The sequence below is a fragment of the Vibrio cionasavignyae genome (assembly GCF_050337155.1).
In the GTDB taxonomy this organism is placed as follows: domain Bacteria; phylum Pseudomonadota; class Gammaproteobacteria; order Enterobacterales; family Vibrionaceae; genus Vibrio; species Vibrio nomapromontoriensis.
In genome coordinates this window covers 112,308-199,872 of sequence record NZ_JAKJSR010000017.1, presented here as the reverse complement: position 1 = coordinate 199,872, position 87,565 = coordinate 112,308, and the positions used below count along the sequence as shown (strand labels likewise).

General features: G+C 44.1%; 81 protein-coding genes, 2 tRNA genes, 1 rRNA gene, 1 other RNA gene and 2 riboswitches (1 of these 87 running past the window's edge). Of the genes, 56 read left to right on the top strand and 29 right to left on the bottom strand.

All coding sequences use genetic code 11. The features are described 5' to 3' along the window. Nucleotides 1-68: 68 nt before the first annotated feature. The 4 genes from rrf to L4D74_RS14350 all read left to right on the top strand — a co-directional run bounded on the left by rrf (nucleotide 69) and on the right by L4D74_RS14350 (nucleotide 1,373). A 5S ribosomal RNA gene (gene rrf / locus L4D74_RS14365) occupies nucleotides 69-184 on the top strand. A gap of 40 nt (nucleotides 185-224) precedes the next feature. Beyond that, nucleotides 225-301 (top strand) — tRNA-Asp (locus L4D74_RS14360). Between the two features lie 36 nt (nucleotides 302-337). After that, nucleotides 338-414: transfer RNA gene (locus L4D74_RS14355), tRNA-Trp, on the top strand. 650 nt (nucleotides 415-1,064) lie between these two features. Beyond that, entirely contained in the window at nucleotides 1,065-1,373 is a 309-nt protein-coding gene (locus L4D74_RS14350) for a hypothetical protein (protein ID WP_428752771.1), read from the top strand. 32 nt (nucleotides 1,374-1,405) lie between these two features. Here L4D74_RS14350 and L4D74_RS14345 read toward each other — a convergent pair whose 3' ends face one another. The 3 genes from L4D74_RS14345 to rdgC all read right to left on the bottom strand — a co-directional run bounded on the left by L4D74_RS14345 (nucleotide 1,406) and on the right by rdgC (nucleotide 4,093). Beyond that, the gene (locus tag L4D74_RS14345; RefSeq protein ID WP_265676108.1) at nucleotides 1,406-1,660 is read right to left on the bottom strand and encodes a YfhL family 4Fe-4S dicluster ferredoxin; all 255 of its coding nucleotides are present in this window, start codon (nucleotides 1,658-1,660) and stop codon (nucleotides 1,406-1,408) included. 1 nt (nucleotide 1,661) lies between these two features. Then, complete coding sequence (gene trhP / locus L4D74_RS14340; RefSeq protein ID WP_428752769.1) at nucleotides 1,662-3,047, bottom strand: prephenate-dependent tRNA uridine(34) hydroxylase TrhP; 1,386 nt, start codon at nucleotides 3,045-3,047, stop codon at nucleotides 1,662-1,664. A gap of 137 nt (nucleotides 3,048-3,184) precedes the next feature. Beyond that, nucleotides 3,185-4,093: a recombination-associated protein RdgC gene (gene rdgC, locus L4D74_RS14335; RefSeq protein ID WP_428752768.1), complete on the bottom strand. Its 909-nt coding sequence runs from the start codon at nucleotides 4,091-4,093 to the stop codon at nucleotides 3,185-3,187. Between the two features lie 194 nt (nucleotides 4,094-4,287). Between rdgC and phoB the strand changes: the two genes are divergently transcribed. The 3 genes from phoB to L4D74_RS14320 are packed head-to-tail and all read left to right on the top strand — an operon-like array spanning nucleotide 4,288 to nucleotide 7,260. Further along, nucleotides 4,288-4,977: a phosphate regulon transcriptional regulator PhoB gene (phoB, locus tag L4D74_RS14330; protein ID WP_042500693.1), complete on the top strand. Its 690-nt coding sequence runs from the start codon at nucleotides 4,288-4,290 to the stop codon at nucleotides 4,975-4,977. 19 nt (nucleotides 4,978-4,996) lie between these two features. Further along, on the top strand, nucleotides 4,997-6,295 hold the full coding sequence (gene phoR, locus L4D74_RS14325) for a phosphate regulon sensor histidine kinase PhoR (RefSeq protein WP_428752767.1): 1,299 nt from the start codon (nucleotides 4,997-4,999) through the stop codon (nucleotides 6,293-6,295). Next, on the top strand, nucleotides 6,295-7,260 hold the full coding sequence (locus tag L4D74_RS14320) for a PstS family phosphate ABC transporter substrate-binding protein (RefSeq protein ID WP_428752765.1): 966 nt from the start codon (nucleotides 6,295-6,297) through the stop codon (nucleotides 7,258-7,260). The genes phoR and L4D74_RS14320 overlap by 1 nt, the downstream gene beginning before the upstream one ends. 21 nt (nucleotides 7,261-7,281) lie before the next feature. Here the strand turns inward: L4D74_RS14320 and ppx are convergent, their stop codons facing one another. Both ppx and ppk1 read right to left on the bottom strand, forming a co-directional pair. After that, entirely contained in the window at nucleotides 7,282-8,787 is a 1,506-nt protein-coding gene (gene ppx / locus L4D74_RS14315; protein WP_428752764.1) for an exopolyphosphatase, read from the bottom strand. 13 nt (nucleotides 8,788-8,800) lie between these two features. Next, complete coding sequence (gene ppk1, locus L4D74_RS14310) at nucleotides 8,801-10,873, bottom strand: polyphosphate kinase 1 (RefSeq protein WP_428752762.1); 2,073 nt, start codon at nucleotides 10,871-10,873, stop codon at nucleotides 8,801-8,803. A 205-nt stretch (nucleotides 10,874-11,078) separates the two neighbouring features. Between ppk1 and L4D74_RS14305 the strand changes: the two genes are divergently transcribed. From L4D74_RS14305 to phoU, 4 genes are read left to right on the top strand one after another with little or no spacing between them, the layout of a single operon-like run. Beyond that, the gene (locus L4D74_RS14305; protein WP_428752760.1) at nucleotides 11,079-13,310 is read left to right on the top strand and encodes an ABC transporter permease subunit; all 2,232 of its coding nucleotides are present in this window, start codon (nucleotides 11,079-11,081) and stop codon (nucleotides 13,308-13,310) included. 20 nt (nucleotides 13,311-13,330) lie between these two features. Continuing rightward, nucleotides 13,331-14,977, top strand: a complete 1,647-nt coding sequence (gene pstA / locus L4D74_RS14300) for a phosphate ABC transporter permease PstA (protein ID WP_428752759.1) — start codon at nucleotides 13,331-13,333, stop codon at nucleotides 14,975-14,977. Nucleotides 14,978-14,979: 2 nt separating this feature from the next. Then, nucleotides 14,980-15,798, top strand: a complete 819-nt coding sequence (gene pstB, locus L4D74_RS14295) for a phosphate ABC transporter ATP-binding protein PstB (protein ID WP_428752758.1) — start codon at nucleotides 14,980-14,982, stop codon at nucleotides 15,796-15,798. A gap of 15 nt (nucleotides 15,799-15,813) precedes the next feature. Next, nucleotides 15,814-16,515, top strand: coding sequence for a phosphate signaling complex protein PhoU (gene phoU, locus L4D74_RS14290; RefSeq protein WP_265676098.1), 702 nt, complete (start codon nucleotides 15,814-15,816; stop codon nucleotides 16,513-16,515). Nucleotides 16,516-16,587: 72 nt separating this feature from the next. On the opposite strand, the gene L4D74_RS14285 is transcribed toward phoU, so the two are convergent. The 4 genes from L4D74_RS14285 to L4D74_RS14270 form a co-directional block, all read right to left on the bottom strand. After that, a complete protein-coding gene (locus L4D74_RS14285; protein WP_428752757.1) occupies nucleotides 16,588-17,070 on the bottom strand; it encodes a hypothetical protein in 483 nt (160 codons plus the stop codon). A 174-nt stretch (nucleotides 17,071-17,244) separates the two neighbouring features. Then, entirely contained in the window at nucleotides 17,245-18,195 is a 951-nt protein-coding gene (locus L4D74_RS14280; RefSeq protein WP_428752756.1) for a LysR family transcriptional regulator, read from the bottom strand. Nucleotides 18,196-18,261: 66 nt separating this feature from the next. Then, nucleotides 18,262-19,023 carry a copper homeostasis protein CutC gene (locus tag L4D74_RS14275; protein ID WP_428752783.1) on the bottom strand — a complete coding sequence of 254 codons (762 nt, stop codon included), beginning with the start codon at nucleotides 19,021-19,023 and terminating at the stop codon, nucleotides 18,262-18,264. A gap of 230 nt (nucleotides 19,024-19,253) precedes the next feature. Further along, a complete protein-coding gene (locus tag L4D74_RS14270; protein WP_250618263.1) occupies nucleotides 19,254-19,862 on the bottom strand; it encodes a peroxiredoxin C in 609 nt (202 codons plus the stop codon). Nucleotides 19,863-20,049: 187 nt separating this feature from the next. On the opposite strand from L4D74_RS14270, the gene L4D74_RS14265 reads away from it, so the two are divergent. Then, nucleotides 20,050-20,955 (top strand): hydrogen peroxide-inducible genes activator, encoded by a 906-nt coding sequence (locus L4D74_RS14265; protein ID WP_428752754.1) that lies wholly within the window; start codon nucleotides 20,050-20,052, stop codon nucleotides 20,953-20,955. Nucleotides 20,956-21,107: 152 nt separating this feature from the next. On the opposite strand, the gene L4D74_RS14260 is transcribed toward L4D74_RS14265, so the two are convergent. Then, complete coding sequence (locus L4D74_RS14260) at nucleotides 21,108-21,575, bottom strand: CBS domain-containing protein (protein ID WP_428752753.1); 468 nt, start codon at nucleotides 21,573-21,575, stop codon at nucleotides 21,108-21,110. A gap of 258 nt (nucleotides 21,576-21,833) precedes the next feature. Between L4D74_RS14260 and queA the strand changes: the two genes are divergently transcribed. The 5 genes from queA to secF all read left to right on the top strand — a co-directional run bounded on the left by queA (nucleotide 21,834) and on the right by secF (nucleotide 27,525). Next, nucleotides 21,834-22,886: a tRNA preQ1(34) S-adenosylmethionine ribosyltransferase-isomerase QueA gene (gene queA, locus L4D74_RS14255; protein ID WP_428752752.1), complete on the top strand. Its 1,053-nt coding sequence runs from the start codon at nucleotides 21,834-21,836 to the stop codon at nucleotides 22,884-22,886. A gap of 169 nt (nucleotides 22,887-23,055) precedes the next feature. Further along, nucleotides 23,056-24,189 (top strand): tRNA guanosine(34) transglycosylase Tgt, encoded by a 1,134-nt coding sequence (tgt, locus tag L4D74_RS14250; protein WP_428752751.1) that lies wholly within the window; start codon nucleotides 23,056-23,058, stop codon nucleotides 24,187-24,189. 170 nt (nucleotides 24,190-24,359) lie between these two features. Then, on the top strand, nucleotides 24,360-24,689 hold the full coding sequence (yajC, locus tag L4D74_RS14245) for a preprotein translocase subunit YajC (RefSeq protein WP_265676090.1): 330 nt from the start codon (nucleotides 24,360-24,362) through the stop codon (nucleotides 24,687-24,689). A gap of 22 nt (nucleotides 24,690-24,711) precedes the next feature. Then, complete coding sequence (gene secD / locus L4D74_RS14240) at nucleotides 24,712-26,568, top strand: protein translocase subunit SecD (protein WP_428752750.1); 1,857 nt, start codon at nucleotides 24,712-24,714, stop codon at nucleotides 26,566-26,568. Between the two features lie 9 nt (nucleotides 26,569-26,577). Further along, a complete protein-coding gene (secF, locus tag L4D74_RS14235) occupies nucleotides 26,578-27,525 on the top strand; it encodes a protein translocase subunit SecF (protein WP_428752749.1) in 948 nt (315 codons plus the stop codon). A 195-nt stretch (nucleotides 27,526-27,720) separates the two neighbouring features. Here the strand turns inward: secF and suhB are convergent, their stop codons facing one another. Continuing rightward, the gene (gene suhB / locus L4D74_RS14230; protein ID WP_265676087.1) at nucleotides 27,721-28,524 is read right to left on the bottom strand and encodes an inositol-1-monophosphatase; all 804 of its coding nucleotides are present in this window, start codon (nucleotides 28,522-28,524) and stop codon (nucleotides 27,721-27,723) included. A gap of 177 nt (nucleotides 28,525-28,701) precedes the next feature. Between suhB and trmJ the strand changes: the two genes are divergently transcribed. The 21 genes from trmJ to L4D74_RS14125 all read left to right on the top strand — a co-directional run bounded on the left by trmJ (nucleotide 28,702) and on the right by L4D74_RS14125 (nucleotide 47,407). Next, on the top strand, nucleotides 28,702-29,433 hold the full coding sequence (trmJ, locus tag L4D74_RS14225) for a tRNA (cytosine(32)/uridine(32)-2'-O)-methyltransferase TrmJ (RefSeq protein WP_428752747.1): 732 nt from the start codon (nucleotides 28,702-28,704) through the stop codon (nucleotides 29,431-29,433). Between the two features lie 112 nt (nucleotides 29,434-29,545). Further along, on the top strand, nucleotides 29,546-30,052 hold the full coding sequence (gene iscR, locus L4D74_RS14220; protein WP_265676085.1) for a Fe-S cluster assembly transcriptional regulator IscR: 507 nt from the start codon (nucleotides 29,546-29,548) through the stop codon (nucleotides 30,050-30,052). A gap of 29 nt (nucleotides 30,053-30,081) precedes the next feature. Then, nucleotides 30,082-31,296: an IscS subfamily cysteine desulfurase gene (locus L4D74_RS14215; RefSeq protein WP_428752746.1), complete on the top strand. Its 1,215-nt coding sequence runs from the start codon at nucleotides 30,082-30,084 to the stop codon at nucleotides 31,294-31,296. 33 nt (nucleotides 31,297-31,329) lie between these two features. Next, nucleotides 31,330-31,710: a Fe-S cluster assembly scaffold IscU gene (gene iscU, locus L4D74_RS14210; RefSeq protein ID WP_265676083.1), complete on the top strand. Its 381-nt coding sequence runs from the start codon at nucleotides 31,330-31,332 to the stop codon at nucleotides 31,708-31,710. Nucleotides 31,711-31,766: 56 nt separating this feature from the next. Continuing rightward, nucleotides 31,767-32,090: an iron-sulfur cluster assembly protein IscA gene (gene iscA, locus L4D74_RS14205; protein WP_265676082.1), complete on the top strand. Its 324-nt coding sequence runs from the start codon at nucleotides 31,767-31,769 to the stop codon at nucleotides 32,088-32,090. A 49-nt stretch (nucleotides 32,091-32,139) separates the two neighbouring features. Further along, the gene (hscB, locus tag L4D74_RS14200; protein ID WP_428752744.1) at nucleotides 32,140-32,655 is read left to right on the top strand and encodes a co-chaperone HscB; all 516 of its coding nucleotides are present in this window, start codon (nucleotides 32,140-32,142) and stop codon (nucleotides 32,653-32,655) included. A 23-nt stretch (nucleotides 32,656-32,678) separates the two neighbouring features. Continuing rightward, nucleotides 32,679-34,529 carry a Fe-S protein assembly chaperone HscA gene (gene hscA, locus L4D74_RS14195; protein WP_428752743.1) on the top strand — a complete coding sequence of 617 codons (1,851 nt, stop codon included), beginning with the start codon at nucleotides 32,679-32,681 and terminating at the stop codon, nucleotides 34,527-34,529. A 19-nt stretch (nucleotides 34,530-34,548) separates the two neighbouring features. Next, nucleotides 34,549-34,887 (top strand): ISC system 2Fe-2S type ferredoxin, encoded by a 339-nt coding sequence (gene fdx / locus L4D74_RS14190; RefSeq protein ID WP_428752741.1) that lies wholly within the window; start codon nucleotides 34,549-34,551, stop codon nucleotides 34,885-34,887. Between the two features lie 21 nt (nucleotides 34,888-34,908). Further along, complete coding sequence (gene iscX, locus L4D74_RS14185) at nucleotides 34,909-35,109, top strand: Fe-S cluster assembly protein IscX (protein WP_428752739.1); 201 nt, start codon at nucleotides 34,909-34,911, stop codon at nucleotides 35,107-35,109. A 176-nt stretch (nucleotides 35,110-35,285) separates the two neighbouring features. Then, the gene (gene pepB / locus L4D74_RS14180; protein ID WP_428752738.1) at nucleotides 35,286-36,581 is read left to right on the top strand and encodes an aminopeptidase PepB; all 1,296 of its coding nucleotides are present in this window, start codon (nucleotides 35,286-35,288) and stop codon (nucleotides 36,579-36,581) included. Between the two features lie 63 nt (nucleotides 36,582-36,644). Beyond that, nucleotides 36,645-37,070, top strand: coding sequence for a nucleoside-diphosphate kinase (ndk, locus tag L4D74_RS14175; RefSeq protein ID WP_428752737.1), 426 nt, complete (start codon nucleotides 36,645-36,647; stop codon nucleotides 37,068-37,070). A 185-nt stretch (nucleotides 37,071-37,255) separates the two neighbouring features. Next, on the top strand, nucleotides 37,256-38,380 hold the full coding sequence (gene rlmN / locus L4D74_RS14170; RefSeq protein WP_428752735.1) for a dual-specificity RNA methyltransferase RlmN: 1,125 nt from the start codon (nucleotides 37,256-37,258) through the stop codon (nucleotides 38,378-38,380). Between the two features lie 495 nt (nucleotides 38,381-38,875). Beyond that, nucleotides 38,876-39,841 (top strand): cytoskeleton protein RodZ, encoded by a 966-nt coding sequence (gene rodZ / locus L4D74_RS14165; RefSeq protein ID WP_428752733.1) that lies wholly within the window; start codon nucleotides 38,876-38,878, stop codon nucleotides 39,839-39,841. 8 nt (nucleotides 39,842-39,849) lie between these two features. Beyond that, nucleotides 39,850-40,974, top strand: coding sequence for a flavodoxin-dependent (E)-4-hydroxy-3-methylbut-2-enyl-diphosphate synthase (ispG, locus tag L4D74_RS14160; RefSeq protein ID WP_265676074.1), 1,125 nt, complete (start codon nucleotides 39,850-39,852; stop codon nucleotides 40,972-40,974). 24 nt (nucleotides 40,975-40,998) lie between these two features. After that, nucleotides 40,999-42,267 carry a histidine--tRNA ligase gene (gene hisS, locus L4D74_RS14155; RefSeq protein ID WP_428752732.1) on the top strand — a complete coding sequence of 423 codons (1,269 nt, stop codon included), beginning with the start codon at nucleotides 40,999-41,001 and terminating at the stop codon, nucleotides 42,265-42,267. A gap of 85 nt (nucleotides 42,268-42,352) precedes the next feature. After that, nucleotides 42,353-42,967 (top strand): YfgM family protein, encoded by a 615-nt coding sequence (locus L4D74_RS14150; protein WP_428752731.1) that lies wholly within the window; start codon nucleotides 42,353-42,355, stop codon nucleotides 42,965-42,967. A 10-nt stretch (nucleotides 42,968-42,977) separates the two neighbouring features. Further along, entirely contained in the window at nucleotides 42,978-44,135 is a 1,158-nt protein-coding gene (gene bamB, locus L4D74_RS14145) for an outer membrane protein assembly factor BamB (RefSeq protein WP_428752730.1), read from the top strand. A 170-nt stretch (nucleotides 44,136-44,305) separates the two neighbouring features. Then, entirely contained in the window at nucleotides 44,306-45,793 is a 1,488-nt protein-coding gene (gene der, locus L4D74_RS14140; RefSeq protein ID WP_265676070.1) for a ribosome biogenesis GTPase Der, read from the top strand. A 69-nt stretch (nucleotides 45,794-45,862) separates the two neighbouring features. Beyond that, a complete protein-coding gene (locus L4D74_RS14135; protein WP_428752728.1) occupies nucleotides 45,863-46,726 on the top strand; it encodes an alanyl-tRNA editing protein in 864 nt (287 codons plus the stop codon). Nucleotides 46,727-46,974: 248 nt separating this feature from the next. Next, nucleotides 46,975-47,133 (top strand): hypothetical protein, encoded by a 159-nt coding sequence (locus L4D74_RS14130; RefSeq protein ID WP_428752726.1) that lies wholly within the window; start codon nucleotides 46,975-46,977, stop codon nucleotides 47,131-47,133. A gap of 37 nt (nucleotides 47,134-47,170) precedes the next feature. After that, the gene (locus L4D74_RS14125; RefSeq protein WP_428752724.1) at nucleotides 47,171-47,407 is read left to right on the top strand and encodes a zinc ribbon domain-containing protein; all 237 of its coding nucleotides are present in this window, start codon (nucleotides 47,171-47,173) and stop codon (nucleotides 47,405-47,407) included. 82 nt (nucleotides 47,408-47,489) lie between these two features. Here the strand turns inward: L4D74_RS14125 and xseA are convergent, their stop codons facing one another. After that, nucleotides 47,490-48,827: an exodeoxyribonuclease VII large subunit gene (gene xseA, locus L4D74_RS14120; RefSeq protein WP_428752722.1), complete on the bottom strand. Its 1,338-nt coding sequence runs from the start codon at nucleotides 48,825-48,827 to the stop codon at nucleotides 47,490-47,492. Between the two features lie 243 nt (nucleotides 48,828-49,070). On the opposite strand from xseA, the gene guaB reads away from it, so the two are divergent. The 3 genes from guaB (at nucleotide 49,071) to L4D74_RS14105 (ending at nucleotide 53,172) form a co-directional block, all read left to right on the top strand. Beyond that, nucleotides 49,071-50,534, top strand: coding sequence for an IMP dehydrogenase (gene guaB / locus L4D74_RS14115; RefSeq protein ID WP_428752721.1), 1,464 nt, complete (start codon nucleotides 49,071-49,073; stop codon nucleotides 50,532-50,534). 116 nt (nucleotides 50,535-50,650) lie between these two features. Further along, nucleotides 50,651-52,204, top strand: coding sequence for a glutamine-hydrolyzing GMP synthase (guaA, locus tag L4D74_RS14110; RefSeq protein WP_428752720.1), 1,554 nt, complete (start codon nucleotides 50,651-50,653; stop codon nucleotides 52,202-52,204). Nucleotides 52,205-52,518: 314 nt separating this feature from the next. Then, a complete protein-coding gene (locus tag L4D74_RS14105) occupies nucleotides 52,519-53,172 on the top strand; it encodes an acetate uptake transporter (RefSeq protein WP_428752782.1) in 654 nt (217 codons plus the stop codon). Between the two features lie 106 nt (nucleotides 53,173-53,278). On the opposite strand, the gene L4D74_RS14100 is transcribed toward L4D74_RS14105, so the two are convergent. The 6 genes from L4D74_RS14100 to thiD all read right to left on the bottom strand — a co-directional run bounded on the left by L4D74_RS14100 (nucleotide 53,279) and on the right by thiD (nucleotide 59,293). After that, on the bottom strand, nucleotides 53,279-54,829 hold the full coding sequence (locus tag L4D74_RS14100) for an alanine/glycine:cation symporter family protein (protein ID WP_428752718.1): 1,551 nt from the start codon (nucleotides 54,827-54,829) through the stop codon (nucleotides 53,279-53,281). 332 nt (nucleotides 54,830-55,161) lie between these two features. Further along, nucleotides 55,162-55,824, bottom strand: coding sequence for a thiaminase II (tenA, locus tag L4D74_RS14095; RefSeq protein ID WP_428752716.1), 663 nt, complete (start codon nucleotides 55,822-55,824; stop codon nucleotides 55,162-55,164). Nucleotides 55,825-55,930: 106 nt separating this feature from the next. After that, entirely contained in the window at nucleotides 55,931-56,878 is a 948-nt protein-coding gene (locus L4D74_RS14090) for an ABC transporter substrate-binding protein (RefSeq protein WP_428752715.1), read from the bottom strand. 18 nt (nucleotides 56,879-56,896) lie between these two features. Next, complete coding sequence (locus tag L4D74_RS14085; RefSeq protein ID WP_428752713.1) at nucleotides 56,897-57,724, bottom strand: ABC transporter permease; 828 nt, start codon at nucleotides 57,722-57,724, stop codon at nucleotides 56,897-56,899. Beyond that, a complete protein-coding gene (locus L4D74_RS14080; RefSeq protein WP_428752712.1) occupies nucleotides 57,708-58,460 on the bottom strand; it encodes an ABC transporter ATP-binding protein in 753 nt (250 codons plus the stop codon). The genes L4D74_RS14085 and L4D74_RS14080 overlap by 17 nt, the downstream gene beginning before the upstream one ends. Before the next feature lie 14 nt (nucleotides 58,461-58,474). Further along, nucleotides 58,475-59,293 (bottom strand): bifunctional hydroxymethylpyrimidine kinase/phosphomethylpyrimidine kinase, encoded by an 819-nt coding sequence (gene thiD, locus L4D74_RS14075; protein WP_428752710.1) that lies wholly within the window; start codon nucleotides 59,291-59,293, stop codon nucleotides 58,475-58,477. Between the two features lie 63 nt (nucleotides 59,294-59,356). Next, nucleotides 59,357-59,456: riboswitch (TPP riboswitch) on the bottom strand. 327 nt (nucleotides 59,457-59,783) lie between these two features. On the opposite strand from thiD, the gene L4D74_RS14070 reads away from it, so the two are divergent. The 3 genes from L4D74_RS14070 (at nucleotide 59,784) to L4D74_RS14060 (ending at nucleotide 65,206) form a co-directional block, all read left to right on the top strand. Next, nucleotides 59,784-62,309 (top strand): glycosyl hydrolase family 18 protein, encoded by a 2,526-nt coding sequence (locus tag L4D74_RS14070; RefSeq protein WP_428752708.1) that lies wholly within the window; start codon nucleotides 59,784-59,786, stop codon nucleotides 62,307-62,309. A gap of 253 nt (nucleotides 62,310-62,562) precedes the next feature. Next, a complete protein-coding gene (locus tag L4D74_RS14065; RefSeq protein WP_428752706.1) occupies nucleotides 62,563-63,372 on the top strand; it encodes a phosphate/phosphite/phosphonate ABC transporter substrate-binding protein in 810 nt (269 codons plus the stop codon). Between the two features lie 46 nt (nucleotides 63,373-63,418). After that, complete coding sequence (locus L4D74_RS14060) at nucleotides 63,419-65,206, top strand: HAMP domain-containing hybrid sensor histidine kinase/response regulator (protein ID WP_428752705.1); 1,788 nt, start codon at nucleotides 63,419-63,421, stop codon at nucleotides 65,204-65,206. A 72-nt stretch (nucleotides 65,207-65,278) separates the two neighbouring features. Here L4D74_RS14060 and ribB read toward each other — a convergent pair whose 3' ends face one another. Beyond that, complete coding sequence (gene ribB / locus L4D74_RS14055) at nucleotides 65,279-65,941, bottom strand: 3,4-dihydroxy-2-butanone-4-phosphate synthase (protein ID WP_428752703.1); 663 nt, start codon at nucleotides 65,939-65,941, stop codon at nucleotides 65,279-65,281. A gap of 195 nt (nucleotides 65,942-66,136) precedes the next feature. Next, nucleotides 66,137-66,286: riboswitch (FMN riboswitch) on the bottom strand. 409 nt (nucleotides 66,287-66,695) lie between these two features. Here ribB and L4D74_RS14050 point away from each other — a divergent pair. Next, nucleotides 66,696-67,220 (top strand): GNAT family N-acetyltransferase, encoded by a 525-nt coding sequence (locus L4D74_RS14050; protein ID WP_428752702.1) that lies wholly within the window; start codon nucleotides 66,696-66,698, stop codon nucleotides 67,218-67,220. Here L4D74_RS14050 and L4D74_RS14045 read toward each other — a convergent pair. Continuing rightward, the gene (locus tag L4D74_RS14045; RefSeq protein WP_428752700.1) at nucleotides 67,217-67,822 is read right to left on the bottom strand and encodes a DedA family protein; all 606 of its coding nucleotides are present in this window, start codon (nucleotides 67,820-67,822) and stop codon (nucleotides 67,217-67,219) included. The two genes, L4D74_RS14050 and L4D74_RS14045, sit on opposite strands and share 4 nt — an antisense overlap. A gap of 111 nt (nucleotides 67,823-67,933) precedes the next feature. Beyond that, nucleotides 67,934-70,144: an endo-1,4-beta-xylanase gene (locus tag L4D74_RS14040; protein WP_428752698.1), complete on the bottom strand. Its 2,211-nt coding sequence runs from the start codon at nucleotides 70,142-70,144 to the stop codon at nucleotides 67,934-67,936. 375 nt (nucleotides 70,145-70,519) lie between these two features. Between L4D74_RS14040 and L4D74_RS14035 the strand changes: the two genes are divergently transcribed. Then, nucleotides 70,520-70,945 (top strand): phosphate-starvation-inducible protein PsiE, encoded by a 426-nt coding sequence (locus tag L4D74_RS14035; RefSeq protein ID WP_428752696.1) that lies wholly within the window; start codon nucleotides 70,520-70,522, stop codon nucleotides 70,943-70,945. 293 nt (nucleotides 70,946-71,238) lie between these two features. Here the strand turns inward: L4D74_RS14035 and L4D74_RS14030 are convergent, their stop codons facing one another. The 4 genes from L4D74_RS14030 to smpB all read right to left on the bottom strand — a co-directional run bounded on the left by L4D74_RS14030 (nucleotide 71,239) and on the right by smpB (nucleotide 74,021). Beyond that, nucleotides 71,239-72,540 carry a type II toxin-antitoxin system HipA family toxin gene (locus tag L4D74_RS14030; RefSeq protein WP_428752695.1) on the bottom strand — a complete coding sequence of 434 codons (1,302 nt, stop codon included), beginning with the start codon at nucleotides 72,538-72,540 and terminating at the stop codon, nucleotides 71,239-71,241. Beyond that, nucleotides 72,540-72,788, bottom strand: coding sequence for a type II toxin-antitoxin system antitoxin HipB (gene hipB, locus L4D74_RS14025; RefSeq protein WP_065740598.1), 249 nt, complete (start codon nucleotides 72,786-72,788; stop codon nucleotides 72,540-72,542). Before hipB ends, L4D74_RS14030 begins: the two co-directional genes overlap by 1 nt. A gap of 312 nt (nucleotides 72,789-73,100) precedes the next feature. After that, nucleotides 73,101-73,467, bottom strand: a transfer-messenger RNA (tmRNA) gene (ssrA, locus tag L4D74_RS14020). A gap of 68 nt (nucleotides 73,468-73,535) precedes the next feature. Then, nucleotides 73,536-74,021, bottom strand: coding sequence for an SsrA-binding protein SmpB (smpB, locus tag L4D74_RS14015; RefSeq protein WP_265674491.1), 486 nt, complete (start codon nucleotides 74,019-74,021; stop codon nucleotides 73,536-73,538). A 175-nt stretch (nucleotides 74,022-74,196) separates the two neighbouring features. Between smpB and L4D74_RS14010 the strand changes: the two genes are divergently transcribed. Together L4D74_RS14010 and L4D74_RS14005 are read left to right on the top strand one after the other, a co-directional pair. Continuing rightward, entirely contained in the window at nucleotides 74,197-74,625 is a 429-nt protein-coding gene (locus tag L4D74_RS14010) for an SRPBCC family protein (RefSeq protein ID WP_428752693.1), read from the top strand. A 1-nt stretch (nucleotide 74,626) separates the two neighbouring features. Continuing rightward, nucleotides 74,627-74,935, top strand: coding sequence for an RnfH family protein (locus L4D74_RS14005; protein WP_428752691.1), 309 nt, complete (start codon nucleotides 74,627-74,629; stop codon nucleotides 74,933-74,935). Between the two features lie 52 nt (nucleotides 74,936-74,987). On the opposite strand, the gene bamE is transcribed toward L4D74_RS14005, so the two are convergent. The 3 genes from bamE to nadK all read right to left on the bottom strand — a co-directional run bounded on the left by bamE (nucleotide 74,988) and on the right by nadK (nucleotide 78,231). After that, on the bottom strand, nucleotides 74,988-75,347 hold the full coding sequence (bamE, locus tag L4D74_RS14000; RefSeq protein WP_428752689.1) for an outer membrane protein assembly factor BamE: 360 nt from the start codon (nucleotides 75,345-75,347) through the stop codon (nucleotides 74,988-74,990). Between the two features lie 158 nt (nucleotides 75,348-75,505). Continuing rightward, on the bottom strand, nucleotides 75,506-77,170 hold the full coding sequence (recN, locus tag L4D74_RS13995; RefSeq protein ID WP_428752687.1) for a DNA repair protein RecN: 1,665 nt from the start codon (nucleotides 77,168-77,170) through the stop codon (nucleotides 75,506-75,508). A 176-nt stretch (nucleotides 77,171-77,346) separates the two neighbouring features. Next, nucleotides 77,347-78,231, bottom strand: coding sequence for an NAD(+) kinase (gene nadK / locus L4D74_RS13990; protein WP_250618310.1), 885 nt, complete (start codon nucleotides 78,229-78,231; stop codon nucleotides 77,347-77,349). A 151-nt stretch (nucleotides 78,232-78,382) separates the two neighbouring features. On the opposite strand from nadK, the gene grpE reads away from it, so the two are divergent. The 4 genes from grpE to dnaJ all read left to right on the top strand — a co-directional run bounded on the left by grpE (nucleotide 78,383) and on the right by dnaJ (nucleotide 84,194). Beyond that, a complete protein-coding gene (gene grpE, locus L4D74_RS13985; protein ID WP_428752685.1) occupies nucleotides 78,383-78,985 on the top strand; it encodes a nucleotide exchange factor GrpE in 603 nt (200 codons plus the stop codon). Nucleotides 78,986-79,260: 275 nt separating this feature from the next. After that, on the top strand, nucleotides 79,261-80,535 hold the full coding sequence (locus L4D74_RS13980) for a dicarboxylate/amino acid:cation symporter (protein WP_428752684.1): 1,275 nt from the start codon (nucleotides 79,261-79,263) through the stop codon (nucleotides 80,533-80,535). 275 nt (nucleotides 80,536-80,810) lie between these two features. Next, nucleotides 80,811-82,718, top strand: a complete 1,908-nt coding sequence (gene dnaK, locus L4D74_RS13975; RefSeq protein ID WP_428752682.1) for a molecular chaperone DnaK — start codon at nucleotides 80,811-80,813, stop codon at nucleotides 82,716-82,718. A 339-nt stretch (nucleotides 82,719-83,057) separates the two neighbouring features. Next, the gene (gene dnaJ / locus L4D74_RS13970) at nucleotides 83,058-84,194 is read left to right on the top strand and encodes a molecular chaperone DnaJ (protein WP_250618314.1); all 1,137 of its coding nucleotides are present in this window, start codon (nucleotides 83,058-83,060) and stop codon (nucleotides 84,192-84,194) included. A 162-nt stretch (nucleotides 84,195-84,356) separates the two neighbouring features. Here dnaJ and L4D74_RS13965 read toward each other — a convergent pair whose 3' ends face one another. Continuing rightward, entirely contained in the window at nucleotides 84,357-84,776 is a 420-nt protein-coding gene (locus tag L4D74_RS13965) for a type IV pilin protein (RefSeq protein WP_428752679.1), read from the bottom strand. A 114-nt stretch (nucleotides 84,777-84,890) separates the two neighbouring features. On the opposite strand from L4D74_RS13965, the gene L4D74_RS13960 reads away from it, so the two are divergent. The 4 genes in view from L4D74_RS13960 to L4D74_RS13945 are tightly spaced (each overlapping or abutting the next) and all read left to right on the top strand, a layout consistent with a single transcriptional unit that may run on beyond the window. After that, the gene (locus tag L4D74_RS13960) at nucleotides 84,891-85,403 is read left to right on the top strand and encodes a GspH/FimT family pseudopilin (RefSeq protein WP_428752678.1); all 513 of its coding nucleotides are present in this window, start codon (nucleotides 84,891-84,893) and stop codon (nucleotides 85,401-85,403) included. Further along, on the top strand, nucleotides 85,400-86,008 hold the full coding sequence (locus tag L4D74_RS13955; RefSeq protein ID WP_428752676.1) for a PilW family protein: 609 nt from the start codon (nucleotides 85,400-85,402) through the stop codon (nucleotides 86,006-86,008). The genes L4D74_RS13960 and L4D74_RS13955 overlap by 4 nt, the downstream gene beginning before the upstream one ends. Next, a complete protein-coding gene (locus tag L4D74_RS13950; protein ID WP_428752674.1) occupies nucleotides 86,005-87,282 on the top strand; it encodes a hypothetical protein in 1,278 nt (425 codons plus the stop codon). Before L4D74_RS13955 ends, L4D74_RS13950 begins: the two co-directional genes overlap by 4 nt. Continuing rightward, nucleotides 87,272-87,565, top strand: the 5' portion of a protein-coding gene (locus L4D74_RS13945) for a type IV pilus modification PilV family protein (protein WP_428752672.1). It continues 120 nt past the right edge of the window; only the first 294 of its 414 coding nucleotides appear in the window; its start codon is at nucleotides 87,272-87,274; its stop codon lies off the right edge, out of view. The genes L4D74_RS13950 and L4D74_RS13945 overlap by 11 nt, the downstream gene beginning before the upstream one ends.

The following is an 87,565-nucleotide window of genomic DNA, read 5'->3' as shown; positions in this document are numbered from 1 at the left end:
TTATTAAGCTTTCCAGATTAATTTTGCCTTYAGCTTTTWATAAAAGCTGAAAGTAAAAGAAGAATTTGCTTGGCGACCATAGCGTTGCGGACCCACCTGATCCCATGCCGAACTCAGAAGTGAAACGCAGTAGCGCCGATGGTAGTGTGGGGTTTCCCCATGTGAGAGTAGGACATCGCCAGGCTTTAATTTATGGACACTTGCAATAGCGAGTAAGCCACTGCGGAGTGGTAGTTCAGTTGGTTAGAATACCGGCCTGTCACGCCGGGGGTCGCGGGTTCGAGTCCCGTCCACTCCGCCACTTATTTAGACAAAGTTAAGTCTTAAAAACAACTACAGGGGTGTAGCTCCAATTGGCAGAGCAGCGGATTCCAAATCCGCGTGTTGGGAGTTCGAATCTCTCCACCCCTGCCATATCTAAAGGCTCTGACTTAGGTCAGGGCCTTTTTCGTTTTCGCTTTTTCAAAGCGATGTGTTGGGAGCTGGATCGCCAGCCCGGTCAAATCTCCGGAATGCCGGCTCAGTCCACCCCTGCCATACCCAAAGGCTCTGACTTCGGTCGGGGCCTTTTTCATTTTTTCGTTACTAAAACTACGTGTTGAGGGTATTGGGCACCAGTCCTAAAGAGTCGTGCTTGGTTGAAATTTTCGCATTCTTTCGCCTCTAAACGTTAGTCTTCGCAGGTTGTTTACTTTTCAAAAACCGAGGTAGCGATAGGTACCCCTTTTTTATGGTTGATATCGCTCTTGTGCCTTGCTGTTCTTAGCTTTGCGTGTTTTGTAAGTTTCTGATAAATATATTTATTTTTAAATGTGTGCCATTTATTACAAATGCAAATTTGACCCTGACGAACTCCTTCCTAGTTTATCTTTATAGATAGTTGTCACAAATAAATGAATGTCAGTCCTCTCATATTTGGGACTGGAGAAGTGACTTTTGCTTGACTATATTATCAGTAATTCAGTGGATTAGTTGTTTGTTATTAGCCTCTCTGTCGTGGTTTTGGCTACTCTGCTGCTTTTCTTTGGTGCAAGCCTTTAAGAGTTTGGGTAAGGAATACCGTTATGACTATGATTTCAGCACGGCAGTTTTCCCGTTGGCTGAGGGAGAGGTTTTCTTCTGAAAAAGAGGGAGTAATCTTGACTAGAGAGGACATTAATCAGCTTTCTGGTCGTCAAGGGTTCACATTAGGATTTATCAATGATATTCACTATGAATTGATGCAGCATGGTATCGCTTTTGTTACTGATACCAGCCGGGAGAAGTTCTATTTAATCCCTGTTAATTCTGCCGAAAATTGGCGTAAGAAGCTTGAAATGCAATACGAAAAAGAGTTGTACTGTAATGTGTTTCCCATTGAAAAATCGGGATAAAAAAAAGCCTCCAGCAAATGGAGGCTTTTTCTTTAGGCCATGCCTTGGATAATGACAAACTTTTCTAGCAGTTCATCTTCTGTTTCCACATTATTTGGATCTGTAATTATGCAGTTAGTTATCGGGCAAACCGATTGACATGTAGGTTTATCGTAATGCCCTTTACATTCAGTACATAGTGCGGGATCAATTTCATAAATTTCCGCTCCCATCGCTATTGCTTCATTAGGACATTCTGGGTCACACATGTCGCAGTTAATGCATTTTCCTGTAATTAACAGAGCCATATTATTTGCCTGTAGGGTTACGAGTATCCTGACCAGCATTTAGATTACGCATAAGTAATGCGAAATCTAGTTCCATATCCTCAGGAACTGGAATGAAGACAAAGTGACCGTTACCTTTAGCATCGTCGATAACTTCTGATTTACGGTTCTCCATGACTTCTAGGTTAAAAACAACGTTCCCTTGAGGGGTCATGATCTCTAAGCTGTCGCCGACGATAAACTTGTTCTTAACTTCAACTTCCGCTAAAGCTCCACGACGCTTGCCAGTAAACTCACCGACGAATTGCTGAGCGTCTGAAACAGAATATCCGTAGTCGTAGTTTTGATAACTATCATGAGTATGGCGACGCAAGAAGCCCTCTGTATAACCACGATGCGCAAGACTCTCTAGTGTGCCCAATAATGTTTCATCAAATGGCTTACCAGCGACGGCATCATCAATCGCTTTACGATAGACCTGAGCTGTTCTCGCGCAGTAATAAAATGACTTCGTACGTCCTTCAATTTTTAGTGAATGAACACCCATTTTGGTCAATCGCTCGACATGTTGAATAGCACGAAGATCTTTTGAGTTCATGATATAGGTACCATGCTCATCTTCGAAGGCGGCCATTTTTTCTTCTGGACGGTGGCTTTCTGAAAGTAGAACGACTTCGTCAGTTGGCTTACCTAGGCCTAGAGTATTATCGGGACGCTCATCTTGAACTTCGATTGCACTCGGAGTATTCGGATCGAATTCTTCGACAATTTGACCTGCGTCGTTTTCTTTGCCTTTTTCAACATTGTACTCCCAGCGACAAGCGTTAGTACAAGTCCCTTGGTTTGGATCGCGCTTGTTGATATAGCCAGATAGCAGACAACGACCAGAGTACGCCATGCAAAGTGCGCCATGAACAAATACTTCAAGCTCTGTTTCAGGACAGTGTTCACGAATCTCTTCGATCTCTTCAAGCGATAATTCGCGCGAGACGATGACACGCTCTACGCCGTTTGCGGCCCAAAACTTAACGGTTGCCCAGTTTACGGCGTTTGCTTGCACGGATAAGTGAATCGCCATATCCGGGAATGCTTCACGTACCATCATGATTAGACCAGGGTCTGACATGATAAGTGCGTCAGGCCCCATTTCAACAACAGGCTTTAAATCGCGAATAAAGGTTTTTAACTTAGAGTTATGCGGTTGAATATTACATACCACATAAAATTGCTTACCTAACTCATGGGCTTCATTAATACCTATCTGTAGGTTCTCATGGTTAAATTCATTATTACGAACACGAAGGCTATAACGAGGCTGACCTGCATAAACGGCGTCTGCACCATATGCGAATGCATAACGCATATTCTTAAGGCTGCCGGCGGGTGACAAGAGTTCTGGAGTAAACATTGCTAAAATCTCTATTCTGATTATAAGTCAGGGAAGTACCACCTGATGGTACTAAGGGGCGCAAATTCTACGCTAAAATTGTAGCTATTCCAAGTGTAGAAATAGGCCCGGAAGTACCGGGCATTGATTCGAAAGGGTTATTGTTGTGGTAAGCCGCCAAATGCTTTGTATAAGTCGGGTAAGAACGTACTAAACTCGCCACATAATAAAGAAAAATCGGCGTCGATTCTTGCTGCGGCATCTTCTCTAGGGATGTCTTCGTTTTGGTCTTTGAGTTCGTCACTAAACTTCAAGCGCTTAATGCTGCCATCGTCAGCAAAAATAAACTCAATACGCTCTTGCCAGTTGAGAGCTAACTTGGTGACAAACTTATTGGCTTCAATGTGTCCAAGAATCTCATCACTGGATAGCTCCTGCTTTTTACAGCGGATGATACCGCCGTCTTCTAGTACTGATTTAAGTTCAGCTTCATCAAGCATATTGAAGCCTGCTGGAGTACTTGCCGTTTTTACCCATTCCGTCAGCGTATTTTCTATTGGCTGCTCTGGGAATGCAGGGATAACAGGGAGGCTGCCCATGGTTTTACGAAGCAGCGCAATCACATCTTCTGCTTTTTTAAAGCTGCTTGAGTCAACAATAATGAAGCCATCTTTCGGCATGATAACCATATAGGTGAGATTGCTTCGGCTAAATGCACGCGGCAGTAAATCAATAATAATGTCTTCTTTAAGGTCATCTTTTTCTTTTTTCTTAAGTGGACGACCTTCTTGCGTTTCTAGTAAGTCTACCTTGTTATTCAGTGATTCTTTGATCACTGATGCAGGTAACATTTTTTCTTCTTTCTTAGCGCAAAGCAAAATACGGTCTTCAGATACATGAGTCATCATGTCGCCATGTTTGCCCAGTGCAGTAACCCAGCCAAACTTTTGTTTGTCTTGACTGCCACATGGCGTGAAACGAAACTCTTCAAGCTGCTGTTCTAGCTTATCAGCGTTAAACTCAAGTTCCTTATTGAAACGATAGACCAAACAGTTTTTAAACCACATATTACTCTCACATTAATAATTGAACGCTGCACATCATAGGCAATTTTGACCAGAATGTCCTAGCCTAAATATTGATTCTGACAATGGGATTTGTGCGAAACTTATATGAAAAATTGTTTTCAATGGTCACAAAAGTGTCATAATAATTACTGATAATGCATGCAGTTGATTAGATTCCATAAGGTTACGCCGTTATGTCTAGAAGAATCCTGGTTGTTGAGGATGAAGCACCTATTCGAGAGATGTTGTGCTTTGTATTGGAGCAAAAAGGCTATCAAGCCGTAGAAGCAGAAGATTACGATACAGCAGTCAACAAGTTGGCTGAACCATTCCCCGACTTAGTACTTCTAGATTGGATGCTACCTGGTGGTTCTGGCATTAATTTTATCAAGCACATGAAGCGAGAAGAATTGACTCGTAATATTCCAGTCGTGATGCTCACTGCTCGCGGCGAGGAAGAAGATAAAGTTCGTGGCCTTGAGGTTGGGGCGGATGACTACATCACTAAGCCGTTTTCGCCGAAAGAGTTGGTAGCACGCTTAAAGGCGGTGATTCGTCGTGTCACACCTACTGCGCTAGAAGATGTGATTGATGTTCAAGGTTTGAAATTAGATCCTGTTTCTCATCGAGTAACGGCGAACGATCAACCATTAGATATGGGGCCGACCGAGTTTAAGATGCTGCACTTCTTTATGACCCATCAAGAGCGTGTCTATAGTCGTGAGCAACTACTTAATAACGTGTGGGGCACCAACGTCTATGTAGAAGACCGCACAGTAGACGTACATATTCGTCGGTTGCGTAAAGCATTAGAATCAGCGGGACATGATAAGCTGATTCAAACAGTACGAGGTGCTGGCTATCGATTCTCAACCAAAGGCTAGTATTGAACCGGAGAGGTAGATGGTTGAACGTTTAACATGGAAAAAGCTAGCTTGGGAGCTGGCTTTTTTTTACACCCCTTGGATTATTGTCGGGTGGATATTTGGCTATATGCCGTGGTTACTGCTTGCCGCAACGGTTATGCAGTTGATTTGGCATCTGCATAATCAACTGCGTCTATCCGCATGGCTATGGGATGAGAAGCGTCTTACGCCTCCTTCGGGTACAGGAAACTGGGAGCTACTGTTTAATGGTATCTATCGTTTACAGCAGCGCCAACGACGAAAACGCAAAGAGCTGACTAACCTAATTCGGCGATTTAAGAATGGTGCGGAATCGTTGCCGGATGCTGTCGTTGTTTTCCGTAGTGAAGGTAACATTGTCTGGTGCAACAAATTGGCTCAGCACTTACTTGGGTTTCGATGGCCTGGTGATTCTGGGCAGCCTATTTCGAATCTAATTCGCACTCCTGACTTTATCAAATATCTCAATAAGAACGATTTTTCTGAGCCGTTAGAAATGCCTTCGCCCTTAAATGTGGAGCGAATGTTGGAATTGCGTATCGTGCCTTATACCGAAGGTGAGCACTTGATGGTTGTGCGTGATGTGAGTCAGTTAAAGCAGCTAGAAGGAATGCGCCGAAATTTCTTTGCGAATGTCTCTCATGAACTGCGTACGCCAATGACAGTATTGCAAGGCTATCTTGAGATGACTGAAGACCCCGATATGATCGTTGGGCCTATGTGGACAAAAGCACATGGTGTGATGACAGAACAACTTAACCGTATGAACAGTTTAGTTAATCAGCTGCTAACGCTTTCTAAAATAGAAGCGGCTCCGATGCACGAATTAGATGAAGTAGTTAATGTGCCCGCGATGTTGGAGATTCTAGAGAAAGAAGCGGTAAGCTTAAGTGGTGATGAAGGGCATGTCATTGAGTTTGATATCGATAATCGCTTGCGAGTTTTTGGTGATGAGGACCAATTGCGCAGTGCTATCTCCAATCTTGTTTACAATGCTGTTAAATATACACCGCCAGGGGCGGGCGTGAAAGTTCGCTGGTATCAGTCTTCTCAAGGCGCGTGTTTAGAAGTGGAAGATACCGGTGACGGTATAGAAGCTCAGCATTTACATCGCTTGACCGAGCGCTTTTACCGAGTCGACAAGGCGCGTTCACGGGATACTGGGGGTAGTGGTTTGGGTTTGGCAATAGTAAAGCATGCCTTGTCTCATCATGACTCTCATTTGGAAATCCATTCTGAAGTGAATGTCGGTAGTAAGTTCTCCTTTATTTTACCCGAGCGATTGGTTGTCAATTAATGTTAAACACTTCACGTATCACCTTATGGGTTGGCTTGGTAGTGGCTTCATTCAACGCTGTCGCTGTTGAGTTGCCGCGCTATCAAAAAATACCAGGCGTATCGGGGAATTTATCTTCAGTGGGATCCGATACTCTATCTGGAATGACAACATTATGGTTAGAAGAGTTTAAGACGATTTATCCTAATGTAAACGCTCAAATCCAAGCGTCGGGGTCCTCTACTGCTCCTCCAGCTCTTGCTGAAGGAACCGCACAGTTTGGCCCAATGAGTCGAGCGATGAGGTTACAGGAGGTGAATGCTTTTGAGAGAGAGTATGGCTACAAGCCCACAGCTTTAAGTGTTGCGATCGATGCGATCGGAATTTTTGTTCATAAGGATAACCCTATTCAAGGCCTCAATTTTGAGCAACTTGATAGTATTTTTTCAGCCACGTTAAGATGCGGAGCATTAGCCAGTGTGCAGACATGGTCGGAGTTAGGCGTAAAAAGTCATTGGAACCAACGTGCGATCCAGATGTTTGGTCGCAACTCTGTATCAGGAACTTACGGTTTCTTTAAAGAAAATGCGTTATGTGGTGGCGACTTCAAGCGGAATGTCAATGAACAGCCCGGTTCGGCTTCTGTTGCTCAATCGGTCGCTTCATCGGTAAATACTATTGGTTATTCAGGCATTGGGTATCAAGTCTCTGGAGCAAGGCTTGTTCCTATTGCTAAGCAAGGTAGTGATTATGTTTTTCCGCTGCAGGAGCATGTATTATCGGGAAACTATCCGTTGTCACGTTACCTTTATGTCTACGTCAATAAGAATCCAAATAAACCCTTGGAGCCAATAGAAGAAGCGTATATTCGCTATATTTATTCTCGAGAGGGGCAGCGTATTGTAGAAAAAAATGGTTATGTCCCATTAACCCCATTGTTTGTAGAGCATGAGCTTGCAAAAGTTGGACTTACTCTCAATGATTGAGGCGTGTGCTGCGTCCTACTATCAGAAGTATTTAAGTGTCCAGCCGACCTCGCGCCAGTAGTTCTGTTCATTTTGCAGATCGGCGTTAAGCAATCTGTTTTCTTTCAGCCAGTCTTTGTTGGCACTTGTGAGTAGCCAGGCCTCTTTAGTGACAGCAATTCGTATTAATGGTTTTTCTGTCTCGCTTCGCTGTCCGTTGAGAATAATCGCGAGTCTGAGGGTACGAATGAGCCCTTCTATATGTTTCCGTTTGTATAGAGAAAAGTGAGGGAGTTCATCTAACCTAAGTGGTTTTCGTTGAAACCGGGCCAATGTCGCTAAGACTAACTGTTCTTCGCTATTGAAACCCGGCATAGTTGCATGTTTCAGTATATAGTTTGAGTGGCGGTGAAAGGCTTGATAATTGATACTTAACCCTACCTCATGCAGTAGTGCACTCCATTCTATTAAGCTATATAGCTGACGGTTTTCTTTAAGCTCAAGAGTTTCGTGTAATTGGGAAAGAAGCTCCCGCGCTTGAGTACGAACATTATTGGCATGCGCTGTGTCGACAAAGTGCTTTAGTGCAAGACTTTCGGCGGTTCGCATTCGGATATCAGAGCGTTGAAAGTGGTCTTCCATTTCATAGAGTAAACCTTCACGTAATGCGCCACTCGAATAATGCATTTCTTGTAATGATAGGCTATCAAAAATGGCGGTTAATATTGCTACACCAGCGGAAAAAGTCGGTTGCCTTTCTTTATTTAGACCAATTAAAGTTACGTCATTGATATGATCAAATTCGCAAAGTTTACTTATAAGTTTATGTAATCGTTTGGTTTTGATGATGCCGTCGTCATAACCAAGACCGACCAACACCTCTTTGATCGCCTTGATCGTCCCGGATGAACCGAAGGCTATTTCCCAACTGTTTTTTTTATAGTAGGGCACTAAATCTTCAAGGTGTTGTTGCGTTGATAACATGGCTTTGGAAAATTGTTCCGCTGTTAATTTTCCGCTCTTGAAGTATTTTTGTGTAAAAGTGACGCTCCCAATTCGGGTACTATTAAGTCGCTTAGGGGTAAAGGCTTCACCGATAATCAGTTCCGTGCTTCCTCCACCAATATCGATGACAAGCTTAGATAATGACTCTGTTTGCGTGTGTGCGACGCCAGCGTATATTAATCTTGCTTCTTCTTCGCCAGGGATGACTTCTATTGGAAAGGGGAGAATAGCGCTGGCCTGTTGTAAAAAACTCGCCGTATTATTTGCTACTCGTAAGGTGTGTGTGGCAGCGATGCGAACGTTATTCACATCAAAGCCTTGCAGTCTTTCAGCAAACATAGAAAGGCACTCAAGTCCTCTCGTGATAGCCTCTACATCTAGGTTATTCTCTGAGTCTAGACCTTGTGCTAATCGAACCTTTTTCTTGTGCCTACTGACAATTTGAATCTCTTGATTGATGACCTTAGCAACGATCATATGAAAGCTATTTGAACCCAAATCAATGGCAGCTATTTGTTTGATGGCCTGACTATTATTGTGCATGGTCTATCCGCTGTTAGTTGTTCTTTTTTGTGTGCTTCTCTATGTGTTGAAGATAGTCGTAAATGGCAGTTTGTGAACGTAGTTTCTTTTGGTGACCACGAGAAACATAGCGATTACTCATTTCTTTATCGATGTAGCGTGCTTTTAGGTTGTCGGCAAAATGAATGTCGATGATGTCGATGATACGTTGTTTTAAGCGTTCATCCTTAATTGGGGTTGTGACTTCGATTCGGTGATCAATATTTCGGGTCATCCAGTCGGCAGAGGATATATAGACAGCAGGTTCTCCGCCATTATGTGCAATTATGACGCGAGGATGTTCCAAAAATCGGTCAACTATACTGATGATAGTAATGTTGTCACTAATACCTTTGAGTCCTGGAATAAGTGAACACATCCCTCGAACAATCATGTGGATGATAACCCCAGCTTGACTAGCGAGATAGAGCTTTTGGACGACCCTTTTATCCGTAAGATTATTCACTTTTAGTATTAGTTGTGCTTCTTGCCCTGCTAAAGCGTTGGAAATTTCGTTATCGATGAGTCGATAAAGCTGTTTTCGAGAGTTACGTGGCGAGACAATTAATTGCTCGAATTTCACTGGGCGATATGGATTTTCGATATAGCCAAAGACATCACGTACTTCATCTGCGATGGTTTGATCGGCAGTCAACAACGAAAAGTCTGTATAGAGGCGAGCATTACTTTCATGAAAATTCCCTGTTCCTACGTGAGCATAGCGGACTATTCTTTCTTGCTCTACCCGGCTAATCAGCAATAACTTCGCGTGGATTTTTAGCCCAGGAACGCCGAATATGACCTGTACGCCATGGTCGGTAAGGATTTTAGACCATTCAATATTCGCTTCCTCGTCAAATCTAGCTTGTAACTCCACGACGGCAGTCACTTGTTTACCATTGTGAATAGCCTCAATCAGAGAGTTCATGAGCCGAGAGTTTTTTGCTACTCGATATATATTAATCTTGATGCTAGTAACCTTGGGATCAAAGGATGCTTGGCGAACTAATTCGGTAATATGTTCAAAAGAGTGATAGGGAAAGTAGAGTAAAATGTCTTTCGCTCGTATGGCATCAAAATAGTTGTTGTAGCCAGCAAAGTCAGAACATCGCATGGGAGGGAGTGGTTTATGTTCTAAATAGTGATGACCCATGTTGGGGAAATTAATGAAATCTTTAAAGTGATGGAACCGCCCACCCGGAGAGAGGCTGTCATACTGAGAAATACTGAGCTTGGTTCTGAAAAAAGTGAGCATGCTATCGGGCATACTTTGCTCATAAACAAAATGGATTGGCATGGAACAGAGGCGTTGACTTACGCCTTTAGACATTTGTTCTAATAGGTTATGTTCGGTGTCAAAGTTTAGATCGTAATCCGCATCTCTGGTTATTTTAATGGCATAGCCATTGATATCATCGTAGTTGAAAAAACCATGAAAGAGATCTTCTAAGCAATAGCGAACGATACTGTCGAGTAAAATGATAGTCTGACGTTGTTCACTTTTGTGACCTGGCACGGTGACAAAACGAGATAAGTGATCGGTAGGGATCTCTAGTAGAACATATTGTGAGGTGTCGGCGGCTTTTATATCAACGCCGATATAGGCATATTCATCTTTTACAAACGGCAGAATATCAACGTCATCGTTGAGCATCAGTGGAGATAAATGAGGAAGTACCTGTTTCTTAAAGTACTTTTTAACCCATATTTGTTGAGTGTGAGTCAACTGGGTTTCATTGATAAAGAAGATTTGTTCGTGTGTCATTTCTAGAATCAATGAATTATAGATTTCTTCGAACCTTAGGTTTAGCTTTCGAGCTTTACTTTGCATTTTTGAAAGTAAGCGTTTGGGGGCATCGTTGTCACTATTTTTCGGATTGAATAGGATACGACGCTTAACGGCTGAGAATCGAACTTTATAAAATTCATCCAGATTATTTGAGAAGATACCTAGAAATCGAACCCTTTCGATCAAAGGAACAGATTTATCGGCGGCTTCTTGAAGGACACGTTCGTTAAAAGATAGCCAGCTTAGCTCTTTGTCGACATGGAGTTTCTTTTTGCTCATAGAATAAATCATTCTCCATTATTGATAATAAAAGCGTATGACACGTGATGGTTTTCAGTACCTTAGAGTCTGTGTAATATAATTGTCACGTAAACGACATAATATGTTGAGGCATTTCGTGCAAGCTTGTATTTTATCCCATAATCTAATGTGGGACGGATTCCCCTTAGAGCCTCAAATATCATCAAGAGATAGAATGTAAATTATGGCAAATGCCAGCTTTTCATTGCATACCAAAGATCGAAAACGTCAGATTCAAGATCGACTTGCTCGAGGGATCGTCTCGTTTGGTGGTCTCAGTGTACTTGCTGGGTTGATCTTTATTTTTGTTTACTTAGCTTTTGTTACACTCCCCATCTTTTCCGGTGCGACCAGTACTTGGTCACAGCCTGTCCCAATGACTATCAGTACCCCTATTATAGCGTCGGTTGTTGATGGTAATGCTGAGAATGTGCGTTTCTATACCCAAGATGGTTTAGTTATTCAGAAATCGTTGAAGACAGGAGAGATCTCGACAGAGCGCTATGCCGATGATAATGAGACAGTCACCGTCTCATCCCAGCTTCTAACGTTGACTCGAAATAGTAATGAGGTTACCGCTTTTGACCCTTCCATGGCTCAAGAGGGAAGTGACCATACACGAGTATCGGCTGAGAAAAATGAGATGAAGTGGATTACTGCTACTACTGATGATCAACCGATTGAACTTGTCTCAGCGTCTTTGAATAATAATATGATCTCTTTCGTTACTCTGGATCGGTTGGGGCGAGTTCACCTTATACAAGATGCATTAGCGATTGGTGGTGCCACAACTGAGCAGACATCGGTTGCGACGCCTGTAAACCGATTTGATAGCCAACCAGAGATTCAAAATAACATCATCACAACGGCTTTTGTTCTGCCTGAAGTAGAGCAAATTCTATTAACGCCTAGCGCAGGTGTCGTGTATGCGCGAGCGGCGAACGAATTGTATGTATTAGTGTTGCAGAATAACGCATTAGTACTGAGAGAGGTGGTGGATTTGTCCGCTGGTTCTCAATCAGCTGTTGTGGATATGGAACTGCTTTCTGGTGCGTATTCTTTACTGATTCAGCATCAAAACCAACAGATCTGGCAATGGTTTGATGTGTTGGCGGATAGAGAGCGAACACTGACTCCCATACGTTCGTTTGATTTTTCTGCACCAATTACGCGTGTACTTCCGGAAACGTTGAGTAAAGGCTTCTATGTCCAGCTCGCCAATGGTGAACTAGAAGGGCGCTACACAACCAGCGAAAGAGCGCTGTCAAATATTTCGCTCCCAAGTGGGGATGTACACAGTATTACCTTATCAAGCAATAATCGCTATGCGATGTTGTTGATTGATGACGCGCTGCATGTGGTCAAAATAGAAAATGACTATCCGGAAATTTCTTGGAGCGCTCTATGGGGAAAAGTATGGTATGAAAGTTACCCTGAGCCTGAATTTGTGTGGCAGACCACAGCTGCCAATGATGACTTTGAACCAAAGTTCAGTTTAGTCCCTATTGCCTTTGGCACGCTTAAAGCTGCCGGATTTGCCATGTTGTTTGCAGTGCCTATAGCGATATTTGGTGCGATATATACCGCCTACTTCATGTCTTCAGGGATGAGAAAGGTCGTCAAACCAACGATTGAACTGATGGAGGCGCTGCCAACGGTTATTATTGGTTTTCTTGCAGGGTTGTGGTTTGCGCCTATTGTAGAAAGTCATTTACCAGCCGTTATGATGTTACTGATCTCCTTGCCGTTGCTATCATTGGCGACGGGTGTTGTATGGTATTTGATTCCCAAGAAGCTAACGACAAAATTACCGAGTGGCTTACATCCTTTCACCTTAATTCCGGTCATCCTAGTCGCCATTTATTTAATGATGACGTATTCCTATGACATGGAGGTATGGTTATTTGGTGGGGATGTCAGAGTCTACTTAGCTCAGCATGGTATCGATTATGATCAGCGCAATGCCTTGGTCGTTGGATTTGCAATGGGGTTTGCCGTAATACCGACCATCTTTACTATCGCTGAAGACGCTATTTTTTCCGTGCCGAAGCATCTATGTGATGGCTCTCTGGCATTAGGAGCAACGCAATGGCAAACCCTATTGTATGTGGTGTTGCTGACGGCGAGTCCGGGAATATTTTCAGCCGTGATGATGGGGCTCGGCAGAGCGGTGGGAGAAACCATGATTGTATTGATGGCAACAGGTAATACCCCGATATTGGATTGGAATATTTTTGAAGGAATGAGAACCCTTTCTGCCACGATGGCGGTAGAGTTACCCGAATCTGATGTTGGCAGCACTCACTATAGGTTGCTGTTTTTGATAGCGTTGATTTTGTTTAGTTTTACGTTTGTGGTGAACTCCATGGCCGAATGGGTGCGACAGCGATTGAGGGATAAATACAGTGCACTGTGAGCTGAGTAAGGATGCGCTCTATGTTTAAGTGGTTTAAGTCTGGCGCTCCGTGGGTCTGGCTTACTGGCGGCGCGGTTAGCATCAGTCTGATTTCCGTATTGGGTCTGCTATTGCTAATTGGTTGGAAAGGGTTAGCGTATTTTTGGCCAGCCCCTTTATATCAATGGCAAGACCTCAATGGAGAGCGCTTAATCGGGCAAGTGTACTCTGAAACATGGGTCTCGACGCATACCATACCTAATGCCAGTGATATTTTGCCAGCATCGATAATTGAATCCGGTAAAGTGAAGCGCTTGAGCATAAAAATAGCCAATCGCGATCTGTATGGAATGGACTTTTTGTCGGTGCTTGAGCCTGAGCTCTATCAACAACAGACACCAGCAGAGCTTGTTGTTATCGAACGCTCTAGAGGCGGCAACTTTTTTGGTGAGATTGTTGCATTTAGCACTGTTGACGGTGTCGTGGATTCTGATATCCAACAACAACTTTATGTAGCTTTGAGAGAAGCAGAGCAGACTCGTCAAGACATCGATACGATTATAGAGCGAAGAATACGTGGTTTAGGGCATCAACTGGAGTCTATGCGGCTAAAGCAGCGTAGAGATGAGTTGAATGGCACACTAACCGATGAGGCTTTTTCGAAATACGAAAAACAAAAAGCAATTATTCAACAACAGCTTACTCAGCATGAGCTGGAATTGGACTCGTTAAGGAAAACCTTAAATAGCCAGAGATTAGTTGTGTCGGATATGAAGGGAGAGCGACTCGAGATCCCACTAAGTCGCATTGTTGATTTTTGGTACCCTAACCAGATGACACTGTCTGAAAAGCTGACTCATTGGAGTGGGCAGGTATGGAAGTTTCTATCGGAAGAACCACGAGAATCTAACTCTGAAGGTGGGGTATTTCCTGCTATTTTTGGTACGGTCTTATTGGTATTGATTATGTCAGTACTAGTGATGCCACTTGGGGTGATCGTAGCACTTTATTTACATGAATACGCTGAAAACAACTGGCTGACGCGCTTGATTCGTGTCGGTGTAATTAATCTTGCTGGTGTCCCCTCCATTGTCTATGGAGTTTTTGGTCTTGGATTTTTCGTTTACACGATTGGAGGGTCAATAGACTCGCTGTTTTACGCAGAGCGTTTACCGGCACCGACATTTGGCACGCCAGGACTACTTTGGTCTGCTTTAACGCTCGCAATACTCACGCTACCAGTGGTCATCGTGACTACTGAAGAAGGGCTAAATCGGATTCCGATATCGGCTAGGCATGGTTCATTGGCCTTAGGTGCGACGCAGTTTGAGACGGTTTGGCGAATAGTGTTACCCATGGCTAGTCCTGCTATTATTACAGGACTGATACTGGCTGTCGCTCGGGCTGCGGGTGAAGTCGCCCCCTTGATGCTCGTCGGTGTGGTGAAATTGGCTTCGAGCTTACCAGTTGATGCCCAGTTCCCATTTCTTCATTTAGAGAGAAAGTTCATGCACTTGGGCTTTCATATTTACGATATTGGTTTTCAAACGTCCAATATTGAGGCGGCGCGACCGCTGGTTTACGCCACCTCTTTTTTATTAGTGACTGTGGTCGTTGGGTTAAACTTAACGGCTATCGCTATTCGTAATAATTTGAGAGAAAAGTACCGAACACTAGGACAAGATTAACGATGTTTTCTATCAATCAAACTTTAGGTTACCCCACACCACTTGACGTCAATGATCTTACTGAGGAACAGACGGCTATTGAAATAGAGAACTTGAACTTGTTCTACCGAAGTACGCAGGCGCTGCACAATGTCTCGATGCGAATTCCTAAGGGGCAGGTCACGGCGTTTATTGGTCCATCGGGGTGTGGGAAATCGACATTATTGCGTTGTATGAATCGCATGAATGACTTGGTTGAAGGTTGCACGGTGCAAGGGGATGTGCGGCTGCATGGCAACAATATTTATCACCCTAAAGTGGATGTCGCGACACTACGCAGACGAGTTGGAATGGTGTTCCAAAGGCCGAATCCGTTTCCAAAGTCGATTTATGAGAATGTCGTTTATGGCTTACGTTTACAGGGGGTTCGCAATAGCCGAAGTTTAGATGATGCTGTTGAGCGTTCGCTACGCGCTGCTGCGCTATGGGATGAAGTGAAAGATCGTCTGCATGAAAATGCATTTGGGTTATCTGGTGGTCAGCAGCAACGGTTAGTGATTGCTCGCGCAATAGCGATTGAACCAGAAGTATTGTTGCTTGACGAACCGACCTCGGCGCTTGATCCAATTTCAACGCTGACTATTGAAGAGCTTATTAACGACTTAAAGAGAAAGTATACGGTTGTGATGGTGACTCATAACATGCAACAAGCGGCTAGGGTCAGTGATCATACTGCGTTCATTCACTTAGGAAAGCTGGTAGAGTACTCGGATACCGATTCCATCTTTACATCACCGCTGCAAAAGCAAACAGAAGACTACATTACCGGTCGTTACGGATAGAGGAACACAAAACTCATGCACTTTGGTCGTCATATTTCAGGTCAGTTTAACGCGGAACTCGAGTCAATCCGTACCCACGTTCTCACAATGGGAGGGCTGGTGGAGCAACAACTCTCGTTCGCATTACAGGCGTTGCATAACGACGATATTGATCTGGCTAAAAAAGTGGTTCGCGATGATCATAAAGTGAATGCCATGGAAGTGTCTATTGATGAAGCGTGCACTCGCATTATTGCTAAACGGCAACCAACGGCAAAAGATTTGCGTTTAGTGATGGCAATAATCAAAACGATTACGGACTTAGAGCGTATTGGTGATGTTGCTGCGCGTATTGCGAGAGTCGCTATCGAAACGCCTTCGACCAAAGAGCAAAGCTTTCATGTCTCTCTAGAGCCATTATGTCGTCAAGCGATCAGTATGTTACATCAAGTGCTTGATGCGTTTGCTCGCATGGATGTTGATGCGGCGGCTGAGGCGTATAAGCTAGATGATAAGCTTGATGCTGAATATGAGGCTGTGATTCGTCAGCTAATGACTTATATGATGGAAAACCCGAAGAATATTCCAAGCGTACTGCAAGTGATGTGGTCGGCGAGAGCAATTGAAAGAGTCGGGGACCGTTGTCAGAATATTTGTGAGTACATTATTTATTTTGTGAAAGGGAAAGATGTTCGCCACCTTGGCGAGCAGAGCATTGACGATTTACTTAACTCATAATTGCCAAATATTATCGGATAGTTCACCACCTCTAGCCCGAACTGTGAGCTAGAGGTGGTGATAGCTGTAATGCTAGAAGCGTAGAATAAAACCTAAATTCCAGTTTGATAAGATATCCGCTGGGATGTAGGTTTGTTGATTATCGAATACATTGATATCAAGTCCCGTTCTGACCCCTAGATTATCCGTAATCTGATAGACGTAGTTAGCACCAATGCTAACACCTGTCGCACTGCGACTCTCTTCTTTCTTGCTACCATCATATTGCACACCACCAATACTTACCTGAAATCCGTGAGCGGCAGCTTGACCAAACATTTGCTGGAGGCCGACTCGGTAGCTATGCAACGTTTCGTCATAGACATTACTGGCGTAGCGAGTTTGTCCATAGTCAAAAAACACAGCATCAAAGCCTAACGTATTAGGTAGGCCAACTTGAATTCCTGCGCCTCGATAGGCGCCAATTTTTAGCTCCGGGGAGAGTTGAATACTATGAGCATTAGTGACAAAAGGGACGGCGAGTAGGCTGGTAACGAGTAAAGTTTTTTTCATCATAAGATTAACCACGTAAGTAAATAAGACTTAACTTCTTGTCGTTCCTTTGACTTAAGTAGAAGGTGAGACGTAGTGTAAATCGCTGGGTTTGATGAAACTAAACAGTATTGCTTATGAGTGTAATAAGGCACAGATATGACCAGACGGCGTGGAGTAGGGGTGTGTCGTCCCGACTTACTGGCAATGTAATGCGGAGTTTAAAGAAATTTGCTGTTCAACGGCGTTCGTCATGACGGAGTCTAACCATTTTTTAGTTTGCGCATTGCGGTCCTTATTATGAGTGTAACTATACAGGTCATAACGGGGGATTTTATCGTTAAGGAGAATAGTGACAGCGCGAAGCTCAGGAAAGTGCTTGATTGGAAAAAGGTTTGAATGAGGTAGGACAAAATCGGTATTTCGAACAACGTCGATAAGCGCTAAGAGTACTTCTGAGCGAAAACCCACACGAGTTTTACAACCAAGAGAATTAAGAATATTAGCGGCAATGCAGACATTGTCATTGAAGCCTGGAAGAAGTTGAGACGCTATCTCAAAGCCATCGAAAGCTTGAGGTGTCGTGATATTTTGTTGTACAGGGTGGTTCTTTCTAACAATGACTCTACCCTCTATTGCTGTTAACTGAGTTCGGCAAATTTCTTTTGAAATGCCATCTAAATCATAATGTACCCCATAAAAAACATCCCCCTTTTGAATATCCTCGTTGGTATTGTGGCCCCAGTTAACCAGCTCAATATTGAGGTGGGGTGCATCTTCACGCAGTGCTGTGAACAGCGTTCCGGTAATCGTAGAGAGGATATGGGGAGATAAGGCGATTTTCATGGTGCCAGTGAGTTCTTTAGGCGAGAACTCATGGAGCTTTCCTAACGCGGATTCTAGGTTATTTAAGTGTGGGCTAATCGCCCGTGCAAGGTTTTGAGCAAATGGTGTTGGTTCTAATCCGTGCCTTACTTTAACAAACAGTTCGTCGTTAAAGTGGTGTCTAAGCTTTTGTAAGGTCTGACTAATGGCAGGTTGAGAAACAAACAGGCGTTCAGAACTCTTACGCATGTTTTTTTCCTGCATAAGTACCAGGAAGGTGCGAAGCAAATTAAGATCGATGTTATAAAAATTTTGATGTGGCATCGTTGTCTTATCTCATGCGTAGTCAGTGCTGAAATTGTCAGTATAGTGGACTAAGCCCCCTTCTACTTAATCTAGGGATACAGCCGCGCGAATCATAGTTACCATATTGGTAATTGTGTTTGTATCGGTAATTGGTAGCGCATAATCGTCGGTATTTTCAGCACCCATTTTGGCTTGTGGTGCATGAAACGACATGAGGCTATTTCGAATGGTTTTACCTGATAAATGTAGCTCTGTGATACCAGTTGTTTGAATGATGTGTGTGACATTATCAGGCGATATACCCGCGCCAGCCATAATCTTGATACGACCTTTTGCTTGAAGGTGCAGCTGGCTTAAACACTCTATACCCGCTAGCGCGGAGTTCGCGAGTCCTGAAGTGAGTACTCGTTCACAGCCAAGAGTGATAATTTGTTCAAGAGCGTCTTTAGCATTGGCGCATTGGTCAAAAGCACGATGAAAAGTGACGCCTAAGCCGAGCTGTTGGGCTTGTGAAACCAGTCTGTTCAAGTTCTCTAAATCGAGGTGACCATCGTGTGTTAAGAGCCCTAATACTACGCCATCCATGCCCATATTGGCGGCAATGATGATGTCTTGCGCCATTACGTCAATTTCTTGTTGGTTATAGAGAAAGTCACCTTGTCGAGGGCGAATCATGGCGTAAACGGGTACTTGACTTAGTTTCGCGGCTTGCATCATAAAGCCAGCGCTAGGAGTAAGACCGCCTAATGCCAGTGAGGAGCAAAGTTCTATGCGAGTGGCGCCGCCTTCTACGGCATACCGTAGCGATTCAATATTGTCGATACAAACTTCTAGTTGATAGGGCATCAGTTGACTGGTCATTGTATGGTCCACAAATTCAAGAGGTAACTAATATAGCCGTCTCGTGAGGGAGATACTAGCTGGGGATGATTATCGCGGAGCAATAAATGAGAAAAGCCCGAGTAAAAACTCGGGCTTGTATTCGGCTAACTGAAATTCTCTTCAATGATTGGCTGCGGTTTCCGCTTTATTATTTCCAACCAACAACCCCGTGAGCATGGGGCGGAAGGTTTCAATTATTTAGATAGGTCTTCTGCGTGCTCAGATAGGAATGCTGCAACACCTTTTGGAGATGCGTCCATACCTGCTTTGCCTTCTTCCCATTGTGCTGGACAAACTTCACCATTCTTCTCGTGGAAGTTTAGTGCGTCTACCATGCGTAGCATTTCATCAATGTTACGGCCAAGTGGAAGATCGTTCACTACTTGGTGACGAACAAGACCGTCAGCATCAATTAGGAAAGAACCACGGAATGCAACACCAGCTTCTGGGTGCTCGACGTCGTATGCTTTGCAGATTTCGTGCTTAACGTCAGCAACTAGAGGGTACTTAACTTGACCGATACCGCCATCTTCGATAGCAGTGTTACGCCATGCGTTGTGAGAGAACTGAGAATCGATAGAAATACCGATAACTTCTGCGCCTTTAGCTTGGAAGTCAGCTAGACGGTTATCAAACGCGATAAGTTCAGATGGGCAAACGAACGTGAAATCTAGTGGGTAGAAGAAAACAACTGCTTTTTTACCTTTAGTGAATTCAGCGAAGTTGAAGTTATCAACGATTTCGCCGTTACCAAGAACAGCTGCTGCAGTAAAGTCTGGGGCTTGACGACCAACTAGTACCATTTTTTTGCTCCTAAAATAGGTTAATTCAAACCGTGTTCGGTTTGGTCCGTGTTTGTACGAGACAAACTATAGTACACATTGTAGTATTGAAAAAAGCGAAAATAATAGATTGATTTAATCGAAAAAAACGATGAGTCGTTCTTGCTCATTCCTTTTTTGAATGCAGCGAAAAAAGTAGGCAGTAAATATGAATAAATGGCCCAGTTTAAAACAAATCCATTACCTAGTGACCCTCAGTGAAACTCGGCATTTTAGTGAGGCGGCCGAGCGTTGCTTTGTAAGTCAATCGACCTTAAGTAAGGGGATTCAAAACCTTGAAGAGCTAATTGGTTGTCCTCTTTATGAAAAAAAGGATAAGAAAAGTCCGTTAGTGTTCACTCAAGCAGGGGAGATGGTCGTCAAGCAAGGAAGAGAGCTGCTAGCGAAAGGGCAGGATTTGATAGAGCTGGGCGATTTTTGTCAAGGTGATGCGATGCAAGGGCAGATTAAGCTGGGGTGTATCCCCACCATCGCTCCCTTTCTACTGTGTGATTTAGTTCAAGAGGTGAATGCACGGTATCCGCAACTCAATTTATTGCTCAGAGAGGATACGACTTCGAATTTACTGGCGGCATTAAAGCATGGCGAATTAGATGTTTTGATCTTGGCGCTGCCGATGGAAATCGGCAATATGGAGCGCTGTATTGTTGGGCAGGACCCTTTTAAAATGGTGATCAGCAGAACACAGGCTGATCGCATTCAGGTGCCAATTAAATATGATGATCTCCCCGATGAATCGGTGTTTCTACTTGAAAATGAGCATTGCTTAACGGAGCATGCGGTGTCGGCTTGTAAGCTGACAAAAAAGGAAAAAATTAACCCATTTAGCGCCACCAGTTTGCATACCTTAGTGCAAATGGTTGCCAACGGTTTAGGGACGACGTTTATACCGCAAATGGCGATTGAACATGGTTTGCTAGACAATCAAAATTTAATCGTCATAGAACCACCAGGCCAGCAAGCACATCGAGAGATTGGTTTGGTGTGGAGACCGAGTTCGTCAAGGCGTGAGTCATTTATGCACCTTGCCGATGTGGTATCTGAACTGCTTTAAACGCAGTAATGCATGCTCACGTAGATGCGTATTTACGTGAGCGTGGTTGGCATAAGGATATACCAACCTATTTATTTACCTACTTATCTCGTTTACCTACTTATCTCTTTTACCGGCTTACTCGCTTACTCAGTATAAAGCGTACATTACCTTTATTCAGTGACGCTTTGTACTGGCTCCACATCACTTTCTTCTGGTTCTGCTTCTTCTTGTAATTCCAGTAAATTGATAGCAATTGCGACAAAATCACTGTCTGTGATAATTCCGACTAATTCTCCTTTCTTAACGACTGGTAAACAGCCAACTTTGTGTTTTTGCATGTACATGGCACTTTCACGAAGACCAGCTCTAGGCTCTATGGTCATGATGTTAACATGCATGAAATCGCTAATAGGTGTAGAGAGCGTGTAAGATTGATCGCTAGGAATGCGTTGCAAGATGGATTCTTGAACCGCGAGTAAATCGCGCTGAGAAACGATACCTAATAGTTGTTTATGGGCATCGATTATAGGGATATGCCGGATATCGAGCGCTTCCATCATGTGCTTGGCATCGGCAAGGGAGTGAGACCGCAAAAGGGTGTGAGGGTTGCGGGTCATCATATCTTCGACCTTAATCATAGAGGGCCTCCAACTCATTTTGATTGTCTATTTTAACTATAGAATTATCGCAGCAATAAAGTTGAGAACTCGGTCATTTTTTGATGCGAATCATTAAAAATGGATCGCAAAATTGTAGTGATTGTCACGTGGCGATAATTTGCTTAAAAATACAACACGATTAACCTTGTTCAACTTGCTATTCCATGCTGTAAGCCTATACTTAGCGGCTGCGAAATTTTTCGCTCTTTATGTCATAGATCAACAAAGATGGGTGTTATGCAAGTTTCAGATTTTCACTTCGACCTACCTGATGAGCTCATTGCTCGTTATCCCACCGCTGAACGTAGTGCGAGCCGATTATTACAGCTCACTGGTAATACAGGTGAAGTGGCTGATAAAACCTTTACTGATATTGCCAGCCTTGTTCAACCCGGTGATCTACTGGTGTTTAACAATACTCGAGTTATCCCTGCGAGAATGTTTGGACGCAAAGCGTCTGGCGGCAAGTTGGAAGTGTTGGTTGAGCGTATGCTTGATGATAAGCGCCTATTGGCTCATGTACGTTGCTCTAAATCACCGAAAGTAGGCACAGAGCTGCTTCTTGGTGAAAATGACGACTATCAAGCTATCATGGTAGCAAGACACGACGCCCTGTTTGAAATTGAAATTCAATCAGAGAAAACGGTGTTGGAAGTGTTAAACGACATCGGTCACATGCCATTACCTCCTTACATTGATCGTCCTGATGAGGATACTGATAAAGAGCGCTACCAAACCGTTTACAATGAGAAACCGGGGGCTGTCGCAGCCCCAACAGCAGGGCTTCATTTTGATGATAAAGTCTTGGCAGATATTAAAGCGAAAGGCGTGAACTTCGCTTACGTGACTTTGCATGTTGGCGCGGGCACCTTTCAACCTGTTCGCGTAGATAATATTCACGATCACCACATGCATTCTGAATATGTTGAAGTGACCGATGAAGTGGTTAAAGCCATTGCTGAAACTAAAGCGAATGGTGGCAGAGTGATTGCGGTTGGAACAACATCGGTACGCTCTTTAGAAAGTGCAGCCCAAGATGCTAAAGCGAAAGGGACAGAGCTCGCGCCATTTTTTGGCGATACTGAAATTTTCATCTTCCCAGGCTATGAATATCAAGTTGTTGACTGCCTAGTTACCAATTTTCACTTGCCAGAATCGACGTTGATCATGCTAGTGAGCGCATTTGCTGGCTATGAGAATGTGATGGCGGCTTATCAGCATGCCGTAGATAACCAGTACCGTTTCTTTAGCTACGGTGATGCGATGTTTATTACCAAAAAAGTAAACTAACGAGCGGCATCAAGAGGTTTAATTTCACTCAAGGAGCCAGTGAGAGTTTAGGTAAGGAATACCAGTAAGCGCTTGGCAGAAATGTCGGCGCAATCGAGTGCGACAAGCTACGCTTGTTAGTGCGTTTTGATATTGAGTCAGACTGTGTCTCTGGCGAATTGGAGGCTTCGTGAAATTACAATACGAACTTAAAAAGAAAAATGGTCACGCGCGTCGTGGTCAATTAACGTTTGAACGTGGGACAGTGCAGACCCCTGCATTTATGCCAGTGGGTACTTACGGTACTGTGAAAGGCATGACGCCGGAAGAGGTTAAAGATACTGGAGCAGAAATTCTGCTTGGTAATACTTTCCACCTTTGGCTTCGTCCTGGTCAAGAAATCATGAAGCTGCACGGTGACTTGCATGACTTTATGAACTGGCAAGGTCCAATCTTGACTGATTCAGGCGGTTTCCAAGTCTTTAGCTTAGGCGCAACGCGTAAGATCACAGAAGAAGGCGTTCATTTCCGTAGCCCGGTAAATGGTGACAAAGTCTTCATGGATGCTGAAAAGTCAATGGAGATTCAAAAAGACCTTGGCTCTGATGTTGTAATGATCTTTGATGAGTGTACGCCGTATCCTGCTACGCATGATGAAGCGAAGAAATCCATGGAAATGTCACTACGTTGGGCACAACGTTCTCGTGACCACTTCGATAAGCTAGAGAACACGAATTCGTTGTTTGGTATTGTTCAAGGTGGCGTTTACGAAGATTTACGTGACGTTTCAGTTGAAGGCTTAACGAATATTGGCTTCGACGGGTATGCGGTTGGTGGTTTAGCGGTAGGTGAACCTAAAGAAGATATGCATCGCGTTCTCGAGCACACAACGCCAAAACTTCCAGAAGATAAACCTCGCTACCTAATGGGTGTAGGTAAACCGGAAGATCTCGTTGAAGGTGTTCGCCGAGGTATTGATATGTTCGATTGCGTTATGCCAACGCGTAATGCACGTAATGGTCACTTATTTGTCACTGGTGGCGTTATCAAGATCCGTAATGCAAAGCATAAGACGGATACGACGCCATTGGACCCTGAATGTGATTGTTACACCTGTAAGAATTACTCAAAAGCGTACTTGCATCATCTTGATCGCTGTAACGAAATTTTGGGTGCACGTCTGAACACTATTCACAACCTTCGTTACTATCAGCGTCTGATGGAAAGTATCCGTAAGTCGATTGACGAAGACCGTTTTGATGAATTTGTTCAAGAGTTTTACGCACGTCGCGACCGCGAAGTAATACCAATTGATATGAAATAGTTGGTTAATTTTAAGGCTATCCTTGCAACTGGTGACAAATCCTAGCGCTGGGTCACACTTTTTGTGCTCCGAACAGGCGAAGAAACATTGAGTTACGGTTTGCTTCTTGAAAAGATAAGGGGATAGCCCAATTTTGGATATGTATTTACATTTAACGAGGATGTTTTCCAATGAGTTTGATTAGTTCAGCTTACGCTGCTGAAGCCGCTCCACAAGGCGGTGGTTTTGAAATGTTAATTATGCTTGGTATGTTTGCGGTAATTTTTTACTTCATGATTTACCGTCCACAAGCAAAACGTGCAAAAGAGCATAAAAACCTAATGTCTTCAATGGGCAAAGGCGATGAAGTTCTGACCAACGGTGGTTTAATCGGTAAAATTACTAAGATCGCTGAAGACAACGACTACATTGCTATCGCACTAAACGATAACAACGAAGTGGTTATCAAGAAAGATTTCATCACTGCAGTGCTACCAAAAGGTACGCTGAAGTCTCTATAAAAACAGCTAAAGGATCCTCGCTGTGCTAAACCGTTATCCTCTGTGGAAGTACTTAATGGTGATTTTTGCCATTGCTATCGCAGCATTATATGCGCTTCCCAACCTATACGGTGAAGATCCGGCTATTCAAATTACAGGGGCGCGTGGCGCCTCTGTTGATATGTCGACGCTGGATACTGTCACTCAAGCTCTCGATAAAGAGCAGCTCTCTCATAAGTCTATTGCCTTAGAAAACGGCTCTATTTTAGTTCGTTTTAACAATACTGATACTCAAATTAGTGCACGTGACGTGATCAGCGAAGCGTTAGGCAAAGACTCCATTGTTGCTCTCAACTTAGCGCCTGCTACACCTCATTGGTTAGAAGCTATTGGTGCCGCGCCCATGAAACTGGGTCTAGACCTTCGTGGTGGTGTTCACTTCTTAATGGAAGTTGACATGGACGCTGCGATGGAAAAGTTGGTTGGACAACAAGAAGAAGCATTTCGAAGTGAATTACGTGAAGACCGCATTCGTTATCGCTCTATTCGTCCCTCTGGTAAAGATGGGGTAGAAGTCCTACTTCGTGATGCAGAGCAATTGGCACAAGCCAAAGCCGTACTTGAATCGCAACACCCTGATATGGACTTTTTTGATTCAGACTCAAACGGTCGCTTTGCTATTGTTGCTCGCTTTAAAGAAACTCGCCTGCAAGAAATACGTAATTACGCTGTTGAACAAAACATCACTATTCTACGAAATCGTGTGAATGAACTCGGTGTTGCTGAACCTTTGGTGCAGCGTCAGGGCGCAAGTCGTATTGTGGTTGAGCTACCTGGTGTTCAGGATACTGCCCGAGCAAAAGAAATTCTTGGTGCAACCGCGACGCTTGAATTCCGTGAAGTTGACAGTAGTGCAGATTTAGCCGCTGCAGCTAGTGGCCGAGCGCCTGCTGGCAGTGAAATCAAGTTTGACCGTGATGGTCGTCCTGCCGTTCTGAAAAAACGTATTATCCTTGGTGGAGCAAGCATTACTGATGCGAGTTCAAGTGCGGATGAATATGGTCGCCCACAAGTAAACATCTCACTTGATAGTGAAGGTGGTAACAAAATGGCGGCGTTCTCTCGTCAAAATATCGGTAAGCTTATGGCGACGGTATTTGCAGAGTACAAGGACAGTGGTAAACGTACACCTGAAGGCAAGGTCATTCTCGATAAGCATGAAGAAGTTATCAACCAAGCTACGATTCAGTCAGCGCTAGGTCGTAACTTCCGTATTACAGGTATCGACTCTGCTGCTGAAGCGCATAACTTAGCATTATTGCTTCGTGCTGGTGCGTTGATTGCGCCTATCTCGATTGTTGAAGAAAGAACTATTGGTCCATCAATGGGTCAGCAGAATATCGATATGGGTATCATGGCGTGTATCACAGGTATGATTGCTGTGATGCTCTTTACTTTGGTGTACTACCGTGGTTTTGGTCTATTCGCTAACTGTGCATTAATGGCTAACATCGTCCTAATTATTGGTGTGATGTCAATGATACCCGGCGCGACAATGACGCTTCCCGGTATTGCCGGTATTGTACTGACCGTCGGTATGGCGGTAGATGCGAACGTACTGATTTTTGAGCGGATCCGGGAAGAGCTAAAAGAGGGACGTAATCCTCAACAAGCGATCCATCAAGGTTACGCCAATGCATTTAGTACCATTGCCGATGCCAACATCACTACGCTTATTACCGCTATTATATTGTTTGCTGTCGGCACGGGTGCTATCAAAGGCTTCGCTGTGACACTTTCAATCGGTATTATTACCTCAATGTTTACTGCAATTATTGGTACTCGCTGCTTAGTGAATCTGGTATATGGCGGCAAACGTGTTAAGAAACTGTCGATCTAGGAAATAGTTATGTTTGAGATAATGAAAGCAGACAAAACGATCGACTTTATGCGTTGGTCAAAAGTAGCATTCATGTTTTCCATTGCGATGATTGCTGCTGCAATATTTACCCTATCTACTAAGTGGCTGAACTGGGGCTTAGACTTTACCGGCGGTACGCTGATTGAAGTGGGTTTCGAGCAACCAGCTAACCTTGAAGATGTACGAAGTGCATTGGATGCGGAAGGGTTTGGCGATGCAACGGTACAAAACTTTGGTTCTTCACGTGATGTGATGGTACGTCTACGCCCACGTGATGGAGTGCAAGCAGAAGCGTTGGGCAACCAAATTTTAAGCGCGATCCAGCAAGGAACAGGTGAAAGCGTTGAGATGCGTCGCATCGAGTTTGTCGGCCCGAATGTCGGCGATGAGCTCACAGAGGCTGGTGGTCTAGCGATTTTAGTCTCCCTAATCTGTATTTTGATTTACGTATCTATACGATTTGAATGGCGTCTTGCTGCTGGTGCTGTAATGGCCTTGGCTCATGACGTTATTATTACCCTAGGTATTTTCTCTTTACTGCAGATTGAAGTGGACTTAACCATAGTGGCAGCGTTGCTGACCGTTGTAGGTTACTCCCTCAATGATACGATTGTAGTATTTGACCGGATTCGTGAGAATTTCCGAAAAATGCGTAAAGGTGAGCCGTCTGAGGTGATGAATAATTCAATCACACAAACATTGAGCCGTACGTTAATTACCTCGGGTACGACGTTGTTCGTAGTCATCGCATTGTTTACGCAAGGCGGTGCAATGATACATGGTTTTGCACTTGCACTACTGCTTGGTATCACGGTTGGTACTTACTCTTCTATTTATGTTGCTTCAGCGCTGGCGCTGAAACTGGGTATTCAACGTGAACACCTAATGCCAACGCAAATAGAGAAAGAAGGCGAAGAGCTAGACGAAATGCCATAAGTATTTTCGATTGCTATCAAAAAGGCCGCTCAAAATGAGCGGCCTTTTTTTGCTTGTTTGTCCCGTCCTGAAATGTGTTTACACTTTGAGGACGAGACAGTTATTTAAGTGAGATATTTCTTAACGCTAGATGCAAAAAATCCCAGCCTTAAGGCTGGGATTTGAGAAATGCAGTGAATGCTAAGTAATGCGAAATTACTTAAGCATACCTTCATTTGAGTTTTCACGAATGTGCTTAAGCATGGATTTAACACCACGAGCGCTAGACGCTACGATGTTGCCAGACTTCATGTGGTCGGTGCCGCCAGCAAAGTCAGTGACAATCGCGCCAGCTTCACGAGCAATCAGATCGCCAGCAGCCATGTTCCAAGGCTTAAGACCTAGTTCGAAGTAACCATCGACACGACCAGCAGCTAGGTAGCAAAGGTCAAGCGCTGGAGAACCAGTACGACGGAAATCAGAACACTCAACAAACATTGAAGACATGATTTTGAAATAGCTTTCAGAATGCTGCTTTTGCTTGTAAGGGAAGCCAGTACCGATGATGGTACCTTTAAGATCTTTTAGAGGCGTTACGCGAATACGAGCGTTGTTAAGTTGAGCGCCAGAACCACGTTGTGCAGTAAATAGCTCGTTACGCATTGGGTCATAAACACATGCAACTTCTGTTCTGCCCTTCATACGAACAGCAATAGAAACACAGAAGTGTGGTAGACCATTGATAAGGTTAGTGGTGCCATCCAGTGGGTCGATGATCCATTGAACATCACTATCTTTACCTTCAATCATACCGCTTTCCTCAGCAACAATGCTGTGCTCAGGGTAAGAAGTTTGAATAGTATGGATAATGAGTGCTTCAGCTTCTTTGTCTACGTTAGTAACAAAGTCATTAGTGCCTTTCTGTACTGACTCAATGTTGTCAGTGTTTTCAAGTGATTTAGCAATATGGTTGCCAGCTTTACGCGCAGCGCGTATAGCGATATTTAGCATTGGATGCATACGAATTTTCCCAACGGATGTTAAAGAACAAAAAGCGGCGGCGAGTATATCAAAGATTGGGGAAAAGGGAAGTGGTTATTTTTTGTCCTGTCATTCGTGTGAATAAAAAGACCCTGACTATTTTAGTCAGGTTTATGTTATTATTCGGCGGTTTTGTAATCTTGGTGCTATTTGACAATGCTAGACAACGTTAAGATCATTCTCGTCGGAACTTCTCATTCTGGAAATATAGGCTCTGCAGCTCGTGCGATGAAAGTCATGGGATTAAGCCAGATGGTGTTAGTTGATCCTCAATGTGAAGTAGACGCGCAAGCTGTCGCGTTAGCCGCAGGTGCGAGTGATATCGCCTTGGGTGCAACAATTGTCTCCTCATTAGAAGAAGCGGTCGAAAACTGTGGGTTGGTTGTGGGCTCAAGCGCACGCTCTCGCACATTAGATTGGCCTATGATTGAGCCACGTGAATGTGGACAACGTTTTGCTATTGAAGGTGAAAAGCACCCAGTAGCGTTAGTCTTTGGACGCGAGCGTACCGGTCTTACTAATGATGAACTGCAGCTGTGTCATTTTCATACCTGCATTCCGGCTAACCCTGAATACAGCTCGTTGAACTTAGCGATGGCGGTTCAAACGTTAAGCTACGAAGTTCGTGTTGCTCACCTAGATAGAGAGAGCCAGCAGTATCCTGCTCAAGATGAACCTGATTATCCGCGCCATAAAGAGTTGGAATTATTCTACCAACACCTTGAAAATGTGATTACGGATACCCAGTTCATCTCTAAGGATAAGCCTAACCTTGTCATGAATAAGCTACGTAGACTATTTAGTAGGGCTCGTCCTGAATCTCAAGAAATCAATACCTTGCGTGGTATTTTGACATCTATTGATAGAATGCTCGCGGGTAAAAAATAACCACCTTAAGTGTGTGGATGAATACCTGACTATTTTAGTCAAATAAATACTTGATTAAAATAGTCAGGTATGAAAAAATTGATTCCACAAAGACAATGTGGAAACGTGTGATATGAGATTAACATCAAAAGGAAGATACGCAGTAACAGCGATGCTCGATGTCGCGCTGCACTCACAGCAAAGCCCAGTCCCGCTGGCCGATATTTCTGAGCGTCAAGGGATTTCCCTTTCTTACTTAGAACAGCTGTTTTCTAAACTGCGTAAAGCCGGACTAGTCTCAAGTGTCCGTGGTCCTGGTGGAGGTTACCGCCTAGGTACTGACGGCGCCGACATTTCCATTGGTACGGTTATCGCCGCTGTGGATGAGTCGGTCGATGCAACCAAATGCGCTGGCAAAGGTGATTGCCAAGGCGGTACTCGTTGTCTCACTCACACGTTATGGCGAGATTTAAGTTCTCGTATTAGCGACTTCCTAAACAATATCACTCTTGGTGAGTTGATGGTTGATAATGAAGTCCTTGAAATTTCAGACCGTCAAGACATAGATCTTACGGTCAATAATGGGTTTTCCAGAAAAAATAATAACGCTGCCCCCATCGGCATTAATGTTCGCTCGTAAGTAGTGTTGCTTTTACATTGGAGTAAAGAATGAAACTGCCTATATATTTAGACTACTCTGCCACTTGTCCAGTAGACCCTCGTGTTGCTGATAAGATGGTGAAATTCATGACAATGGACGGAACGTTTGGTAACCCAGCGTCGCGTTCGCACCGTTATGGATGGCAGGCAGAAGAAGCAGTAGATAATGCACGTGAGCAAATTGCAGATTTGCTGAATGCAGACCCTCGTGAAATTGTTTTCACATCGGGCGCAACAGAATCAGATAACCTTGCGATTAAAGGTGCAGCACATTTTTATGGCAAGAAAGGTAAGCACGTTATTACCTGCAAAACTGAACATAAAGCCGTTTTGGATCCATGCCGCCAGCTAGAGCGTGAGGGCTTTGAGGTGACTTACCTAGAGCCAGAAACAAACGGTATCATTGATCTTGCTAAGCTAGAAGCGGCGATGCGTGAAGATACGGTATTAGTGTCTATCATGCATGTAAATAACGAAATTGGTGTTATTCAAGACATTGCTGCGATGGGAGAGTTATGTCGTAGCAAAAAGATCATTTTTCACGTTGATGCTGCTCAATCAGCGGGAAAATTGCCTATCGATGTGCAAGAAATGAAAGTGGACTTAATTTCGCTTTCTGCACACAAGGTTTATGGCCCTAAAGGTATCGGCGCACTATACGTCCGTCGTAAGCCACGCATTCGCTTAGAAGCGCAAATGCACGGTGGCGGTCACGAACGAGGTTTCCGCTCTGGCACATTAGCGACTCACCAAATTGTGGGTATGGGCGAAGCGTTTGCTATTGCTAAACAAGATATGCAGAAAGATTACGAGCATGCAAAAGCACTGAGCGAGCGTCTCTATGCTGGTGTGAAAGGTCTTGAAGCCGTGACAGTTAATGGCGACTTAGACATGCGTGTCCCACATAACTTGAACATCAGCTTTGCTTTTGTTGAAGGTGAGTCACTACTGATGTCATTGAAAGATCTTGCAGTTTCATCGGGTTCTGCATGTACATCTGCCAGCCTAGAGCCTTCTTATGTGCTTCGAGCACTCGGCTTAAATGATGAACTTGCACATAGCTCTGTACGTTTTTCCTTTGGTCGCTTTACGACAGAAGAAGAAATTGATTATGCCATTGAGCAAATCAAAACAGCAGTGAACAAGTTACGCGACATGTCTCCTCTATGGGATATGTATAACGAAGGGATTGACCTAGATACGGTTGAGTGGGCACACCACTAATCTCAAGGATATAGAGGATTCGAGGAAAATATTATGGCTTACAGCGAAAAAGTAATTGATCACTATGAGAACCCACGTAACGTAGGTTCATTTGATAAGAATGATCCAAACGTCGGTAGCGGCATGGTTGGTGCTCCAGCGTGTGGTGATGTAATGAAGCTGCAAATCAAGGTAACACCGGAAGGTATTATCGAAGATGCTAAGTTTAAAACCTACGGCTGTGGTTCAGCTATTGCGTCGAGTTCACTTGTGACTGAGTGGGTGAAAGGCAAGTCAGTGGACGAAGCCGCAGCAATTAAGAATTCAGAGATTGCAGACGAGTTAGAGTTGCCACCCGTTAAGGTGCACTGTTCTATCCTTGCCGAAGACGCGATTAAAGCTGCCGTTGCTGACTACAAGAAAAAGCACGACTAAATTCTAGGTTAATACCTAAAAAATTGATTCAATAGATTAAAAGATAAGGTTGTAGTATGGCCATCTCCATGACAGACGCAGCAGCAAGTCGCGTAAAAACATTTCTCGATAACCGTGGTAAAGGCCTTGGTTTACGCTTGGGTGTGAAAACCACTGGGTGTTCAGGAATGGCGTACGTGCTTGAGTTCGTTGATGATCTAGACGATGGTGATGAGGTATTTGAACACGCTGGTGTAAAAGTCATCATTGATGCTAAAAGCCTTGTCTATCTAGATGGAACAGAATTGGATTACGTAAAAGAAGGTTTAAACGAAGGTTTTGAATTCAACAACCCTAACGCAAAAGGCGAGTGTGGTTGTGGTGAAAGTTTCAACGTTTAACCGATAAGGAGCTCAGTACTCTGAGCTCCAATAATACGAGTCATACGATATGAATCATTTTGATCTTTTTGGGCTACCTGTTCAGTTTTCTCTGGACGGTAGCCTTCTTTCTTCCCAGTTTCTTGAGCTTCAAAAGCGTTTTCACCCCGATAATTTTGCCTCAGCTTCCGAGCGAGACCGATTATTAGCGGTGCAAAAGGCGGCGCAGATTAACGATGCGTATGAAGTGTTGCGACGTCCCATCTCTCGAGCAGAGTACTTACTGTCCGAAAATGGTATCGATATTCGCGGCGAGCATAAAACCCTTCAAGACCCAATGTTTCTTATGGAACAAATGGAACTTCGCGAAACACTCGAAGACATAGCAAGTTCAGCGAATGCAGAAGAAGAACTTTTTGACTTTGAACGTCAGGTAAGCAAAATGTTTAACGAGCATCTAACCGAGTTAACTCATGAGTTGGAACAGGCTCGTTGGGATAGCGCTGCAGACAGCGTTCGAAAACTCAAATTTATCGCCAAGCTACAAAACGAAATTGAACAGTTAGAAGAAAAATTGCTTGGCTAATGACAGCCTCCAAGGATATTTGAATGGCATTACTTCAAATCGCAGAGCCGGGACAAAGTTCTGCACCACACGAACACAAACTGGCAGCAGGAATTGATTTAGGGACAACTAACTCACTCGTGGCTAGCGTAAGAAGTGGCGAAGCGGCAACGCTCGCGGATTCTCATGGCAACAAGATCTTACCCTCTGTCGTCCACTATGCGCAAGATCAGGTGACCGTTGGCTACGATGCAAGAAATAACGCATCCAAAGATCCAGAGAATACGATCGTGTCGGTTAAGCGATTACTTGGACGCTCTTTAGCTGATGTAAAAGCTCGCTATCCTTCATTGCCTTATCTATTGTCTGAAAGTACTAATGGGCTACCTGTTCTGCAAACTGCTGCAGGAGATAAAAACCCAATTCAAGTGTCTGCGGATATCCTGAAAACACTCGCTGAACGTGCCCAAGCCTCGTTGGGTGGTGAGCTTGCTGGTGTTGTCATTACCGTTCCTGCTTATTTCGATGACGCTCAACGGGTCGGAACCAAAGATGCGGCCAGTCTTGCCGGTTTGCACGTACTTCGTTTACTTAACGAGCCAACTGCTGCGGCTATCGCCTATGGGCTAGATAGTGGTCAAGAAGGCGTGATTGCCGTTTATGACTTAGGCGGTGGTACATTTGATATTTCAATTTTACGCTTATCAAAAGGGGTATTTGAAGTATTAGCAACAGGCGGTGACTCTGCGCTAGGGGGCGATGATTTTGATCATCTTATTGCCGATCACTTCCAAGCGCTCATTGGACTCACTGAGCTAACGTCGGCGCAACAGCGTGAGCTTCTTGACGCGGCGACCCAAGCAAAGATTGATTTAAGTGACGCGGAAAGCACCTCGGTTTCTGTGCTCGGTTGGCAAGGTGAACTCACACGCTCAACATTTAATGACATCGTTCGTCCTTTATTAAAGAAAACGCTTATGTCATGTCGTCGCGCGTTACGTGATGCAGAAGTCGACGCGGAACAAGTTCTTGAAACAGTGATGGTCGGTGGATCTACCCGCACGCCACTGGTTCGTGAAATGGTAGGTGAATTCTTTGGCAAAACACCATTAACATCGATTAACCCTGATGAAGTGGTGGCAATTGGCGCTGCGATTCAAGCGGATATTCTAGCGGGTAACAAACCAGATTCAGAAATGCTGCTTCTAGATGTGATTCCACTGTCTTTGGGTATTGAGACCATGGGTGGACTAGTGGAGAAAATTGTACCGCGCAACACCACAATCCCTGTGGCTCGCGCACAAGAATTTACCACATTTAAAGATGGCCAAACGGCAATGTCGGTGCACATTGTGCAAGGTGAACGTGAGCTGATCGACGATTGCCGTTCGTTAGCGCGCTTTTCTTTAAAGGGCATTCCTCCAATGACGGCGGGTGCGGCGCATATTCGAGTGACCTACCAAGTCGACGCTGATGGTCTGCTGTCAGTGACTGCGATGGAAAAAAGCACAGGTGTGCAATCTGAAATCCAGGTGAAGCCTTCTTATGGTTTAAGTGATGATGAAGTCACGAACATGTTGAAAGACTCGATGACGTACGCGAAAGAAGACATGTTAGCGCGAGCGCTAGCAGAGCAACGTGTTGAAGCGGATCGAGTGATTGAAGGATTAGTTGCCGCAATGCAAGCTGATGGCGATGAACTATTGGATGATGCAGGTAAACAAGCGCTGGTAAGCGCGATAGAAGCACTGATTCAATTACGCAATGGCGACAACGCTGATGCTATTGAGCAAGGTATTAAAGACACTGATAAAGCCAGCCAAGATTTTGCCTCTCGTCGTATGGATAAATCCATCCGAGAAGCATTAGCTGGTCAATCAGTTGACAATATTTAAAAGTAAGGACCAAGTAGTCATGCCAAAAATTGTTGTATTACCTCACGAGGACCTGTGTCCAGAAGGTGCAGTTTTAGAAGCGAAGCCAGGTGAAACGGTATTAGACGTTGCACTAAAAAATGGCATCGGAATTGAACACGCTTGCGAAAAGTCGTGTGCGTGTACCACTTGTCACATAGTAGTACGTGAAGGTTTTGACTCTCTTGACGAAAGTGATGAGTTAGAAGATGACATGCTGGATAAAGCATGGGGTCTTGAGCCAGAGTCTCGTTTAGGCTGCCAAGCAAAAGTGATGAATGAAGATTTGGTTGTTGAGATCCCTAAATATACCCTTAATCACGCATCAGAAGATCATTAAAGCGTCTGCTAAGGAGAGCTTATGAGTTTAACATGGACGGATTCACGTGATATTGCTATTGAGCTGTGTGACAAGTTTCCAGACACTGATCCTAAAACGGTTCGTTTTACCGATTTGCATCAGTGGATTCTTGATTTAGAAGAGTTTGATGATGAGCCTAATCGTTCTAATGAAAAAATTCTAGAAGCCGTCATATTATGCTGGATGGATGAGTACGAATAAGTCGATTATTTGACATACTGTGATGAAAACGGGCCTATGGCCCGTTTTTTTGTATTCAGTTGTTACATTGTTATTAATTCGGATGGGCATGTCATTGGTATTGACTCTACATAATGCTAACATCTCGATAGTTACCAATATGACGAAACATATAATGGACCAGACAAGGAGAAACCATGTCTAATGCACTGTCGGTATTTCTGAGCCAAGAAATGGCACCATCACAATGGGGAGAAGGTGCGACTCTTTCTTATTCAGAGTCAGGTACGACAATTCATCTCGCCGAGAATCTAGACTTAGATGTTATTCAAAGAGCGGCTCGAAAATTGGACTCGCAAGGCATCACATGCGCGAGTCTACAGGGTGAAAACTGGGATTTAGAAGCTACCTGGGCTTTTTACCAAGGTTATCGTAACCCTAAGAAGACAACATCCGTAGAGCTTCCGTCTTTAAGCGAGGCCGATACTCATGAGTTAAATGCTCGCATAAAAGCTTCCGACTGGACGCGCGATATTATTAATAAAAGTGCGGAAGAAGTCGCACCTCGTCAACTTGCGACTATGGCGGCTGAATTTATTAAATCCACTGCGCCAGAGCATGTCACTTACCGCATTGTTAAAGATAAAGACTTGCTGACTGAAGGCTGGACTGGCATTTTTGCAGTCGGTCGCGGATCTGCTCGTACTTCTGCCATGCTACAACTGGATTATAACCCAACCGGTGATCCTGAAGCGCCAGTGTTCGCTTGTTTAGTCGGTAAAGGGATTACTTTTGACTCCGGTGGTTATAGTTTGAAAGCATCAAACTTCATGACGGCAATGAAGGCCGACATGGGTGGGGCAGCGACCATTACTGGCGGGTTAGGGTTAGCGATTCTTCGTGGCTTAAACAAGCGAGTGAAGCTTATTCTTTGTTGCGCTGAAAACATGGTGTCAGGCAGAGCATTAAAGCTTGGTGATGTTATTACCTATAAGAATGGCAAAACAGTAGAAATCATGAATACTGACGCTGAAGGCCGCTTGGTACTGGCCGATGGTCTGATTTTTGCGAGCGAGCAAAACCCAGAAATGATCATCGACTGTGCAACATTAACTGGCGCGGCGAAGAATGCGCTTGGTAATGACTACCACGCTATTATGTCGTTTGATGATGAGTTGACTCATCAAGCTCTGACGAATGCTAATCAAGAGAAAGAAGGGCTTTGGCCGCTTCCACTTGCTGATTTTCACCGTAATATGTTGCCATCAAATTTTGCCGATCTGTCTAATATTAGCAGCGGAGATTACTCCCCAGGCGCTAGTACGGCAGCTGCTTTCTTGTCTTACTTTGTTGAAGACTACCAAAAGGGCTGGGTGCATTTTGATTGTGCTGGCACGTACCGTAAGTCTGCTTCAGACAAGTGGGCCGCGGGGGCGACTGGTATGGGAACACGTACCTTAGCTCGGTTGCTAGTAGAGCAAGCTAAAAAATAATGGCATAAGCCAAGAAATTGCGAAATAAAAAGCAATAGATTACAAAAACTGAAAGGAAGAACGATGACCCTAGAAAGAACATTTTCAATCGTTAAACCCGATGCTGTTGAGCGCAACCTTATCGGTGAGATCTACCACAGAATAGAGAAGGCTGGTCTGAGTATCGTCGCGGCGAAGATGGTTCGCTTAACGGATGAGCAAGCCAAAGGTTTTTATGCTGAACATGAAGGAAAACCTTTTTTTCCGGCGCTGCGTGAATTCATGACATCGGGACCAATTATGGTTCAAGTGTTAGAGGGTGAAGATGCGATTAGTCGTTACCGTGAATTAATGGGTAAAACCAATCCAGAAGAAGCGGCCTGTGGGACGATACGTGCTGATTACGCATTGAGCATGCGCTATAACTCGGTTCATGGTTCAGATAGCCCTGAGTCAGCGGCTCGCGAAATTGAATTCTTCTTTCCAGAGTCAGAAATCTGCCCTCGTTAATTGAAGGCGATAATACAAAGGAGGCGCTAGCCTCCTTTTTTATTGCCTGACCATTGGCTTGTATAAAAAATGTTCACTTATAAATGAAAGCCTTATTATTTTAGGGTTTTGTAGCGCTTGTTGCAGGAGCCTAAAGGCTGTACAATTCGCGCCCTTAACAGAATCTTCGTCATTTAAGAGGCAACATGACCGTACAAAAAGTCAATCTACTCGATTTTGATCGCAAGGGCTTGCGTAAGTTTTTTCAAGAAGAGCTCGGCGAAAAAGCCTTTCGTGCTGATCAGGTAATGAAGTGGATCTACCATTTCGGTTGTGATGACTTTGAGAAAATGAACAACATCAACAAAAAGCTTCGTGAGAAGTTGTTGAGAGTGGCTGAAATCAAAGCCCCAACTGTTTCAGAAGCTCAGCACTCATCGGACGGCACCATTAAATGGGCGATGCGAGTAGGCGACCAAGATGTTGAAACGGTTTATATTCCAGACGAAGATCGAGCGACATTGTGTGTATCATCCCAAGTCGGATGTGCGCTTGAGTGTAAATTTTGCTCTACGGCTCAACAAGGCTTTAACCGTAATCTAAAAGTGTCTGAGATTATTGGACAGGTTTGGCGTGCGGCGAGAGAAATTGGCTTACAAAAAGAAACCGGTCGTCGTCCTATCACTAACGTCGTGATGATGGGAATGGGCGAGCCACTTCTTAACATGAAGAACTTGCTACCAGCACTAGAGCTAATGCTTGACGATCTGGGTTTTGGGTTATCAAAGCGTCGTATTACGGTATCGACTTCAGGCGTGGTTTCTGGACTTGATCAAATGACAGGTAATATTGATGTCGCATTGGCTATTTCGCTGCATGCGCCAAACGATAAGCTACGTAGCGAAATCATGCCTATCAATGATCGTTGGGATATCCAAGATTTCTTAGCTTCTGTTCAGCGCTACATTGCTTCATCAAATGCAAACCGCGGCCGTGTAACAGTTGAGTATGTTTTGCTTGATCATGTTAACGATGACATGGACCATGCGCGAGAATTAGCAGAGCTGCTAAAAGACACGCCAGCTAAGATTAACTTGATTCCATTTAACCCGTACCCAGGTTCGCCTTATAAAAAGCCAAGCAATTCACGAATTGATCGCTTCATGAAAACCTTGATGCAGTATGATTATACGGTCACGGTACGAAAAACACGTGGCGATGATATTGATGCAGCTTGTGGTCAGTTAGTGGGTGATGTGATTGACCGTACAAAACGTACTAAGCAAATCAGCCAAAAAGGCGCGGAAGAGATTCCGGTTAAAACGCTATAATGCACCGCACTCTAAAGCCAAGTTTCGACTTGGCTTTTTTGTATTTACGACTGAGTGAATAATCTGACGAAATTATCCGATCGCTGCCACAAAGCTATACAAATATTTTTGCTATTAGGGAACAAATATTGTTTTTATTAATCAAATAGTTCAAAGCGTCGCCTGATCAAGGTAAGTATTGTTATTTTTTAATCAAAATAGTCAGTATTCGCATTGATTTACGATTGGTTATTTTAACTCATGAATAGAATCGACTATCATGGGGCATTAGAGATGGTATATCTCAGATATTGAGAAAAATTCTCAACGTGCAAACGTATTTTTAATGTCGACTATTTTAACAATGGATGTAGTGTCGACGATGACCATTAGGGACTAGGCTGTACATACAGTTAGTGCATACGATTTACTAGATTGATGATACGTAAACACCGATAAATAAAATGAAATAAGCGTGTGTGAATCTCAGTCACAACCATAAGAAGTACAGAATTAATGAGTACAGATAGCAATCAAAGTACAGAGCGTGTCCTAGAAGAAAAAGACGTTGTCTTAGCTGGAACCATTTTAAAGCAAAAGCGAGAAGCATTAGGGCTGACTCAAAAGCAGATTGCTGATCGACTCCGTTTGCGAGTTGCGATTATTCAAAAAATTGAATCCAATGAATTCGATGGTGAGCTTGTGGCAACCTTTACCCGAGGTTACCTTCGCTCCTATGCCAAAGCAGTGGGTGTAGAAGAAAAAGAAGTGCTGGGGGCGATTGACCATCATGGCGAAGCTCAGCACAGTGAACAAGAGATGCAAAGCTTCTCGCAAAAAACGAACAAAGAAAAACACGATAGCCGAATCATGAAGCTCACGTGGGGCATTTTTGCGGTCATTATCGGCATTTCATCGGTTTGGTGGCTGCAAAATCAACAAAAAGACACCTTGTCTGAAATTGCGGATACCAGTGAGCCTGCAGCGGAAGTCGCAGAGACGAACTTCGAGCCTGATACAGCACAAGACACCACGTTTGATACCTTGCCTGCTGAGGCAACCGAACAAGTTAAAACGCTTGATGTTTCCGCTGTACTAGAAAGTTCAGAGACGAAAGCGGCGCAAGATCAGCCAGCTACTGTCGCAGATGCTGTTGTTGAAGCTGATGATGCGGTAACGACGGACACCGATGTAAAAGAGTCGGCCACAGTACAAGCGAAAGAAAAAAAAACAGTTGAGAACGGATTAACCAATTTAACCATGTCGTTTAAAGGTGATTGTTGGATCCAAGTTAAAGATGCCAATGGAAAAACCGTGACGACAGGAATCAAGAAGCCGGGAGAGCTAGTTGATGTGAATGGTAAAGCACCATTTAAAATCATCTTAGGCGCTCCAGAAAAGGTTTCTATGACATTTGCGAGTGAACCTGTCGACCTTTCTGGGTATACTTCAGGCAAAGTAGCTCGATTCACCTTACCTTAGAAATCAATATGCATCACGAATCTCCAATTAAACGTCGCCCATCTACGCGTATTTATGTGGGTGATGTACCTATCGGTGACGGCGCACCAATCGCCGTTCAATCCATGACAAACACGCGTACAACAGACGTGCAAGCGACTGTTGCTCAGATCCGAGCGTTGGAAAATGTCGGGGCAGATATTGTCCGCGTTTCTGTTCCAACTATGGATGCTGCAGAAGCCTTTCGAGAAATTAAGAAGCAAGTGTCGATTCCATTAGTTGCCGATATTCATTTTGATTATCGGATTGCCTTAAAGGTGGCAGAGTATGGTGTCGATTGCTTGCGGATTAACCCTGGTAACATCGGCAACGAAGCACGTATTCGCTCAGTGGTCGACTGTGCTCGAGATAACAATATTCCTATTCGAATTGGTGTGAATGGCGGATCTTTAGAAAAAGATATTCAAATGAAGTATGGCGAACCAACACCTGAAGCGTTGGTGGAGTCTGCTATGCGTCACGTGGATATTTTAGATCGCCTGAACTTTGATCAATTCAAGATCAGCGTAAAAGCATCCGATGTTTTTCTTGCGGTTGACTCTTACCGATTGCTAGCAAAGAAAATTGATCAGCCTTTGCACTTAGGCATTACCGAAGCGGGTGGCGCACGAGCTGGTGCGGTTAAATCTTCTGTTGGTCTCGGTATGCTGTTAGCTGAAGGTATCGGTGACACGCTGCGAATTTCGTTAGCGGCCGATCCGGTAGAAGAAATTAAAGTTGGCTTTGATATTCTTAAATCACTGCGAATTCGCTCTCGTGGTATTAACTTCATCGCCTGCCCAAGTTGCTCTCGCCAAGAATTCGACGTTATTGGCACCGTGAATGCACTGGAACAGCGCTTAGAAGATATCATTACACCAATGGACGTTTCGATCATTGGATGCGTGGTGAATGGTCCTGGCGAAGCTGAAGTATCTCACTTAGGGTTAGCAGGCAGTAACAAAAAAAGTGCTTTTTACGAAGATGGTAAACGTCAAAAAGAGCGCTTAGACAACGATGATCTTATTAGTAAGTTAGAAGCTAAAATTCGCGCGAAAGCCTCGATTTTAGACGAAAACAATCGAATCAATATTAGTCAGATAGACGACAAATAATCTCAACGATAACGGTATTTAACTGTGGCAAAAACTATACAAGCAATACGAGGCATGAATGACTGCCTTCCTACACAATCTCCTCTTTGGCAAAAAGTAGAGAATACGGTTAAACAAGTTGTCAGTGCATACGGCTACAATGAAGTCCGCATGCCGATTGTTGAGATGACAAACTTATTCCGCCGTGCGATTGGTGAAGTCACCGACGTGGTAGAAAAAGAAATGTACACCTTTGAGGACCGTAATGGCGATAGCCTGACACTGCGCCCAGAAGGGACTGCTGGATGTGTACGTGCAGGGATTGAAAATGGCTTGCTTTATAACCAAGAGCAGCGTTTATGGTACATGGGCCCCATGTTTCGTCATGAACGTCCACAGAAAGGTCGTTACCGTCAATTCCACCAATGTGGTGTAGAAGTTTTTGGTCTTGATGGCCCTGATGTCGATGCTGAATTGATCATGATGACAGCACGTCTATGGCGTGAGCTGGGCATTCATGAACATGTTCGTTTAGAACTTAATTCTATCGGTTCACTTGAGGCTCGTGCCAACTATCGTACTGCTTTGATTGCTCACTTAGAGCAGCATATTGATGTGTTGGATGAAGACAGCAAACGTCGCATGCATACTAACCCTTTGCGCGTGCTTGATAGCAAGAACCAAGATGTTCAAGCGATTTTAGTCGATGCACCGGAACTGGCGGATTACCTAGACGAGGAGTCTAAAGCACATTTCTCAGGTCTATGTGAACTGTTAGACGCAGCGGGTATTGCCTATACGGTAAACCAACGTTTGGTTCGTGGTTTAGATTACTACAATCGAACAGTATTTGAGTGGATTACTGATAGCTTAGGCGCGCAAGGCACGGTTTGTGGCGGTGGACGCTACGATGGTCTTGTAGAGCAACTTGGTGGCAAAGCAATGCCAGCAGTCGGCTTTGCTATGGGTCTAGAACGCCTTGTGCTTATGATGGAAACATTGGAGCTGACTGATGTACGTCGTAGCGTTGATGCGTACGTGGTGACGTCTGGTGAAGGAACCATGATCGCAGGCGTGAAATTGGCAGAGCAATTACGTGAAACGATCCCAGGTATTCGCGTGATGAATCACTTTGGTGGTGGTAACTTTAAGAAACAATTTAAGCGAGCAGATAAAGTAGGTGCGGTCTACGCGCTTGTGCTTGGCGAAAATGAAGTGGCTGATAACACGGTCGTGGTCAAAGATTTGCAAGGTGGCACGCAGGAAACTGTTGCGCTAAATGAGTTAACCGCTAAATTAGCAGATATTATTTAAGTCCTGTCTTGGTAACGAATAAGAGGTGGTTGAGTAACGATCTCTTTGTTAGACAGTGACGATATTATTTTTAAGAGGACAGGAAGTGGAACTCTACGATTCTGAAGAGCAACAAGTAGAAGCGATCAAAGATTGGTGGCAAGAAAATGGCAAAGCCGTTGTATTAGGTGTTGTCGTTGGTTTAGGTGGCTTGTTCGGTTGGCGTTTTTACCAAGATTCAGCGATTCAAGCTCAAGAAGCAGCGTCTGAACAATATACAAGCGTAGTAGAAGCAATTACTGCACAAGGCGTTGACGCCAGTGCTGAAGTTCAAAGCTTCATTGATACGAGCAAGGCGACAGAGTATTCAGTACTAGCAGCGCTGCAACTGGCAAAAGCTCAAGTTGAAGCAGGTGAGCTTGATCAAGCGTTAGTGCAACTTCAGTGGGCGCAAGCGAATACCAAAGATGCGGCAGTTTCTCCGTTAGTCACTTACCGTATTGCACGAATTATGGCTGAGCAAGAGAATATCGATGGTGCAAGAGTGGAACTAGACAAAATCACTGATGAAGCGTGGGCGGGTCGAGTGGCTGAGCTTCGTGGTGACATTGCTATAAACGCTGGTGAACGTGATGTTGCATACACTGCTTATACTGAAGCGCAACAAGCGCAAGATGCTAGCCAAGCGCTGCAGATTAAACTGGATGATCTTGCCAAGTAAGGGCTAGCCGATGAATAGATTCGTTAAGAAGGTTCTACTTTCTATTTCGGTGCTGGGCGTACTGGCTGGTTGTTCGAGTGAGGAAGATACGGTCATCATGGCACCACTGCCAGTTGTAGACAGTGAATTTTCACCGGCAACCGAGTGGTCATCAAGTATTGGTAGTGGCATAGGGCAGTTCTTTTCCAAATTGTCGCCAGCGTATGCCTATGACAAATTGTTTGTTGCCAGTCGAGATGGCGTCGTAAAAGCGTACGATCCGGAAAGTGGTAACACATTGTGGCAAGTTGACCTTGAAGAGGATGACTCAGCTCGCTTGTCTGGTGGTATTGCAACGGCTTACCAAAAACTGTATATCGGTAGCGAGAACGGTGAAGTGATTGCACTAGATGTCGAGAGTGGTGAAGTCGCATGGCGTGCTGAGGTTAACGGTGAAGTGCTGGCAAAACCAGTAGCCGATGCCAACCTAATCATAGTGCATACTAGCCAAGGATTATTAGTAGCACTTGAGCAAAGCAGTGGTGAAGAACGTTGGGCAATTAGTACTGATGTTCCAAACTTAACGTTGCGCGGCGATAGTGCGCCAGCGGCTATTTCTGGTGGTGTGTTCTGGGGAACGGCGAACGGACGTCTCGCAGCTGCTATCGTAGAGCGTGGTCAGTTAATTTGGCAACAACCAGTGGGAACTCCGAAAGGGGCGACTGAAATTGATCGTCTTGTGGACGTAGATGCATCGCCGATTATTCTTGGTGGTACGCTATATACGATTGGTTTTAACGGTCAACTCATCTCTATTGATTTACGCTCAGGTAACCCTATTTGGAAGCGTAACTACTCTTCAGCAACTGATATGGCAACGGATAGTCGTAATCTATATCTCATCACAGACAACGATCATATTGTTGCTGTAGATGCTCGAAGTGGCACTGAGCTATGGGAAAACAAGCTGTTAGAGAACCGTTTGTTGACTGCACCTGTGATTGTTGATGGTTTTGTCGTCGTCGGAGATAGCTTGGGTTATTTACACTGGTTAGATAGAGAGACGGGCTATTTTGTTTCTCAGCAAATGACGAATGAAAGCGGTTTGTCGGTCGGTCCAACCATGGTGCCGGGTGGCTACATCATCGTGAATCGTGATGGTGAAATAAAGAAACTGACGATCAAATAAAAAATCGTGATATAATTCACATAAGGCTCCTTGCTGATTTCAGTTAGGAGCCATTTTATTGCTGCGAAGCAAAAGGATCTTTTCGTACGCGGATAGATGGATAATGGTGTGGTTATAGGAAAGCTCGAATTTACCTATAACCACATAACAAGATAAGTATAGAGGTTATTATGGTACCTGTTGTTGCCCTAGTGGGACGCCCAAACGTAGGTAAGTCGACCCTGTTTAACAGGCTAACTCGCACTCGTGATGCGTTGGTTGCAGATTTTCCTGGACTGACTCGAGATCGTAAATATGGTCAGGCGAAGCTAGGTGAGCATGAATTCATTGTAATCGATACTGGTGGTATCGATGGCACTGAAGAAGGTGTTGAAACAAAAATGGCAGAGCAGTCATTAGCCGCAATCGATGAGGCGGATGTTGTGCTGTTTATGGTTGATGGCCGTGCTGGTCTAACGCCATCAGATGAAGCAATCGCTCAACATCTACGTAAGATTGAAAAACCAGCGATCTTAGTGGTTAACAAGGTTGATGGTATTGATGCTGATGTAGCTAGTGCTGAATTCTGGAAGCTTGGCGTTGATGACATGTATCAAATCGCGGCCGCTCACGGTCGTGGCGTATCCGTTCTGATTGACCGTGCGTTAAATCCTTTTGCTGAAGCTCTTGAAAAAGAAAATGGTGAGATTGAAGATCTGACTGATTTTGAAGATGAAGAAGAAGAGCAACTGGAATACACGGAAGAAGAAGCGGAGAAAGAGTTTCAGCGTCTTCAAGACCAGCCAATTAAATTAGCGATCATTGGTCGCCCTAATGTTGGTAAATCAACGTTGACCAACCGTATTCTTGGTGAAGAGCGTGTGGTCGTTTACGATATGCCAGGTACGACTCGTGACTCTATCTATATTCCAATGCAGCGTGATGAGCGTGAATATGTATTGATCGATACTGCGGGTGTTCGTCGTCGTCGTCGTATCAATGAGACTGTCGAAAAATTCTCTGTGGTGAAAACACTTAAAGCCGTAGAAGATGCCAACGTTGTATTATTGGTTATTGATGCGCGTGAAAATATCTCAGACCAAGATCTTAGCTTACTTGGCTTTGCATTGAATGCGGGACGTTCTATCGTTATCGCAGTCAATAAATGGGATGGCTTGGATAACGATGTTAAAGAGCATGTTAAAAAAGAACTCGACCGCCGCTTAGGTTTCGTTGATTTTGCTCGTATTCACTTCATTTCAGCATTGCACGGTACAGGTGTTGGTCACTTATTCGAATCGGTGCAAGAAGCGTATAAGTCAGCGACGACACGTGTTGGTACTTCTGTACTTACTCGTATTATGAAGATGGCAACGGATGATCACCAACCACCAATGGTTCGTGGTCGACGCGTGAAGCTTAAATACGCGCATGCGGGTGGCTATAACCCACCAATTGTTATCGTTCATGGTAACCAAGTGAAAGAACTACCAGACTCTTACAAGCGCTTCTTGATGAATTACTATCGTCGTGCTTTAGAGATCATGGGAACGCCGATTAGGATTCAATTCCAAAACAGTGAAAACCCATTTGAAGGTAAGTCGAACAAGATGACGTTGTCGCAAGAGCGAAAACACAAACGCTTAATGACCATGATGAAAGGTCGTACTAAGAAATAAAGCGTAAGAAAAAATAGAGACGCCCGCTGATTATCAGTGGGCGTTTTTTTAGTTTAGGAAAGCAGAAATATGATTACAGCAACGAAAACTTTTTTTTGCCATGAAGTGACTAAGCTTGAAAGTGTCGTCCAATTGCAGGTAGCAGGGCACGCGTATACGGATGTAGTGGTTGAAAGTACGCCGTTTCATCCTGTTAGTCACATATGGCCCGATCATCCAGCTGATCGTGGTTGGATGACCATCGATGGCAATCGTATGGACGTGAGTGATTGTTTGGTTGGTGCAATAGAGTTAGCGACGAGTGAGCTTTATGTCGCTGAAGCGATACCCGTAAAGCGTGATACGGAAGGTTGGGTGTTTGTCGTGGTTCATCGCCTCTCTCAAAGGTTAGCGCTGACACAAGGACAAACCGTCACGTTAGAGATCGATGCCGATTATCAAGCGAGCCTGAGTCGTGGGCATAGTGCTGGTCATATTGCTTCTTTAGCACTAAATAAAGTGTTGGCTGATAAATATTGGAGAAAAGTCGCGGATCGAATTGATGGGTTAGGGCACTATGATTTCAATAGCTACGCACAAGAACAAAGTGAGGTTCTTCCTGATAGGTGTGTGGATCTATATCGCTTGGGTAAAACATTAAAGAAGCGTGGTTTGAATACGGCAGATGTGCTTTCAGACATTGTAGAAATAGAGTCGGCCGTGAATACATTGCTAACGCACTGGTTATCTCAACCATCGCCGATCCAGATGCAATTAGAGGGCCCTTATTTGACCAGTTCTCGATTTTGGCATTGGAATAAGTGTGACACCCTTGTGGTTATGCCTTGTGGTGGCACGCATGTGACATCCACATCTTTAATTTCAAAGACACAAATTAAACTCGAAACAATAGAATCTACTTATATACGTATGCATACCTATGTAATCAACTGATGCTCAAAATGATCTTTTTATTAAATTCTGATTCTTGGTTTATTATGTGATGTGTTGTAGTTAATTAATCTGCGTGTAGTCCAAATGCAGGATATGTAACTTATGCTTTCGGTGTGTGGTTATATAAATGTTCTTTTTGTAGCAGATCGCTGATCAACATAGCTTTTGGGTAGGATCGAGATAAGATCGTGAAAAGCATCGCTAGGGTGTCGAGTGATAAGTGATACTTTTAATACCTATTTAGAGTAGTGTCGAAGGTAAAGAGCGTCAAAGAATCGGCAAATTTACCTGAGTGGATAAGAGAGGCGAGTTTGGGCGATAAAGCGCTAGGGCATCAAGATCAAAAAATTTTTCGCACCAAAGCCATTAAGATCGTGCTGAGTGAAGCGCTCCCCAATTCACTGTAACTTTGTACTCATCATATTGATTCATTAAGGAGATGGCATGCAAGGCCAAGAAAATCCGTGTCCGAGTTGTCATTCAGCTCTTACTTGGGATGGGCAATATTACTGTTCATCATGTAGCAAGCATTTTAGAAAAGTGGCGTTTTGCCCAGATTGTTCTGCGGTGTTGGAAAAGCTACAGGCGTGTGGGTCTGCCAGCTACTTCTGCCATAGCTGTAACGAATTGAAGTCCAAATCAAGAGTACAGACTGAATTTCAATTGTTAGAAGAGTCTTAATAAGCAGATAAGCAGAGCCCAGTAATAGCGTTATTACTGGGCTCTGCTTATGACCTAATCGATGTGGGCTTGTACTCGCAGGCTAACCCTTAGTGATAGCTGTGACCGTGGCCTCAATCGAGCCTTTATCGAGTTTAGCCGTTATTGTCTTACCCACTTCCACTTGCGCGGCAGATGTAATGACGCTGCCCTGCGAGTCCTGCGTAATTGAATAGCCGCGTTTTAGTGTTGCCAGTGGACTTACCGTGTCTAGCTTTTCTACACTGAGAGTATATTGATGGCGAAGCTGAACGAGCTGACGCTGCATAGCCTGCTTTAAACGTTGCTCACTTTGTTGTAATAAAAATTGCTGTTCACTTAGTTTTTTGACCGGAGAATTTAGTGCTAAGCGATGTTCTTTTGCTTTTAGGCGCATCGTTTCTTGTGACAAGCGTCGACGGATAGCAGCAGTTAATCGATATTCGGCTTCGTCGAGTCGCTGATTTTGTCGCTGAAGTTGATGCTTAGGGTGCAACGCGTTTAAGGCTTGAATATGTTGTTGTAGCTGATGCTTTCTTTCAGCAAGGTACACTCTGAATACATTGTGCAGTTGCTGTACTTTTGTGGCTAGCGATTGCTTTTTATGTGATGTATCGTTACTGACTAGCTCTGCCGCGGCACTTGGGGTAGGAGCACGCACATCAGCAACATAGTCGGCGATGGTGACATCAATTTCATGACCTACCGCGCTAATGATCGGGATCTGACTTGCGGCAATGGTTCGTGCGACGATTTCGTGATTAAAGCACCATAGATCCTCTAAAGAGCCACCACCACGACCGACGATCAGTACGTCACATTCATTTCGACTATTCGCGCGTCCTATCGCTTGTGCGATGTCAATAGCGGCATGTTCACCTTGAACGGTTGTAGGGTAAACGACGACGGGCAAACTAGGATCACGGCGTTTGAGAACGTCTAATATATCGTAAAGTGCAGCACCAGTCTTAGAGGTAATGACTCCTACACGTTTAGGGTGGGCAGGAAGTGGGTGTTTTAATGACTGCGCAAAGAGCCCTTCTGCGGCCAATGACATCTTCAGCTTTTCAAACTCTTGCTGTAGACGACCATCTCCTTCTGGTTGCATCGATTCGATAATGAGCTGATAGTCACCACGTGGTTCGTATAACGATAAGCGCGCTTTAACTAATACTTGGTTACCATTGACGGGTTTAAACGAGACATGGCGATTACTGCCTTTAAACATCGCGCATTTAACTTGTGCGCGCGCGTCTTTAAGCGTGAGGTACCAATGGCCTGAAACCGGAGAGGAAAAGTTAGAAATTTCACCAACTAACCAGACAATACCCATTTCATTTTCAAGCAATAAGCGCACTTCTGCATTGAGGCGAGAAACAGTAAAAATGTTCTGATTTTTCACAGAGGAATTCGATACGGAACGTGGAGAAAGGGACACAGCTAATCTCTAAGACGTGAGTATGGAAATTAGCGACAACATAATACATATCAAGGCCTATAATGCAAATAAAAAATGGAAAAATGAGTAGCCAAGCGATTACGCGCAGCGTATAATCCCACCGCAATATCTAGCCCAAACCCCTTATTATGCGAAACGATAAGGGCGGGTTAATTCCTTAAACTCCTCTGTTGTGAGATATTGCAAATGCTAAGAATTGCCAAAGAAGCGCTGACGTTCGATGACGTTTTACTCGTTCCAGCACACTCCACCGTTCTCCCGAATACAGCCGATCTTCGCACTCGGTTGACCAAGAATATCAATCTTAATATTCCGATGATCTCTGCGTCTATGGACACAGTGACTGAAGCTCGCCTAGCCATTGCGCTAGCGCAAGAAGGTGGTATTGGTTTCGTTCATAAAAACATGTCTATCGAACAACAAGCTGAGCAAGTTCGTCTCGTTAAAATCTTTGAAGCAGGTGTCGTCACTAACCCTGTAACGGTTCGCCCTGAAGCAACCATTGCAGACGTTAAAGCGCTGACTGAGAAACATGGCTTTGCTGGTTTCCCTGTTGTAACAGAAACAAACGAGCTTGTTGGTATCATCACTGGTCGTGATGTTCGTTTTGTTACTGATTTAAGTAAGAAAGTTGAAGTTGTAATGACACCTAAAGCGCGCTTAGCCGCGATTAAAGAAGGTGCATCACGTGAAGACGTACAAGAAGAAATGCATCGTGCCCGTGTTGAGAAAGTCCTTGTTGTTAATGACGAGTTCCAACTAACCGGTATGATTACCGCAAAAGACTTCCATAAAGCTGAGCGTAAGCCTAACGCATGTAAAGATGCACAAGGTCGTTTACGCGTAGGTGCAGCTGTGGGTGCTGGCGCTGGTAACGAAGAGCGTGTTAAAGCACTAGTTGAGGCTGGTGTAGACGTATTGCTTATTGATTCTTCACACGGTCACTCTGAAGGTGTACTTCAACGCATCCGCGATACTCGTGCTCTTTATCCTGATCTAGAAATCATTGGCGGTAACGTGGCAACAGCTGCTGGTGCACAAGCATTAATTGATGCTGGTGTGAGTGCGGTTAAAGTGGGTATTGGCCCAGGTTCAATCTGTACGACTCGTATCGTTACTGGCGTAGGTGTACCACAAGTTACTGCGATTGCTGATGCGGCTTCTGTTGCCAACGAGCATGATATTCCAGTTATTGCTGATGGCGGCATTCGTTTCTCAGGTGATATCTGTAAAGCGATTGTGGCTGGCGCATCTTGTGTGATGGTTGGTTCTATGTTCGCTGGTACTGAAGAAGCACCAGGTGAAGTCATTCTTTATCAAGGCCGTTCTTACAAAGCCTACCGTGGTATGGGTTCTTTGGGCGCCATGTCTCAAGGTTCGTCTGATCGTTACTTCCAAACTGATAATGCCGCTGACAAGTTAGTTCCTGAAGGTATTGAAGGTCGTATCGCTTATAAAGGTCGCCTTAAAGAGATCGTTCATCAGCAAATGGGTGGTCTTCGTTCAAGCATGGGTCTTACAGGCTCTGCAACAATTGAAGATATGCGTACTAAAGCTGAATTTGTTCGCATTTCTGGTGCGGGCTTAAACGAATCTCATGTACACGATGTACAGATTACTAAAGAAGCACCGAACTACCGTTTAGGTTAATTCAACGTTGGTGAGAATAATTCTTACGTAAACGTTTGCTTTTTTCCTTGAAGCATAGATGTGAGGCGAGTAAACTCGCCTCCGTTTTCAACACTTAGCTTATAAGACTGCCTAAAATGACGAAAAATATTCATGACCAACGAATTCTAATCTTAGATTTCGGTTCTCAATATACTCAACTTGTTGCTCGCCGTATTCGTGAAATCGGTGTGTACTGTGAACTTTGGAGTTGGGATGTAGAAGAAGCGGACATCCGCGAATTCAATCCAGATGGTATTATTCTTTCTGGTGGCCCTGAAAGTGTGACTGAAGCGAACTCGCCACGTGCACCTCAATACGTGTTTGATTCAGGTGTGCCAGTTTTTGGTATTTGTTACGGCATGCAAACCATGGCTGAGCAGCTTGGTGGTAAAGTTGCAGGCTCTGATGAGCGTGAGTTTGGCTACGCTGCAGTTCAAGTAACTGGTGAGTCTGCTTTGTTTAAAGATCTTGAAAATACTCAAGATGTTTGGATGAGCCACGGTGATAAAGTTGTTGAAATCCCATCTGATTTTGTTAAAACCGCGCAAACAGACACATGTCCATATGCTGCGATGGCAAATGAAGATAAGAAATACTATGGTGTTCAATTTCACCCAGAAGTGACGCACACTAAAAATGGCCTAAAAATGTTGGAGAACTTTGTTCTTAACGTTTGTGGCTGTGAAGGACTTTGGACTTCAGAATCTATTATTGAAGATGCTGTAGCTCGAATTAAAGAGCAAGTGGGCGATGATGAAGTTATTCTTGGCCTTTCTGGTGGGGTTGATTCATCAGTCGTAGCGATGCTAGCGCACCGCGCGATTGGTGATAAGCTGACATGTGTATTCGTTGATAATGGCCTACTTCGTTTAAACGAAGCGGATCAAGTGATGGAGATGTTTGGAGATAAGTTCGGACTGAACATTATTCATGTTGAAGCTGAGCAGCGCTTTTTAGCCGCTTTAGAAGGCGAGAACGACCCTGAAGCGAAGCGTAAGATCATTGGTCACGTATTTGTTGATATCTTCGATGAAGAGTCTAAAAAGCTATCGAATGCGAAATGGTTGGCGCAAGGTACCATCTATCCAGATGTCATCGAATCAGCTGCATCTAAAACAGGTAAGGCACACGTGATCAAGTCTCACCATAACGTTGGCGGTTTGCCAGACGATATGGAAATGGGGCTAGTAGAGCCGTTGCGTGAGCTGTTTAAAGATGAAGTTCGTAAGATTGGCCTTGAGCTAGGTCTCCCATACAACATGCTTTATCGTCACCCGTTCCCAGGTCCGGGTCTAGGTGTTCGTGTTCTTGGCGAAATTAAGAAAGAGTACTGTGACTTGCTACGTCGTGCCGATGCTATCTTTATCGAAGAGCTACACGCCGCAGATCTTTATAATAAAGTGTCTCAAGCCTTCACTGTATTCCTACCTGTGCGCTCTGTTGGTGTAATGGGCGATGGCCGTAAGTACGATTGGGTTGTGTCTTTACGTGCTGTAGAAACTATTGATTTCATGACAGCGCACTGGGCTCATCTTCCATACGACTTCTTAGGTAAGGTTTCTAACCGCATTATCAATGAAGTGAACGGCATTTCACGTGTGGTTTACGATATTTCGGGCAAACCACCTGCAACGATTGAATGGGAATAATCATTCAATATTGAAAAAACCGGCTGAGGCCGGTTTTTTTGTATCTAGGGCTCAGATATTTTTTTGCGAATGGGGGGAGATTTAAAAGTGACCTGCATTTTAGTCTCTCACCTCTTTATCACTGAGTGAAAAAATGGCTGGCTTTCTGCGTCTAATTATTGTGCAAAAGCAAACAATTAACTCAGGTTACGCGAGTTAATTCACAGCAATACAAGCAGAAATGCGAGTATGCCAAATGATAACTGCAAATTATCAATCTAAGATTGCAGATAAGAGATCTGCTGCTTATCACAGAAATAGATTAAAATTTTCCTATAACTTTTGTCACTAAATTTGAAACAGGGCTCTTTTACATGTCGAACAAACTTGCAAACCCAGCGCCGCTTGGCCTAATGGGTTTTGGTATGACTACCATTCTTTTGAATATCCATAATGCTGGATTCTTTCCAATCGATTCAATGATCCTTGCGATGGGCATTTTTTATGGCGGTCTTAGCCAAGTTCTTGTTGGCATGATGTGCTTTAAACGTGGTGACACTTTTGGTACGACAGCATTTACGTCTTACGGTCTATTTTGGCTAACATTGGTTGGTCTTATCGTAATGCCATACATGGGGTTACCAGCAAGCCCTGCGAGCTTTATGGGTTGGTACTTGTTGTTATGGGGTATCTTTACTGGCTTCATGTTTATTGGCTCTTTGTGCTACCCAGTGGCTAAGCAAGTTGTATTTGGTTCTCTAACCATTTTGTTTTTCTTATTGGCAGCTCGTGATTTCACTGGTAGCGAACTCATCGGTACTATTGCTGGTTTTGAAGGTATCTTCTGTGGTGCAAGCGCTATCTACTTTGCTATGGCACAAGTCATCAACAATGAGTATGGCCGCACTGTAATGCCAATTGGTGAGAAAAAACCAGCTGAGTCAGTAGCGTCTGTACAAGAAGCACCGACGCAAGAAATTGCGGCATAAATTCGAATTCATTCATTTCGGGAACGATGGATGATAAAAGGGGGTAGCGAATGCTACCCCCTTTTTCTTTTTAGTGTAGCGATAAGTTATCGCTATTCACGCATGCTCAAGACTGGGTTTGAGTCTTCACGTCTTTAGGGACATCACTTTCTGACGTCGCAGCTTTGCCAGTACGTCGCTGATACTTTCCTTCCCAATAATGCGCCCCTTTAATGCCAAGAGCTACAGGGTTGAACGTGTAATCTTTTACGCCCTTTTTCTGTTGCGATTCATAATCTTTTAGTGCTAGAAGTGCAGGTTTGCCCATAAAGAAAATGATCACAATGCCGACAATGTTGAGCCAGGCCATTAGACCAACACCAATATCACCCATGGCCCAAGCAAGGTTGGCAGCCTTAACGGTACCGTAGAATACGGAGGCCATGATCACCATTTTTAACACAAACATCAGCCCACTTACTTTAAATGTACGGCGAATGTAGGCAATGTTTGTTTCGGCAATGTAGTAGTAGGCTAAAATCGTCGTAAAGGCGAAGAAGAATAGTGCAAATGCAATGAACAACTTACCTACGCCCGGCATGGTGCTTTCAATCGCCAGTTGAGTAAACGCAGGGCCATTAGCGCCAACGGTTGCCGCTAGATTCTGCACTAAGAAGGCTTCTTCACCGCCACCGTGCACATTGTAAGCGCCAGTGATAAGGATCATGAATGCTGTGGCAGAACAGACGAGTAGAGTATCAATGTAAATTGAGAACGCTTGTACTAGGCCTTGTTGAGCAGGGTGATCAACGTTAGCCGCTGCCGCTGCGTGAGGGCCTGTACCTTGGCCTGCTTCGTTAGAGTAAACACCACGTTTTACACCCCAGCCAATGGCAGCACCAAATCCAGCCATTGGTGTGAAGGCATCGCCAATGATCATACTTACAATGCCAGGGACTTCACCGATATTCAGAAGAATAATGACGAATGCAATAATGATGTACGCTAGCGCCATAAATGGCACAACAATTTGAGTGAAGTTGGCAATACGCTTCACGCCACCAAAGATGATAAAGCCAAGGATGATTGAAATTACCGTACCGGTGAAAATTTTGGCGAAGCTAAAGGTACCGATAGCGGTTTCAATCATTGGTCCTGTGCCAAATGCGGTCTCAACGGCATTACCAATGCTATTAGACTGAACACCAGGAAGTAACACGCCACAGGCAAAAATAGTCGCAATCGCAAAAATCCACGCATACCATTTTTGACCCATTGCTTTTTCAATATAGTAGGCTGGTCCACCACGGAACTGACCTTCATCTTCCTCTTTATAGATTTGCGCAAGCGTCGATTCAATATAAGCAGTCGCTGCTCCAAAGAACGCCACAACCCACATCCAAAAGACAGCCCCTGGTCCACCAAAACCGATGGCTGCCGCGACACCAGCAATGTTACCAGTACCGACTCGGCCAGACAGTGAGACGGCGAGTGCTTGGAATGATGAGATGCCTTTGTCTGAGCTTTTGCCCGACAATAGCAGTCGCCACATCTCGAAGAAATGACGAATTTGTACGAAGCGTGTAAGCACTGAATAAAACAGGCCTGCACCAAGACATAAATAAATAAGAGCGGGACTCCAGATAATCCCGTTCAAAAGATCAACAAATGATTGCATAGTTCTTCCCTGTAAAGCTCGGGTGAATATTCTAAGAAGCAAAGCGGTTAGCTCCACGATTTGAATATTCTTGTTATGAAATAGAAAGTCTCAATCGTCCTTGCTTGTACGAAAAGCATGAGAAAATCTAAGTGCGAGTGTTTAATTTTATAAAGCAAGCGAGGCCATCCTAACGAATTGTGACCGCGTTGTTAACAGAAGATGTAAAATTTATGTTAACCCGTGACGGTCAGCACAAAATTTCATCAGAGGGACTTAATGATGTGGTTTGTTTGTGTTTCAGTGTGATAGGCGAGATAAAGATTGGCCTCCGCAGAGGCCAAATGGCCACGTTATACGGCGTCTAATCCTTGCTGCCAGAAAGCAATTTCCATTCGAGTTGCCGTTTTAAATACATGTATTAATTCTTGTGCTCGTTGGCTATTGATATCAATTTCCGCGAGTAAGGAGTCTAAGCGTTGAATCGCAGTCGTGACTCCAGATTGAAACTCTTCACTCGCATACATTTCAATCCAGCTGCGATATGGGTTATCGTCTAATACTGTTTCCACATGGTTGATTCGTTCTGCGCCGATAACCGCGTATCCAATTGAGCAGGGCGCGAGTGCGGCGTATAGATCGACTAACTCTCCAGTCATACCTGCATCTAAGACGTAGCGTGTGTAAGCGACGGTGCCAAAGTCTTCTTGTTCGGCCTCCATATCCGATTCCGTGACTCCCCACTGGTTGCAATAAGTGACATGATGAGCAATTTCACTATTGAGCAAGGCCAGCACACTGGGCACGGCTTCACGCATTTGGGCGAGTGTTTTAGCTTTATAAATGGCCAACGCATAAGCTCGGGCATATTGTTTTAAGAATAGAAAGTCTTGCTTTAGGTAGTGTAGGTAAGCGGTTGGATGAAGTTTTCCGTTGGCAAGTTGTTGAACAAAGTCATGTTGAGTATACGCTTGCCACTCTTCTTGGCATGCATGAATAAGATCTTGGTGGTTCATCGTATTTCCTAAAGTTATCGAGGCGTTAAGTAGTGCCTGTGGTTCAACAGCATTAAACGCCTCTCAACGTCGCAGTGAGGTCGTTGAGAGGGGAGCAAGGGATAAGTTACAACACAGGAACAAAAGACTCGGCTTTCGGTTGTGTTGGGATAATCTTGTGTTGGTACATAAACTCTGAAAACGCATCGTACTTTTTGATATCAATCGCGGAAGGACGTAGTGCAAATCGAGGCAATGTATCTCGCCATGCACGTTTATTTAGCTCGTTGTTTAGCGTGTCTGGCGCATAGGCGACAAACTCATTCCAAGAGTCTTGTGGGTGATTCACAATGTAGGTCGTGGCTTTCTCTATCGCGCGGTTAAATTTAGCCAGTGCCGCTTTGTCGTAGTTATTGGCATTGGCGACAAACACTAACTCTTCATAAGTTGGTACGCCATGCTCTTCTGGGAAGAACGCTTTGGCTTTAAACCCTTCTAGCTCGAGTTGATTGGTTTCAAAGTTGCGCAGTCCACCCCAGATTGCATCGACTTGTCCAGATGCCAGCGATGATGACAGAGCCCAGCCAACATTAATGATTTTCACGTCTTTGAAATCAACGCCTTGCGATTGCAACATAGTGCCGATGGTCGCTTCTTCATTACCAGCAATAGCAATGCCGATTTTTTTTCCTTTTAGGTCGGCAAGGGTGTTAATTTTACCATTATCAATAACCATCATGGTATTTAGCGGGGTGGCGATGAGCGTCGCACTGCGGATTAATGGCAAACCTGCCGCAACATCGATGGTAAGACTGGTCTGGTAAGAGACGGCAATATCGACTTTATTGGCGGCAACAAGCTTGGCGGGTGTGCTAGGATCTGCTGGCTCTTGAATGTTGACCTTCAGTCCCTGCTCTTTGAAGTAGCCTTTTTCATTGGCAATGACAATTGGCCCATGGTTCGGGTTGACGAACCAGTCGAGCATTAACGTCAGCTCTTTTTCCGCCGCTTGTGATGGTAAAGCAATAGCCAAGGCAAGCAGAGCAGCTGAGCCTTTTTTTAATGTAGATATCATAAATCTTCCTTTTGATTATTATTTATTGTCCCAAGGGATAAAGCGCTTTAGCAGTGTGTCTGTAATGAAGTACAAAAACACAGATAAGGCCGCTAAGATAAACAGTGCTGCAAACATTTCATCGATGAGCATTCGAGCATTGGTCTGTAGCATGAGGTAACCTAATCCTTCACTGGATCCCACCCATTCACCAGCTACCGCACCAATTGGAGCGATAACCACAGCGACACGAATACCAGAGGCTAATACCGGTAGAGATGCGGGTAGGCGAACTCGCCATAGCTGTTGCCAGCGACTCGCCCCCATAGTTTGTGAGAGGTCAAGATATCCAATTGGGGTCGAGCGTAGTCCGTCGTAACAACATGTGGTGACGGGGAAAAAAATAATGAGCGCCGCCATCACCACTTTTGATGCGATGCCATAGCCCAGCCATAGCATTAATATTGGTGCGAGAGCAAAAACAGGGATGGCTTGACTGGCAATTAAAATCGGTAAAAGCCAGCGTTTGATTGGTTTAAAGAACAGCATTTGCAATGCAAAGAACAACCCCATACTGAGCCCTAGCAATAGACCAAGCAGGATTTCTTTTGCCGTGACCCAAGTATGCTTTAGCAATATGTCATGTCGGCTGATTAGCTTGGAGGCAACATTTTCCGGCGACGGAAGAATAAAGCTAGGCATATTGAATAAGATAACAATCGCTTTCCATATCGCTAAGATCACTAAGGTGCTAATGAACATGCGAGTTAACGAACCGAGTCGAGGTGATTTAACGACAGATGACTGATTGCTTGTTGTCTTAGCTTGAAATTGAGAAGACGCGGTCAATTTATTGAGCAGTGTCATCGCCTACCTCCAATAGTGTTAAAATTTGCTGTTGGATAGAAGCAAATTGAGCATCAATGTCTCTAGGTACCGCATTAGTTGGCGGGGCGATGGGGTGTAATGTTGCAGGCGTGCCATTCATCACCACGATCTGGTGACCAAGCCTTAGTGCTTCTTGTGGATCGTGGGTGATTAATAGGATCGTTTTCCCAGCTAAAAGAGAGGCTGCTAAGTTTTGTAGCTTGTGCCGGGTGACCGCATCTAGTGCCGAGAATGGCTCGTCCATTAGTACGATAGGTTTGTCTTGCATCAGTGTTCGAGCTAATGCGACACGTTGCTTCTGTCCGCCGGATAACTCTGAGACTGGTCGAAAGGCTTTGTTTTTTAGCCCGACTTTATCGAGTAAATTCAGTGCTCGCTCAGTGATGGCACATGTAATTTTTTCGCCACGTAGCTTAGATGCAAAGCAGACGTTATCGATGACATTGAGCCACGGCATCAATAAATCTTGCTGCGCCATATAGGCGATGGACTGAGAAATCTCTATTTCAGGTAACGATATGAGCTGTCCGCCAAAATAGACCTTATCTTTTAGTAAGCCTGCAACATAGCGAAGTAATGTACTCTTCCCACAGCCACTTGGGCCTAAGATCGCAGTGCAAGTCCCTGATTTAAAATGCACGTTTAGGTTTGAGAAAATCGGCTGCTCGTCCCCGATGTAGGTAAGAGAAGCGTGACTCAATTTAATATCTATCATGGCGGACGTCGGCATTAGTTACGTGCAAAGAAATGGTGAACAGGACCGTGACCGCGACCAACAGAAAGTTCATCCGCATGAGATATAGCTTGGGTGATGTAGTGTTTTGCTGACTGCACGGCATCGGGTAGCGTTTGGCCTTGTGCAAGGAAAGACGCAATAGCAGAGCTTAGCGTACAACCTGTTCCATGAGTGTTTTTTGTGTGGATGCGCGTGGTTTCAAAACGCGCGACTTCATCGTGATTAATGAGTAAATCAGTGCTGGTGTCTTCGGACTCTAAGTGGCCCCCTTTTAGTAATACTGTTTCGGTATTGAGTTCACGAAGCGCTTCAATCATTTCACTCATTTCTGCCTCAGTTCGCGGTACGTCACAATTGAGTAATGCCGCGCCTTCTGGCAGATTTGGTGTGATGATGGTTGCCAGTGGCAATAACTCCGTTTTCAACGCATCAATAGCGGAAGATTCAAGTAATAGGTCACCACTGGTGGCGACCATGACGGGATCCAGTACGACGTAAGGGGGCTGGTATTGTTTTATCTTATTCGCGACAGCTCGAATGATGTCGGCATCAGCGAGCATGCCGATTTTTACGGCCATGACATTAAGATCAGAAAAAACGGCGTCTAGCTGTGCCTCAACAAATGAAGGTGCAATACCCAAAATGCCAGAAACACCTTGTGTGTTTTGTGCAGTCAAGGCCGTAATGACCGAACAGGCATAACCGCCGGTGGCAGAAATGGCTTTGATGTCGGCTTGAATGCCTGCACCGCCTCCTGAATCAGAACCAGCGATAGTAAGAACAATAGGGGTTGTATGAGAAAGGCTTGCCATTATAGTGCTCCTCGCCAACGTAGGAGAGAGCGCACTGCCTCAGGCGCAGGTTAGCTGCGTGGTGAGCAATGTCGATCAGTTCCCTACGCCAGTGTTAACTGAATCAGGTTCAACGGGTCTCACCTATGGTGATCTCAGCAGTAATGCTCCCCGACTAATGAGAAAAGACATTGTTATACAAGCGCCTGTTTTTTTCCAGTGATAAAGCCTAACTCTCCAGCCTAGATCTACATGTTGCTGCATTCATCAGCAAAAGGGACGGGATGTGTCGCTGTTGGCGATGGTTTGTTAGTGATAACGGTCGTTTTTTGTGCAGAAGATAAAATTGCGTATGAAAAAACGTGCTGCAAGTTGCTTTTTTATGAGCTGTCACTCGAACGCTGTTTAATTTTTAATCATGAAGTTGTCTCTGTTTCCAATACTAACCTTGATGCCAAGAAGATGATCTTTTAGGCAGATTTTAGTTTTTCAGGGAATAGAGAATACAATAATGAATAGCATCGTATTAGGTGTCTCGACCTTAGCACTTGCGGTTAGCAGTGCTTCTTGGGCGGCGCCAGCGAAACCTTCTATCGATCTCTGGGGTTCCAATAACCTTCAGTTTTCAAAGATCCAGCTCGCAATGGAGACCACTTCTGGCTACAACCAGATGGTGCAATACAGTGATCTTGCCGAGATTAAGATTACCTTCAACCAATGGAGCGGCACGACTGGTGACACCTATAATGTTTACTTTGATGGAGTGAACGTTGCAACTGGGCCTATTACGGGAAGCCAAACGACGGCGACGTTTTCCTATGCTCAAGGTGGCCGATATCAAATGGCGATAGAAGCATGTGATGCCAGCGGATGTAGTAAAAGCGCGGCGATGGAGTTAGTGGTAGCCGATACTGATGGCTCGCACTTAGCGCCATTAACAATGAATATCGATCCAAATAATAAAGCGTTTAATACTGATCCAAGTACGGTGGTCGGAACGTATTTTGTTGAGTGGGGGATTTATGGTCGTGGCTATACCGTTGACAATATTCCTGCCGATAACTTAACTCATATACTGTATGGCTTCATTCCGATTTGTGGCCCTAATGAGTCAGTAAAATCAGTAGGGGGGAATAGTTTTAATGCCTTGAAAACCGCGTGTAGTGGAGTACCCGATTATGAAGTTGTTATTCATGACCCGTGGGCGGCTTATCAGAAAAGCTTTGGTCAAGCGGGACACGATTACAATACTCCGATTAAAGGCAATTACGCGATGATGATGGCGCTGAAACAGCGCAATCCAGACTTGAAAATTATTCCTTCAATCGGTGGCTGGACACTGTCTGATCCCTTCTACAGCTTTACCGATAAAGCCCACCGAGATACGTTTGTTGCTTCAGTGAAGCGCTTTTTGAAAACGTGGAAATTCTATGATGGCGTTGATATTGATTGGGAGTTTCCGGGTGGTGATGGAGCCGCGGCGGATTTAGGTGATCCGTTGAAAGATGGACCAGCTTATGTGGCACTCATGAGAGAGCTCAGAGCCATGCTTGATGAGCTTGAACTTGAGTATGGGCGTGTCTATGAACTGACTTCGGCCATTGGTGTCGGTCATGATAAAATCGAAGATGTGAATTATGCTGAGGCTATTCCATATATGGATTATATCTTCGCAATGACTTACGACTTCTATGGTGGTTGGAATAATGTCCCGGGACACCAAGCTGCCTTGTACTGTGGCAACTTTATGACGGCGGGTCAGTGTGATGGTACAGGCGTGGATCCGGAAGGCGTTCCCTATAAAGGCCCTGCTTATACCGCTGACAATGGTATTCAGTTGCTGTTAGCGCAAGGTGTGCCTGCTAATAAATTGGTGCTGGGTACGGCAATGTATGGTCGTGGTTGGGAAGGGGTGACTCCTGATACGCTTGTTGACCCCTCAGACCCTATGACCGGAACAGCAACAGGAAAACTGACGGGGACAACTGCACAAGGTGTTTGGGAAGCAGGCGTGATTGATTACAAAGGCATTAAGTCGTTCATGCTGGGCGCTAATCATACAGGGATCAATGGTTATGAGTACGGTTACGATGCACAGGCTGAAGCAGCCTATGTTTGGAACCAAACAACGGGAGATCTGATCACGTTTGATGATGATAGGTCTGTGAAAGCCAAAGGCGCATATGTTCGCAGTCTAGGTCTCGCGGGTTTATTTTCCTGGGAGATAGATGCTGATAATGGCGATATTCTCAATGCTATGCATGAAGGGCTAGCTGGTGGAACACCAAGTAATCGTGCGCCAGTTGCGAATGCTGGTGTTGATCAACAAGTTGAGGGGCCGGTATCGGTTTCGCTTAGTGGCGCAAACTCAACGGACAGCGATGGGGTTATTGCCAGTTATGCTTGGGTTCAGACTTCGGGTAGCCCGCTAGTCTTAGCCGGTGAAAATAGCGCGACACTCAATGTTGATGTTCCTGAAGTCACGCAGGTGACGAGTTATGGGTTTACGTTAACGGTTACGGATAACGAAGGTGCCGCTAATTCCGATACAGTGACGGTGACCGTCACACCTAAAAATACGCCACCACTAAATACCGCGCCTATTGCTCAAATATCAGGGCCGACCACTGCTGCGGTAAATGATCAGGTTGTATTGGATGCGTCGGGTTCAAGTGATGCTGACAGCGACCCTTTAACTTTTTCTTGGCAAGCACCTGCAGCGCTTAACGTCACGAGTCAAGGTAGCATTCTAAGCTTTACCGCTCCGAGCGTAGCCGTTGATACCAACTATCAATTCACACTTAGTGTGAGTGATGGATCGTTGACATCCACAGCTACTCATATTGTTAAAGTGATAGCGGACAATAGCGGTGGTATTGCTTGTTCAAATACATGGGATGCTGGTGCGGTGTATAACGGTGGAGATAAAGTGGTCTACAACGGACAGAATTACCAAGCGAAATGGTGGACGCAAGGTGACGACCCAGAAAAGTCGGGTGAATGGGGCGTATGGACATCATTAGGGCTTTGTCAGTAATGACGCGTTGATTATTTAAAATTAATGCGGTGAAGGGAGACCTATTTGGTCTCTCTTTTTTTACCTAATGGAACAGTATTGGTATGAGACCGTATATCAGTTAGGGGGCATAGTTGTGTACATGGGAGTTCAGGCGTTAAGTGAAATAAGCGGCAAGTGATAGACGAAGCAGACAGGATAAATGGAATAGAAAATTGCCTATTGGTCAATAACATCTAGTATTTTTATAATGACCCAATGGAGATAATAGCTAATGAAACTATCAGTTATCGTAATGTGTTCTGCTCTCTTGCTTAGTAGTTATAGTTACGCTAAAGAAACCCTCATTTTTGGGATCGTCCCTCAGCAGTCTGCAAGTAAACTCGCGTCACAATGGATCCCTTTAATGAATTACTTATCGGAAGAAACAGGGACGACGATCCAATTTGCCACAAAGCCCTCGATTCCTGAATTTGAACAGGAATTGGTTGAAGGCGTGTATGACATTTCGTATATGAATCCCTATCACTACACGGTGTTTAGTCGTGAAGGCGGTTATGAGGCGATTGCGAAAGCCAAAAATAAATTGATTAAAGGTATTGTTGTGGTTCGTAAAGACAGCGAAATTCAATCCATGGAGGAGTTCGCTGGAAGTCAATTGGCTTTTCCTGCTCCTGCAGCATTTGCTGCTAGTGTGTTAAGCCGCGGTTATCTTAGTCAAAATGATATCGACATTACACCTGTGTACGTTCGTTCACACGATTCTGTTTATTTAAATGTCGCGAAAGGTTTATTTCCCGCTGGTGGTGGGGTGAGACGAACGTTTAAAGCAATGGATCCAGAAGTGACCGATCAACTAAGAATTTTATGGGAGAGTAAGGGTTACACCCCTCACGCCATTGCAGTGAGTGCAACGATGCCTAAGGCGTTAAAAGAGAAATTACAACAGGCATTGATCAAGCTTGATCAGACGAACCCTGAATTATTGGAGCCACTTAAGATTCAGGGCTTCGTGGCGGCTCAAGACTCTGATTGGGATGATGTACGGGAGTTGGCTCTTAATGTTGATCTAAGTACAAAGTGAACAATTAGCGATGAAGTTTCGTACCAAAATGATTATTGGAGTCGCCATGATAGAGGCGGTTTTTTTGATTGTTTTGGTTTTTTACGCCATGAGTTTTTTGGCTGAATCGAATGCCGATTTATTTCAAAATAAAATGGCCGCCACTCTGTCATTGCTTAAGCAAAGCTCTATTGACGCCCTGTTGACGTACGATATTGCTAGGCTGACTAGTATTGCTCGCGATGTACTTGTCGACCCTGATGTAGTTTATGTAAAAATGTACATTGGAGAGACAGAGGTGGTCGCCGTTGGAGAAGTGCTTAGCACACACTTACATCAGGCTAAGGACTATTATTTTAGAACTCTCGATATTGACTTTGAAAACAATTATATCGGTCGCCTTGAATTGATGTTTGATGGACGACGGATTACTGAAGTCGTAAGAAGCTCGGGCATATACCTCGGTGGGATTGCGGTCATCGAAATCTTATTTGTTGCGCTTGCCTCGTTACTTTTCGGTTGGACGTTAACAAAGGATCTGCACAAAATTACGCGTGCGAATCGTGAGATTGAACGTAAAGGCCCTGGTCATCGAGTTGAACATCATAATAAAGATGAAATAGGGCAAGTCATCGATGCGTTTAACAGCATGTCTACTGCAATGCATAAGCAGTATGAAGAGTTGCAGCGATCTCAAGATCAAGCGTTAGCTGCAAACCAGGCCAAAGATGATTTTTTAGCTCTAATAAGCCATGAAATACGCACTCCGCTCAATGGCATTCTTGGTATGTCTAAATATATGGAGTCTGAGCTTACTGGGGAGCCTAAGAAAAACTGTAAAATCATTAATGACTCGGGCGAGCATTTAATGTCCATTCTTAATGATATTTTAGACTTTTCAAAAATAGAGCAAAATAAATTAGAGCTTAACCTCTCTCCATTTAATATGCTCGCTACCGCTCAGTTGACCCAAAGTTTCTACAAACCACAGTGCACAGAGAAGAACATCCAGTTGTACCTTGAAAATGAGATCCCCAACAATATTGAGTGGCTGGGAGATGAATCTAGAATAAAACAAATCGTCTTTAATTTGATGAGTAATGCCATAAAGTTTACAGATAAAGGTAGTGTGATATGCCGTCTAACATGGCGGGAATCGCCATCAGAATTGACGATAGAAATTAAAGACACAGGGGCAGGGATCGCTGACGATAAAATCGCGTTGATTCTCGATCCTTTTGTCCAAGCCGATAATACGATTACCAGAGACTATGGGGGGACAGGACTTGGGTTATCTATTGTTAGTAAGTTGGTTGAAAAAATGGCAGGAACGATAAACATCACCAGTCAAATTGATATTGGTAGTGTTTTTACTGTGAAACTTCCATTGTCATTTGAAGTAAACAAATTGTCTTCAAGTGTATTAACGGGACAGACAAACAAGCTAGAGGATGTGAATTGGCGTCCGCCGGAAGGGAGCCGAGTGTTGCTGGTGGACGATAATAAAGTCAACCTTATCGTTGGGAAAAAATGGTGTGAAAAAATTGGTTTTACGGTTGATGTAGCAAACAATCACCGTGAAGCGATGGAGTGTCTCAGCGCAACGTCGTACTACTGCATGTTAATTGATAATCATATGCCAGAAGTGTCCGGCATCGAGCTGATACAAAAAATGGTCATAGAAAAAGATAATCTAGTTATTTTTGGTTGGACTGCAGATCTAACGGCCGAAACTCATAGGGCGTTCATTCAGGTTGGCGCTAGAGGAGTCGTAGTGAAACCGCTCAACGTACAAAACTTCACTCAGGTAGTAATTAATACGTTGAAAAAAATGCAGCGTTCAAGTGAAGGTTAGCAATATAGTGCTCTCTAATACGTAAGAGAGCACTAAGCTATTAATGATGCTGATATCGACGAAATAGATTAATTACGCTGATTTTTCCGTTGTCGCTAAACGGTATTGAACCATATCTTCAATGGTCAATACGGGCATATTGTGCACCTTGCCAAACTCGACAATTTCAGGTGCTTTTGCCATTGTTCCATCTGGGTTAGTGACTTCACACAATACACCGAATGGCGATAATCCTGCCATTTGCATAAGATCAATCGTGCCTTCAGTGTGGCCGCGGCGAGTAAGGACTCCGCCTTTACGAGCTCTTAGTGGGAACACGTGTCCTGGTCTGGCAAGATCTTCGGGTCTCGCTTGTTGAGCACACGCTGTTTTGATTGTCGTGACACGATCTGCAGCCGAAACGCCGGTCGTGACACCCACTTTCGCTTCAATTGAAACCGTGAAGGCGGTTTGGTTAGCGCTGTTATTGTTGGTGACCATAGGTGGTAGGTCGAGCTGTTTTGCTTGCTCATCGTTGATACATAGGCAAACAATACCACTGCCTTCGCGAATCATCAGCGCCATTTGTTGATTGGTTAAGTGATCAACTGAACAAATAATATCGCCTTCATTCTCGCGATCTTCATCATCGAGTAGCAGTACACCACGGCCTTCGCGTAACGCAGCAAGAGCAATTTCTACGCGTTCTAGCGGCGTGCCAAATTCGGATAGTAGTGAGGTTTGGTTCTGATTCATGGTAATACTCCAAGTTTAAAATACCAGAATCAGGGCATTGGTATGGGGACCTTAAAGGATCCAAAAGATATCCGAGAGCGGCTGTCATTGCGGTAAACGCAATACAGCCACTCTCTATACCCACACGTGACGCAGTGTGGCGCACACCTCTACTCGTCTACACGAAATCGTGTATAGAGAAGTGGTTGTGGGTATATTTATCCTCTCCCATCCGGACTATGACCGTCGGCTCTGGAGTTTCACCAGATCTGCTGACCCTAACTCCTAAGGGGTTAGGCGCTCGCGGGCTTATCAATAGAATGACTTACCGCCGGTGGGGAATTTCACCCCGCCCTGAGAATAAAATGAATGTCTTAATGACGAGCAAATGGTAGCGATTTTTTGTCAATTTGAAAAGAAGTAAGGCGTTTATTATTGAACTCAGCATGTTTTGCTTTATTAGTCCGTGCGATCACGATGATTTATTCATCACATGTCAAGCGAGGGCATTGGATGTTTCTCTGAAGTACGATAACCCTCTACTTTTTTAAAGGTTGGAGGTGAATCCTACATCACAGGGAAGCCAAATAGCCCTTCCTGTCCTACACTGACTTGCTAGCCATGTAGTAATTGCTGAATGAAAGAACAGATTAGAAAGGAAGACATATATTTTTGGAACCTAGCATTGAATTGGTTATCTAAAAGCGAAGATAAGAGTAGCAGTATTGATGTCTTTTCACAGTATGCTGGCTGACCTGAATTTAAAGAGAATAGAATGGAATTTACGCTAGAAACCGAACGACTGATTTTAAGAGATTTTCAACTTGGTGATATTGAGGCTTGGCTTAACATAACGTCACATCCAAGATATCAAACATTTTACCCCAAAGAAGAGTGTTCGCCAGAATTTAATGCCCATTTACTCGAGATGTTTGTCGAGCAGTCACAGCAAGTCCCTCGAACGAGGTTTCAGCTAGTTATTGAAGGAAAAGAAAGTCATCAGGTAATCGGTACTGCCGCTTTTCGTCTAGAAGCCGATAACCGAGCGTCGATTGGTTTTGGTCTTGCTGTCGATCGGCAAGGTCGAGGTATCGCCGTTGAAGCGATGTCAGCGCTCATGAAATTCGGTATCCAGCATTTTCCTCTTACTTCTATTTTTGCTGAAACGCGCAAGGGAAATGAAGCTGCGATTGCGGTTTGTCAGCGATTAGGGTTAGAGACAGTCAATGGGCAACTATCTCACGCTGATGAAATGGATCTCGTACGTTTAGAGCTCACTATTAAAGAGCCTGAGTACTAATTGGCTCGCGATTTCCTTTTCAATAGCCCGATAATGAAAAGGAAAAATAAACTCGCGGTCACAAGCCAAACGGACAGTCTATGCGATCGATAGAGCTGCTCTATTTGTTGTAGATGATCGAAGGCAAAATGCGTAAGTAAGCTAAATACTGCCACCCATATGCTTGTCGCGATGGCGTTACCGATGAGAAATTCATGTCGAGGCATTTTGGCTATCCCACAAGCTAGTGGCATGAACTGTTTCATGCCCTCCACAAAGCGACTAATAATAAGGCATGCGGGACCGTAGCGTTGAACGGTGTTTTGAAGCCGTTGCATTTTGGGACCGGAGATATAACCTTTTTTGTCGAGCCAGCCTTCAAAGTGATAACCAATTAGATAGCCACAAGTGTTACCTATAAAGCCACTTAACCAAGATATCGCGATAATGAGTGATAGGTTCATCAGGTGCTGTGACGACAGGATAGATGCCGCAATCATGAGTGACTGGCCGGGCATAGGAATGCCCATTCCTTCAAGGAATATACTGACGATTAAAGCCAAGTAGCCATAATGCTCTAGCAGAGGCTTCATCGTTAATAAAAGATCGTTGATGTGCTGCAAATTAGAGCCTATCCGATGATATTCATATCTTTGATAATTACTCCTATTAACGGAGTAAGTCAATTAACGAAAGGCAGACCTATATGATGACAAAAGCAGGCAATGGCGCCGCTATTTAGCTACTAATTTGGTCAAGTGTTCCCCCAAATAAGATAAATTGACACCAGGGATGGAGTACAACTGGTAGTTGCGACCTAGCCCGTCATTATTGGCCAATGCGATATTCCATAGGAACTCATCACCCTTTTTCACTTCAGAATTCAGCTCGATTGCGAATATCAACTTAGTCCCGTCTTGATTCCATCTTGCGTAGTAGCTTTTCGAGTAGACTGTTTTTTCAAAACCCTGACCAATAACTGTTCGAAACTGTGTCATCGATTCTTGAGCATTCTGGAGGAAAACTTCTACATTATCATTGAGGTAGCTGGGTTGCTCTGAAGTGATAGTGATTGGGTCGTGTCTTTCTACGATGCCATATAGCCAGTTCTCATGATAACCCACCCCCCAGTTGCCAGACACACTATCATCAGCGGCAATAGTCAGATCGTGTCGATCAAGCTGATTGTATGAAAAACTATATCGAGTGACTTCTTGCCATACAGGATCACTGGCGTTCATCGGCGCGCTTGATAATAATTTAGCCTGAAAAGGGGAAGGTTGCGAGATGGGCATATGTGGAGCCACGGCATAAAGGCCATCAAAAAATAGCTCGGCTAGGTCAGGATCTTTCGATGGTTCTGGCGATGTTAAAACAGGATACAGTTTCCTGGCAGGCTCATCGGCTTCTTTTGGCTGGGCAAGAGCGATATTAAAACCAAGGGTTTCGCCGAGTAAGCTTTGATAGAGCGGGATCTCTATTGTGAAGTCGACTTTATCCCCAGAAGAACTCCAGTTAGTCGTTATGAGCCCTACATACCCAGGGGAGGTGAGAGGTTCGCCATGGTTAGCGTTAAATTGCCATAGCTTGCCACCAATATTAAGCGATACTTCAAGTCGAATACGTGATGGGGAGAGGCTTTGATACTGCGCTTGACCGATCAAAATATTGTTGTGATAACCCATCGCCCACTTGGCGTTAGACAGGCTTTGGGATGGAAGTCTTTGATCCGCTACTCCCGCTTGATTAAAGGCAAAAGGGTAAAAAACTACTTTATCTTGGTCAACGTCTAGGGAGGGTAATGCTTTAGCGGTAAAGGGTTGAATGTAACGTTGATTGGTATCAAAACCGGTTGACGGTGTATAATCTAACTGTCCCATGGAAGCATCAAGAAAAACGCTCTGAACGGCTGCATACGCAGGTTTTGGTTGGTAATTTTTACTCAGTAGTAATGGTCGACCATAATCTGGATACCACTTAGGGATCCATGAATATCTATCGGTGACTCCCCATGTGGTAAGCATATCAACATCAGGGTAGTGAGCGGCCAATTTAGCGAGTACTTCATAGTGTTTAGCTTGGTTGTGAAGTGCGGAGGCACCTTGTTTTTTCCCAATTCTTACATCTACTTCAGTAAAGTGAGTTTTAAGCCCTAATTTTGAGTATCGTTCAATGTTTTTTGCAATGGAACTATCACTAATATAGTCGTCGGCATTTAAATGTAACTGAGTGCCCACCCCGTGAACAGGAACCCCTTTTTCAACCAGTTTTTTAATATGTCGATAAACGGCGTTGGACTTTGGTGACATACCTTCGGTGGAATAGTCATTATAAAATAGCAACGCATCAGGGTCTGCCTCATGAGCCCAGCGAAAAGCCATTTCAATATAGTCCTCACCCAATGTGCGATACCAGATACTGTCACGCAGTAATCCACTATCGGTAAAGGCTTCGTTCACCACATCCCAATAGGCGACTCTACCTCTATAATGGCCGACAACCGTCTTAATATGCGTTTCTAAAATTGAGCTGAGCTCTCGCTTTGACCATGTCTTTTTCGTTAACCAGTAAGGATTGTTAACGTGCCACACAAGAGTGTGACCTTTAACGGTCATGTCATTCTTTTGAGCAAATTTTACTATCTTATCGGCTTTATCAAATTTGAAGGAGCCGCGCTTTGGTTGCAGGTAGGAAAACTTCATTTCGTTTTCAGGTGTTATTTGAGAAAACTCACGAGCCAGCACTTCGGTAAAGTTGGGATATTTAAGCTGTTCACTCTGTACTGCTGCACCGATCAAAACGTTTCCGTCTTTAGCTATGGTCTTTAAGGGGAGTGATGAGCGAAGTTGTACATTAGCGAGAACCTCATTTTCCTCTTTCGTTGCTTGCGAAACACAGCCAACTAACACAGAAATAAAAGTGATGATGATGAACAGTTTTTGCATATTGAGTTCCAATATAAATTTGCTTGTGTGATTTTTCCTTATACGAAGTGACCAAGGACAGGCATGAATAACTCGTCATGCCATGTCTAGATGTTACGTGAATCCCAATATTGTAGGCGATGATGAGTGCCTAACTACTGTCACTAATGTTTCACACGAATCAATCACTTGGACGATATTAGACTAGAACAGAATATCGAATTTCAAATAAATTAATGAAGTTTAGGTGTGAGCTTGCTGGTATGTGCGAGGTGCTGTTGATGTCGCGATGTGACGAATTGAGTAACCAATGTAAAGACGATATTTGTAGATAGCGCGAGTTGGTCTGATGCATGCTATTGTAGAAGTTAGAATTATTATTATTGAAGATTGATTATGCCTTCTCACTTACCCAAATCTTTTAGTAAACCTTTTCTTAAAGTCTTTCATGTCATGGAGGCGGTACTCTTAGTGGCCATCACGCTTGCGACTTTGTTTGCCATGATGGAAGAGTTTATGCACGTCTTTACCGAGCGTCGGGTTCAATTGACCGACATTCTATTGATGTTCATCTATCTTGAAGTTCTTGCGATGGTTCAGCAGTTTGTTGTGAACGGAAAAATCCCAGTTCGTTACCCAATTTACATTGCTATGATGGCGATCGCTCGTTACATCACCTTAGGTATGAAGGAGCTAGATGCCGTTTTAATTGTTTGGTTATCTGTCGCGGCCTTTATTTTAGCTGCCGCAACCTTATTGATTCGAGTAGGGCATCATTACTGGCCTTACGTGGATATAAGAACAAAAGAGCCGGATGAGTAGGGTGAACAATGGCTCACGAGCTATAGTTGTAAGTTGTTTTTAGTACCAGCAGTTAGTACTAAAAACAAAACCCTTGTAGATATAAATACAAAAAGGGCGATAACTCAAAGAGTTATTGCCCTTTCCAAACGTTTGGTGGGCTGGCGGGAGTTGAATGGTTACCTCATTGCTATAATATTCAATGATTTAAAACGTTCGTTTTAATTTAGTGTTACATCAATTTCCTACTGAAAAAGGAACTGAACCCGCGTCCGCTTATGTTAATTATTCCTGATAATTCTGGTTTTATATAGCTAAATCTTCTTAACTATTTTCTGAGTATTCTCAAAAATTGAGTCGACGATATGCTCAGGAAAGCCCTTAGGCAATGTAGCACTTACTTGTAACATTGCCTTAGGTAAGGCATCTTTTATTTCATCAATTATCTCTTGCATCGTGTCTTGATTAAAGTTTACATCTTTAGCTGTATCCAAAAAGTGACGAGGCAGGATTTTACTGATTTCATACTTCTTGCCTTTTGTTGCTTTCAATCCCATTGCCAGCTTTAGCTTTCTGATATTGAGCCCTTTTCCCCCCAGCAGTGGGTAGGCTGACAAAATATCGTAGAATGGAGTGAGTCTGTAGCTGCCTCCTTTATCAATATAGATAGAAAAGTTTTTAGCATGCCCATCTGTAGCGCCAATGAGCCATTGAAATACTTGGAACCTCATGAAGTTATATCGATCTTCTAGAGCATTACTTGACCCCATTAACAACTCCATGATCTGAGCTATGCCAGGGCCACCTTGAGATTCGTACTTAATGGATGATGGCATACCAAATACTTGGCAGATATCTTCCTGAGGTAAGCGTAGCAAGCCTGCTCTGTCTTTTGTCCAGCGTCTATCAAAGCGTTCTACAGCTAAAGCTTTAATGTTGTCTGTTTTGATTATATTGATGTTGGGAACTGCAAACCCCAGAGCTCTAGCTAACTCAATACAAAGGTACTCGTTTTCTACGCTATCTTTGAGATCTAGGGTCGCGTTGGCTTGTTGTATTTCGCCTATTGGCAGTTTGATGATGTGAGTAGTGGGTGTGTTTCCTTTCGGTATACACCATTGCTCATCAACAAATAGTAGAGCCGTTTTCTCTTGAGCACCTGCTACGGAGATTCTAAAGTCCTCTTCTTCTTCGAGCATCCCGAGCGGGATATCAGACTTGTATGCAGAAAGAACAGTTTCTAGTTTTTTGTCATCTAGGACTTCGTAGCTAAGTGGTTCTTTTTTATAAGGGAGTTCTGGAGGAAGTAAAGCAATCGCACCAACACTGTCCTTTCCGATTTCTTTTAGGAGATCAAATGGTTGCTTGGATGAGGCTTTGTATCTTGAAACGATCCTATCTCTGACTTGAGGGCTGTCTGGTAAGAGATTGTCAAAATAGTTTATAACGGCATCGGAAGTGATAGCTGGTAATTGAAGTTTTAAAGACAATGATAGTGGTCGAGTTACCGCATTGGTTAACCAGTTTTTATCATATTGAAAAGTGTGAGCACCATTCTTATGTTTCTCTAGAGTACCAACAAGTTCACCATTCATGTATGCGATTAGCTTTTGCATTACCAACTCTCATCATCATTTTCATTTAACGAAGCTACCTGTGATTTCTCTTGGATACTCAATGTTAGATCCATTGCCTGGGCAAGCTTAAAGAAGGTAGAAAGCGTTGTTTTGTTTGGGTTGTTCTCGAAGTTCGAGATCGTCGCTTGTTTGATACCGACTTTTTTTGCTAGTTCTGATTGTGTCCATCCATTCTTTTGACGTATCAGTAGCATCATGTCTGCTAATTGCTTTGGACTATATATCATTTGTTCCAGCTCTCTATAGAGTTAAGGTGCACCTTCAAGATATTTAATTATCCCTTAGTGAGGGTAGTTAAAAGTATATCCCCACAAGAGGATAAAGTCTACGTTATCCCCACAAGAGGGTAAAGCCTGCATTATCCCCACTAAGGGATGGTTGAAGGTGTATCCCTTGTTGGGGATATTAAGTAATCTTAAGGGGCATAAGAAGCTGAGGAGCAGCAGTATCTAATGAAATACTGAGTTATTTATTGATTTTGTGTTTTTTAGATACAAAAAGGGAGGTAAATCATTGATTTACCTCCCTTTCCAAACGTTTGGTGGAGCTGGCGGGAGTTGAACCCGCGTCCAGAAATCATTCATCATTGGTACTACATGCTTAGTCGATCTTTAAATTCACCAAGTACCTGCGAACCGACACGCTAGTAAATGACTATCCTGAATTAAATTTCGAACTTCATCTCTCAGGCGGGAGAATCCGATCTAGCTAGTTTGGGTTTGACTCTTTGTTGTTCCCCGTCTTACAAGCGGAAGCTAGGGCAAAGAGGCTCTCAGCAGGTTATTAAGCTGCTAGTGCGTAGTTTTCGTCGTTTGCGACTATTTTTTTGCGGCTTTTTACGTGGCCAACCGCCCCACGGCATGCACCTCAGACTTCAAAATTCCTGTCGAATCCTAAATCAGCCCCAAGTGTTATTTTTCATAGTACCAGAAAAGCTAAGCCTGTCTAGTAGTTGAAAGTTCAAGTGGTTAAGATTAGCGCAAGTTACTCTTCATAACTCGTGCTTTGTCTCTTGCCCAGTCTTTTTCTTTTAAATCTTCGCGTTTATCGTGCAGTTTTTTACCTTTAGCAACGCCGACTTTGAGTTTCGCCCAAGAGCGAGACCAATACAAAGAGAGCGCAACTAGCGTCATACCTTCGCGATTGACTCTACCAATAAGGTTGTCGAGCTCTCGGCGGCGCATAAGCAGTTTACGCACACGTGTTGGTTCAGCGACTATATGAGTAGAGGCTTGATTTAGCGGGAGAATAGACATACCACTGATGTAGGCTTGGCCATCGCGGATAAAGATGTAGCTTTCGACGATGTTGGCTTTGCCCTGGCGAAGTGATTTGACTTCCCAGCCCTGTAGCTCAATACCAGCTTCGATATCATCTTCAATGTGATATTCGTGGCGAGCCTTTTTGTTTTGCGCGATAGTGTTACTACCCGCTTTATTTTTTGAGTTCTTTTTTACCATAGTGACGCCATTATAAGGTGAGTCTGGAGTTTTAGGAAAGGCTTTTGTTTTCGATAGCTAAATGTATCATGAGTCGTTAGTGCTTTGATATCTTTGTTGGGTTGAGTTGTCAACTTGAGCTAACTCGTAGAACTCAGTAGAATCACCGTTAGCTTTTTATTGTGAGATGTTTTTTATGCAACATGTGACGCGTTCGGCATTGGTAATGTTCAGTGCTGACCAGATGTTTAACTTGGTGAACGATGTTGCCAGTTATCCCGATTTTCTTCCCGGCTGCTCTGGTTCTCGAGTGATTGAGTCTTCTGGAATGGCAATGGTAGCATCGGTTGATGTGTCGAAAGCAGGCATTAGCAAAACATTCACAACAGCGAATACGCTGGTACAAGGCCGTGAAATACTGATGGAATTGGTCGATGGCCCGTTCAAAATGTTAAAAGGGGTTTGGTCTTTTATCCCGCTTGATGAACAAGCGTGTAAAGTTGAGCTTAAGCTTGAATTTGAGTTTTCGAGTAAGATGATAGAGCTCGCGTTTGGAAAAATCTTCCATGATGTAACCAGTAACATGGTGAATTCGTTTACCAAACGCGCCAAAGAGGTGTACTAGTATGAACGTTGATCAACCTCTAATCCATGTTGAGGTCGTTTATGCCTTACCTGAAGAGCAGCGTGTTTTGACTATTGTGGTTAATCACGAGTTGACCGTTGAAGAAATTATCGAGAAATCTGGCGTATTGGACATTTACCCTGAAATTGACCTTAAGGTTAACAAAGTGGGGGTGTTTAGCCGTAACGTTAAGCTTGATGCAACAGTAAGAGATAAAGATAGAATAGAGATCTATCGTCCATTGCTGGCTGATCCAAAAGAAATCCGCCGTAAGCGAGCCGAGCAGGCTAAAGCTGCCAAGTCAGCATGATGGATTGGTCAACGAATAGATAATAAAAAAGCTCGCATTGCGAGCTTTTTTATTAATTTAGGCTTTCGAAAAACTGGTCACTGGCTTCGTAGTCGCCAGAAATGTTCGTCAATGTGCCGGTAGCATCAAAATCGACAACAAGATTGCGCTGAACAGCGTCATCATGCCCTTTGGTTGCATGGTAGATGTAGTACCACGTATTGGGGTAACCATTTTCGATAAGCATCGGTGAGCCAAGAACAAAGCGAACCTGTTCTCTTGTCATGCCAAAGCGTAACTGATCAACGGAATTTTGTTCGACAAAATTCCCCTGATTAATATCAATACGGTAGACGATTTTTTCTATTACCGAACAGCCTGTCAGTAATGTTAAGGCGAGTGGTATTGCTGCCAACCACTTTTTTAATTGCATAGCGTCAATTTACAACTTTGATTTTTTAAACTGCAGAGATAATAAACAAGGATGAAGCAGATGTAAAAACATGTCTGCTTCATTATGTAAAAAGAGCGCTGATTTATGAGTTAGATTACAATCCTTGTTGAAATCTATTGGTTTAGGGAACTAACCCTCTAAGCTGCAATCAGTAGTTCTTTGGCGTTCGCTAGCGTCGACTCTGTAATTTGGCTACCACCAAGTAGGCGAGCCAGTTCACTAATTCGTTCGTTTTCGTTTAGCGCGTACATACTGGTTTCAGTTTTATTGCCTTTAGTATTTTTTGTGACAAACAGTTGGTGGTGCCCATGACCGGCGACTTGAGGCAAATGGGTGACACACAGTACTTGTGTTGATTCCCCTAGTTTTCTTAGCATCTGCCCAACAACAGCCGCAGTTGGACCACTAATTCCGACATCCACTTCATCAAAAATAAGGCTTGGTGTATCTACTTTCTGCGCCGTAATAACCTGAATGGCCAATGATATTCGTGATAGCTCACCACCAGATGCGACTTTGGCGATGGGTTGCATTGGTTGACCCGGGTTGGTTGAGACTAAGAAGATTGTTGTATCCATTCCTGTTGGTGAGGGGTGCTCTGGCTGAAAGCTCACATCAATAGCAAACTTGGCTTTATCCATGCTGAGCTCGTGCATACTTTGCGAGATCAACTTGTTGAGTTCTTTAGCGTAACGACCGCGAGATTTGTTGAGTTTCTCGCATACGCGGACATAGTGCTCAAAAAGGGCGCTGACGTCTTGTTCCTTCGCAGATATTGTTTCATCAGAACAGTCGAGCTGCTCAATTTGATTGAGCAAGCTTTGATGATGTTGATAAAGCTCCTCTGGCAGCACGTGATGCTTGCGAGCAAGCGACATGATTTTAGAAAAGCGTGACTCCACATACGCCATGCGTTGCGGGTCTACGTCGACTTTATCAAGGTAGTCACGTAGCTCAGCGTTTACTTCTTCAATTTGGATCATTGCTTCTTCAAGCATTGCCGGTAAAGGAGTAAGCGTAGTATCAAGCTCTGACAGCTGAATAAGTTTGCTGCTGGCACTTTGCAGTAATGCGAGAGCATTGACATCATCACCCTCGTAAATAATATCAATGGCTTGCTGGCATGAAATTGCAAGTTCGCCGCTGTTTGCTAAGCGCTTGTGCTCTTGTTCAAGTTCTGGAAATTCTAGCTCTTCAATCGCGAGTTCGTTGAGTTCCTTAATTTGATACTCAAGCAGCTGCAATTGAGCCTGGTTATTGGCACTGTTTTCTTTTAGTTTTCTCAATGCAATATCGGCGCTTCGCCAAGTTTGATAACTATTACGGACTTGTTTTTGTAGGGTGGTATGACCGGCATATTGGTCCAGTAATGAAAGTTGATAGTCGCCTTTCATTAGTTGGTGGTGAGCGTGCTGCCCATGAATGTTGATAAGCGTTTGTCCCAAAGATTTAAGTTGGGATAAAGGCACAGGGCTACCATTAATGAAAGCTCGAGAGCGACCTTCTTTGGTAATGCTTCGTCGCAGGATACATTCGGTACCATCATAGAGATCGTTGTCTTCTAACCAACGGGTGGCGTGGACATTATTATCAATCATGAAGGCAGCGGTGACTTCGGTTTTATCTTCGCCGTTGCGAACCGCACCTGCGTCTGAACGTCCGCCCAAACAGAGGCTCAGTGCATCAATCGCGATGGATTTACCTGCGCCAGTTTCTCCGGTAATGGTGGTCATTCCCGTACTGAGTTCTAACTGCAGAGATTTTACGATAGCAAAATTATTAACACTTAGATGAGACAGCATTCTCTTTACCTGTTTATATCAACATTACTGTATATAAGCTCAGTATATACTGTTTCTTTATACAGTAAAGGTGCTGTCTGAATTTTTTATGTGATCAGTCGCGAGTTGCTGAAAATACGATCAAAAAAGCCAGCAATATATTGCTGACTCAATGAATGGGTAGTCAAACCTATGATTTAGAAGAGTTTGCTCGACCAACCTAGCTTGTTTCTCAGGACATGATAGTAGCTGTAATCTTTAGGGTGGATCAGTTTCAAAACGTTAGGGCTTTGGAAAATATGTATTTCATCGCCTGGTGACACAGGCAGTGAAATTTGCCCATCACAACTGACCTCTTGAGTGCCACGGTTATCTGGCGAAACAATGAGTTTGATTCGGCAATTACCGTCGACCACGAGTGGGCGGCTTGAAAGTGTATGAGGGAACATTGGCACCAAAGAGATGGCATTCAGCTTTGCTGAAAGGATTGGCCCGCCGCCGGATAATGAATAAGCGGTTGATCCGGTTGGTGTCGCCACGATCAAGCCATCTGAGCGCTGACTAAATGCAAAAGTGTCGTCGATATAGACTTCAAACTCAATCATATGGGCGACTTGACCTGGGTGAAGTACCGCTTCATTAAGGGCGGCGTTGTGACTTTTTATTTGCCCATGGCGGTGAATTTCAGTTTCAAGCAAGAAACGCTTTTCTTCGATGTACTCCCCTTGCAACACGGCTTCTAACGCTTGCTCGAAGCCTTCAGGGTTGAGATCGGTGAGAAACCCTAAGTTACCACGGTTGACTCCGATGACGGCCACATCAAAGCGTGATAGCACTCTTGCTGCGCCAAGCATATTGCCATCACCACCAACGACGATAGCGAGGTCAGCTTCTCGACCAATACGAACTAGGCTAAAAAAATGCTGTCTGGGAATATCGACAAGAATATCAATCAATCGGTCATCAATAAGGACGTTATAGCCTTTTGATGTAAGCCAATGAAACAATTCTTTATGAGTCTGAATTGCTTTCTGTGCTCGGGGTTTACCTATGATGGCGATCACCTTAAAGGTGTTTTTCATATCACTTCCAAACTTTTAGTGCTTGAATCAAAAATCTTCATCCCCATAATATACCCAAAGTGTTTATATATGCAGTGTTTGGTATGAAATTAATCCAAGTTTCTTACTTGGCTACCATGCATTGACGTGAATCGAGTATTGCGGAGAGACCATGAGCAACGAAGAAAACAAAGTAAATCAAGAAGAACTGCATGCGCAAGACGTAGAAATGCAAGATGCAGACGTGGTTGGTTCTGACGCTGATGTTGAGTGGAATGAAGAATCAGAGCAAGATATTCAAGAAGCTAAGATCGCTCAACTAGAAGCAGCATTGTTGTCTAGCGAAGCTAAAATTAAAGAGCAACAAGATTCTGTACTACGCGCGAAAGCTGAAATGGAAAACATGCGTCGTCGTACTGAGCAAGAAATTGATAAAGCACGTAAATTTGCTTTAAATAAATTCTCAGAAGAGTTATTGCCAGTTATCGATAACTTAGAGCGCGCGATTGCCGCTGCAGATGCTGAAAACGAAGTGGTAAAACCTATCGTTGAAGGGGTCGAGATGACTCACAAAACATTGGTTGACGCGGTCGCTAAATTTGGTTTGAAGGAAATTAATCCTGAAGGCGAGACGTTTAATCCTGAACTTCATCAAGCGATGTCTATTCAAGAAAGCGCGGATCATGAAGCAAATACTGTGATGTTCGTCATGCAAAAAGGTTATGAGCTTAATGGTCGAGTGATCAGACCTGCCATGGTTATGGTGTCGAAATAACGAGTAGAGACAGAAGTCATTAAGACGAGCGTAAAACTCTATTAGTTTATGTATATCAAAGAAATGAAGCCTATTTGGCTTCATTTTTTTTGGTTGTAAATATCAATAACCATGTATCAATTAGGTTTTTGTATTGTTTCATTGAGGTAACAAAATGTAAAATTAATGCTTTATTTTGAACTTCAGATCTGTAAGATGCCCTGAGTTTTCTATTAATAAGAAAGCAAATAACTATAAAAATACAGGGAATCAACACAACATTCTGGAGTCTATGAATGAATAAACCTCTATCCCAAAAGATCTTTATTGGTCTATTTGCCGGTCTACTGATCGGTACTGCAATTCAATACTTGTTCGCTGGTGTTAGTCTTTTTGACCAATACTTGCTTGGTCTCGCGGAAGGCGTTGGCGGCATGTTTGTATCGTTAATTAAACTTCTAGTGGTACCACTGGTTTATGTTTCAATTGTTTGCGGTATTGTTGAACTAAAAGACATCAAATCCTTTGGCCGTTTAGGCGGTAAAACTTTTGCGCTTTATATTCTCAATACTGTAATAGCAATTACGTTTGCACTAACGGTTGGTATGATTGTTCAGCCTGGTGCGGGAGCAAACCTTGGTGGAACCGTTGCCGCTACGGTTGAGCTAACATCAACGACTACACCTGATATCTTCTCTTTGATTACCAACATTGTGCCAAGCAACCCATTCCAAGCGTTTGCTAATGGCGACATGCTGCAGATTATCTTTATGGCTATTTTGACAGGTCTAGCCATTCAAGCTCTAGATAAGAAGGGTGGTCCAGCGATTCGTGCCTTCAAGATGGGCAACGATATCATGATGAAGCTAATTGGCTTGGTGATGAGCTTGGCACCTTATGGCGTATTCGCGCTTATGATTCAGCTTGGTGCAACGCTAGATGCCGGTACATTGGCGTCGGTTGCGGGTTACGTTGCGTTAGTTGTTGGTATCCTTATTCTATGGATATTCATTGTTTACCCAATTATGGTTGGTGCAACAACAAAAGTATCGCCAGCTCAGTTTATGCGTGCGACTCGTGAACAGGTATTGTTCTCGCTATCTACGGCAAGTTCAAACGCGACGATTCCGGTAACAATGCGAACACTGACAGATAAAATTGGTGTTTCTAAATCGGTGGCAGGTTTTGGTGTGCCGTTAGGCGCGACCATGAACATGGCTGGCGTTTCAATTTACATCGCGATTGCGACTATCTTTATTGCTAACGCATTTGGTCAGCCTATCCAAATGGCAGACCTAGTCACAATGGGCTTTACTATCTTGCTGCTATCCATTGGCGCAGGTGGTGTACCTGGTGGTGGCGTAGTGATGATTGGTGTTCTACTTCATCAACTGGGTTTACCACCAGAAGGCCTTGCGATTGTTGCTGCTGTTGACCGCATCAATGATATGTTTTGTACCAGCTCGAATGTAGTGGGTGATACGGCGGTGAATACTATCGTAGCGCACTCTGAAGGTGAGCTTGACTCGGAAGTAGTAAATGAAGCTGCACCCGTTCAAAGCCAAGCATAAGCGCGTAAATAAGAATAACTCCTTAGATAAATACAACGTCGCGAAAGACGTCACAGGAAAAGCGAGTTAAAAAACGGAGCCTTTGTGCTCCGTTTTCGTTTAAATATGAAAAAAAGCGATTTTTTTTGTCCTCTTCCCTTGAAAAGCGCGTTGCTGCCCTTATCTATGGTTCATACAGAAAACAAACCTTTTTGAGTTAGTTTTCCAACTGGCTCTAAGGCCCCGAGTCGGGGCAATAGAAAGCGTAATAATAGAATTTATTCGGAGATAGTCTGATGGGTAAGATCATTGGTATTGATTTAGGTACTACTAACTCATGTGTTGCTGTTCTAGATGGCGACAAACCACGTATACTTGAAAACGCGGAAGGTGAACGCACAACCGCATCGGTTATTGCTTATACAGACGGTGAAACTCTTGTAGGTCAACCTGCAAAACGTCAAGCAGTAACTAACCCAGAAAACACGCTATTTGCGATTAAGCGTCTGATCGGTCGTCGTTTTGAAGATGAAGAAGTTCAGCGTGATATCGAAATCATGCCTTACAAAATCGTTAAGGCTGACAACGGTGATGCATGGGTTGAAGCGAAAGGCCAACAAATGGCTGCACCTCAAGTATCTGCTGAAATCCTGAAAAAAATGAAGAAAACAGCAGAAGACTTCCTAGGTGAAGAAGTGACTGGCGCAGTAATCACTGTTCCTGCTTACTTTAACGATGCACAACGTCAAGCAACAAAAGATGCGGGTCGTATCGCAGGTCTTGAAGTTAAACGTATCATCAACGAACCAACAGCGGCGGCACTTGCTTACGGTCTAGATAAAAAAGGCGGCGATCGCACTATCGCTGTTTATGACCTTGGTGGCGGTACATTTGATATCTCTATCATCGAAATCGATGAAGTTGAAGGCGAGAAAACATTTGAAGTACTAGCAACTAACGGTGACACACACCTTGGTGGTGAAGATTTCGATAACCGTCTAATCAACTACCTAGTTGAAGAATTCCAAAAAGAGCAAGGTATTAACCTTAAGAACGACCCTCTAGCAATGCAACGTGTTAAAGAAGCAGCAGAGAAAGCGAAAATCGAACTTTCTTCTACTTCTCAAACAGACGTAAACCTACCTTACGTAACTGCAGATGCAACTGGTCCTAAGCACATGAACGTTAAAGTGACTCGTGCGAAACTAGAATCTCTAGTTGAAGACTTAGTACAACGTTCTCTTGAGCCGCTAAAAGTTGCTCTAGCAGACGCAGACCTATCGGTAAGCGACATCAACGACGTTATCCTAGTTGGTGGTCAAACTCGTATGCCTATGGTTCAAGCTAAGGTAACTGAGTTCTTCGGTAAAGAGCCACGTAAAGACGTAAACCCTGATGAAGCAGTAGCAATGGGTGCTGCAGTTCAAGGTGGCGTTCTTGCTGGTGACGTGAAAGACGTACTTCTTCTAGATGTAACGCCTCTTTCTCTAGGTATCGAGACAATGGGCGGCGTAATGACGAAGCTTGTTGAGAAGAACACAACGATTCCAACGAAAGCAAACCAAGTTTTCTCTACAGCAGAAGACAACCAAAACGCGGTAACTATCCACGTTTTACAAGGTGAGCGTAAGCAGGCGACTTACAACAAGTCTCTAGGTCAATTCAACCTAGAAGGTATCCAAGCAGCACCACGTGGTACACCGCAAATCGAAGTAACTTTCGACCTTGATGCGGATGGTATCCTACACGTATCTGCGAAAGATAAGTCAACTGGTAAAGAGCAAAAGATCACGATCCAAGCGTCTGGTGGCCTAAGCGACGAAGATATCGAAGCAATGGTTCAAGAAGCGGAAGCAAACAAAGAAGCGGACAAGAAGTTCGAAGAATTGGCTGCGGCACGTAACCAAGCTGACCAAATGATTCACGGTACTCGTAAGCAAGTTGAAGAAGCAGGCGAAGCCCTTCCAGCTGAAGAGAAAGAGAAGATTGAAGCAGCAATCGTTGAGCTAGAAACAGCTCGTAAAGGCGATGACAAAGAAGCGATTGACGCGAAAGTTCAAGCGCTAATGGCTGCAGCACAAAAACTAATGGAAATGGCACAACAACAAGCACAAGGTGCTGATGCAGAAGCTGGTGAACAGCCTAAGCAAGAAGACGATGTTGTTGATGCTGAGTTCGAAGAAGTGAAAGACGAGAAAAAATAATTCTTGTTGCTAGGTAGTTCAGCCTCATGTTTGAGATGCGTATTTTGCCATGCAAACGATGCATCTCTATTCCGAGGTTGGCCCTCTTAGTGTAAAGAATTCGATTATTTGGATTCTTGAAAAGTGATTTATGCGGGCGTTTAGGGTAACCTTCACGCCCGCATGTATGTGAATATTGTCATTCTAGATAAGGAAGTCACGATAATCTGCAGGACCCAGGACCCAGGACCCAGGACCCAGGACCCAGGACCCAGGACCCAGGACCCAAGTTTTTATCTAGAATGATACAACCCAAAAACAGCGCTGGGCTGTTTGTCGAAGTAATTGGTACCAAGCAATATGTCAAAACGTGATTTTTACGAAGTATTAGGTGTAGGTCGTGATGCGTCTGAACGCGATATAAAGAAAACCTACAAACGTCTTGCAATGAAGTATCACCCGGATAGAAACCAAGGTGATGAATCGGCTGCGGATAAATTTAAAGAAGTAAAAGAAGCGTACGAAATCCTTACCGATCCTCAGAAGAAGGCCGCGTATGATCAATATGGTCACGCAGCATTCGAACAAGGCGGCATGGGTGGCGGCGGATTTGGCGGCGGCGCTGGTGATTTCGGTGACATCTTTGGTGATGTATTCGGTGATATTTTTGGCGGTGGACGCCGCGGTCAGTCACGCGCTCAGCGTGGTTCAGATCTGCGTTACAACATGGAACTTTCTCTAGAGGAAGCAGTACGTGGTGTATCAAAAGAAATTGAAGTTCCTACATTGGTTGAGTGTGAACCATGTGACGGTAGTGGCGCGAAGAAAGGCTCATCACCTCAAACTTGTGGTACCTGTCATGGTCACGGCCAAGTTCAGATGCGCCAAGGCTTCTTTGCAGTGCAACAAACCTGTCCAACGTGTAATGGTCAAGGTAAAATCATCAAAGATCCTTGTAATAGCTGTCATGGTCAAGGTCGCGTTCAAAAGTCTAAAACACTGAATGTGAAAATTCCTGCTGGTGTGGATACGGGTGACCGTATTCGTTTATCTGGTGAAGGCGAAGCGGGTGAGCAAGGCGCACCAGCGGGTGATCTTTATGTACAAGTTCATGTTAAAGAGCACCATATCTTTGAACGTGAAGGCAACAACTTGTACTGTGAAGTGCCTGTGAGTTTCGCTCAAGCAGCATTGGGTGGTGAAGTTGAAGTTCCAACATTGGACGGGCGCGTTAACCTAAAAGTGCCAGAAGAGACACAAACAAGTCGTATGTTCCGTATGCGTGGTAAAGGCGTGAAGGGCGTTCGTGGTGGTGGTGTTGGTGATTTAATCGTGAAGCTAGTGATTGAAACGCCAGTAAAATTAAGTGCACGCCAAAAAGAGCTACTACGTGAGTTTGAAGACACCTGTGGCGGCGAGGCTGCAAATAAGCACCAGCCGAAATCGGAAGGTTTCTTCAATGGTGTTAAAAAATTCTTCGATGATCTAACCAGCTAAATTCTGCTGTTAGCGCATTATGGAAGCTCGCCTTGTGGCGAGCTTTTTTGTTTCTGCTATTCTATTTTTCTATGCTTGGACTTGATTTTCAGGGGGAATTATTTCCAGCAACTACTATCTTCAGTAAATACGATTTTCAGTAAGTACTATGCCTAGCCAATACTATTTCCAACAAGCATTTGGTGCGGTCACGCCTTTTGAATTTAAACTCATTTTCCCATCGCTATTTAAACAGCTATCTTTAGTTTGATTACTAGAGGATTGGGCAATAGCCGTAATGGTGTAGGCCGCGGTTGCACCGCTGGTTACGGTGAATTGGTATCGAGTGCTATCAGATGCACATACCAAACACTTGCCTCCAGAGAGGACGCGCTCAAAGTGATAACCAGCATTGTAGTGTCGTTCAAGTTCCAGTTGCATTTCTAGCATGTCACCCAGCGCAATCATCCGATACGCTTCGCGCGTTTGCTGTGTATACGTCGGGTATGCGACAGCGCTTACTACCCCAAGTATGACTAAAGCGATAAGAATTTCGATCAGGGTCAAGCCTATTTGAAAGTGGTTACTTACTTTACATCTCATTTTTTTAACTCAGCCCAACTATCTAATTTTTATCATATTTATAGTGTTCTCGACTGTTAGAGTTTCTGCAATATCTATCCGATGGTTGTGATAGGTTTCATTGGGATTTGGGAAATGGTTCGCGGATTCACTCTACTAGAACTCATGATCAGTGTGTTCGTTATGATGATACTCATGCTGGGCGTAGCTCCCAGTTTCTCGGAGTTGTCGAAGGAAGTGAAGGTAGAGAGAGCGGCAGCAGAGATTTACGGGTTGTTAATGCAAACCAAAGCCGAAGCCATTATGCGAAATGAACCTCTTTGGAGTCACTTTAATCATCTTCCTCAAGGCGCTGAGGATGGAAGCTGGAGCATTTCGGTGACCAATTCCTCCACCATATCGGATACGCCTTTCTTGGCTCTTAGCGGTTTGCCATATCAAAACGTCCATATTCACCTCAACCACAATAGTAAACAAATCAAGTTTGATAATTTAACCGGTGTCGTTTTATCAACAGGGACGATCACGATTAGCCCTTATTCGCAGCAGAACTCAGGTATCAAAATTAAAACATCAGCGGCGTCGGGGCGTATTGTGGTTTGTCAATTTGGTGAGGCAGAGCATGGAGTAGGGGAGTGTTCGGTGTGAGTATTCCCCGACAGAAAGGCGGTTCATTAGTCGAGATGCTCGTGGCGTCGACGATTGGCATTGTCGCGATAGGTTCTATTGGGTCGGTGTATCTTATGGTTCAGCAACATAGCTCCGAACGGGCTCAAACTATGTTGTTGAGTCAAGCGTTAGCCACAACGGCAAGACGGTTACAAAATGATCTTACTCGAGCAGGCTACAGTGAATTAGGCAGTGCTAGTCGACCTTCGGGCGCGGTGAGTACAGTGCATGTTAGTGGCGGAGGGAGCAAAGTTCAGTACGTGTATTGGGATGATCATCGTGACGGCAGCGCTGAATATGAAAATACCTCATGGCACTATTCTACATTGTCTCAGACGTTACGGATTTGCCGAAAAAGAAGCAGCGTGATCCTTGATATCAATTATTTTAATAGTAGCAGTTGTACATCCCTACTTGAAGATGACTTAATTTCGGTCACGCACTTTTCCTTGGTTCCCTTTACTATCTCAAGTTCGAATGCCAACAAGCAATACATGCACTTGTCACTTGCGGCTGAGTTAACGGGCAACACAGTGGTTACTGCTGAGATTGAGCGTCATTTCTTGATAAGGAACGGTCAATGAAAAGTAATACTCGCACCTATTTATACGCGAACAAGTTATACGCGAACAAGCAAATTGGTATGGTGACCTTATTAACCACAAGCTTATTGCTAATCGTTGCTTTGGTGATCGCATTAGGAGGATATAAGAGTACGTTCTATGAGGTTAAGCGCTCGCAAAATGAGGTAGCCTCAAGGCAAGCACATTGGGCGGCAGAGGGCGGTGTTGAATGTGGGGTTGCCCAGTATATGATAACCAGAACGATTCCTACCTCAATTTTAGCTTGCGATCCGGATGCTAATTTTTTGCCTGAGATCGTTCTTGATCCTACGAATAACGAAGTGGTGATTTCTGCAACGGTTCAACGACGTGAGGTGAGCCGACGTTTCACTCATTCTTTGCAAATGTTTAGCGGCGCAATTCAGTCAACCTCGGATCTTTACGTTCGTGGTAGTAGTTCTATTTATACTCCAGATCCCGGCCAGTTGTCAGACAAAGGGTGGGAGTGCGTTGCCGCTAAATATGATGGTGAGCTTAAGGTGGTAGGAAGCATCGACAATAAAGGACTGGTTCACGGCTTACCCCCTTATGATGGCTTTGATAATCAGGGTAAGGACTGTGCAACATCACATATGACCAGTGATAGCAACTCATCGCTGAAAAGTGACTTTCAACTCGAGAGTAACTTGAAGGTGTTTGAGTCCTTTTTCAATGTCCCTATTAAGAATCACGATCAAGTAAAAAACAGCGAAGTATTTACTGTATTAGAGGGGAGCATAAGTGCGCCGGGAGCGATAAAAACATTACCGAATTGTGGTAAGACACTGACCGACGAGATAGAAAAAGGCAACACCAAATTGTGGGTGGAAGGCAGTTGCGAGATTGGTACCACGGAATTACATGCGTTATCGCAAGCATCAGCGAAAACGAAAGGTATCTTGCTTGTTGTCCATGAAGGGCTATTTTCTATCATGGGAACCGGTAGCTTAAATGGGATACTTTTTCACTTTAATCAAGACTTCTCACCGGAATTAGCACTATGGGATGGCTTTGAAGCTGGGGTATATCTTCAGCATGTGGCGAATGATTTTGATTTGTCCTATAGAGAACGTACTTCCTATTATCAGCACGGATCATTTACGGTGACAGGAGGGCAACTGTTTGAAACCCCCGATCCGCAAGTAGCGATTTTTAATAACTCGTTAGCGTTTAACTATAATCGCGATGTGATTGATTATGCTCGTCATGGGTTAACGTCGACGACATGGAAAAAAGGATCGTGGCGTGATTATTAAGCAGCAAGGTTTTAGCTTAATTGAAGTTATGATCGCGTTTTGTTTGATCGGTGTTGGGGCTTTGGGACTTGTGAAAATGCAGACTGCCATCGAACAGCAATCTGACTATGCCGCTCAAAGTATTCAAGCTTTGGGGCTAGCTGAAGCGCGTTTAGAATGGTTTAGTACCAGAGGGGCCGACTCCGCATCATCCACCATGGAGGTCGCCGACTTTGTGACGGACCTTGTTGACGGCGAAGATTTGACTCACTCACCATTTGTTGTTGAATGGACGGTGTCGGCA

Coding starts and splice junctions, on each gene's coding strand:
- L4D74_RS14350 (WP_428752771.1), top strand. CDS start 1,065: ATGACTATGATTTCAGCACGGCAGTTTTCCCGTTGGCTGAGGGAGAGG.
- L4D74_RS14345 (WP_265676108.1), bottom strand. CDS start 1,660: ATGGCTCTGTTAATTACAGGAAAATGCATTAACTGCGACATGTGTGAC.
- trhP (WP_428752769.1), bottom strand. CDS start 3,047: ATGTTTACTCCAGAACTCTTGTCACCCGCCGGCAGCCTTAAGAATATG.
- rdgC (WP_428752768.1), bottom strand. CDS start 4,093: ATGTGGTTTAAAAACTGTTTGGTCTATCGTTTCAATAAGGAACTTGAG.
- phoB (WP_042500693.1), top strand. CDS start 4,288: ATGTCTAGAAGAATCCTGGTTGTTGAGGATGAAGCACCTATTCGAGAG.
- phoR (WP_428752767.1), top strand. CDS start 4,997: ATGGTTGAACGTTTAACATGGAAAAAGCTAGCTTGGGAGCTGGCTTTT.
- L4D74_RS14320 (WP_428752765.1), top strand. CDS start 6,295: ATGTTAAACACTTCACGTATCACCTTATGGGTTGGCTTGGTAGTGGCT.
- ppx (WP_428752764.1), bottom strand. CDS start 8,787: ATGCACAATAATAGTCAGGCCATCAAACAAATAGCTGCCATTGATTTG.
- ppk1 (WP_428752762.1), bottom strand. CDS start 10,873: ATGAGCAAAAAGAAACTCCATGTCGACAAAGAGCTAAGCTGGCTATCT.
- L4D74_RS14305 (WP_428752760.1), top strand. CDS start 11,079: ATGGCAAATGCCAGCTTTTCATTGCATACCAAAGATCGAAAACGTCAG.
- pstA (WP_428752759.1), top strand. CDS start 13,331: ATGTTTAAGTGGTTTAAGTCTGGCGCTCCGTGGGTCTGGCTTACTGGC.
- pstB (WP_428752758.1), top strand. CDS start 14,980: ATGTTTTCTATCAATCAAACTTTAGGTTACCCCACACCACTTGACGTC.
- phoU (WP_265676098.1), top strand. CDS start 15,814: ATGCACTTTGGTCGTCATATTTCAGGTCAGTTTAACGCGGAACTCGAG.
- L4D74_RS14285 (WP_428752757.1), bottom strand. CDS start 17,070: ATGATGAAAAAAACTTTACTCGTTACCAGCCTACTCGCCGTCCCTTTT.
- L4D74_RS14280 (WP_428752756.1), bottom strand. CDS start 18,195: ATGCCACATCAAAATTTTTATAACATCGATCTTAATTTGCTTCGCACC.
- L4D74_RS14275 (WP_428752783.1), bottom strand. CDS start 19,023: ATGCCCTATCAACTAGAAGTTTGTATCGACAATATTGAATCGCTACGG.
- L4D74_RS14270 (WP_250618263.1), bottom strand. CDS start 19,862: ATGGTACTAGTTGGTCGTCAAGCCCCAGACTTTACTGCAGCAGCTGTT.
- L4D74_RS14265 (WP_428752754.1), top strand. CDS start 20,050: ATGAATAAATGGCCCAGTTTAAAACAAATCCATTACCTAGTGACCCTC.
- L4D74_RS14260 (WP_428752753.1), bottom strand. CDS start 21,575: ATGATTAAGGTCGAAGATATGATGACCCGCAACCCTCACACCCTTTTG.
- queA (WP_428752752.1), top strand. CDS start 21,834: ATGCAAGTTTCAGATTTTCACTTCGACCTACCTGATGAGCTCATTGCT.
- yajC (WP_265676090.1), top strand. CDS start 24,360: ATGAGTTTGATTAGTTCAGCTTACGCTGCTGAAGCCGCTCCACAAGGC.
- secF (WP_428752749.1), top strand. CDS start 26,578: ATGTTTGAGATAATGAAAGCAGACAAAACGATCGACTTTATGCGTTGG.
- suhB (WP_265676087.1), bottom strand. CDS start 28,524: ATGCATCCAATGCTAAATATCGCTATACGCGCTGCGCGTAAAGCTGGC.
- trmJ (WP_428752747.1), top strand. CDS start 28,702: ATGCTAGACAACGTTAAGATCATTCTCGTCGGAACTTCTCATTCTGGA.
- iscR (WP_265676085.1), top strand. CDS start 29,546: ATGAGATTAACATCAAAAGGAAGATACGCAGTAACAGCGATGCTCGAT.
- L4D74_RS14215 (WP_428752746.1), top strand. CDS start 30,082: ATGAAACTGCCTATATATTTAGACTACTCTGCCACTTGTCCAGTAGAC.
- iscU (WP_265676083.1), top strand. CDS start 31,330: ATGGCTTACAGCGAAAAAGTAATTGATCACTATGAGAACCCACGTAAC.
- iscA (WP_265676082.1), top strand. CDS start 31,767: ATGGCCATCTCCATGACAGACGCAGCAGCAAGTCGCGTAAAAACATTT.
- hscB (WP_428752744.1), top strand. CDS start 32,140: ATGAATCATTTTGATCTTTTTGGGCTACCTGTTCAGTTTTCTCTGGAC.
- hscA (WP_428752743.1), top strand. CDS start 32,679: ATGGCATTACTTCAAATCGCAGAGCCGGGACAAAGTTCTGCACCACAC.
- fdx (WP_428752741.1), top strand. CDS start 34,549: ATGCCAAAAATTGTTGTATTACCTCACGAGGACCTGTGTCCAGAAGGT.
- iscX (WP_428752739.1), top strand. CDS start 34,909: ATGAGTTTAACATGGACGGATTCACGTGATATTGCTATTGAGCTGTGT.
- pepB (WP_428752738.1), top strand. CDS start 35,286: ATGTCTAATGCACTGTCGGTATTTCTGAGCCAAGAAATGGCACCATCA.
- ndk (WP_428752737.1), top strand. CDS start 36,645: ATGACCCTAGAAAGAACATTTTCAATCGTTAAACCCGATGCTGTTGAG.
- rlmN (WP_428752735.1), top strand. CDS start 37,256: ATGACCGTACAAAAAGTCAATCTACTCGATTTTGATCGCAAGGGCTTG.
- rodZ (WP_428752733.1), top strand. CDS start 38,876: ATGAGTACAGATAGCAATCAAAGTACAGAGCGTGTCCTAGAAGAAAAA.
- ispG (WP_265676074.1), top strand. CDS start 39,850: ATGCATCACGAATCTCCAATTAAACGTCGCCCATCTACGCGTATTTAT.
- bamB (WP_428752730.1), top strand. CDS start 42,978: ATGAATAGATTCGTTAAGAAGGTTCTACTTTCTATTTCGGTGCTGGGC.
- der (WP_265676070.1), top strand. CDS start 44,306: ATGGTACCTGTTGTTGCCCTAGTGGGACGCCCAAACGTAGGTAAGTCG.
- L4D74_RS14135 (WP_428752728.1), top strand. CDS start 45,863: ATGATTACAGCAACGAAAACTTTTTTTTGCCATGAAGTGACTAAGCTT.
- L4D74_RS14125 (WP_428752724.1), top strand. CDS start 47,171: ATGCAAGGCCAAGAAAATCCGTGTCCGAGTTGTCATTCAGCTCTTACT.
- guaB (WP_428752721.1), top strand. CDS start 49,071: ATGCTAAGAATTGCCAAAGAAGCGCTGACGTTCGATGACGTTTTACTC.
- guaA (WP_428752720.1), top strand. CDS start 50,651: ATGACGAAAAATATTCATGACCAACGAATTCTAATCTTAGATTTCGGT.
- L4D74_RS14100 (WP_428752718.1), bottom strand. CDS start 54,829: ATGCAATCATTTGTTGATCTTTTGAACGGGATTATCTGGAGTCCCGCT.
- tenA (WP_428752716.1), bottom strand. CDS start 55,824: ATGAACCACCAAGATCTTATTCATGCATGCCAAGAAGAGTGGCAAGCG.
- L4D74_RS14090 (WP_428752715.1), bottom strand. CDS start 56,878: ATGATATCTACATTAAAAAAAGGCTCAGCTGCTCTGCTTGCCTTGGCT.
- L4D74_RS14085 (WP_428752713.1), bottom strand. CDS start 57,724: ATGACACTGCTCAATAAATTGACCGCGTCTTCTCAATTTCAAGCTAAG.
- L4D74_RS14080 (WP_428752712.1), bottom strand. CDS start 58,460: ATGATAGATATTAAATTGAGTCACGCTTCTCTTACCTACATCGGGGAC.
- thiD (WP_428752710.1), bottom strand. CDS start 59,293: ATGGCAAGCCTTTCTCATACAACCCCTATTGTTCTTACTATCGCTGGT.
- L4D74_RS14070 (WP_428752708.1), top strand. CDS start 59,784: ATGAATAGCATCGTATTAGGTGTCTCGACCTTAGCACTTGCGGTTAGC.
- L4D74_RS14065 (WP_428752706.1), top strand. CDS start 62,563: ATGAAACTATCAGTTATCGTAATGTGTTCTGCTCTCTTGCTTAGTAGT.
- L4D74_RS14060 (WP_428752705.1), top strand. CDS start 63,419: ATGATAGAGGCGGTTTTTTTGATTGTTTTGGTTTTTTACGCCATGAGT.
- ribB (WP_428752703.1), bottom strand. CDS start 65,941: ATGAATCAGAACCAAACCTCACTACTATCCGAATTTGGCACGCCGCTA.
- L4D74_RS14050 (WP_428752702.1), top strand. CDS start 66,696: ATGGAATTTACGCTAGAAACCGAACGACTGATTTTAAGAGATTTTCAA.
- L4D74_RS14040 (WP_428752698.1), bottom strand. CDS start 70,144: ATGCAAAAACTGTTCATCATCATCACTTTTATTTCTGTGTTAGTTGGC.
- L4D74_RS14035 (WP_428752696.1), top strand. CDS start 70,520: ATGCCTTCTCACTTACCCAAATCTTTTAGTAAACCTTTTCTTAAAGTC.
- L4D74_RS14030 (WP_428752695.1), bottom strand. CDS start 72,540: ATGCAAAAGCTAATCGCATACATGAATGGTGAACTTGTTGGTACTCTA.
- hipB (WP_065740598.1), bottom strand. CDS start 72,788: ATGATATATAGTCCAAAGCAATTAGCAGACATGATGCTACTGATACGT.
- smpB (WP_265674491.1), bottom strand. CDS start 74,021: ATGGTAAAAAAGAACTCAAAAAATAAAGCGGGTAGTAACACTATCGCG.
- L4D74_RS14010 (WP_428752693.1), top strand. CDS start 74,197: ATGCAACATGTGACGCGTTCGGCATTGGTAATGTTCAGTGCTGACCAG.
- L4D74_RS14005 (WP_428752691.1), top strand. CDS start 74,627: ATGAACGTTGATCAACCTCTAATCCATGTTGAGGTCGTTTATGCCTTA.
- bamE (WP_428752689.1), bottom strand. CDS start 75,347: ATGCAATTAAAAAAGTGGTTGGCAGCAATACCACTCGCCTTAACATTA.
- recN (WP_428752687.1), bottom strand. CDS start 77,170: ATGCTGTCTCATCTAAGTGTTAATAATTTTGCTATCGTAAAATCTCTG.
- nadK (WP_250618310.1), bottom strand. CDS start 78,231: ATGAAAAACACCTTTAAGGTGATCGCCATCATAGGTAAACCCCGAGCA.
- grpE (WP_428752685.1), top strand. CDS start 78,383: ATGAGCAACGAAGAAAACAAAGTAAATCAAGAAGAACTGCATGCGCAA.
- L4D74_RS13980 (WP_428752684.1), top strand. CDS start 79,261: ATGAATAAACCTCTATCCCAAAAGATCTTTATTGGTCTATTTGCCGGT.
- dnaK (WP_428752682.1), top strand. CDS start 80,811: ATGGGTAAGATCATTGGTATTGATTTAGGTACTACTAACTCATGTGTT.
- dnaJ (WP_250618314.1), top strand. CDS start 83,058: ATGTCAAAACGTGATTTTTACGAAGTATTAGGTGTAGGTCGTGATGCG.
- L4D74_RS13965 (WP_428752679.1), bottom strand. CDS start 84,776: ATGAGATGTAAAGTAAGTAACCACTTTCAAATAGGCTTGACCCTGATC.
- L4D74_RS13960 (WP_428752678.1), top strand. CDS start 84,891: ATGGTTCGCGGATTCACTCTACTAGAACTCATGATCAGTGTGTTCGTT.
- L4D74_RS13950 (WP_428752674.1), top strand. CDS start 86,005: ATGAAAAGTAATACTCGCACCTATTTATACGCGAACAAGTTATACGCG.